The following is a 112,438-nucleotide window of genomic DNA, read 5'->3' as shown; positions in this document are numbered from 1 at the left end:
CGCCGGCATGACCGGCACGGCGCTGACGGAAGCCGAGGAATTCGGCAACATCTACAATCTCGACGTCACCGAGGTTCCGACCAACCTGCCGGTCAAGCGCCTCGACGAGGACGACGAGGTCTACCGGACGGTCGAGGAGAAGTACAAGGCGATCGTCCGCGAGATCAAGGAAGCCAACGCCAAGGGCCAGCCGACGCTGGTCGGCACCACCTCGATCGAGAAGTCCGAGCAGCTCGCCGAGCGCCTGCGCAAGGACGGCTTCAAGAACTTCGAAGTGCTGAACGCCCGCCACCACGAGCGCGAGGCGGCGATCGTCGCCCAGGCCGGCAAGCCGGGCGCCATCACCATCGCCACCAACATGGCCGGCCGCGGCACCGACATCCAGCTCGGCGGCAACGCCGACATGCGCATCGCCGAGGAACTGGCCGACACGCCGGCCGGACCCGAGCGCGACGCCAGGGAAAAGGCGATCCGCGAGGACGTCGCCCGCCTCAAGGAAAAGGCGCTTGCCGCCGGCGGCCTCTACGTCCTCGCCACCGAACGCCACGAAAGCCGCCGCATCGACAACCAGCTGCGCGGCCGCTCGGGACGCCAGGGCGACCCGGGCCGCTCGAAGTTCTTCCTGTCGCTGCAGGACGACCTGATGCGCATCTTCGGCTCCGAGCGCATGGACGGCATGCTGCAGAAGCTCGGCCTCAAGGAAGACGAGGCCATCATCCACCCCTGGATCAACAAGGCGCTGGAGAAGGCGCAGAAGAAGGTCGAGGCGCGCAACTTCGACATCCGCAAGAACCTGCTCAAATACGACGACGTGCAGAACGACCAGCGCAAGGTGGTGTTCGAGCAGCGCATCGAGCTGATGGACGCCCAGAGCCTGTCCGAGACCGTCGCCGAGATGCGCCAGGACGTGATCGAGGACCTGGTCGGCAAGCACATCCCGGAAACCGCCTATGCCGAGCAGTGGGACGTCAACGGCCTCAAGGAAGACGTCATCCAGTACCTCAACCTCGACCTGCCGATCGCCGAGTGGGCGAAGGAAGAGGGCATCGCCGAGGAAGACATCCGCGAGCGCATCACCGCGGCGACCGACCAGGCGGCGGCCGACCGCGCCGAGCGCTTCGGCCCCGACGTCATGACCTATGTCGAGCGCTCGGTCGTGCTCCAGACCCTCGACCACCTGTGGCGCGAGCACCTGGTCAATCTCGACCACCTGCGCTCTGTCGTCGGTTTCCGCGGCTACGCCCAGCGCGACCCGCTCAACGAATACAAGGGCGAGGCCTTCGAGCTGTTCCAGGCCATGCTGGCCAATCTCCGCCAGGCGGTGACGGCGCAGCTGATGCGCGTCGAGCTCGTCCGCCAGGCGGCTGATGCGCCGCCGCCGCAGGCGCCGGAAATGCACGGCCACCACATCGACGGCACCACCGGCGAGGACGATTTCGGCGAGGGTTCGGTCGCCGTGCTGCAGGACGCGCGCGTGGTGGCCGAGGAAGACCGCGACCCCAGCGATCCCTCGACCTGGGGCCGCATCGGCCGCAACGAGCCCTGCCCCTGCGGCTCGGGCAAGAAATACAAGCACTGCCACGGCGCCTTCGCCTGACCGGCAGAGCCACCAATGCGAAAGGGCCCGGCCTCGTGCCGGGCCTTTTCACGTTCAGGGCGCCTCGCGCTCGGCCAGCGCGATGAGATTGCGCAATGCGGCGACGCCGAGCGAATTGATGTGTCGTCGCCCGAGCGCGATGTTCATGCGCATGGCGATCTCGTCCGGATCGGCGCCGCGCAGGTCGGCGAGCCGCTCGATGCCGATCTCCTCGAGATAGCGGATCATCGTCGGACCGATCGAAGGCGCCCTGAGCATCGACTTGCGTTCTTCTTCCGTGATCACCGGTTCCTCCCCGCGATACACATGCCATCCAACCGTTTCTTAATCGCTCTCCAGTAGAGCCTGAGCGGGAATATTGCGGAAGATGGAGTTTGCGTTGCGCTTTTCCGCAGCGACGACAGCCGAGCGCCTGCTGCCGGGGCCGATCGCCACGCGCGCCATGCCGGCGCTGCGCCGGATCGACGCCGCGCTGTTCAGCACCGACGAGCGCGGCGAGGCCGGGCGCATGTCGCTGTTCGCCTTCGCCGTCCGCATCGTCAGCGCCGCGATCGCCTTCGTCAGCCAGGTGCTCCTGGCCCGCTGGATGGGCAGCTTCGAATACGGCATCTTCGTGCTGGTCTGGGTCGCCATGGTGATCGCCGGCAGCCTGTCGTGCCTCGGCTTCCACACCTCGGTCATCCGATTCATCCCCGAATACCGCGAGAAGGGCATGTTCGCCGAGCTGCGCGGAATACTCCGCGCCAGCCGCATGCTGGTGCTGTTTGCCTCGACCGCAATCGCGGCCCTCGGCGCCGCCGGCGTCTGGCTGGCCTCGGCCACGATCGAGCCCTACTACGTCGCGCCGTTCTTCCTCGGCATGTCCTGCCTGCCGATGATAGCGCTGTCCGACTTGCTGCAGGGGCAGGCAAGGGCCAACAGCTGGGCCTATTCGGCGCTGCTGCCGGCCTACATCATCCGGCCGGTGCTGATCCTGGCCTTCATGGCGGCGGCACTTGCCTCGGGCCTGCCGGCGACGGCCGAAACGGCGGTGCTGGCGTCAATCGCCGCCACCTATGCCACCACGCTCGGCCAGCTCGTCAGCATTCCCGCGCGCGCCGAACGGCGCGTTGCCCCCGGCCCGCGCACCGTCCGCCTCGGCTACTGGCTGAAGATCTCGCTGCCGATCTTCCTGGTCGAGAGCTTCTTTTTCCTGCTCACCAACGCCGACGTGCTGATGGTCGGCTTCTACATGGACCCCGACCGGGTGGCGGTCTATTTCGCCGCCGTGAAGACGCTGGCGCTGGTGCATTTCGTCTACTTCGCCGTCAAGGCGGGCGTGGCCCAGCGCTACGCCCGCTTCGCCCATGGCGAGCCCGACAAGCTGGCCGCCTTCGCCCACGAGACGGTGTCCTGGACCTTCTGGCCGTCGCTTCTGATGGGCGTCGCGGTGCTCATCCTGGGCGAACCGCTGCTGATGCTGTTCGGGCCCGGCTTCGACGCCGGCTATCCGCTGCTGTTCCTGCTGGTGGCGGCGGTGGTGGCGCGCTCGGCGGTCGGCCCCTGCGAGAGCCTGCTCACCATGAGCGGCAACCAGAACGTCTGCGCCCTCGTCTACGCCATGACCCTGGCCCTGAACATCGCCATCAACGTGGCGCTGATCCCTAGCCTCGGCCTGTGGGGCGCGGCCATCGCCACCTCGGCGGCGATGATCTTCGAGGCCAGCGCGCTGGCCTTCACCGTGTGGCGCAGGCTCGGCATCGTCATGCTGGTGTTCGTGCCCATGCGCGGCAGGGAGGTTGCGTGATGGTGGCGGTCCCCCTTCTCGAGGAGGTCAGCGGCGGGCCTGCCGGCTCGATGATCGCGGGCCTCGCCGACGCGCCGGGACACGCCGCCGACCAGGCGCAGCTCGAACTGGTCTCCTCCGAGCGGCCGCAGCGGCGGCTGGCGATCTACCCCGCCTCTGCCGGCTTCGACCTGGTCGAGGAGCTCGACCATCTGTGCACCCGCACCATCGAGCCCAACGTCTTCTTCAATCCGCGTTTCCTCGCCCCCGCCATGCCCCGGCTGGAGGACCGCGAGGTGCGGCTTGCCGTCATCCGCGACGGCACCGAATACCGCAACAGGCTGCGCCTGCTCGTACCCTATTCCATCGAGGGACCGGCCGTGCCCCTCGGCGTGCCGGTGATGCGGACCTGGTCGAGCCCGTTCGGCCCGCTCGGCATGCCGCTCGTCGACCGCGACGACCCCGCGGGCGTGATCGAGGACTTCTTCGCCATGCTGGCGCGGCCCCGTCTCAAGCTGCCGCGCGTCTTCGTGATGCCCGACATGCGCCTCGACGGCGCAGTCGCCCGTATGCTGGGCTTGGTGGCCGAGGCGCGCGGCCTGCCGATCGAGACGACCGGCCGCTTCGAACGCCCCTTCCTCGAAAGCGAGATGGACGGCGAGGACTATCTCAAGGCGGCGCTGGGCGGCCGGCACCATGGCGAGTTCAAGCGCCTCGGCCGGCGGCTCGCCGAGCAGGGCGCGGTCGAACACAGGGTGGCCCGCAGCCAGGACGAGGTGCGCCATGCCATCGAGCAGTTCCTGACGCTCGAGGCCTCGGGCTGGAAGGGCCGCAAGCGCACCGCCATGGTGATCGATCGCTACCGCGCGGCCTTCGCCCGCGAGGCGGTGCACCGCATGGCCGAGCAGGACCTGTGTCGGATCCATTCGCTGACCCTCGACGGCCGCACCGTGGCCAGCCTGGTGGTCTTCGTCGAAGCCGGCGTCGCCTATACCTGGAAGACCGCCTATGACGAGAGCCTGTCTCGGTTCTCGCCCGGCGCGCTGCTGATGATGGACGTCACCGCGCGCCACCTCGAGGACCCCAACATCGTGACGACGGATTCCTGCGCGGTGCCGGACCATCCGATGGTCGGGCGCATGTGGAGCGAACGCAAGCCGTTCGGGACCATCGTGGTCGGGCTGACACCCGATGCCGACCGCGCCACGCGGCAGGCCGCCTCGCAGCTGCATCTCTACCGGGAGACGCGAAAACTGGCGGTCAAGCTGCGCGACCGGATGCGTAGCCTGCTCGGAAAGCGCTAGGCCGACCTTGCCTCTCGCTTCGCCCGCTCGCGGAAGATGCGGCGGATGACCTTGCCGGTGGTGGTCAGCGGCATGGAATCGACGAATTCGACCTCGCGCGGATATTCGTGCGCCGAAAGCCGCTCCCGCACCCAGAGCTTGATCTCCTCGGCGAGCGCGGCATCGGCCACGACGCCGTCCTTGAGCACCACATAGGCCTTGACGATCTCGGTGCGCAGCGGATCGGGCTTGCCGACGGCGGCGGCCAGCGCCACCGCCGGGTGGCCGGTGAGGCAGTCCTCGATCTCGCCGGGGCCGATGCGGAAGCCGGCCGAGGTGATGACGTCGTCGTCGCGGCCGAAGAAGGTGACGTAGCCGTCCTTGTCCTCGATGCCCTGGTCGCCGGTGGTCATCCACTCGCCGATGAACTTCTTCTCGGTCGCCTCTGGGTTCTGCCAGTATTCTAGGAACATCACCGGATTGGGCCGGGCAATGGCGATCTGGCCCGGCTCGCCCACGGGCACGCGGCGGCCCTCGCCGTCGATGATGGCGACGCGATGGCCGGGCACGGCCTTGCCGATGGCCCCTCCCCGGCTGACGCCGATCCCGGCCGAGGAGGCGAGCACGGCGTTGCATTCGGTCTGGCCGTAGAACTCGTTCACCGTCAGCCCGAGCTGGGCGGCCGCCCAGTCGTAGGTTTCGCGGCCGAGCGATTCGCCGGCCGAGCCGATGCTGCGCAGCGACAGCCGGAAGCGCTTGCCGATGTCGGGGACGACCTTGAGCATGCGCAGCGCCGTGGGCGGGATGAAGGCGTTGCGCACGCCCATCTTCTCGACGAGCACCAGCGCCGCCTCCGGATCGAACTTGTCGAAGCGGCCGGCCACCACCGGAAGGCCGAAATAGAGCCCGGGCAAGAGCAGGTTGAGCAGGCCCCCGGCCCAGGCCCAGTCGGCCGGCGTCCACATCAGGTCGCCCGGCTCAGGCATGAACTCCTGCGCCATCTGGATGCCCGGCAGGTGGCCGAGCAGCACGCGGTGGCCGTGCAGCGCGCCCTTGGGCGGTCCGGTGGTGCCGGAGGTGAAGATCATCATCGCCGGATCGTCGGGGCCGGTCGGCTCGGCCGAAAACACTGGCGAATGGCCAGCGACGAGGCGCTGGAAGTCGTCGGCGCCGCCGCTGCCGACCACCACGATGGTCTCGAGCTCCGGCAGGCGGCCGCTGACCTGGCCGACCTTGGCGAAGCCGGCGGCATTGGTGACGATCGCGCGCACGCCCGCGGTCTGCAGCCTATATTCTAGCGCCTCGACGCCGAACAGCAGCGCCAAGGGCACCGCGATGGCGCCGAGCTTGTAGATGGCGACATGGGCGATGGCCGTCTCGAAGCTCTGCGGCAGGAGCAGTGCGACGCGGTCGCCGCGACGCACGCCGCGAGCCCTGAGCGCATGGGCGAAGGCGTTGGAGCGCCGGGCGAGTTCGCCGAAGGACAGCGTCTCGGCCTCGCCCTCGGCCCGGTATTCGAAAAGCGCGGTGCGGTCGGGATCGACTGCCGCCCAGCGGTCGGACACGGCCGTGCCGATGTTGAATTTATGCGGGATGTTCCAGCGGAAGTCGCGATAGAGGGCGTCGTAGCTGTCGCGCCGTTCGAGCATGGACCGTCGTCTCCGCTCCTCCGCGAGTGGAATGGTGCCGGCCCTCATGACGCCAGGCACCGTGAACAGGCTTTGTCGGGTAGCCCCGCTCCCGGGCGACGTCAAGGACCTGTCTCAGCCGGGCGTGCCATTCAGGCTTGGCGTCGGCTCGATCTTCGGCGAGGGATGATACAGCTGCAACAGGAACAGCAGCACCAGCACCGGCAACCACATTTCGTTGATCTCTTCGAGAGCCCGGGAAAATTTCACGCCCGTTTCGGAAAGGGCGCTCCCGGCCTGCCGGAACCACCGGGGAATGGCGTCGAGGACCTTGAGGGTCGGCAAGTAGGCCAGAAGCACGACCGCGCCGTAGGCTGCGGGTGGCCGGCGAACCACCAGGTCCTTGATGTGGTCTTTCGACCTCGTCAGCGAAACCACCAGGATCGTGCAGATGAGGGCTATGACGCCGGCGCTGGCCAGTTTCTCGACAAGCGAAACTTCCGGCCTGATATATTGGCGAACGTTGAACAGCCCGAACGTGGTGAAGGCGTGATGCCAGTCCAGTTCACGCGCGCCCAGGAGCAGCGCGGCTACCGCGATCGGCCCGGCCAGCCCGCCGCGGCGAAACCACAGGCCCGCCGCAGCCGCCGCGACCACGAAGTGCAGCACCGCACTCGCGACTTCTACCGGGCCATTCTCCTTCAACAACGCCCTGGCAGTGCCCACGGACATCGATGCCCCGGAGAGCACGCTCACACCGATCCCAGCCATCAAAACCCAGAAAAGCAAGAAACGGAAATTCAGGAAATTGAACGATTGAAGTGCTTTATCAGTAGACAATTGTAATTCTCTTTGGCTTGCCGGCAATAAACCCATCCTAGGGAGCTTGTCTGATCGTGCCAAGTCAATCTGGACACGTGATCTACTCGAGCCGCTTGCCGACGCGGCATCCGGCACCGGTGCGGTGAAAGCAAACAACGACCCTTTCGAAAGGGAATGGTGCCCCTAGCCGGGATCGAACCAGCACTCCTTGCGGAACTCGATTTTGAGTCGAGCGCGTCTACCAATTCCGCCATAGGGGCCTGCCGCGAGCGGGCAGAACGGAGGCGGACTATACGGTCCGCGGCCCGTCCGTCAACCGTCTCCGTACGCGATTGTGCGACTGATCGTGCACGCCTGGCGTGTTTCACATTCGTGAATGGCGGCGGCATTGTGCAGCGCGACATTTCTGCCTACACAAGGCGCGCAATCCAAGAGGACCCGATGCTTCGCCAACTCTACGACTGGACCCTGTCGCTCGCGGCACGGAAATCCGCCGAATGGTGGCTGGCCATCATCGCCTTCATCGAGAGCTCGATCTTCCTCGTGCCGGCAGACGTGCTCTATCTGCCGATGGCGCTGTCGCGGCCCGACCGCGCCTATCGCTACGCGCTGGTGGCGACGGTCGCCTCGGTGCTCGGCGGCATCGCCGGCTGGTATCTCGGGCACTACGCGTTCGAGGCGATCGCCCGGCCGGTGCTCGAATTCTACGGCAAGTATGAGGCGTTCGAAAACCTCAAACTGTCCGGCACAGGCATCATCCTGTTGATGCTGGTCACCTCGGGCCTAGCCCACCTGCCGCCGATCAAGGTTGTCACCATCCTCGCCGGCGTCGTCGGCTTCCCGCTCGGCTGGTTCATCGTCTCGGCGATCGTCGCCCGCGGCGCACGCTTCCTGTTCCTGGCCTGGCTGCTCAGGACCTACGGCGATCCGATCCGCCATTTCATCGAAAAGCGCCTCGGCCTGCTCGCCGGGGTCGCTGCCGCCGCCCTGATTTTGCTCTATCTTCTCGTCAAATATTTCGCTTGACCGGCTCAACCATCGGACCTCGCCACATGACCTCGCTTGCCTCCGACCCCAGCCGCCGCAGCCTGACCGCGACGGCGCTCTTCCTCGCCGTCGCCATGGCCGTCGTCGTCGGCACCGCGCTCGGCTTCCAGCACATCGGCGGCTACATGCCCTGCAAGCTCTGCCTCGAGCAGCGCACCCCCTATTATGTCGGCGTGCCCCTGATGGCCCTGGCGACGCTCGCCTCGGTCATGCAGTGGCCGGCCTGGACGACGCGCGCCCTGCTCGTGGCGGGTGGGCTGCTGATGACCTACGGGCTCTACCTGGCGGTCTTCCACGCCGGCGTCGAATGGGCCTGGTGGCAGGGTCCGACCGACTGCGCGGCGGTCGCCGGCCCCGTCGACACCGGCGGCAAGGGATTGCTCGACGTCCTCAACGACGTCGTGCCGCCCTCCTGCAACAAGGCGGCGCTCAGGGTGCTGGGCCTGTCGTTTGCCGGCTGGAACGTGATCGCCAGCGCGATCCTTGCGGTCGTCGCGTTTCGTGGAGCGTTCAGGAAGGGGTGAGGGTCGCGGGCGGGCAGCGATCCTTCGCACCCCCCTCTGTCCTGCCGGACATCTCCCCCGCAAGGGGGGAGATCAGCCTTCATCAAGGCTCCAGTTCGACATCCCAGTAGAGATAGTCCATCCAGCTTTCGTGCAGGTGGTTGGGCGGGAACAGCCGGCCGTTGTTGTGCAGGTCGTGCACGGTCGGCTGGAACGGCTTCTGCAGCGGCCACATCTTGGCCTGCGCCGGCATCATGCCACCCTTCCTGAGATTGCAGGGCGAGCAGGCGGCGACGACGTTTTCCCACGTCGTGGCCCCGCCGCGGTGGCGCGGGACGACATGGTCGAAGGTCAGATCCTCGGGCGTGCCGCAGTATTGGCACTGGAAGCGGTCGCGCAGGAACACGTTGAAGCGGGTGAAGGCCGGATAGCGCGACGGCTTGACGTAGTTCTTGAGGCTGACGACGCTCGGCAGCTTCATCGAGAAGGTGGGCGACGAGACGGCGTGCTCGTATTCGGCGACGATGTTGACGCGGTCGAGGAACACCGCCTTGATCGCATCCTGCCAGGACCACAACGACAAGGGGTAGTAGCTGAGCGGGCGATAATCCGCGTTCAGCACTAGTGCTGGAAGCCCATCCGGAGACACGGCAACCGTCACTTCGCTTACCTCCTTGGTCTTCGAACCTAACGGCGCGAATACTGTAAGCCCGAGGTGACAGGAATGTGAAGCGCCTGGCTGGCCGGAAAATCGCTCAAAAAGCCGCGATCGCGTCGATTCAAGCGGGATTTCCCGCAGGCGGCGCGCCATCGCGACCGCGGGTATTCCGATAATACGCCCAGAACAGCCGCGAAGCGACCCCTCGCCAGGGCGCCCATGATTCGGCAAGCCGAATCAGTGCCTTCTCGCCGGGGCGCGGATCGATGCCGAGCGCATGCCCCACCGCGCTCTGCAGCGCCACGTCGCGGGCGGGAAAAATGTCGGGGTGGCCGGCGGCGAAGAGCAGGTAGACCTCGGCCGTCCACGGCCCGATGCCCGGGATCCCCACCATGGCGGCCATGGCCTCGCGCGCGTCGAGCCGGCAGAGGCCGTACAGATCGAGGCCGTCGGCGGCGGCCCGCGCGACGGCGAGCAGCGTGCGCTGCTTGGGCCGCGACAGGCCGGCCGTGCGGAACACCTCCTCGCCCGCGCCTAGAAGCGCCTCGGGCGTCAGCGGATCGACGAGGGTCGAGAAGCGGCCGAAGATCGCCCTGGCGCTCGCCGTCGACACCTGCTGAGAGACGATGATCGAGGCGAGGCTGGCGAAGCCGGGCTGCGACAGCCGGAGCGGCACTTCGCCCGCCATTTCGCGGACGGCGCCGAGGCGCGGATCGATGGCGCAGAGCTCGTCGAGGCCGCGGCTGATGTCGTCGATGCTGGAGATGCGGCGCATGGCAACTCTTGTGAGGATCGGGCCGACAACGTAGCAATCGGCGAAGCAGACGTTCAATCCGAAACCGCAACGCTCATGACGGCTCCTGTCTTCCGCTTCGCGCCCAGCCCCAATGGCGAGCTGCATCTCGGCCACGCGCTGTCGGCGCTGACCAACCGGCGCATGGCCGACCGGACCGGCGGCAGGCTGCTGCTGCGCATCGAGGACATCGACCTCACCCGCTGCACGCCCGAATTCGAGGCGGGCATCTATCGCGACCTCGCCTGGCTCGGGCTCGCCTGGGAGGAGCCCGTGCGGCGCCAGTCGGATCATTTCGGCGACTACGAGGCGGCGCTGGCGCGGCTGCGACGCGAGGAACTGGTCTATCCCGCCTTCATGAGCCGCGGCGAGATCCGCGCCGCGATCGTCGAACACGAGGCAGCCGGGGCGAAGTGGCCGCGCGATCCCGACGGGGCGCCGCTCTATCCCGGCGCCGACAAGACGCTTGCGGAGAGCGAGCGCCGGCGCCGCATCGCGGACGGCGCCCCCTTCGCCTGGCGCCTCGACGCCGAGGCGGCGGCCGCGCGCCTGGAGAGCCCGCTGCACTGGCGCGAATGGAGAGACGAGGCGATGACCGCTTCGGACGAAATCGCCGCCGAGCCCGGGCAATGGGGCGACGTCGTCGTCGCCCGGCGCGAGATCCCCACCAGCTACCACCTGGCGGTGGTGGTGGACGACGCGCTGCAGGGTGTGAGCCACGTGGTGCGCGGCCGCGACCTCTATTTCGCGACATCGGTCCAGCGCCTGCTGCAGCAGATCCTCGGCCTGCCCGAGCCGAGCTATTTCCACCACGGGCTGGTGCTCGGGCCGGACGGCCGCAAGCTCTCCAAGAGCCTGCGCGACACCGGCCTCGCCGCCCTGCGCGCGGCGGGCGAGACGCCGGAGGCGGTACGATCCCGCCTGGGACTATAGCATCCGGGCGATGCCGGCCTTGAGCAGCGCCAGCAGGCTGATGAAGACGAACGCGCCGCCAAGGCCCCAGGCGACCGCGAATTTCAGGTCGCGCAGGATGATGCCCATGTTGTTGGCGAGCAGCACGGCGCCGAAGAAGCCGGCGGTGAAAAGCACCGTGTTTCCAATGGGGCCGAAGCCGTCGTCCTTCATGATGGCGTCGAGCGCGGCGCCGAAGAAAAAGGCCATGACGGTGACGAAGGCCACCGCCATCATGAGCCAGCCCGGGTCGAGATTCCACAGCATGCTCGGTCCTTTCAAAGGCCGCCAGCGCAACTATCCCAGGCCGCCTCCCGGGCAAGCATCCCCCCGACCGCCTCGTCGATCAGGTCCGCTGACTCTATGGATCAACCGTTTCGTTTTGCTTGCCCTAATATTCGGCATTAGAGGGATCCCGTTAAGTTCCCCAAGACCCCGCCCCAAACGCGCCAGACACCGGACCCCACGATGACACCTGCCAAGCGGCTGATCCCGGCCACCTTCGTACTCTTGTGGGCAACCGGCTTCATCGGCGCGCGCTACGCCATGCCGTGGGCCGAGCCGTTCACCTTCCTGGCTGTCCGCTTCGCGATCGCGGCGCTGATCCTCGGCGGCATCATGCTGGCCATCGGCTCCAGACCCCTGCCGCGGCGGGCAGCACTCAATGCCATGCTCATCGGCATGCTGCTGCACGGGATCTATCTGGGTGGGGTGTTCTGGGCGATCCGCCACGGCCTGCCCGCCGGCCTTTCGGCGCTCATTGCCGGGCTGCAGCCGCTGGTGACGGCACTTCTGGCCGGCGCGGTGCTCGGCGAGGAAATCCGTCCGCGCCACTGGCTGGGGCTTGCGGTAGGCTTCGTCGGCGTGGTGATCGTGCTGTCGCCCAAGCTCGGCAGCATCGGCGGCGTGACCTGGCAGACGCTGACCGCGTCGCTGATCGCCATGGCCGGCATCAGCGCAGGCACCATCTGGCAGAAGCGGGCCGGCACCTCGGGCGACCTGGTGACGGGAACCTTCTGGCAATATGTCGGCGCCGGCGTCCTGACGACCCTCGCCTCCTTCGCCTTCGAGACGCAGCAGATGACCGTCAATGGCGAGCTGATCTTCGCGCTCGCCTGGCTGGTCTTCGTGCTGTCGATCGGCGCGATCTTCCTGCTGATGGTGATGATCCGCGACGGCGCCATGTCGAAGGTCGCCTCGCTGTTCTATCTCGTGCCGGCGGTGACGGCGGTCATCGCCTGGCTGCTGTTCGGCGAGCAGCTGTCGCTGCTGCAGCTCCTGGGCATGGCGATCGCCACGCTGGGCGTCGGCCTGGCGACGGCTCAGCCCGGCACGCGGGCGCGCGCCTCGAAATAGCGGCTGATGGCGGCGTTGAGCTCGCCGCCGAGGATGAAGATCGCCGAGATGATGTAGAGGAAGACGACCGCGATCAGGATCGAGGCGAGGCCGGCATAGGTCGTCACATAGGAGGCGAAGGTGTCGAGATAGGCGGCAAACACCGTCGAGCCGATCAGCCAGGCGACCAGCGTGAAGATGATGCCCGGCACGAGGCTGAGGAAGCCGCGGCGGCCGTCGGGCAGCCATTTGTGGACCGCAAACAGGCCGAGCACGATGACTGCCGAGGCGATGGTGAAGCGCCACACGGTGATGGTGCCCATATAGGGCCTGATCCACTCGAACTTGGCTTCGAGGATGCGCGCGATGATCGGCGCGAACACCAGGAGCACGCTGATGGCGACGAATCCGATCGTGGCGATGAGCACGAAGATCAGGCTCTGGGTGCGGCGGAACCAGAGGGTGCGGGTCTCGCGAACGCGGTAGGCGCGGTTGAGCGAGGTGCGCAGCGCCTCGATGCCGTTGGAGGCGAAGAAGGCGGCGAGCAGCACGCCATAGGTGAGCAGGTCCGTGCGCGGCACGGTGAGCACGTTGACGACCTCGCGGGCGATGGGGGCCGCGATCTGTTCCGGCCAGGTGTCGAACACCAGGTGCACGGCGGTTTCGGCGAACCTGTCGGCGCCCAGGAACGAGGCAAGCGTGGTGGCGAAGATGAGGAACGGAAACAGCGCCATCAGCGCCGAGATGGCGAGATGGCTCGCCATGGCCCAGCCGTCGTCGTCATGGAAATGGCCGGCTGCGTCGTAGAGCACGCGCCGGATGGCCACGATCCTGCGCAACAGATCCAGTTTGCCGCTCCGTCCGATTGTTTCCAGGCCGCGAATATGGGAAGGGTTTGCCCCGGTTTGCAAGTCTTGGCGGCAGTGACGTGAACACGATCAAGGAGTTACGCACGATTATCGTGACCGGAACGTCGTCCGGGATCGGCGCTCATTGCGCCCGTGCGCTGAAGGCGGAAGGTTGGCGCGTGTTCGCCACGGCGCGCAAGCCGGAAGATGTCGCGGCGCTCGAGGCGGACGGGCTGGAAGCGCTCTATCTCGACTACGCCGAGCCGCGCTCGATCGAGGCGCTGGTGGCAACCGTGCTCGAGCGCACCGGCGGCAGGCTCGACGCCCTGTTCAACAACGGCGCCCATGCCCAGGCCGGCGCGGTCGAGGACCTGCCCATGGCGGCGCTGCGCGACCAGTTCGAGGCCAACTTCTTCGGCTGGCACGACCTGACCCGGCGCATCGTGCCGGTGATGCGGCGCCAGGGCCACGGCCGCATCGTCCACTGCTCGTCGATCCTCGGCCTGACGCCGGTGCGGTTCCGCGGCGCCTATGCCGCCTCCAAGCATGCGCTCGAGGGCCTGATGCTGTGCATGCGCCAGGAACTCGAAGGCTCGGGCGTGCATGTCTCCATGATCGAGCCGGGCCCGATCGCCTCCAGGATCGCCAGCAACGGGCTGCCCTGGTTCCTGCGCTACATCGACCACGAGAATTCCGTGCATCGCGAAGCCTATCAGGCGCAGCTGGCGCGGCTGCGCGGCGGCGGCAGCAAGTCGTCCATGAAGCTGGGGCCCGAGGCGGTGCATGCGGTATTGCGACACGCCCTGCTGTCGCCTCGCCCGCGGCCGCATTATGTTGTGACGACTCCGGCGCGAATCGGCGTCGTGCTGAAACGCATCTTGCCCGCCTCGCTCCTCTACAAGATCCTGGCCCGGCAGGCCTGAGCCGGCCGCGGTGACGTCCAAGGGAAACTGGAACCTCGCATGGGAACCACATTCAACATCATCGCCATCGTGTTCATGGCAGCCGTCGCGATCGTACTGGTGCGCGGCCTGTTCAACATGATGCGCGGCGGCTCGGCCAACACGTCGAACAAGCTGATGCAGGCGCGCGTGCTCCTTCAGGCGATCGCGCTGGTCTTCATCCTGCTCGCGCTGTACTTCTCGCGCGGCGGCTGAAGGCGCGCGCCATGGTCAAGCTCAACAAGATCTACACGCGCACCGGCGACGACGGCACGACCGGGCTGGGCACGGGCGAACGCCGGCTGAAATCCGACCTGCGCGTCGAGGCCTATGGCGCCGTCGACGAGGCCAATGCCTGCATCGGCATGGCGCGCGTACACACCGGCCCGGCACATCCCGAGATCGACGCCATGCTCGGCCGCATCCAGAACGACATGTTCGACCTTGGAGCGGATCTGGCAACGCCGGAGGGCGGCAAGGACCTGGGCTACGAGCCGCTGCGCATCATCGCCGCACAGACCGCGCGCATCGAAGCCGACATCGACAGGCTGAACGCCGACCTTTCGCCGCTACGGTCCTTCGTGCTCAACGGCGGCTCGCCTGCCGCCGCGGCCCTGCACCTCGCCCGCACGGTGGCACGGCGGGCCGAGCGCGTCATGGTGGCGCTGGCGCAGGACCCGGCCGAGCATGTGAACCGCGAGGGCATCCGCTACATCAACCGCGTCTCGGACCTGCTGTTCGTGGCCGCCCGCGTCGTCAATGACAACGGAAAATCCGATGTGCTATGGGTGCCCGGACAGAACCGCTGACCAGGGCGGAAAATGCCCTGGCGCCGGGAGGGCGCACCCGTGAGCATGTTCATTCCGCTGTATGATTCCAACCATCTGCGCCACATCCGGCTGCAATATGTGACGTTCGGCCTGATCGCCATCAACGTCATCGCCTATTTCGTCACCACCGTCGGCAGCGAGGACTTCGCGACCGCCGCGGTGCTTGGCCTCGGCTACATACCCTCGGTGGTGAACGACACGGCGGAGCTTTCGCCGGACCTTATCATCATCCCCGAGAAGCTGAGCTACGTCACCTACTCGTTCCTGCACGGCGACGTCTTCCATCTCGGCGGCAACATGCTGTTCCTGTGGGTGTTCGGCGACAATGTCGAGGATGCGCTGGGTCATTTCCGCTTCCTCGCCTTCTACCTGCTCTGCGCCGTCGCCGGCGCCTTCCTGCACGGGCTGATCCTGCCGGATTCGCAGACGCCACTGATCGGCGCGTCGGGGGCGATCGCGGGCATCGTCGCCGCCTATCTCATCCTCTACCCCCGGGTGAAGGTCTGGGTGCTGGCCTTCGGCCGTATCCCTCTGCGCATCCCGGCCTGGATCCCGCTGATCCTGTGGGTCGCCTTCCAGTTCCTGATGATCGCCATCGGCGGCGACGACGAGGTGAGCTGGGCGGCCCATGTCGGCGGCATCGTCGCCGGCGCCGTACTGGTGCTGTTCCTGCGCAGCCGCGACGTGCCGCTGTTTGCCCCGGCCGAGGACGCGGTCCCCGTGATCGCGGAAAATCCCGAAGCGGGACAAGCCGCGGAGCCTGCTCCGGTCGAGCCGCCGCCGGCCTCGCCGGCGCCGCGCTGGGGCCGCAGCTAGCGGGCCGCGGCAGCGCGATTTTCAAACGATTTGACGTCCATACGGATATTGACAGCGCGCTTCGCCCGCAACTACGGTCCGCGCGCTTGCGGCAGCCACCCGCCACCGGAAGCGCATGGTCAGGTCTGTTTTTCCGCCCAATATGTCGGCAATCGACAATTGCAGCGGGCCAAGCGCTGCTATAGCGCGCACTAAATCGCTTTTCAGAGAGGTACCAAGCCGATGAAAGTTCTCGTCCCGGTCAAGCGGGTTGTCGATGCGAACGTGAAGGTTCGGGTGAAGGCCGACGGTTCTGGCGTTGAGCTGGCGAACGTGAAGATGGCGATGAACCCGTTCGACGAGATCGCGGTCGAAGAGGCGATCCGGCTCAAGGAAGCCGGCAAGGTCGAGGAGATCGTGGTGGTCTCGATCGGGCCTGCCCAGGCTCAGGAGACGCTGCGCACCGCGCTCGCCATGGGCGCCGACCGCGCCATCCTGGTCAAGACCGACGATGCGGTCGAGCCGCTCGGCGTCGCCAAGGTGCTGAAGGGCGTGGTGGAAGCCGAGAAGCCGGGCCTGGTGCTGCTCGGCAAGCAGGCGATCGACGATGACAGCAACCAGACCGGCCAGATGCTGGCGGCCCTGCTGGGCTGGGCCCAGGGCACGTTCGCCTCGAAGATCGAGCTTGGCGGCGACAAGGCCAAGGTGACGCGCGAAGTCGATGGCGGCCTGCAGACGGTCGAGCTCAAGATGCCGGCGATCGTGACGGTGGATCTGCGCCTCAACCAGCCGCGCTACGCCTCGCTGCCCAACATCATGAAGGCCAAGAAGAAGCCGCTCGACGAGAAGACGGCGGCCGACTTCGGCGCCGACATCACCCCGCGCCTCAAGGTCCTCAAGACCGAGGAACCGGGCGGCCGCAAGGCGGGCGTCAAGGTCAAGTCCGTCGCGGAACTGGTCGACAAGCTCCGTAACGAAGCCGGCGTGCTGTGAGAATTCCGATGAGGCCGGCCTGCAAACGGCTGGCTTCTGCGCTTCCGGTGCTCACGTACTGAGGTACGCTCCGCTCCGGTTCTCGAATCCAACCGTTTTCGGCGCGGCCTGACCGGAATTCAGGTCGCGCGGGAACGAGACGACAGGAAAGACAAAATGGCAATTCTCCTCATCGCCGAACACGACAACGCTTCGCTCTCCGACCAGACCGCCAAGGCGCTGTCGGCAGCCCTCAAGATCGGTTCCGACGTCGACGTGCTGGTGGCCGGCAAGGGCGCCAAGGCGGCCGCCGACGCCGCTTCGAAGCTCAAGGGCGTGCGCAAGGTGCTGCTCGCCGAAGCCGAAGAACTGGCCGAGCGCCTGGCCGAGCCGACCGCTGCCCTGGTCGTCGGCCTCGCCGGCAACTACGACGCCATCGTCGCCGCCGCGACCTCGACGGGCAAGAACGTTTCGCCGCGCGTCGCGGCCCTGCTCGACGTCGGCCAGGTCTCGGAAATCATCGAGGTCGTCTCCTCCGACACCTTCAAGCGCCCGATCTACGCCGGCAACGCCATCCAGACGGTGCAGGCGCTCGACGCCAAGAAGGTGATCACCGTGCGTACCGCCTCGTTCCAGGCTGCCGCCGAGGGCGGCTCGGCCGCGGTCGAGACTATCTCCGCCGCCGCCAATCCCGGCTTGTCCTCCTTCGTCGAGAACAAGCTGTCGGAGAGTGATCGTCCGGAGCTGACCTCGGCCAAGATCATCATCTCGGGCGGCCGCGCGCTCGGCTCGGCCGAGAAGTTCCAGGAAGTGATCCTGCCGGTGGCCGACAAGCTCGGTGCCGCCGTCGGCGCTTCCCGCGCCGCCGTCGACGCCGGCTACGCCCCCAACGACTGGCAGGTCGGCCAGACCGGCAAGGTCGTGGCGCCCGACCTCTACATCGCCTGCGGCATCTCGGGTGCGATCCAGCACCTCGCCGGCATGAAGGATTCGAAGGTCATCGTCGCCATCAACAAGGACGAGGAAGCCCCGATCTTCCAGGTTGCCGACTACGGCATCGTCGGCGACCTGTTCACCGTCCTGCCGGAACTCGAAAAGGCGCTTTGACGCCCCGCCGGCTGCGGTATTAAAATGTGATGGCCGGGGTAGACGAACGCTACCCCGGCCATTTAGTTTGCATTGCACAAATCTAAAAAAGCCTTCGACGGGATGAGTGTGATGACGGGTAAGATCGAGACGGTCGGCATTGTCGGCGCGGGCCAGATGGGCAGCGGCATCGCGCATGTATCGGCGCTCGCCGGCTACAACGTGCAGCTCTACGACATTTCGCCCGATCGCATCGAAAAGGGCATCGCCACCATCAACGGCAACATGGCTCGCCAGGTGCATTCGGGCAAGCTCGAAGAGCAGGCCCGCAAGGATGCCATGGCCCGCATCTCGTCCGCCCCGACGATGGCCGACCTCGCCAGCGCCGACCTGGTGATCGAAGCGGCGACCGAGGACGAGACGATCAAGCGCAAGATCTATGCGCAGCTCTGCCCGCAGCTGAACCCGGAGGCGATCCTCGCCACCAACACCTCGTCGATCTCGATCACGCGGCTGGCCGCGCAGACCGACCGGCCGGAGCGCTTCATCGGCATCCACTTCATGAACCCGGTGCCGTTGATGAAGCTGGTCGAGCTGGTGCGCGGCATCGCCACCGAGGACAAGACCTTCGAGAGCGCCAAGGACTATGTCCATCACCTCGACAAGACGGTGACGGTGTCGGAGGATTTCCCGGCCTTCATCGTCAACCGCATCCTCTTGCCGATGATCAACGAGGCGATCTACACGCTCTATGAAGGCGTCGGCACGGTCGAGGCGATCGACACGGCGATGCGGCTTGGCGCCAATCACCCGATGGGCCCGCTGCAGCTCGCCGACTTCATCGGCCTCGACACCTGCCTGTCGATCATGCAGGTGCTGCACGACGGCCTGTCGGACTCCAAGTACCGCCCCTGCCCGCTCCTGGTGAAATATGTCGAGGCCGGCTGGCTCGGCCGCAAGACCGGCCGCGGCTTCTACGACTATCGCGGCGAGGTCCCGGTCCCGACACGCTGACGGCCGGGCCGCCACCTGCCGCCTACGCCTTTCGGCTGCCGTCTCCGCCGCCGCGGCGGCGAAGCTACGCCGGATCGGTGCAGAGCATCCTTTGAGGTGAGCGCCGGCGATATTGCGTTTGCCGGCCCCGCCGCCATTCTTGTCCCGTTGAAACTCTGTCGAATTGAGCGACCGAACCCCGGTCGCGGTCGAAGAGATCGCCCGTTGCGGCGAGGACGGCATGGCAAGAGCTTGGGCGCAGGGTTCCGGCGGGGGCCGGGTCGGACCGGTCGATTCGCTGCGGTGCTTTGCCATGACCGCGGTGGTGGCGCAGCACAGCGGCCTGATGCCCTTCGGATGGACCGGGGTCTGGCTGTTCTACGTCATCTCGGGCTTCGTCGTCACCCTGAGCGTGATCGGCCGTGAGGACGAGGCAGAACCGAGACAGCGGCTCGTCCGCTTCTTCGGCCGCAGGATCCGCCGGATCGTTCCCGTCTACTATCTCTATGTACTGGCCGGCATAGGGTTCACGCTTCTCCTCGGCGGGCAGGTCGACGGCCTCGCTGCCGGATCGCTGCTCGGCTTCTTCAACAACGTGACGATGGCGCTTGGCCGCGGCGAACTGGCCGGCTGGCCGGTGGGACATCTCTGGACCATCTCGGTGGAGATGCAGTTCTACCTGGTCTACGGGGTCATCCTCGTCTTCGCCCCGCGCAGGATCGTGGTCGCCCTGCTGATTGCCGCTCTGCCGCTTGCGCCGGCGCTGCGCGGCTTCGCATCGGCGGAGCTGACCGCGCTCGCCTGGGCCGACGAGGCCAAGGCCTACGCCATCTATTCGGGACCATTCCTGCACATGGACGCCTTTGCCGCGGGCTCGCTGCTCGCATTCGCCAGCCGCAGGCCGCTCCTGGCGCGGATCGCGACGCCGCTGGCAATTCTTGGCCTGCTCGCCCTGGCCACCTATGCGGCGACCTATGTCTATGTGAACCACGCCGTCGCCGGCGCGCGCGGCATCGACGTGCTGCGCAACGTGGTCTCGGGCATCATCTGGGGCCAGCACAGGGAAATCGTCGCCTATTCGGCGATCATAGTGGCTTCGGCAGGCCTGGTGGCACTGGCCGCGACCAGGCACCCGGCGCTCGACTGGCTGTTGCGGCATCCGGTACTGCAGCGGATCGGGGAGATCTCCTACGGCGCCTATGTCTACCATGCGCTGGCAATCACCATTGCCTGGCAATTGCTGTTCCGGCATGTCGACGTGCCGGCAGACGGCCTGCCCGTCGCCTATCGGCTGCTGCTGTTCTGCAGCTCGTTTGTCCTGACCATCGCGATGGCCGAAGTCTCGTTCCGCTATTTCGAGGGCCGCTTCCTGGCGCCGCTGCCGAAGGGCGGCGCGCTCTCCGCCCGCCCCTCGTCATTCCCCAACTAGCCCCGCGCCTCAGACCCGCTTGCCGTCGCTGCCGAAGAAATGCAGCTTCTCGCGCCGGGCAAAGACCGGCAGCTGGTCGCCGGCCACCACATCGGTGCGGCCGGGCACGCGCACCACGACGCGGCTGCCGGCCGCCTGGCAATAGAGGAAGCTTTCGGCGCCCACCGGCTCGACGCCCTCGACATTGGCCATCAGCCTGAGCCCGCCCTCGGAGGCCGGGCCGTCGGCGCCCACCTCGCAATCCTCGGGCCGGAAGCCGAGCGTTGCCGCATTGGCGGGAACCGCCGGGACGGAGACCGCGCCGTCGAACTGACCGCTCCTGAGCGGCAGAAGGTTCATCGGCGGCGCGCCGATGAAGGAGGCGACGAAGGTCGAGGCCGGCTTCTCGTAGATGTCGAGCGGCGCACCGAGCTGTTCGACCAGGCCGGCGTTCATGACCACCAGCACGTCGGCGAGCGTCATCGCCTCGAGCTGGTCGTGGGTGACATAGACCGAGGTGACGCCGAGATTGCGCTGCAGGTTCTTGATCTCGACGCGCATCTGGCCGCGCAGCTTGGCGTCGAGGTTGCTGAGCGGCTCGTCGAACAGGAAGACCTTGGGGTTGCGCACGATGGCGCGGCCCATGGCGACGCGCTGGCGCTGGCCGCCCGACAGTTCGCGCGGGCGGCGCTCGAGCAGGTGCTCCAACTCCAGCGTCTTGGCCGTCGAGCGCACCCGCTTGTCGATCTCGTCCTTCGGCGTGCCGCGGTTGCGCAGGCCGTAGGCCATGTTGTCGTAGACCTTCATATGCGGATAGAGCGCATAGTTCTGGAACACCATGGCGATGTCGCGCTCGGTCGGGCCGATCGCGTTGACCACCTTGCCGTCGATGGCGCAGGAGCCTGCCGAGATGGTTTCCAGCCCCGCGATCATGCGCAAGAGCGTGGACTTGCCGCAACCCGAGGGGCCGACCAGCACGCACAGCGCCTTGTCGGGAATGGCGATGGATACGCCCTTCACGGCTTCGACGCCGCCGGCATAGACCTTGCGGACGTCCTTGAGATCGACGGTTGCCATTATTTCTCCGTTTCGACGAGGCCGCGGACGAACCAGCGCTGCATGAACACGACCACCAGGATGGGCGGCACGATGGCGAGCATGGAAGTGACCATCACCAGATGCCATTCGGTATCGGCGTCTGCGAAGGAGATCATCTTCCTGAGCGCGATGACGATGGTGTTCATGTCGTTGCGGTTGGTGACCAGAAGCGGCCAGAGATATTGCGTCCAGCCATAGATGAAGAGGATGACGAAGAGCGCTGCGATGTTGGTCCGCGACAGGGGAAGGAGGATGTCCTTGAAGAAGCGCCAGGGTCCGGCGCCGTCGACGCGCGCGGCCTCGACCAGTTCGCCCGGGATGGTGAGGAAGAACTGGCGGAACAGCAGCGTCGCGGTGGCCGACGCGATCAGCGGCACGATCAGCCCGGTGTAGGTGTCGATCAGGCCGAGGTCGACCATCACCTTGTAGGTGGGCAGGATGCGCACCTCGACCGGCAGCATCAGGGTGATGAAGATCAGCCAGAAGAAGAACATGCGGCCCGGGAAGCGGAAGAACACGATGGCATAGGCCGACAGGATCGAGATGACGATCTTGCCGATGGCGATGCCGAAGGCGACGATGGTGGTGTTGACGAGCAGCGTCGCCACGCTGACCCCGCCGATGCGGCCGACGCCGCCGAACAGCGCCTCGCGATAGTTGTTGAAGAACTCGCCGCCGGGCAGCAGCGGCAGCGGCGGCCGCAGGATCGTCTGCAGCGAATGGGTCGAGGCGACGAAGGTGTAGTAGATCGGGAACGCCACGATCAGGATGCCGAGGATCAGGATGGCATGCGCCATGTAGACGCCGGCCTTCGACTGGCCGATCATCAGCTTGTCGTGGCCGCTTGCGGGCGGAAGTGCCTTCGGCTCAGCCATAGTGCACCTTCTTCTCGACATAGCGGAACTGGATGGCGGTGAGCGCGATGACGATGACCATCAGGATCACCGATTGCGCTGCCGAGTCGCCGAGGATGAGATTGACGAAACCGTCGTTGTAGACCTTGTAGACCAGCGTCTCGGTGGCCTTGCCCGGTCCCCCGCCGGTGACGGCGTGGATGATGCCGAAGGTGTCGAAGAAGGCGTAGACCGTATTGACCACGAGCAGGAAGAAGGTGGTCGGCGCAAGCAGCGGAAACACGATCGTCCAGAAGCGCTTGTTCTCGCCGGCGCCGTCGATGGCGGCGGCCTCGATCAGCGACTTGGGGATGGCCTGCAGGCCGGCGACGAAGAACAGGAAATTGTAGCTGATCTGCTTCCACGAGGCGGCGGCGACGACGAGCGTCATGGCCTGCGAGCCGTCGAGCAGCGGATCCCAGTTTATGCCGAGCCAGCGCAGGCCATAGGCGAGCGAGCCGATCGACGGGTTGAACAGGAACAGCCAGAGCATGCCGGCAATGGCGGGCGCGACCGCGTAGGGCCAGATCATCAGCGTGCGATAGAGCCCGCGGCTGCGCACCACCTTGTCGGCCATGACGGCGAGCAGCAGTGCCGTGCCCATGGCAACCGCTGCGGTGGCGATCGAGAAGACGACCGTGACCTGGACCGAGTTGAGGTAGTTCGGGTCCGACAGCACCTTCTTGAAGTTGGCGAACCAGACGAATTTCGACGACAGGCCGAACGGATCCTCCCTGAGCATCGACTGATAGAGCGCCTGGCTGGCCGGCCAGTAGAAGAACACCGCCGTGATCGCCAGCTGCGGCGCGACCAGCAGATAGGGCAGGATGCGGTTGGGAAAGACGACGCGTGGGGTCAATGCGAGCCTCGTGTTGGGCGGTTTTGCCGAGGGCTGGTTGGTAGGGACCGCCTGTCGGTTCAGCGTTTGCGCCGCCCCTCATCCGCCTGCCGGCACCCTCTCCCCGTGAAGGACGGGGAGAAGGGACAAGCGGCAACGTGGATGCCCCTCTCCCCGTTCTTCACGGGGAGAGGGTAGGGGTGAGGGGCAATCCCGGTCGGACCGACCGGATCAGTTCCCCAGCGCTTCCTGGATCGCCTTGTTGCCACGCGCAACGATGTTGTCGAGCGCCTGCTGGGCGGTCTGCTGACCGGCGAGCATCTTCTCGAACTCCTCGTTCTCGATGTCGCGGACCTGCGGCAGGTTGACGAGGCGCACGCCCTTCGAATTCTCGGTCGGGGCCTTGCCCATCATCTGCTTGATCGGGATCTCGCGAGCCGGGTTCTTGTCGTAGAAGCCGGACTTCTTGGTTTCCTCGTAGGCGGCAAGCGTGACCGGCAGGTAGCCCGATACCTGGTGCAGGCGCGCCTGGATCGGGGTCTGCGACAGGAAGTTGAAGAAGGCGGCGACGCCCTTGTACTGGTCGTCGGAGAGGCCGTTGAACACCCACAGCGATGCGCCGCCGGGGATGGTGTTCTGCGGCGCGCCCTGGGCTTCCGGCTCGTAGGGAAGCTGGCCGGTGCCGTAGTTCATGCCCGACTTGACGATGTCGCCGAGGCCGCCCGAGGACTCGGTGAAGATGCCGCATTCACCGGCAAGGAAGATCTGCTTGGCCTCGGAGGTGCGGCCGCCATACTTGAAGGTGCCGTCCTTGGCGAGGTCGGCCAGTTCCTGGAAGTGCTTGACGAAGACCGGCGAGTTGATCTTGAGCTCGACGTCGGTGCCGGCGATGCCGTTCTCGTTGGTGCCGTAGGAGAGGTTGTTCCAGGCGGCGAAATTCTCGGTGTGGATCCAGGTCAGCCAGGTCGAGGTGAAGCCGCAAGGGGCCGCGCCGCTGGTCTTGATCTTCTTTGCCGCTTCCCAGACTTCCGGCCAGGTCTTGGGCGGATTGTCGACGTCGAGGCCCGCCTTCTGGAAGATGTCCTTGTTGTAGTAGAGGATCGGCGAGGACGAGTTGTAGGGGAACGAGAGCATCGTGCCGTCAGGCTTCGAGTAGTAGGAGACGATGCCGGGCAGGTACTGGCTCTTGTCGAAAGCCTGGCCGCCCATCGACAGGATCTCGGCCACCGGCTTGATCGCGCCTTCGGCGGCCATCATCGTGCCCGTGCCCGCGTCGAAGACCTGCATGATCGCCGGCGGCTGCTTGGCGCGGAACGCGGCGATGCCGGCGTTCAGCGTCTCGGGATAGGTGCCCTTGAAAACCGGAACGATCTTGTACTCGCTCTGGCTCGCGTTGAATTCCTTGGAAAGTGTCTCGACCACCTCGTTGTTCGCGCCGGTCATGGCGTGCCACCACGTGATCTCCGTGACGGCGAAGGCGGAGGTGCTGGACAACATCGTGATTGTCGCGGCAATTCCGGCCGCGAAGCCTAGGGTCTTCATGTCTCGCTCCCGTTCTGGTTGGCGAAAGGTTTAGTTCCGCGGGGAGCAGTATTGACGGTTTGTGACAGCCCTACAACAGTTTTGTAGCGATCGTATGAAGGTCGCGACCGGCGCGTATCGCTTTCGCTTACGGCGCAGCTTGGAAAATCAGTTTCGCTTTTCCGAAAAGCGAAAATGGTTTGCCGAAAAACCGACATTCCGTCGAGCTTGGAAATGCCGGCTAACGAAAGGGCTGACGGCATGCGGCACACGGCCGCCGGCCCTTTCGCCGAGCCGGCCGGCGAAAGGGCGCCGATGGTCACGCAACCCGTGGCTGCATATCCACAAACCGGCGCAAGCGCGGCCTTACAGCGCCAATGCCGCCTCGATCAGCTTCTTGGCGTCCGGGCTGGCCCATTCCGCCGGCCCGTTCATGTTGGCCAGCAGGCAGCCCTCGCCATCGACCAGCAGCGTGACCGGCAGGCCGAGCGCAAGGCCGCGCGTCTTCAGTTCATTGAAGACGGTCAGCGTGTTGTCGCGGTAGTAGCCGAGCGAGGCGATGCCGATCTCCTGCAGGAACTTCTTGGGCTTGGTGTCGTCGCCGGTATCGACGTTGATCGCCACGACCTCGAAATTCTCCCCGCCCATCTCGCGCTCGAGCGCGTCGAGCGCGGGCATCTCGGCACGGCAGGGCGCGCACCAGGTCGCCCACAGATTGACCAGCAGGACGCGCCCCTTCTGGTCGCCGATGGTCATCGGCTTGCCGTCAGGGCCGTTGAAGGCGAGGTCCTTGAGCGACTGGGGCGGATCGGCCGGCATCATCGCAGCGACCTGTCCGGTGGCGGCGGCACCGATCTTCTTGGCGGCGTCGGCCTTGGCGGTGCAGACCTTGTCCTGGCTGCTTGCGTCGGCGGCGACGGTAGCCTCCGTACCGGCGGTCAGCTCGGTGTCGTTGTTGCCACGAAGGGTGGTGGTGACATATACCGCGACCGCGCCGGCGATCACGCCCGCAACGGCGGCAATCAGGATATGGCGTGGCGCGGGAAACATTTTTCTGCGGTCCATCTATTCAGTTTCTCTCCGGAGCCCGGGTATCACGATGAGCGACAAGAAGGCCAGCAACCAGATGTGGGGCGGACGTTTTGCCTCGGGCCCGGCCGCGATCATGGAGGCGATCAACGCCTCCATCGGCTTCGACAGGAAGCTCTACGCCCAGGACATCCGAGGCTCGATCGCCCATTCAGAGATGCTGGCGGAAACGGGCATTATTTCCGCCGCGGATCAACAGAAAATCGCTCACGGCCTGAACACGATCTTGCGAGAAATCGAGGACGGCAAGTTCGAATTCTCGACCCGGCTGGAAGACATCCACATGAATGTCGAGGCGCGCCTGGCCGAGCTGATCGGCCCTGCGGCAGGACGCCTGCACACTGCTCGCTCGCGCAACGACCAGGTGGCGATCGACTTCCGCCTCTGGGTCAAGGACGAGTTCCACCGCGTCGCCGAGGCGCTGAAGGGCCTGATCGCTGCCTTCCTCGAGCGCGCCGAGCAGCACGCCGCGACGGTCATGCCCGGCTTCACCCATCTGCAGACGGCGCAGCCGGTGACCTTCGGCCATCATTGCATGGCCTATGTCGAGATGTTCGCCCGCGACCTTTCCCGCGTCCGCGACGCCATCCAGCGCATGGACGAGAGCCCGCTGGGCGCCGCGGCGCTCGCCGGCACCGGCTTCCCCATCGACCGCTTCCGGACGGCCAAGGCGCTCGGCTTCCGCGAGCCGACCCGCAACTCGCTCGACAGCGTGTCGGACCGCGACTACGCACTGGAATTCCTGTCGGTGGCGGCGATCTGCGCCACGCACCTGTCGCGGCTGGCCGAGGAGATCGTCATCTGGTCGACGCCGCAGTTCGGCTTCGTGCGCCTGTCGGACAGCTTCTCCACCGGCTCGTCGATCATGCCGCAGAAGAAGAACCCCGATGCGGCCGAACTGGTGCGCGCCAAGACCGGCCGCGTCAACGGCCACCTGGTCGGCCTGCTGACCGTCATGAAGGGCCTGCCGCTGACCTACTCGAAGGACATGCAGGAAGACAAGGAAGCGGTGTTCGACGCCGCCGAGACGCTGGACCTGATGCTGGCGGCCATGACCGGCATGGTCGGCGACATGACGGTCAACGAGCAGGCGATGAAGAAGGCGGCCGGTTCCGGCTACTCGACCGCGACCGACCTCGCCGACTGGCTGGTGCGTTCGCTCGGCATGCCCTTCCGCGAGGCGCACCACGTCACCGGCCGTGCCGTGGCGCTGGCCGAAAGCAAGAAGGTCGGGCTCGAGAAGCTCACCCTCGACGACCTCAAGTCGATCCACGGCGGCATCACCGAGGACATCTTCTCGGTGCTGTCGGTGCAGAACTCGGTGAAGAGCCGCACCTCCTTCGGCGGCACCGCGCCCGCAGAGGTCAGGAAGCAGGTGCGTTACTGGAAGAAGCGCCTTACGAAAGCGTGATCGAGCCGGGGTGCAAAGCCCAAGAATCTCCGCTACAAGCAGCGGGGAAATTTTCGCGGACGGATGGATCATGACCGCTGGCAGGATTTTGGTGACGCTCGGGCTGATTGCCGCCGTCGGTGTGGTTTCGGCCTGCGGCCGTAGGGGCGACCTCGACACGCCTTATGACGCCGCCGTGCAGGCGCGCAAGGACGCCCAGAAGGCCGGCCAGCCGGTGCCGGCCGAGCCGCAGAAACCGGTTGCGGACAAGCCCTTCATCCTCGATCCGCTGATCTGATCACTTCACATATGCCCCCTTACCCGGCCTCCGCTTCGCTCGGCCAGCCTCGCCCCGCGGGGAGAGGAGATGTTCGACGCTGCGGCTTGCCTCTTCTCCCTGGCGGGGAGACGATGGCCCGCAGGGCCGGATGAGGGTGCCGATAGCTCAAACGGAACTGCCGTGAACCACTTCGACTACCGCGACGGCGTCCTGCATGCCGAAGACGTGGCGCTGACCGACATCGCCGCCGCCGTCGGCACGCCGTTCTACTGCTATTCGACGGCAACGCTGACCAGGCACTTCAAGGTCTTCTCCGCGGCTTTCGCCGATCTCGACGCGCTGGTCTGCTACGCGCTCAAGGCCAACTCCAACCAGGCGGTGCTGAAGACGCTCGCCAGGCTCGGCGCCGGTGCCGACGTGGTGTCCGAGGGCGAGTTGCGGCGCGCACTCGCCGCCGGCGTCCCGGCGAACAAGATCCTGTTCTCGGGCGTCGGCAAGACGGCGCGCGAGATGGATTTGGCGCTTCAGGCCGGCATCCTCTGCTTCAACGTCGAATCCGAGCCGGAGCTGGAGCTGCTGTCGCAACGTGCAGTGGCCAACGGCAACTCCGCGCCCGTGTCGCTGCGCATCAACCCGGACGTCGACGCCAAGACCCACAAGAAGATCTCGACCGGCAAGGCCGAGAACAAGTTCGGCATCCCGATGCAGCGCGCCCGCGAGGTCTACGCCCGCGCGGCCGCCCTGCCCGGCATCGAGGTGACCGGCATCGACATGCATATCGGCAGCCAGATCACCGAGCTGCAGCCCTTCGACGATGCCTTCGCGCTATTGGCCGAACTGGTCGAGACCCTGAAGGCCGACGGCCACGCCATCGACCATGTCGATCTCGGCGGCGGCCTCGGCATTCCCTACAAGACCGACAACAACCCGCCGCCGCTGCCCGACGCCTATGCCAGGATCGTGCACAAGCACGTCGCCAAGCTCGGCCTAAAGGTGATGTTCGAGCCGGGCCGCCTGATCGTCGGCAATGCCGGCATCCTCGTCTCCGAAGTGATCTTCGTGAAGGAGGGCGACGCCAAGAACTTCCTCATCGTCGACGCGGCGATGAACGACCTGATCCGGCCGACGCTCTACGACGCCTACCACGACATCCGCCCGGTGGTTCAGGCCAAGGCCGACGCCCAGCGCATGACGGTCGACATCGTCGGCCCCGTCTGCGAGACCGGCGACTATCTCGGCCTCGACCGCGACCTGCCGCGGCTCGAGGCCGGCGACCTGATCGCAGTGGGCACGGCCGGCGCCTATGGCGCGGTCCAGGCGGGCACCTACAACACGCGGCCCTTGGTGCCCGAAGTCCTGGTCGACGGCGACCGCTTCCACGTCGTGCGCAAGCGCCAGACCTACGAGGAGCTGATCGGGCTCGATTCGCTACCGGACTGGCTGTGAGGAGACCGGAAACCGCGGCGCCAAACTTGTCGATCGGGCACAGCTGATATGTCGTGCGTCCTTCGACAAGCTCAGGATGGGATCGTTGATGCCGACGGTGCTCATGTTGAAGGACGCGCCTATGTCGAAGGAAGTCGATCTGGAAGATTCGACAAGACGGCCATAGCGCCGCCGGGCCCGTTGGGAAGTCCGACGAGGCAGCGTCGGCGCCACCGATCCTCATCCTGAGCTTGTCGAAGGACGCACGACCGACCATCCGCATTCAATCAGCAACGAGTTTGGCGAGCATCACCTTGGCGGCGGCTCCTTTCACGATTGTGTTGGTCGCCTCGCGTTCGCCGTGATTGATGGTATTCTGAACGAAGGCATGGCGGCGGCATCCCGCGCCGCCCAACCGGAAGGGCCGATGACCGAACGGGCCAGATCAGCGCTGCATCGCGACATAGCCGCCAGCCTGGGCAGGACGCGCCTGGCCATCGGCACGGCGATGCTGGTCGAGCGCGGCTGGCCCTTGGTGCTGCCACTGCTCGTCATCGCCAGCCTGTTCCTCAGCCTGTCGTGGCTGGGGGTCTTCAGGCTGTTGCCCGACATGGCGCGGCTGGTCCTCGGCGCCGCCTTCGCGGTCGCGGGGCTCGCGTCACTCTATCCGCTGCGCTTCTTCCGACTGCCGTCGTGGGCCGAAATCGACAGCCGCGTCGAGCGGGCGAACAAGCTCGAACATACGCCTGTGCAGGTCCAGACCGACCGCCCCTCGGGCCGGCCCGACAATTTCGCCGACGCGCTCTGGCGCGAACACCAGAAGCGCATGGCCGAGAGGCTCGGCAGGCTGGGCGGCGACCTGCCGCGAACCCGGGTGCCGGAGCGCGATCCCTGGGCGTTGCGCGCGGCGGCGGCACTGCTGTTCGTGATTGCCTTCGCCTTTTCCTTCGGGCCGTGGGGCGGCCGCATCGGCGACGTGCTCCAGACGCATGCGGCGCGTGACGCGGTCCCCCCGCGCATCGATGCCTGGGTGACGCCGCCGCCCTATACCGGCAAGGCCCCGATCTTCCTGACGGCCGGCGCCGGACGCGAGGCCGCCGTGCTGACGGTGCCGCAAGGCAGCGAACTATCGCTGCGCGTCACCGGCGGCACCGGCGAGGAGACGCTCGCCTTCACCGCCCCTGACGGCACGGCGCGCGACATCGCGCCGGCCGCGCCGAAGACCGACGCGGCAAAGCCGGCCACCGCCGGACCGGTCGCCGCGGTGCGCCAGTTCTCCGACAAGCTCGACGCCGAAGGGCGGCTGACGCTCAGGTCCGGCGAGGACGAACTCGGCAGCTGGGCTTTCGCGGTGACGCCCGACAGCCCGCCGGCCATCCGCTTCGTCGGCGAGCCCAGGCGCGCCGTCAACGGCACCTTCGAGCTGAGCTACCAGATCGAGGACGACTACGGCGCGGCCTCCGCCAGAACCGACTTCGCCCTCGCCGAAGCGCAGGCGCCCGACGCGCGGCCGCTCTACGGCCCGCCGGAAATGCCGCTGTCGCTGCCGCGCCGCGGCGCCGGCACCAAGCCCACCAAGGCGACACGCGACCTGACCGAGCATGTCTGGGCGGGTACCGAAGTGAAGCTGACGCTTCGCGCTGTCGACGACGCCGGACAGGAAGCCAGGAGCGAGACCAAGACGCTGGTGCTTCCCGAGCGGCCCTTCACCAATCCGCTGGCGCGCGCGGTCATCGAGCAGCGCCGGCTGCTCGGCCTCGACGCCAACGCCAAGGCCCGCGTGCTCGCCCTCATGGATGCCATCACGCTCAGGCCCGAGGACACGATCGACAACCTGTCGCACTACCTGGCGCTGATCAGCGCCCGCACCCGCCTCAAGACGGCGACGACGGACGACCAGCTGCGCGAGGTTGTCTCCTATCTCTGGGAGGTGGCGCTCGGCATCGAGGAAGGCGACCTTTCCACTGCGGAGAAGCGGCTGCGCCAGGCGCAGCAGGCGCTGCAGGACGCGCTGGAGCGCGGCGCCAGCGACGAGGAGATCGACAAGCTGATGGCCGAGTTGCGCGCCGCCATGGACGAATTCCTGCGCGAATTCGCCGAGCGTGCCCAGCAGAACCAGAATGCGCAGCTGCCCGCCCCCGGCCAGGAGCTGCGCCAGAGCGACCTGCAGCGCATGCTCGACCAGATCGAGAACCTGGCGAAGTCGGGCAACCGCGACCAGGCCAGGGAGCTCCTGTCGCAGCTTCAGGACATGATGAACAACCTGCAGGCCGGACGGCGCCAGCGCGGCCAGCAGGGCCAGCAGAACTCCGAGCTGCGCCAGCAGATGGACAAGCTCGGCGAGATCATGCGGCGCCAGCAGGAGACGATGAACGAGACCTTCCGCATGGACCAGATGCAGCGCGGCCAGCAGCCGGGCCAGGACCAGGGCGACGAGTTCGGCGACAACGGCCAGCCCGGCCAGGACCAGCAGCAGGGCCAGGGCCAGCAGGGACGTCCGATGACCCCGCAGGAATTCGCCGACGCGCTCAAGCAGCTGCAGGAGGGCCAGGGCCAGCTGGAGAAGGACCTGGATGCGCTGATGAAGGGCCTCGAAGGCCTGGGCATCAAGCCGGGCGAAGGCTTCGGCGAGGCGGGCAAGTCGATGAACCAGGCCGAGGGCGCGCTGGGCGACGGCGAAGGCGACCGCGCCGTCGGCCACCAGGGCCGGGCGCTGGAAGCGCTGCGCAAGGGCGCCCAGGACATGATGCAGCAGATGCAGGCGATGCAGGGCGACGAGGGCGGCAGCGAGGAAGGCGGCCGCCAGCGCAACGCCGACCGCGATCCGCTCGGCCGGCCGCGCGCCACGACCGGCCCGGACTTCGGCGATTCCGTCAAGGTGCCCGACGAGATCGACGTGCAGCGCGCCCGCCAGATCCTCGATGCGATCCGCAAGCGCCTCGGCAACGCGCTGAGCCCGGAACTCGAGCGCCAGTATCTCGAGAGGCTGCTGGAACTCAAATAGCCGTCACCGCGCTACCGGCGCCTGCCAGCCCTGACGTCGCGGGCCGCGTTGCTACCGGGCGCGTCAATCGGGTCTAGCATATTCGGAGACCGCGGACGGCCTCACGCCGTCTCCCGGTCAGCCGGCCATGCCGGCCTCGCGGGCGAGTTCGAAGTCCTTCTGGCTGTAGCGCTGGAACGCCGGCCGCGCCGCCAGCCGCTCGAAATAGGCCTGGAACACCGGCTTCTCCGGCAGCACCTTCAGCACCCGGATGCCGTAGTTGATGCCGCCGCCGATCTGCGTGTCCGCCGCGGTGAAGCGGTCGCCGGCGATATAGGGCCGCGACGACAGCGTACGTTCGAGATTGGCGACCATCTCGGAGAACGAACCGTAGGAATAGCCGCCGCCCATCAACTCGTGGCCGTGGGCCTTGGCGGCCAGCACCGGGTCGAACACCGCATCGGCATAGACGAGCCAGGTGAGATAGGGCGCGCGCATCGCATCGCCGATCGCCGGCGCGAGGCCGGCCTTGGGGAAGGCATCGCAGAGATAGGTGCAGATCGCCGCCCGCTCGGTGACGACGACACCGTCATGGGCGATCGCCGGCACCTTCTTGTTGGGCTGGATGGCCCGGTAATCCTCCGGCGCCCCGCCAGGCGCGCGGATGTCGACCTTTTCGATCTCATAGGGGACGCCGAGTTCCTCGAGAAGCCAGAGTATGCCCGAGGAGCGGGACCAGGGCGCGTGGTAGAATGTGATCATCTTCTCCTCCTCTTCACTGGCTGGGACCCTAGCACGGTCCTGCTGACAGCTCTTTGTCAGGATCAATGTCAGGAGGAATCGGTTGGTCCAGCGATCAGCCGCGCTGATGGAAAGCTTCGCGGATGGCGTCCGCCATGGCGTCCACGGCTTCGCTGCCGGCACGCGGATTCCGGTGCAGCACGACGCGGGTCGTATCGATCTGTCCGAAGCCGTCGGCCTCGGTCAGTTCGCGGCAGTCGGGCGGGATGTTGCTGCGCGAGATCGGCGCGACCGCCAGGCCAGCGGTCACGGCGAGCACGAGGCCGTTGGTGGTGTCGCTGGTATAGGCGAAGCGGTAGTCGATGCCCCGGCTCTCCAGCGAATCGAGCACATATTCGCGACACCAGCCGTCGCGGCCGTAGACGGCGATCGGCAGCGGCCGCTCCTGGTGGATATGATGGTGGTTGGAGGAGGCCCAGACCGTCGGATCCTGCATCAGGACCTCGGCCCCGGAAGGCGCCTGCCACTCGAAAACCACTGCCAGATCAAGCTCTCCGGCGGCAAGGGCGGCCATTTGGGCGGCCGAGTAGCCGAACCTGACGGTGACCTCCACCTGAGCATGGCGCTTGGCGAACACCCCCAATGCCCGCGACAGCACCGGCTGGCCATACTCTTCGGGAAGGCCGATGCGCACCGGCCCGCCCAATTGCGGAACCCGCATCGTCGAAGCCGTCTCGTCGAGCAGGTCGACGATGCGGCGGGCATTGCCGACGAGGTCGCCGCCGCGCCGGGTGAGTGCGACGCCGCGCGCGCCGCGCACGAACAGCTCGCCGCCGATCACCTCCTCGAGGCGCTTGATCTGCATGCTGATCGCCGACTGGGTGCGCCCCACCGCCTCGGCCGCGCGGGTGAAATTGCCGCTCTCGGCCACGGCGAGGAAGGTGCGCAGCAGCTCGCTGTCGAGACGGACGGACATGGCCTAACCCGCCAGGCATCAGGATTTCTAATGATTGCCATCATTTCAATTCGTTTGCATAGAGTCAAACGGCAACCGATAGTCCGCTCACCCATTGGAAGGTGGCCGTCAGATGCGGCTACGGACTGGTGTTTACCGTCCTCACTTTCACCCGCCGCGGTTTTCTCGGCGGGTTTTTTCTTGGCGGGCGGCGGTCCGGAGGTGGGACCGGGGCTCGACCCGGGACGCTTCGACAGGCATTCGCAACAGCTTCAGGCAACCACTTTCATGAACAGAACGCTTCTCGGCATCCTCTGCCTGTGCCTGGGTGTGCTGGTGTTTTCGATCCAGGACGCGCTGATCAAGGCCGTTGCCGGCACCTATCCGGTGAGCGAGGCGCTGCTGATCCGCGCGATCGTTGCCCTGCCGCTGCTTCTGTTCATGGTCCACCGCGACGTCGGCCTCGGCGCCCTCGCCTCGCCCAACTGGCGCTTCCTCGCCTCGCGCTCGACGATCCTCTTCGTGTCCTACTGCGCCTACTATCTGGCGATACCGGCGCTGCCGATCGCCGATGCGGCGGCGCTGTTCTTCATGGCGCCGCTGATCATCATGGCGATGGCCGGCCCCTATCTCGGCGAGCGGGTGCCGTGGCAGAGCCTCGCCGCGGGGGCCATCGGGCTCGTCGGCGTCATCGTCATGGTCGATCCGGGCGCAGGCATCTTCGAGTGGGCGGCGCTGCTGTCGCTCGCCTCGGCCTTCCTCTACGGCTTCTCCCAGCTCATGGCGCGCAAGATCGGCGCGGCCGAAAGCGCCACGACCATGGCCTTCTACCAGAACGCCGCCTACCTGGTGGGAGCCCTGGCCATCACCGCGGTCTTCGCCGCGGCGGACCTGCCGCAGGCGGGGCATCCGAGCCTCGACTTCCTGATGCGACCCTGGGTGTGGCCGACCCTGTTCGATTTCCTGATGATGGCGGCCTGCGGCGTCATCGCCGCAATCGGCATGGTGCTGCTGGGGCAGGCCTATCGGCTGGCGCCCGCCAACAGGGCGGCGACCTTCGAATATACCGGGCTCTTGTGGGCGCCGCTGTGGGGTTTCCTGTTCTTCGCCGAGGTGCCGGACGGCGGCACGCTGGTCGGCGCGCTGCTCATCGTCGGCGCGGGCATATTCGCGCTGAATGTCGGTGCGCGGGCGCCTCAGGCGGCGCCGGCGAGCGCTGCCGTCGACTGACCGGACCTGACCAGCGCCAGCGAAACGCGGTCGCGGATGTCGGCGAGCGTGAACGGCTTCTGCACGACGTCCAGGATGATGGCGTCGAGTTCCTCGGCGCGCTCGCGCTGGTCGGCATAGCCGGTCATCAACAGGATCGGCAGGCCGGGAAAGGCGCGCGCCGCGGCCTGCGCCATCTCGATGCCGTCCATCTCCGGCATGCGGATGTCGGAGACGATCAGGTCGAAGCGCCCGCCTGCGGCACGGATGCGGTCCAGCCCCTGCGCGCCGTCGCAGGCGACATCGACTGTGTGGCCGGCGCGTTCGAGCGCGCGGGCGGCGAGGGTGCGGACGGACTCATCGTCCTCGACGATCAGAAGCTTTGCCATGCCGCGATATTTGCCGCGACAGGTTGACGATTTCTGAAGGCCGCGCGATTTCGTGCCCGCTCCGGCGTCAGGCGTCGCCCTTGACCACGCCGACGAAGGGCAGTTCGCGGAAGGCGTGCGCGACATCCATGCCGTAGCCGACGACGAAATAGTCGGGGCAGTCGAAGCCGACGTAGTCGGCGTTGAGATCGGTCTGCCGGCGCATGCGCTTGTCGAGCAGCACCGCGATTGAGCAGCTCTTGGCGCCACGCGACAGCATCAGCTCGCGGGTGAACTTCAGCGTCTTGCCCGATTCGAGGATGTCGTCGATGAGCAGCACGTCCCTGCCCTTCACCTCGTTGTCGATGTCGCGCAGCACGCGCACCTCGCCGCTGGTGGTGCCGGAGCCGTAGCTGGAGATGAAGATGAACTCGACCTCGGGCGACAGGCCGACGTCGTGCATGGCGCGGATCAGGTCGGCGGCGAAGATGAACGACCCCTTGAGCACCGAGATCACCAGGAGGTCGGTGTAGTCGTGCGCCGCGATGTCCTTGGCGAGTTCCAGATTGCGCCGTGCAATCGCCGAAGCGGAGAACAGCACCTCGATTTCCTTGTCGCGCACAACCGGCATGACGTCATCCTATTCCGAGAAAGCGACCGTAACGGTCCGTATCCCGTTCATAGGCACGTCGAGGCGGCTCGAAAAGTCCCATCTTGCCCCAGGCGCGACGCGGGCGGCCCCTGTCCCCAGCCTGTAGTGCAGCATCCTGCCGTCATTGGTGGCGATCGAGACGTCGATCGGCGGCAGTTCGGCAGGACCCGTCCCATCGTTGACGGCAGCGCCGTCGACGAGCAGCACCGGTCTCTGGCCGGACAGGTCGACGCGCGAATTGATCTCGGCGATCCGGAACGATGCGCCCTGGCCGGAAAACGGCAGCGCCGATGCGCGCAGGACGGCATGGCCGCCGGACACCCAGAAGGCCGTGGCCGCGAAGACAACGCCGGCGAGCCAGAACGCCGCGCCGCCACGGCTGCGGGCCGCGCGCTGCCGCCCCCCGGCAAGGCGCAGCATGTCCATGCCTTCCGTTGCGGCGGACTGGTCGGGAAAGGCCGCCTGCCCCGCGCCTGATTCGCCGTCGGCCGGACCGGCGCGCAGCACCTCGAAATCCGCATCGACGATGTCGGCCAGGCCGCGCTGCGGCACCTGGGCGCATGTGTCGCGGCAGCCCGCGGCCATGATTTCGCCGGAAACCGGGCGTGCTTTCCGCGCGTCAGCCATCGGACCCCTTAGACATTCTGCCGGAAGTGGGTAAACGGAATTGGTTAATGCTTCGACACCGGGGTGTTTCGCGCCTCGACACGGTCCGGAAATTAACCGTTCGTTAACCATGCGGACCCATGGTCGTTTCGTAGAAACGGGCGGCGAGGGTCCCGAACCACTTACGGGATCAATCAAGGTCAGCAGCACGTGATCCGCTTCGAGAATGTCGGCCTCAGATACGGAATGGGTCCGGAGATCCTGCGCGATGTCTCCTTCCACATTCCCGAGCGCTCGTTCCAGTTCCTGAGCGGGCCTTCCGGTGCAGGCAAGACCACGCTGTTGCGCCTGCTGTTCCTGTCGCTCAAGCCGACGCGCGGGCTGATCCGCATCTTCGACAAGGACCGTTCCCGCATCACCCGGGCCGAACTGCCGCTTTTGCGCCGGCGCATCGGGGTGGTGTTCCAGGACTTCCGCCTGCTCGACCACATGACCACCTATGAGAACGTCGCCCTGCCGCTGCGCGTCCGCGGGCGCGAGGAGGCGAGCTACCGCACCGACGTGACCGAACTGCTGAAGTGGGTCGGGCTGGGCGAGCGCATGCACGTGCTGCCGCCGGTGCTGTCGGGCGGCGAGAAGCAGCGCGCCGCGATCGCCCGCGCGCTGATCGAACAGCCCGAGGTGCTGCTTGCCGACGAGCCCACGGGCAACGTCGACCCGCCGCTGGCGCGGCGCCTGCTCAGGCTGTTCATCGAGCTCAACCGGCTCGGCACGGCCGTCGTCATCGCAACCCACGACCTCGGCCTGATGGACCAGGTCGACGCCCGTCGCATGATCCTCACCGGCGGGAGGCTCGACATCTATGATTGACGGTTCCGCCCAGCGTCATGCGGACGAGGCCGAATTCGAGGACGAGTTCGACGACGCCGAGCAGCAGCGCGCCCAATCGCCCGTCCAGCGCCGGACCGCACCGATCGTGCCGTCGCAGAACGTCGCCGGCCGGGCGCTGGTGCTGGTCATCGCCATCATGACCTTCCTGTCGTGCCTCACCTTCGGCGCGGTCACGCTCGTCCGCGACACCGCCTCTGTCTGGGAGAGCCAGATCTCGCGCGAGGCGACGATCCAGGTCAAGCCGGCCGAAGGTCTGGACATGGAGGCGGCGCTCGAGACCGCGTCGCGCATCGCCGGCGAGTTTCCCGGCGTGAGCGCCACCAGGATCGTCGATCGCGACGCCACCGCCCGCCTGCTCGAGCCCTGGCTCGGCAAGGGACTGAACATCGATGAATTGCCGGTGCCGCGCCTGGTGATCATCACCATCGACGAAAACGGGCCGCCCGACTTCCAGGCCATGCGCGAGGCGATCGCGCCCAAGGTCCCGACCGCCTCGCTGGACGATCACCGCACCTGGGTCGACCGGCTGGTGGCGATGGCGCGCACGACGGTGACCATCGGCACGGGCGTGCTCGTGCTGATGCTGGCGGCGACCGTGCTGTCGGTGGTCTTCGCCACGCGCGGCGCCATGGCCGGCAACGGCCACATCATCGAGGTGCTGCATTTCGTCGGTGCGGAAGCTGGCTTCATCGCCCGCGAGTTCCGCCGCCACTTCCTGCTTACCGGCATGAAGGGCGCGGCCGCCGGCGGCCTGGCCGCGGTGCTGGTGTTCATCGCCTTCTCGTGGTGGTCGTCACGCAATCTCGCGACCCCCCAGGCAGACCAGGCGACCGCCCTGTTCGGCAACTTCGCCATCGGCGCCAATGGCTATCTCGGCGTCGCCGTGGTGGTTGCCGTGATAGGCGCCCTGACCGCGGCCACCTCGCACTTCACCGTCGTCGCCTATCTCGACGAGATCGACATGCACCAGCCGGACGGGATGTAGTACATGAGCATCTCCTCACAAAGTGTGTCGCATCGTCATGGAATGTGCGAAAATGGGCTCTGCAAATGCCGCAAAGCCTGCATAATCATGGTGCCGTGATGGGACAGGACGCACTCGCCGCATCGGGGACGGTTTCAGCACCAAGATTTAGCCCGGCCGTGCGCGGCCCGCGCCGGAGGACCATCGTTCTGCGCCGCCTGCTCTTCGTTCTCGTCATTGCAGCGCTCGTATTCGCCGGCGGCTTCGGCATATTCGCAACCCACGTCAGCAGCCTGAACACGCCCGGCAACCCGTCGAAGGCCGATGCCATCATCGTGCTCACAGGCGGCCAGTCGCGGCTCGACGCGGCCATGGACCTGCTCAAGGCGGACAAGGGCGAGCGCCTCCTGATCAGCGGCGTGCACCCCTCCGCAACCCGCCGCCAGCTGCAGCTCGCCACCGGCAGCGACAAGGCGCTGTTCAACCGCGTCGACATCGACCGCGCCGCGCTCGACACGATCGGCAATGCCGTGGAAAGCGCCAAATGGGTGCAGAGCCACGCCTACCAGCGCGTCATCCTGGTCACCAACAACTATCACATGCCGCGCAGCCTGCTCGAGCTGGGGCGGCTTTTGCCGCGCGCCACCCTCGATCCCTACCCGGTGGTCAACACCAGGCTCGACAAGGGCAACTGGCTGGCCAAGCCGGAGGCGCTGCGCGTGCTGTTCATCGAGTACAACAAATACCTGCTGGCGCTGGCGCGCGGGATCGTGCCGGTCAAGCCGAGCGCCGAAAACATGGTGGTCGTGCAGGCCGAGGCCGCGGAATAGCAGCCTTCGCTGCGACAGCATTTTCCTTTTCGGGCTGCTTGGTGTAACGAACGCGGATTCCCGTCCTCAGGCACCCCACGCAAAAGATGCTCCAAATCCGCTCGCTGGCGTTCAACCTCGTCTTCTATGTCAGCCTGGTCGTCCAGATGATCCTGTGGACGCCCTACTACTTCCTGTCGCCGCGCCACCGGGCATGGTTCGTGCCGAAATTCTGGGCGCGTTCGAGCCTGTGGCTGCAGGAGAAGATCGCCGGCACGAAAAGCCAGATCACCGGCATGGAGAACCTGCCCGAGGGCTCGTTCATCCTGGCGCCCAAGCACCAGTCGTTCTGGGATGCGATCGCCTTCTTTCCCTACCTGCGCGACCCGCTCTACATCCTCAAGCGCGAGCTGATGTGGATCCCGTTCTTCGGCTGGTACATCAAGAAGATGAACATGATCCCGGTCAACCGCGGCAAGCGCTCGGCGGCGCTGAAGGCGGTGGTGGTCGCGACGCGCAAGGAAATGCAGAACGACCGCCAGCTGATCATCTACCCCGAGGGCACGCGCCGCGCGCCGGGCGACGAGCCGGCCTACAAATGGGGCATCGCCGAGCTCTACTCGGCGCTCAACCTGCCGGTGGTGCCGGTGGCGCATGTCGCCGGCCTGTACTGGCCGCGCCGCAAGTTCCTGCGCCATCCCGGCACGATCAAGGCACGCTTCCTCGAGCCGATCCCGGCCGGGCTGGACAAGGAAGAATTCATGCGGCGGCTGATCGCCGAGACGGAAGCCGCCTGTGACGAGTTCCTCATCGACGCGGCCAGGTCGGCCAACCCGCCGCCGATGCCGGACACGGCCGTCAAGCGCCTCAAGGAACTCGGCGTCAGCTGAGCGGGCCCGCGCCGCGGCCGACGGCCATCCGCCGTTCGTGCTCGAGCAGCCAGCGCTTGCGCCACAGCCCGCCGCCATAGCCCGTCAAATCGCCGGCCGCGCCGACCACCCGGTGGCAGGGGATGACGACGGCTATCGGATTGGCGCCGTTGGCGCGACCGACGGCGCGCACCGCGGCAGGGTTGCCGATGTCGGCGGCGAGGCCAGAATAGGTCGCCGTCGTGCCGACAGTGATGCGCCGCAGCCCACCCCAGACCTGCTGCTCGAAGGACGTGCCCAGCGGCGCGAGCCGGGTGGCGAAATCGGCCGACCGTCCGGCGAAATAGGCCGCGAGTTCGGCCTCGATCCGGTCGATCGGCGCAGAACGCCCGAAGGCGATCGCCGAGCCGGTGGCGGCCTGCAGTTTCCTCACCTCCGTCGCCAAAGCCTTGCGCTCGAGGAACTCGAGGATGTGCAGGGCATGAAGGTCGGCGATCGCGATCATCGGGCCGATCGGCGTCTCGATCCAGTCGGCCTTGAGCATGGCCTTGCCGCGCAGCCTGGCCGGCGTCTCGCCGAGCAGCCGCGTCACTGCCGCGCGAAAGCCGCTGCCGGACGAAAAACCGGCGTCGAGCTGCGCATCGACGACGCTGTCGCCTTCGGCCAGATGCGCCACCGCCTTGCCGATGCGGCGCAGCCGCGCCATTTCGAGGAAGCTCATGCCGAAGCGGCGCCTGAAGGCACGGCGCACGGTCGAGGCGTCGAAGCCCATGGCGACCACGTCGACCTCCAGCCAGCGGCGTTCGGGCTCGCGGTCGAGCGCATCGAGCAGCGTGGCGACGAGCGGCTCGGGCGCGCCGGTGCCCATCATCGGACGGCAGCGCCGGCAGGGCCGGAAGCCGGCATGCAGGCACTCGGCCGTGGTGTCGAAGAAGCGCACGTTCTCGCGCTTCGGCTTGCGGGCGGCGCAGGTGAGCCGGCAGAAGATGCCGGTCGAGGTGACGCCGACATAGGCGAGGCCGTCATAGCCCGGATCGCGGGCGATCAGGGCATCGTAGAGCGTGTCGTCGGAAGGTCTTTCGAAAAGCATGGGCCATGCATAGCGCGAACCCGGCGGCCTTGCCGCCGAAAATCGGGCATGCATTTTCGCTGCTGACACTCAGGGATGGACGCGGCGCGCCACCTCTTCCAGCCAGTGGTCGCGGATGCCGAGCGCCTTGAGATGCGCGACGGCGCTGAGCACGTAGTCTTCGTTGCGGCCCGACACGCCCACCGCGCCCGAGACGATCTCGGCGGCATGGGCAGCATCGAGATTGCCGGCGTATTGATGGTGCTTGCGGTCGGCGACGTAGCAGAGCGCCGGGACCTTGTTGCCCTGGTCGAGCCGGATCGCCAGCTCGCGCTCCAGATAGACGCTGGTCACCAGCTCGCGTTCCCTGAGATAGGCGATGACCTCGTCGCGCAAATCGCCGGGAACGCGGAACGCCATGCCGACGCAGGAGCCGCCGCGGTCGAGGCCGAGCACCAGGCCGGGCCGCTGCTCGGTGCCGCGATGCACCCAGGAGCGGATGCACAGCGAGCGGCGAAAGCCCATCAGGCGCGCGCGCCGCGTCTCGACATGGGCAAATCCCGGCCGCCACATCAGCGAGCCATAGCCAAACACCCAAAAATCGCCCATATCGCCAACCCTGTTGGTGGTCCGCACCCGCGTTAACGAGAGCCCGAGCATGACGTCAAGCCGAGAGCCGAAAACGAACTACAGCCGCCGCTTCCTCGGGCTCGGCCTGTTCATCATCGTTTTGTTCGGGGGCTACAGCGCCGGCTGGTTCTGGTTTGCCGGCAGATCCGAGGAAGCCGTGCGCGCGGCGATCGCCGATTTCAACGGCAACGGCATTGCCGCCGACTGCGTCAATCCAACCATCAGGGGTTTCCCGTTCCGCATCGGCCTGACGTGCGACCGGGTGGAATACGAGGACTCGCGGCAGCGCATTTCGGTGAGCGCCGGCAACCTGCGCACCGTGGCTCAGATCTACCAGCCGTCGCGCGCGCTGGTCGAACTCGACGGGCCGCTGCGCGTGACCGCGCCCGACCTGCCCCAGCTCCAGTTCGACTGGGAACTCATGCATGCAAGCGCCCGCCTGGCCAACCCGGTGCCGCAACGGCTGTCGGTGGAGGCACGCAAGCTGACCGGGCAGGCCTCCTTCAGCGACGGCGTGCCGATGTCGCTGTTCGCCGCGGAGAACATCCAGACGCACCTGCGCCCGAACGGCGCCGACCTCGACCTGGCCGCCACCTTTGACGGCCTGGCCGTCGACCCGGCCGCCCTCCAGGGCCGCAAGCTGCCGCCGCTGGACGGCAGCGCCGACACCTCGCTGGCCAACGGCGTGGAGATGGTCGCGAAGTCGGACCTGCGCCTGCGCGGACGGGCCGGCACGATCCGTTCCATGACGCTCACCACCGGCGGCAGCGCCGGGGTTTCGGTCAGCGGACCGTGGTCGGTCGCCGGAGACGGGCTGATCGACGCTGACCTGACGGTCAAGGTCCTCGACCCCAGGAAGCTGTCGGCCATCCTGTCGGAAGCCATTCCCGAGGAGCGTGAACGGATCGAGGCGGCGCTGTCCGGCCTTGCGGCGCTCGGCGACGCGCCGACCCTGCCGCTGAAGATCGCCAGGGGCAAGGCGACGCTGGGCTTCATTCCGCTGGGCATGGTGCCGGCCATCGCGCGGTAGCGACAACCCGACAGGACGATCGGCCTAGACGCCGGCCGCAATCGCGCCTGGACAGGCAGCCGCTGTGGGCGCCTTAAGTTACCTCTTGCATTTGTACAATCAATAGATGCAATCTTCGCTCGCAATATACAACTTTTGCGCGTGGAGGATATGGCAATGACTGCGACTGAATCTCCCTTCGGCATGATCTGGTCATCCGACCCCCAGTACCCATGGTACGACGGCCTCCTGCCCCCCGGTCTCAAGACCGAGGAGCAGATCAAGCAAAACTCCCAACGCCAGATCTGGGAGCAGTATGAAAGCATGAATGCCCTTGCCAAGAGCCGCAAGGATTCAAGCAATCCTTTCCCGATCAAGGGCGTCATTGCCAATGGCGACCTGACCGCCTTCGGTCACGATTGGCAGCTCGACAAATATCGGGAGATCGCCTCGATACTGCAGATGCCCTTCTATCCCGGCCTGGGCAACCACGACTACCAGAACAATGTCGACGACATGTACAACAACAACGGCGCCACCCGTATGGTCGACTTCATGTACGGATGGCTGAAGTCGAATTCCGGCCTGGTGCGGTACGATTTCACCGAAGTCTCTTACTATAAATTCCCGGAACTGCGGACGGACTATACGGGAAGCCTCGCATATTCCTTCAACGTCGGCAGGGTGCATTTCGTCCAGCTTCAGAATTTTCCTTCCTACCAGGACGACTGGAATTCGTGGAACGCGGGAGCCGCGCGCCGCGACTTCTACTTCATCAAGCCGTCGTTCTACTGGCTGAGGAACGACCTGGCGATCGCCCGCAACCGTGGCGACATCATCATCGTCAACCTCCACGACTATCATGACAATTTCATCGAGCCGGGCGTCACGACTTTCAACGAGATCATGGTGGAATACGGGGTCTCGGCGGTGTTTGCCGGCCACATCCATCCGACCTGCGAACGCATCGGCACGATCGGCAACTCCAGCATCCCGTTCTTCCGTTCCGGTTCGGCGTCGTACCAGGACTACCTGGTGGCCGACATCGATCCGAACCAGAGGACGATGCTGGTGCGGAAGATGGAGTGCCCGTTCGACGGGTACTACGGCTTCACCAACGACAGGTGGGAATGCGCGCTCAACGACACCGTACCGAACCCGCCGCTGCCGATCCCGCCATTGGAAGGCCACGTGACCGTCTTCAACGAGGGCGGCTTCGTCGCCAAGTTCCAGCTGCAATACAGCGAGAACGGCGAGCCGAAATCATTCGAGACGGGCGAAATGCCGCTCGGCAACAAGAAGACATATTACATCCCGCCCTACGCCAAGGACGTGTGGCTCGTGGGCTGGGAGCAGACCGGGCTCGTCTGGGAAGGCTGGCGCAAGGTCTTCGACCTGCGTTTCTCCGCGCCGCCGAACCAGTGCTTCAAGCTCTACGGCACCACGCTCAATCCGAAGTGGAACAACGACTGCACGTGAGCGGGCAGTGAATAGTGAATAGTGAATAGTGAGTAGTGAGTAGTGAGTAGTGAGTAGTGAGTAGTGAGTAGTGAGTAGTGAGTAGTGAGTAGTGAGTAGTGAGTAGGCCGAACGCAGCCTGAACGGCTGGCAAAAGCCGCTATTCCCTACTCACTACTTCACCATTCCCTAGTTTTTCACCGGATGCTCGATCGCCTGGCGACCGAAGTCGGGCGCGTCGATTTCCTGGCCGGCCTGGATGATCGAGCGGCGGATGGCGCGGGTGCGGGTGAAGAGATCGAACAGCTTCTCGCCGTCGCCCCAGCGGATCGCCCGCTGCAGCGAGGCGAGATCCTCCGAGAAGCGCGCCAGCATCTCGAGGATCGCATCCTTGTTGTGCAGGCAGACGTCGCGCCACATGGTGGGATCGGAAGCCGCGAGACGGGTGAAGTCGCGGAAGCCCGAGGCCGAGTACTTGATCACTTCCGACTTGGTCACCGCCTCGAGGTCGTCGGCGGTGCCGACGATGTTGTAGGCGATGATGTGCGGCAAATGCGAGACGATGGCGAGCGTCATGTCGTGATGCTCGGGGTCCATCGTGTCGATGTTGGACCCGCAGCGGCGCCAGAACTCCGACAGCTTCTCGAGTGCCGCGGCATCGGTGCCCGGCAGCGGCGTGAAGATGCACCAGCGGTTCTCGAACAGGTCGGCGAAGCCGGCATCGGGGCCCGACTTCTCGGTACCGGCCAGCGGATGGCCGGGAATGAAGTGCACGCCTTCCGGTACATGCGGCCGCATCTGGGCGATGACGGAGGCCTTGGTGGAGCCGACATCGGTGAGGATGGCGCCCGGCTTCAGCGCAGGCGCGATCTCCTCGGCCACCGCGCCCGACGAGCCGACCGGCACCGAGACGATGACGAGGTCGGCATCCTCGACGGCCGCCCTGGCGTCGCTCGAATAGCTGTCGCCCAGGCCGAGCTGCTCGGCGCGGGCCAATGTGGCGGCACTGCGGGTGGAGATGGCGATGTGGCGGGCAAGCCCTTCGCGGCGGATGACACGCGCCAGCGACGAGCCGATCAGGCCGATGCCGATCAGGGCGATCTTTTCAAACAGGGGTTCGGACATTTTTCAGCTTTTCAGGAATTCGGTGAGGGCAGCGATGACACCGCGATTAGCCTCTTCGGTGCCGACGGTCATGCGCAGCGCATTGGGGAAGCCGTAGCCGGCGACCCTGCGCAGGATATAACCGCGTGCCGAAAGATACTCGTCGGCCGCCGCCGCCGAGTGCTTGCCGTCGTCAGGGAAGTGGACCAGCAGGAAGTTGCCGACCGAGGGCGTGACGCGCAGCCCGAGCGTCTCGAACTCATTGACCAGCCACTCCACCCACCGGGCGTTGTGGGCGATGGTGCGTTCGACATGGCCGCGGTCTTCCATCGCCGCCACGCCGGCCTCGATCGCGGCCGCGTTGACGTTGAAGGGCCCGCGCATGCGCTCGAGCACGTCGATGATGTGCGACGGCGCATAGATCCAGCCGATGCGCATGCCGCCCAGCCCGTGGATCTTCGAGAAGGTACGGGTCATGACGACGTTCTCGTTGGCCGCGACCAGCTCGACGCCCGCCTCGTAGTCGTTGCGGCGGACATATTCGGCATAGGCGGCATCGAGCACCAGGAGCACGTTCTTCGGCATTGCCGCATGCAGGCGACGCACCTCCTCGAACGGCAGGTAGGTGCCGGTCGGGTTGTTGGGGTTGGCGAGGAAGACGATCCTGGTCCTCGGCGTCAGCGCCGCGATGATGTTGTCGACGCTGGCCTTCTCGGAATCTTCTCTGGCGACGACGGGAGTGGCTCCGGCGGCCTGGGTGTAGATCTTGTAGACCATGAAGCCATGCTCGGTGTAGACGGCCTCGTCGCCGGGCGAGAGGTAGCTCTGGGCGAGCAGGCCGATCACCTCGTCCGAACCGTTTGAGCACAGGATATTGGCCGGGTTCAGCCCGTGGGCCGACGCGATCGCCTGTCTCAGGCGCGACGCCGACCCGTCGGGATAATACTCCATCTTCTCGGCGAGTTTCCTCACCGCCTCGATCGCATGCGGCGAGGCGCCCAGCGGATTCTCGTTCGACGAGAGCTTATGGACCTTGGCGACGCCTGCCGGAGCGGTGCTCTTGCCGGGGACATAGGCTGCGATGTCCATGATGCCGGCGCGGGGTTCGGGACGAATCTGCTCAGGTGCCTTGGTCATGTCGAAAATCCTGGATTGGCGCCTCCGGGCGGAGGCCGCAGCGGAAATACCCCTCGGGGCCGGCAATGTCGAGGAAAACCGGCGAAAGCGGCAGCCCTGGCCGGACGAATGGGTCACGGTTGACGCAATCCGTCGCCGGGCGTAATAGCTAGTCCTCGATCCGTGGTGATTTGGCCGGTCGGCTTGCAGCCACGTTAAACAAGTCGCTAAAGGGCCGTTTGCGATCCGTAAACCGGCTTTGCGACAGCAATGCCGGTTTTTTTGTTGTTTGGAGTTCGCACAGTGCCGATCAAGATCCCGGATCAGCTGCCCGCCCGCGAAGTGCTGGTGAAGGAGGGCGTGTCCATCATGGACGAGCAGAGCGCGCTCCGCCAGGACATCCGCCCGCTGCAGATCGGCCTGCTCAACCTCATGCCCAACAAGGTCAGGACCGAGACCCAGTTCGCCCGCCTGATCGGCGCGAGCCCGCTGCAGGTGGAGCTGACCCTGGTGCGCATCGGCAACCACAAGGCCAAGAACACCTCCGAGGACCACCTGATCGCCTTCTACCAGACCTGGGAAGAGGTGAAGGACCGCAAGTTCGACGGCTTCATCGTCACCGGCGCGCCGGTGGAGCTTTTGCCCTTCGAGGACGTGACCTACTGGGACGAGCTCGAGCAGATCATGGACTGGACGAAGACCAACGTCCATTCGCCGTTCTTCATCTGCTGGGGCGCGATGGCCGCCGCATGGCACTTCCACCGCGTTCCCAAGCACACCCTGGCGCGCAAGGCCTTCGGCGTGTTCCGCCACAACAACAATGCTCCGGCCTCGCCCTATCTCGCCGGCTTCTCGGACGACTTCGCCATTCCGGTGTCGCGCTGGACAGAGGTCCGCGCCGCAGACATTCCCGAAGGCTCGGGGCTCGAGCTCTTGATGGAATCGGAGGAGACCGGCCCCAGCCTGCTCGCCGAGCAGAGCGGCAACCGCCTCTACATGTTCAACCACATCGAATACGACTCGACCTCGCTCAAGGAAGAGTACGACCGCGACGTCGCCGCCGGCGTGAAGATCGCGGTGCCGCATGAATACTACCCCGAGGACGATCCGCAGCGCCGACCGCTCAACCGCTGGCGCTCGCACGCGCATCTCCTGTTCGGCAACTGGATCAACCGGGTCTACCAGACCACGCCATACGATCTGGACAACATCGGCAAGTAAATGCCGAGGAGAAGACCGCGCCCGGCATCCGGGCACGTCTTTTGAAGCATGGTGCTGAAAATCAGTGACCGGTCAGGTTCGACGCTACTCGTCGAACATGCCTTCGGCTATGTCCCGATGCCCATCGAGAACCCGGATAACGTCTACAGAGCCTTCCCGTATCTCGTAGAAGACGACATGCGTACGGATCGCAAAACTGCGCAGCCCCTGGGCAATTTCATCCCGCTTGCGACCGGCTTCCGGATGCTCGACAAGCAACTGGAAGACCTCGTTGATCCGCTCGAGCAAGCGCTCCGCGGCGGCTATGTTGTCATGGGCGATGTAGGCCCAGATCTGCCCAAGGTCAGACCTGGCTCTAGGTGTGAGGCGAATCCTACGCGCCACGCTTGTCCGAGCCCCCGCGAAGCTCGCTCATGAAGGACTGGAAATCGAAAGGCTCGGGCGCTCCACTTTCGACGCCCTCTCGGACGGCTTCGCGCAATGCCTCCAGCTTGGCCTGGTGCCGATCCTCGCGCTCTTCGAGCAGACGCAACCCGTCACGCAACACCTCACTGGCGGACGCATAGCGACCGCTCTCGACAAGGTCACGCACCAGCCCCTCGAAGTGGGCACCGAGAGTGTAGCTCGATGGCATTAACGCCTCCGATTGCAACTATCATTTTATGATAGTTCGGCAACACGTCCAGGGCAAGCCGAGCCTACCGACCGCAATTCCGCGATCAGTCGCGGACTTGCTCCGCTGCCCGGCGTATGGGCGCTTCAGGCGGTGACGGCCGCCTTCGCCATCTCCTTGATGCGCACGCGCTTGAGTGCTGGCCCGCGCTTGTCCTTGGCGAGATGAACGGTCCTGTCGAACAGGTCGCGGCTGTTGCGCGCCGGCCCGAAATAGACCACGCCGGTCTTGGCCAGCTCGCCCTCGAACATGTGCCGCACCCGCTGGTGCGCGGCCGCATCGAGCGTATCGAACGCCTCGTCGATGATGACCCAGTCGGGCCTGTGCAGCCTGATCCGCGCGAACGCCACCAGCCTGAGTTCGTCGCTGTTGAGTTCCTCGTTCCACGGTGCGACGCGGTCGAGCGACGGCGCCAGGCGCTCCAGCCCGACCGCGTCGAGGGCCGTGGCAAAGTCCTCATCGGCGAATTCGCGGCCGTCGGACGGGTAGGACAGCACGGTGCGCAGCGAGCCCGGCGGCAGGTAGGAGGCACGGGGAAGGAAGCTAAGCTGCCTGCCGGCGGGCAATTCGATCCGCCCCCGGCCCCACGGCCAGAGGCCGGCGAGCGCCCTGAACAGCAGCGTCTTGCCTGCGCCCGCCTCGCCCGTCACCAGCAGGCGCTCGCCTGCCTTGACCCTCAGATGCGGGTCGGAAAGCTTGGTGCGGCCGCTCGGCGACACGAGTTCGAGCCCGTCGAGCCCCAGGCTGCCGTCGAAGCTCTCGCCGAAGCCGATCCGCTCTTCCGTCTCGTGCAGCACGTCGGCGGCGACCAGCACGCTGCGGATCATGCCGACGCGCATCAGCGTGGCGCGCCAGTCGGCGATGGCGCCGACATTGTTGATGAACCAGCGCAGCGACGCATGCACCTGGTTGAAGGCGCCGACGGCCATCATCAGCCCGCCGAAGCTCAGGTCGCCGGCGAAATAGACCGGCGCGGCGACCAGGATGGGCGCAACGACGGTGAACCAGCCGTAGCCGTCGGTAACCCAGGCGAGATTGATCTGGGTGAGGAAGATGCGCCGGAGCGCCATAAGTACGCCCTGCAGATCCAGCTCGAGGCGGCGCTTCTCGTCGGCCTCGCCGCGCGCCAGCGATATGGCATCGATGTTCTGGTTGATGCGGACCATCGAGAACCTGAGCTCGGCCTCGCGCGAATAGCGCTCGCTGTTGAGCCCGATCAGCGGCCGCCCGACCAGCCAGCTCAGCCACGAGGCCGAGCCGGCATACATGATCGCCGCCCAGACCATGTAGCCGGGAATGCTGAACGAGCTGCCGCCGATATGGAAGACGAAGCCCGAGGACAGGCTCCAGAGCACGCCGACGAAGGAGGCGAGTAGGATCGATGCCTGCAGCAGGCCGACGCCGAGGTCGGTGGTGAGGTCGGCGAGATGGCCGGCATCCTGCTGCATGCGCTGGTCGGGATTGACGCCGACCGCACCCGCATTGGCGAGGCGGAAGGCGCGGCCCGGGCGCAGCCATTCGGTGATCAGGTCGACCGTCAGCCCCTCGCGCAGCTTGAGGCGGATCATCTGGTTGAGCCATTGCTGCAGCACGTTGAGGACGAGCAGCGAACCGGCGATTGCCGCGAACAGGATGAGCTGGTCGAGGAATGCCGCAAGATCACGCCGTTCGAGCGCGTCGTAGAAGGGCTTACTCCAGCGGTTGAGCACGATCTGGCCGACCGAAGTGGCGACGATGACGGCGAGTATGCCGATGCAGAGCCAGGTCAAGGACCGGCGCACCGGCGAGCCCGCCAGCGCCTGGCGGGCCATCTTGAGATGGATGGGAAACCCGCCGTCGGGAACACTCGCAGGCAGAGGCTCGGGATGGGCCTTGTTGTCCGAATTGCCCGTCATGCGAATCCTCCCGCTGGTCATCCGAATCGCGACGTCGCCCGCCATTGTGCCACTCAATGGCGGCAGCGTATCGCGGGGATGGATCAACAAGCGTGTCATCGACACGCGGGGTGCCTCGCCCAGGTCGTAGCGACGATTTAGGGCTTCGGCACGAAGACCCGCACCGACTTCGGCCGGATGCGGAAATGCGCCGGCGTCCAGGTCACGAGTTCGCCGTCGGTATTGACCGGCCGCGGCTGCTTGGTGCGGATGGTCACCTCGGTGGTCTTGAAGGCGCGCACGTCGTCCCACTGGCCGTGCGTGCCCTTGCGCAGGCTGGGCAGCAGCCGCAGGAGCCGCCACCAGTGATCGACTTCGAGGCTGTAGAGGTCGAGCCAGCCGTCGTCGGCGGTCGCCGTCTCCTCGACGGTCATGCCGCCGCCATAGTGGCGGCCGTTGCCGACGGAGACCTGCATGGTGCGGATCTTCTCTGTAGTGCCGTCGTGGTCGACATAGGCCGAAAACAGCCGCGAGCGCATCAGGATCCGCGCCGCGACGATGCCGTAGCCCAGCGTGCCCCAGCGCTTCTTGGCATGTTCTGTGAGTTCGGCGGCGAGCTCCGCGCTGAAGCCGATGCTGGCGACGTTGAAGAACAGATGGCCGTTGACCTCGCCCAGGTCGACCGTGACCTCGCGGCCGGCGGCGATGATCTCGGCCGCCTTCACCGGGTCCGGCGGGATGCCCATCGTGCGGGCGAAGTCGTTGGCGGTGCCGAGCGGCAGCACGCCGAGCGTGAGGCCGGTATAGGCAAGGCCGGCGGCCGCGTTGTTGAGCGTACCGTCGCCGCCGCCGACGATGGCCATGTCGAAATGGTCGGCATTGCGCGAGATGAGCTCGGAGGCGTTCTCGTCCTTGCTGGTCACCATCTCCTCGATGGCGATGCCAGCATTCTCGAGCACCTGCCTGGCCTCGGCGATCGAGCCGCCGCCGCGACGGGCGCGGGGGTTGACGATGAGCATGGCCCGCCGGACGGGAGCGTGCCCGGCTGTACGCTTTTCATGGATGACGTCGGTCAGGACCGTGTTTCCGTTGCTATCGCCGGCATGGCGGACTGCGTTTGCTTGAGCCGCCATTTAGGAAGCGAGCATGCCGATTTGAAGGCAATCGGGGCGATCACCAGCCGGACAAGCAGATGTGATCGCCTGTCCGGATCGACCGCCAGGCCACCGCTCGCCCGTGCCTAACGGTCGAGTTCCGGGTAATACGGATCGGAGTAGATGCGCCTGTCGCGCTCGCCGGCCATGCAGTAGCCGGCAGGGGCGGCCTCGACCTTGACCGGCAGCGGCGGCGTGACCGTTCCGCTCACCTCGAGGATGAGCTTGCGCCTGATCGCGGTCGCGAACTCCGAGACATTGCGGATGGGCAGCACGAACGATCCCGGGCCGCCGATGACGCATTCCGCATAATAGCGGTCCAGATCGCCGACCGTTCCCGACGGCCGGATCAGGATCGGCAGGCCGTTGATGACGATGCCCTGCGCCAACGCGGCATCGCGCGCCAAGGTGACCGGCGGGCCGGCGTTGTTGGGCCCGTCGCCGGAGACGTCGATGACGCGGCGCCAGCTTTCCACCTGGTTGTTCCGGAACAGGTCGGTACCGTGCGCGACCGCGGCGGAGATCGAGGTTCCGCGATGGCCGCCGAAGGGCCGCGCCTCGAGCCTGGCGGCAAAGGCTGCGGCGCTGGCCGGCCCGTCGACGATCTGCCACGGCACGGCAGATTCCCGCCGGACCGTGCCCGCCCATTCGAAATAGGTGACGGCGATCCGCCGATAGCGCCCGGCAAGCACCGCCTCGACGAAGTCGGGATGCCGCAGGGCCTCGACATAGCCGGCGCGCTGCAGGGCGAATTCCTCGGAATCCATCGAACGCGAGACGTCGACGGCGAGAACGAGTTCGACGTCGACCGCGACCGCATCCGCCCGCAACACGTCGTCCACCGGCGCGTCGCAGGCCAGGCACATGATCAACGCCAGTGCTTTCAGCATCGACGGCTGACCCAAGGGTTACGCCGAACGAGTTTGCCGCAACCGTGGCGGAATGGAAGAGGCAGCCAGCCTCCGGCGAGACGATTCAGCCGCCGCGTTCATCCCCGCGCCGCAGCGCCGGGAAGCCGCGCGTGGCGCCGCTCGGCGACAGGACCGGCACGAAGACGCGGCGCGACGCCCGCTGCGCCACCGGCACGCCCTGGTAGACCCGCTTCTGCGCCTCGACGACGATGACGCCCGAGAAGATCGGCCAGAAGCTGCGGCCGGCGCGCTCGAACAGATGATGGAAGCGCATCATCCATCTCCGCCGCGACGGCGGGAAGTGCAGCGCATCCGACCACGAGGCCACGGTGAAGTTGGCCTCGCGCAGCAGCTCGTTGAGCTGGCCGGAAGAGAACGGCCGCCCGGTGCCGAACGGCGTATGCTCGAAACGTGCCCAGACGCCGCGCCGGTTGGGCACGACGATGACGACGCGGCCGGCAGGCGAGAGCACGCGCCAGATCTCCTTCAGCGTCTCGCGCGGGCTTTCGGCATGTTCGAGCGAATGCACCAGAAGCATCCGGTCGATGGACGAATCGAGCAGCGGCAGTTCCTCGTCGAAGACGAGCGCCGTGGACGACGGCCCTTCCGACGGCCACACGACCGCGCCTTGCGTCGCCGGCATGAAGGCGAAGACGCGCTCGGCATCGGCACCGAACCGGTCGAGCCAGGGCAGCGCATAGCCGAGCCCGACCAGCCGTTCGTTGGGCAAGCCGGCCCAGACCGATGACAGCGCCATGGTGATCGACTGTTCGGCCAGCCGGCCGAGCGGTGTCGAATAGAACGAGCGAAGGTCGACGATGTCGGAGTTCATGGCGCGACGGTAGCGGCGAGACGCGCGGACTTCAACGATGCGAAGCGCGATCCCCGCAATTGGGGTGACAGGCCGGGGCGCGCGCCCTATCGTCTCGGGATGAACGGAGCTTCGCGATGACGGTCGAGATCGAGCTTTTCATGTGCCGCACCGACAATTTCGGCGCGCTGCTGCACCATCCCCAGAGCGGCGAGACGGCGATCGTCGATGCGCCCGAGGAAGGCCCCATCCTGGCGGCGATAGAGCGCCGCGGCTGGCGGCCGTCGATGATCCTGACGACGCATCATCACGGCGACCACGTCGAGGCCAATCTGGCGCTGAAGAAGCGCTTCAACCTCCGCATCGTCGGCCCCGAAGCCGAGCGCGACCGGATTCCGGGCATCGACGACACGGTCGAGGAAGGCTCGGTCATCCCCTTCGGCGACGAGACCATCGCGGTTATCGAGACGCCGGGGCATACGGCAGGCCATGTCTGCTACCACTTGCCCAAATCGAAGGTGGTCTTCACCGCGGACACGCTGTTTGCGCTCGGCTGCGGCCGCCTGTTCGAGCGCCCGGCGCCGGTGATGCATGGCTCGCTGAAGAAGCTCGCCGCCCTGCCCGCCGACACGGTCGTCTATTGCGGCCACGAATACACGCTGTCGAACGCGCGCTTCGCGTTGACGGTCGATCCCGACAACGCCCGGCTCAAGGCGCGCGCCGAAACGGTCGAGAAGCTGCGCGCCGAAGGCAAGGCGACGCTGCCGACGACGATCGGCGAGGAACTCGCTACCAACCCGTTCCTGCGCTGGGGCGATGAGGCGATCAGGCGGCATCTCGGCATGGAAAAGGCCGCCGACGCCGACGTGTTCGCCGAGATCCGCCGCCGCAAGGACAATTTCTGAAATGTATGCAGCCGAGATCATCGCCACGCTGGGCATGCGCCGCCATCCGGAAGGAGGCTGGTATGTCGAGACCTTCCGCGACGCTCCGGCAGGCGGCCCATATGGCGCGCGCGGGCATTCGACGGCGATCTACTTCCTGCTCGAGCGCGGCGACGTCTCGGCATGGCACCGGGTCAAGGATGCCGCCGAGATCTGGCTTTTCCATGCCGGCGACCCGATCGAACTCAGGCTGCACCAGTCGGGCGGCGGCATCTCCTCCCATAGCCTCGGCGTCGACCTCGCCGCCGGCGAGAGGCCGCAGATCGTCGTGCCGGCCGGCTGGTGGCAGACCGCGCGCAGCCTCGGCGACTGGACGCTGGTCAGTTGCACCGTTGCGCCGGGCTTCGAGTTCTCGCAGTTCGAGCTTGCCGAACCCGGCTGGGAGCCGATGTAGGCTCCCAGGTCGTAGTAGCGCTCTAGGCCCCGGCCCCGTCGGTGGCCGCGCGGCCCTGGGCCCGCCTGCCGAAGATGAGCGATTTCGCCGCCAGCACCGCGCCGCCGGTGATCAGCACGCAGGCGGCGAGGATGCGCAAGCTGGGCTCCGCCACGCCGGCCACGATCAGCACCAAGGTCGACAGCAGCGGCGCCGCATAGCTCGCAGCGCCCAGCACCTGGATGTTGCCGCGCTTGACGCCGATGTCCCAGGCGTAAAAGGCCGCCCCCACCGGCATCAGGCCGAGCCCGAGCACGGCCAGCCACTGCCCGGCATCGGCCGGCAGCACCGTCTCCTCGAGCGCGAGGTGCGAGATGAAGGAGAGCACGGACGTGGCCAGGCAGAACCAGGTGACGACCGTGGTCGGCACCGCCGGGAAGCGCCGCGACAGCAGCGAATAGCCCGACCACAGGAACGCGCAGGCGAAGGCCATGGCGTAGCCGAAGCCGTAGCGCGGGTCGAAGGCCAGCCCGCCGCCCTTGGTGACGATGAGGAAGGTGCCCGCGAGCCCCATCAGCGCGCCGGCGATGTGATTCCAGTGCAGGCGCTCGCCCGGCATCAGCGCCGAGCCCAGCACGATGAACAGCGGCCAGAGATAGGCGATCAGGCTGGCCTCGACCGCCGGCGCGTTGCGCAGCGCGGTGAAGTAGAAGAAGTGGTAGCCGAACAGGCCGGCGATGCCGATGACCCAGACCTGCGGCGGAATTCTCGCCGCCCGGTGGCGCTTCGGCATGAACAGCCGCGCCACGAGCCCGACGACGGTGCCGATGGCGAATGTCATGGCCGAGAGCAGGAACGGCGGCACCGAGCCGGACGCGTCGGTGAGCAGCGCCAGCAGCGCCCACATGGCGACCGCCGAAAAGCCAATGAGTGTCGCCCGCGCCACTACCCCTCCCCGGGCGCAGCCGCCCTATTCGATCGCTTCGAACCGCCGCGCCCTGACCGTGATCGTGCCGATCTCGGTGCCGACGGTGGCGTAGATCGGTGCGTATACTCCGGTTTCGCCGACCGGCGCAAACGTCACCATGATCCGGCTGCGGTCGCGCAGGAAGGCCAGCGCCTTCTTGTCGGTCCGGTAGCCCGAGACCGGCTGGAAGCCCATGCGGCAGGTGACGGTCCGGCCCTTGAAGCCCTTGGTCGACATCTCCCCGGTCGAGACGGCCGTCAGGCGCAGGTCGACGCGGAGCTCGCCATCATACATCTTCACGGTGCGGCCGCAGACCTTGTCGAGGCTGGGCGCCCGGACGATGGTCGCGGCGATCGGGTCGGCGACGCCGCGCAGGTCGTCGGCGCCGAGCGGTATCCAGGTCTTGCCGCGCTTCTTGGGAGCCGGAACGACCTCGGTGCTGGTGACCTTTTCACCGGAGAAGCGGATGTCCACCAGCGAGGCCTTCTTGCCGGACACGTAGTCGGCGCGGAACGAGGTCGGCCGGATGCCCGCCTCGCCGATGCTGCCGCGCGACGAGATCGTGCCGCGCGTATCGTCGAAGATGGCGCCGAGCCCGGCGCTGGAGACCTTGCCGCTGATCGCGTAGGTGCCGCCGTCGTAGCTGCTGTCGAAATTGGCCCTGGCCAGGGGGATGCCGAGGAAGGACAGCGAATAGTCGCCCCTGAAGGTCTGCTGCGCCGCCACGGAGGGCGAGAGAGCCAGGGCCAGTGCGAGCGGGGCAAGCGCGATGCGGCGCATTGGCGGATAACCTCAACTTCAGCGGAAGCGGGCTTCCCGCTGTTCGCGTCCCTCGAGAGCGGTTATAGAAGCAATTCCGGCCTTTGTATGAAGTTGGGGCAAGTCGGAAGAACCACGCATGCGCTTGACGCGCCGGTGAAATGCAACTATGGAACGCCAACTTTTTCCATGAGGCCGCCTGACTGAGACCGCGCGCCATATTAGGTGCGTCACAGCCGCTTGGTCCGCCAGAACTGAAGGTATGTAACATGTCCCGCGCTTGCGAACTCACCGGTAAGGCCGTCATGACCGGCAACAATGTGAGCCACGCCAACAACAAGACCCGTCGTCGCTTCCTGCCGAACCTGGTCAACGTCACGCTGATTTCGGAAGTTCTGAACCAGAACGTCCGCCTGCGCATTTCGGCCAACGCGCTTCGCTCGGTCGAGCACCGCGGCGGCCTCGACGCCTTCCTGGCCAAGGCCGACGTTGCCGAGCTGTCGCAGCGCGCCCGCCTGCTCAAGAAGCAGATCGCCAAGAAGACCGCCGAGCAGGCTGCCTGATAGCGAATCAAGGCGGGGGACGACCGCCTGGAGCCTCTGAGCGCCCGCAAGGACGATAGAGGCTCCGACCAAATGCCCGGGCACTGCCCGCTAGGCTGGTTCCATCACCCAGGATAAAAAAATGAACTCCGGTTCAAAGTACCTGCCCTTCGTGGCGGCCATGGCGCTTGTCGTCGTCGCTTCCAACATCCTCGTCCAGTTCCCGATGCAGGGACAGGTCGGATCGCTCGCCCTTGCCGACCTCCTGACCTGGGGCGCCTTCACCTATCCCTTCTCGTTCCTGGTCACCGACCTCGCCAACCGCCGCTACGGCCCGAAGATGGCGCGGCGGATCGTCTTCGTCGGCTTCATGACCGCGGTGGTCTGCTCGATCGTCATCCCGCCGGTCCTGTTCAGCTATGGCCTCATTCCCTTCGACACCGCCGCCGCAAGGCTGGCGCGCATCGCCATGGCCTCGGGCGCGGCGTTCCTGACCGCGCAGCTGCTCGACGTCACCGTGTTCAACTGGCTGCGCCGCCAGAGCTGGTGGCGCGCGCCGATCTTCGGCACGCTGGTCGGCTCGGTCTTCGACACGGCGATCTTCTTCGGCGTCGCCTTCGCGGCCGCCTTCGCCTTCATCGGCCCGGAGGACGCGTTTGCGCTCGAACCGGCGCCGCTGTTCGGCGTCATGGCCGCCGAGGCGCCGCGCTGGGTGTCCTGGGCGCTCGGCGACCTGATCGTCAAGCTCCTGATCGCGGTCTTCGCGCTCATCCCCTACAGGCTGATCGCGGCACGCTGGAGCCAGCCGGCCCTCGCTGCCGGCTGATTCCCCCTATCGGTCGATCCGCGTCGACAGAATGATCGACGACAGGGTGCGCTCGACGCCTTCGAGCGCGCCGATCCTGTCGATCACCGCGTCGAGATCCTGCACCGAGGGCGCCTCGACCACGACGATCATGTCGAAATTGCCGCTCACCGAATGCAGCGTACGCACCTCGGGGATCCGCTTCAGCACCGCCTCCACCGCCGCCGACACCTTGGGCAGGGCCGTGACGAGGATATGGGCGCGGACGAGGTTCTTCTCGTAGTCGGGCGACAGCTTGACGCTGTAGCCGGCGATCACCCCGCGCTTTTCCAGCCGTTCCAGCCGGCTTTGCACCGTCGTCCGCGACACGCCGAGCTTGCGCGCCAGCTCGGCGGTCGAGGCGCGCGCGTTCTCGCGCAGGAGGTTAAGCAGGGCACGGTCGGGATCGCTTGTCATTTCGCCGATGTATCTCGTCACTTCGCACAAAACATACTGTCTTTTCGTCGTTCTCGATACTGCCTTTCGACGAGACGCGGCCGTAGAATCGCGCGCGAAATTGCACTCCAAGGGGACATGACCATGAAACAGATCGTTGTCGTAGGCGCAGGCAAGATCGGCTCGACCATCGCCGACATGCTGGCGGAGACCGGCGACTACAAGGTGACCGTGGTCGACCGCTCGCAGGCCGCGCTCGACGCGCTGGAAGTCGGCGGCAATGTCGAGACCAGACAGGTCGAGATCGCCGAGGCCGGCGCGCTGGACGCCGTGCTGGCCGGCAAGTTCGCCGTGATGTCGGCGGCACCCTTCCACCTGACCACCAGGATCGCCGAGGCTGCTGCCAAGGCCGGCGTGCACTATCTCGACCTGACCGAGGACGTCGCCTCGACCCGTATCGTCAAGGAACTGGCGGCCAAGGCCAACAGCGCCTTCATCCCGCAGTGCGGCCTGGCGCCGGGCTTCATCTCCATCGTCGCCAACGATCTCGCCAAGCGCTTCGATTCGCTGGAAAGCGTGCGCATGCGCGTCGGCGCCCTGCCGCAGTACCCGTCGAACGCGCTCAACTACAACCTGACCTGGAGCACCGACGGCGTCATCAACGAATATTGCGAGCCCTGCGAGGCGATCGTCGAGGGCGAGCTGATCGAAGTTCCGCCGCTCGAGGAGCGCGAGGAGTTCTCGCTCGACGGCATCACCTACGAGGCGTTCAACACCTCGGGCGGCCTCGGCACGCTGTGCGAGACTTATGAAGGCAAGGTGCGCACGCTCAACTACCGCACCATCCGCTATCCCGGCCATGCCGCGATCATGAAGGCGCTGCTCAACGACCTCGGCCTGCGCCACCGCCGCGAGGTGCTGAAGGACATCCTCGAAAACGCCCTGCCGGCGACACTGCAGGACGTGGTCGTGATCTTCGTCACCGTCAGCGGCCGCAAGGGCGGTCGCCTGCTGCAGGAAAGCTACGCCAACAAGATCTACAGCCGCCAGCTGGGCAAGCTTGTCCGCAGCGCCATCCAGATCACCACGGCTTCCGGCATCTGCGCCGTGCTCGACATGCTGGCCAACGGCGCCCTGCCGCAGAAGGGCTTCATCCGCCAGGAAGACATCGCGCTCGACGCCTTCCTCGCCAACCGCTTCGGCCGCAACTACGCGCAGGCCGCTTCGAACCACCTGGCAGCCTGACCGCCGGACGCCTCACGGGAATGCCCGGGAGGCCATAAGTCGCGGGCAGCGAGGGGTTTGGGGGACCCCTCGCTTTTTTTCGTGCGTGGGGCCGGCGGGTAGTCGGCCCCACTTGCTGTCGCAGTGCAGGCACCCCCCCACCCCGTTCCGCTTCGCGGATCGACCCTCCCCACAAGGGGGAGGGTTGGAGGCTGCGACGCTCAATCCTCGTGGAGGCGGAATTCCAGGTAGAGATTGCGCTGCAGGATCGAGTGGTTGTCGTCCGAGATCAGCGACACCATCTGCGCGCCGTCCTCGCGCCGCCAGACGTCCAGCCCTTCCATATTGTCGATCTGGTAGCCCATGTCGGCCTCAAACAGCACCGGGCCGTCGGCGACCTGGCCGCTGCCGATGCTGTCGCCGGCGATGCGCCTGAGCCGCATCTTCACCCCCGAGGCTATGGAGAAGCTGCGTTCGAGCAGCAGCAGGTCGCCACCCGGCAGGAAGGCGCCGTCGGTGATGTCGAATTCGCCGTCGCGGCGAACCGTGAAGACGCCCTTGTTCGGCCCTTCGATGATCGCGGCGAAGATGTTGCCGGCCTGGTCGAGGCTCTTCTCGGAAACCACCACCAGCCCGCCCTTGTCGGGGGAGTAGGCGACCGTCTCGAACCCCCGGTTCTGGCGCAGTTCGTTGCGCGGCACGACGAAGTCGAGCTGGCGGAAATCCGACTTCATGGCGTCCGGCTCGATGCGGAACTGGGCGACCCGATGGGTGCGCTCGAAACCGACGGTCGCTATGCCGTCCCTGACATCGAGACCCTCGGCATCCGCAAGCCACTTCTTCTCGATGACGTTGCCGGAAGCGTCGACCATCTGGACCATGCGGAAATTCTCGATCCCGACCGGCCGCATGTCCGCATCCCTGACGACGCTGCCGAAGAACCAGAAGCCGGTGTCGGCGACGCCGATGAAATCGCCGCCCGGCTTGAGGAAGCGGAAGGACGAGAGCGCGCCGAGATTGCGTGACGACGAGGTGAGCTCGAGCCCGCCGACGAATTCGAGCGGGCCGAACATGGTCTCGTCGCGGCCGACCTGGAACTGGTCGATCGTGCGCGCGGAAACCTCGACCTGCTCGACCGACGGAATTTCAGCGATGGACGAACCGGTCAGCGACGCCGACATGGCCAGCGCCGCGACCGCCGCGAAGGCCAGGTGCCTCAATCGGGCCAGTAGAGACGTCATCCAGCGCGCCGGAAGCCGCCGCGGCGCGTGTCGCGCGCGCTTTCCTCGTCGAACAGCGAGGCGAGCTGCTCGGTCATCGCACCGGCCAGTTCCTCGGCGTCGACGATGGTGACGGCGCGGCGATAGTAGCGGGTCACGTCGTGGCCGATGCCGATGGCCAAAAGCTCGACCGGCGAGCGCGTCTCGATCAGCTCGATGACGGCGCGCAGGTGGCGCTCCAGATAGTTGCCCGGGTTCACCGACAGCGTCGAATCGTCGACCGGGGCGCCGTCCGAGATCATCATCAGGATCTTGCGCTGCTCGGGCCGCGCGATCAGGCGCTGGTGCGCCCACAGCAGCGCCTCGCCGTCGATGTTCTCCTTGAGCAGGCCCTCGCGCATCATCAGGCCGAGGTTGCGGCGGGCACGGCGCCACGGCGCATCGGCGCTCTTGTAGATGATATGGCGCAGGTCGTTGAGGCGGCCGGGATTCGCCGGCTTGCCGTCCTTCAGCCACTTCTCGCGCGCCTGACCGCCCTTCCAGGCGCGGGTGGTGAAGCCGAGGATCTCGACCGAGACGCCGCAGCGCTCGAGCGTGCGCGCCAGGATGTCAGCGCAGGTGGCGGCGACCGTGATCGGCCGGCCGCGCATCGAGCCGGAATTGTCGAGCACCAGGGTGACAACGGTATCGCGGAACTTGGTGTCGCGCTCCTGCTTGAACGACAGCGGCTGCATCGGATCGATGACGACGCGCACGAGGCGGGCCGGATCGAGATAGCCTTCTTCGAGGTCGAAATCCCAGGAGCGGTTCTGCTGCGCCATCAGGCGGCGCTGCAGGCGGTTGGCGAGCCGGCCGACCACGCCCTGCAGGTTGGCGAGTTGCTTGTCGAGGAAGGCGCGCAGGCGATCGAGTTCGTCCTCCTCGCACAGCTCCTCCGCACCCACCGTCTCGTCGAAGGATGTGGTGAAGACCTTGTAGTCGATTTCCCTGGGCAGGTTGGCGAAGGGATTGTCCTGGCGGCGAGCCTCGCCCGGCGTCTCGGAATCGGTATCGTCGTCGTCGGACATGTCGTCGGAGGTGGCGTCGGCCGCCTCCATCTCGCCCGACGGCTCCTCCTCTGCCGAGGATTCGGCGTCGTCGGACTGCGACTGGTCGGCGCCGGAATCGTCCTCGCCGCCCTCCTCGCTCTGGTCGTCGCCCTGCTGTTCCTCGTCGTCCTGGTCCTCGTTGTCCTCGGTCTCCTGGTCGTCGCCCAGTTCCTCGGCCATTTCGAGCGACGCCAGCATCTCGCGCACGACGCGCGCGAAAGCCTGCTGGTCGGAGAGATTCTGGGCGAGATGGCCAAGGTCCGCGCCGGCCTTGTCCTCCACCCACTTGCGCCAGAGCCCGACCATGCGCTCGCCGCTCTTGGGCGCCGGTCGGCCGGTCAGCTTCTCGCGCACCATCAGGGCCAGCGCCTCTTCGAGCGGCGCTTCGGACTGCTCGGTGACCTCGGCGAGGTTCGCCTTGGCGTATTTGTCCTCGAGCATCGAGGAGATGTTCTCGGCAACGCCGGCCATGGCGCGGCTGCCGATCGCCTCGACGCGGGCCTGCTCGACCGCGTCGTAGATGGCGCGGGCCTGCTTGCCCTCGGGCGCGAGCCGGGCATGGACGCGGTTGTCGTGGCAGGCGCGCTTCAGCGCCATGGAATCGCCGAGACCGCGCGTCACTGCGATGTCGTTGGCGGTCGCCTTCTTCGGCAGCTCGGGCAGCCGGGCGCGGTTGCCGGCGAGCGCCGGCCGCTCCTTGGCGAAGGCGACCTCGAACTCGTTGTCGCCGGAAATGGCGCGCATGCAGACGGTCATGGCGCGCTTGAAGCCGTCCGCTTCCGAGCCCGTCTTGGATTTGTTGCGCGTGTTGTCGCCCGGCCCTGCCATCAATGGCTCCGAATGCTGGCTAGAGAACTTACCCCCACCCCTAACCCCTTCCCACCAGGGGGAGGAGAAATTTCCATCGCCGGCAGCTTGTTGGCACCAGTCACGGCGAGAAGCGCCGGTACCGAGTCCCCCTCCCCCCTGTGGGGAGGAGTTAGGGGTGGGGGTATCTCGGCTGCCGACGTCACCGCATGCTCGCCGGGTTTACCCCAACACGACGTTGGCGGATGATTCCGGCAGGTCCTCGCCGAAGGCGCGCTGGTAGAACTCGGCCACGACCGAGCGCTCGAGTTCGTCGCACTTGTTGAGGAAGGTCAGGCGGAAGGCCATGCCGACATCGCCGAAGATCTCGGCGTTCTCGGCCCAGGTGATGACCGTGCGCGGGCTCATGACCGTCGACAGGTCGCCGTTGACGAAGGCCGAGCGCGTCATGTCGGCGACTCGGACCATCTTGTTGACGATCTCCTTGCCCTTGGCGTCGCGGTAGTGCTTGGCCTTGGCGACGACGATGTTCACTTCGTTGTCGTGCGGCAGGTAGTTCAGCGTAGTCACGATCGACCAGCGGTCCATCTGCGCCTGGTTGATCTGCTGCGTGCCGTGATAGAGACCGGTGGTGTCGCCGAGGCCGACCGTGTTGGCGGTGGCGAACAGGCGGAATGCCGGGTGCGGGCGGATGACGCGGCTCTGGTCGAGGAGCGTCAGCCGGCCGGAGGATTCGAGCACGCGCTGGATGACGAACATCACGTCGGGACGGCCGGCATCGTATTCGTCGAAGACGAGCGCGACGTTGTGCTGGTAGGCCCAGGGCAGGATGCCGTCGCGGAATTCGGTGACCTGCATGCCTTCCTTGACGACGATGGCATCCTTGCCGACGAGGTCGATACGGCTGACGTGGCTGTCGAGGTTGACGCGCACGCAGGGCCAGTTGAGGCGGGCCGCGACCTGCTCGATATGGGTCGACTTGCCGGTGCCGTGATAGCCCGAGACCATGACGCGGCGGTTGTAGGCGAAGCCGGCGAGGATCGCCATCGTGGTCGCCTTGTCGAACAGATAGTCGGGATCGATATCCGGGACATGTTCGCTGGCAACCGAATAGGCCGGCACGACCATCTTCGAATCGAACCCGAAGGTGTCTTTCACCGACACCGTCGTGTCGGGCAAGTTGGCAATGTCGCGATCGACCTTGTTCATGACCTCTCCACGCGCGCAGCCTCAGCTACGCCGGCAATCGAAATTTCTTCGCGGGCGGTCTTAATGCCTTTTCCAGCCGGAGGATAGTTGGAAAAAGGCCGCGCCCGCGGCTGGCTCAACACAATCCCGCCTGCTTGAGCACGCGGTAGGCCTGGAGCACATCCCTGAAGCGCTCCTCGGAGCCGCGGTCGCCGCCATTGGCGTCGGGGTGGTGACGCTTCACCAATTCCTTGTAGCGCGCCTTGATGTCGGCGCCGGTGGCCTTCGAATCGAGGCCGAGCGTCTCCAGCGCCTTGGCTTCGAGGGGTTTCGCCTTGCGCTGGCGCGTCGTGCCCTGGCCGCCGAACATGTTGAACGGGTCGCGCATGCGGGCGTAGTAGCCGGCGCGGCCCGAGCGCTGCTGGGCGAAATCGGGCGCCGAGCGCGCCGAACTGTTGCCGCCCATGGTCCAGGTCGGGCGGTGGCCGGTCAGCGCCTCCTTCTGGAAGCGTGCGATCTCGCTGTCGGCGAGGCCGGAGAAATAGTTGAAGCCCTTGTTGTACTCGCGCACGTGGTGGAAGCAGAATTTGAAATACTGCCCCTCGGCCATGCGACCGACCGGGGCGCGATGCGTGCCGGGCTCGTTGCAGCCGTCCCACTGGCAGAGCGGCGCGCGCGCCTTGGCCTCCGCTTCCGGATCGGGCCGGACGCGGATCTTGTCGAAATATTTCGGGTTCGGCTTCATCTGATGACATTTACCGCCTGAACGAGCGGCGAAACAAGAATTGACATTTCCAGGATGATCGCCCTAACCCCTGATTTGCGGCCCAATCGAGCCCGAAGGCTGTGATTGGTGGCGACGAAGACACATGTGGTGAAAGGTGAGCCCGATGTCCATACAAGCGTCCATCGAAGACAAGCTCAACAAGGCATTTCTGCCAGAGCGCCTTGCCGTCATCAACGAAAGCCACCTGCACGCAGGCCATCACCATGTCGACGGCGGCCATGAAGCGGTTTTCGACGGCTCCGGCGAGACGCATTTCCGCATCCGCATCGTTGCGCCCGCCTTTGCCGGTATGAGCCGCATCGACCGTCACCGTGCCGTCAACGAGGCGCTGGCCGCCGAGTTGAAGGCCGGCCTGCACGCACTCGCCATCGAGCCTGCGGCGCCAGGTGAAGCGACACGCTGGTAGACCGAAACCGCTCCCCCGTCCTGGCGCCTGATCGGCTAGCTGTCGGCCGTAACCAGCGGCGCGCCAGTTCACGGGCCAGCGCGACGATCATACGATCCGCCGGATCGGCATGGGACTCGCCAGGCAACGCGTCCCAGTCCTCCACGCCGACCGGCTCGAACGGATCGTCATAGCGAAGCGCCGACCCCTTCAGCACATCCAAGGGTTTGCGGCCCTTTTCGTCGATGCGCCGGATCTCCAGCTTCGGCTTGCCATGGTCGGTGACGATCAGCGGCTCGCCTGTGGCCTCGATCTCACGGAAATATTCGAGCGCTTTTGCCGTGAACTCGGATTTGGAAACGCGAGTGGTCATCGCACCCCTGCGTGGCAAACAACATAGCGCAATCATGACCATGGTCACGACTTTGGCGATCCCGGCTGCGGCTCCACCGTCGCCGGCCTGATGCGGATGCGCGCCAGCCGGTTCTTGTCGCGCTTCATGACGATGAAGCGCTTGCCATGGAAGGTGAAGGCCTGCTTCTCCTCCGGGATCGACTGGGTCTCGTGGATGACGAGGCCGGCGATCGTCGTCGCCTCGTCGTCGGGCAGGTGCCAGTCGAGGGCGCGGTTGAGGTCGCGGATCGGCACGGACCCGTCGACGACCACGGAGCCGTCGGACTCCTGCTTGACGCCCTGGACGTCGATGTCGTGCTCGTCGGCAATCTCGCCGACGATCTCCTCGATGATGTCTTCGAGCGTCACCAGCCCTTCGACCTCGCCATATTCGTCGACGACGATGGCGAAGTGCTGCTTGCGCCGCAGGAAGGCGTTGAGCTGATCCTGCAGGGTAGTGGTGTCGGGCACGAACCAGGGCTTGGACGCCACCTTGAGCACGTCGACCCTGGCGTAGTCGCCCTCGACCTCGTTGAGGGCGCGCAGCAGGTCCTTGGCGTGGATGACGCCGACGATGTTGTCGATGGTGCCGCGCCACAGCGGCATGCGCGTATAGGGGCTCTGCAGCATTTCGCGGACCAGCGCTTCCGGCGCGATGTCGGCGTTGTACAGCCGCATGTTGGTGCGGTGGACCATCACGTCGGAGACTTCGAGCTCGCGCAGGTCGAGCAGGCCGCCGACCTGGTCGCGGTCCTGTTTCACCACGTGCCCCTCGCGGTGGAACTCGTCCACCGCACCGCGCAGTTCGTCATGCGCCGAACGCTGCGGCGTCAGCGCGACGATCTCGTAGCCGAGGGCCGCCAGCAGCCTGTGGCGGAACGCCAGAAAGGCCAGGATCAGCCCGGCCAGAACCGCCGCGACGATCCAGCCGGCAGCGCTCATCCCGGGTGATTCTCCTTGAGGAAGGACAGAACTTCGGAGGCCGGCACGTCCTTGGCGATGAAGGACTGGCCGATGCCGTGCGTCAGGATGAAGGTGAGCGCACCGCGCGTGACCTTCTTGTCTTGGGTGATGTAGCCGAACAGCGCATCGGCATCCGGCAGGCTGCCGGGGATGTCTGACATGCGCCACGGCAGGCCGACATCGCGCAGATGCGCCTCGACGCGTGCCGCGGCGTCGGGGCTCGCGAGATTGAGGCGGGCCGAGAAGCGGTGCGCCAGCGCCATGCCGATGGCGACGCCCTCGCCATGGACGAGCCGGGCGCCGTCATAGGCGGTGGCCGCCTCCAGCGCATGACCGAAGGTGTGGCCGAGATTGAGCAAGGCGCGGTCGCCGGTCTCGAATTCGTCGCGGGCGACGACGTCGGCCTTGGCGCGGCAGGACCGGGCGATGGCCTCGGTGCGGGCCGGACCGCCGGCGAACACCTCCTGCCAGTTCTTTTCGAGCCAGGCGAAGAAGTCGGGCCGATCGATGAGCCCGTATTTGGCGACCTCGGCATAGCCGGCGCGGAACTCGCGCGCGGGCAGCGTGTCGAGGGCGTCGGTATCGGCCAGCACCAGCTTCGGCTGGTGGAAGACGCCGACCAGGTTCTTGCCGCGGGGGCTGTTGATGCCGGTCTTGCCGCCGACGGAGGAATCGACCTGCGCGAGCAGCGAGGTCGGCATCTGCACGAAGTTCATGCCGCGGCGGACGATGCCGGCGGCGAAGCCCGTCAGGTCGCCGATGACGCCGCCGCCGAGCGCGATCACCGCGTCGCCGCGTTCGAGCCGCGCGGCCAGGATCGCGTCGACCACCGCCTGCAGGTGCTCGAAGCTTTTTGTCTTTTCGCCGGCGGGAAGCTTGATGACCGCAGGTGCGTTGCCCGTCGCCGCGAGGCTTTCGACCAGCGGCTCGAGATGGGCCGCGGCCACGTTCTCGTCGGTGACGATTGCCGAGCGCGCCTTGGGCAGGCGCCGCTGGATCAGTTCGCCGCCCTGCGCGATCAGCCCCGGGCCGATGAGGATGTCGTAGGCGCGGTCGCCGAGCCCGACTTCGACTGTGACCGTGCCCGTCATTCGTGATCCTCCGAAGCATCAGAGACGTGGATCCGGACGGACACGCCGAGATGGTTGCATAGCGTCTCGATCACCTCGCCGGCGATCGCTTCCTTGCGGTCGTCGCGCGTCGGCACGGTGAGGTCGGCCAGCGCGTAGACCGGGTAGCGCTCGTCCATCAGCTTGGCGAGCACGGCGCGCGGATCAGCATTCTGCAGCAGCGGCCGGTTCTGCTTCTTGGAAACGCGCTCCATCAGAAGGTCGAGTTCCGCCTTCAGCCACACCGAGACGCCGTGGGCGGCGATCGCCGCCCGGGTCTGGGCGTTCATGAAGGCGCCGCCGCCGGTCGACAGCACCTGCGGTCCGCTCTCCAGCACCCGGCCGATGACCCGCTGCTCCAGCGCCCTAAACTCGGCCTCGCCGTAGCGCTCGAAGAGTTCCGGGATGGTCATGCGCGACACCGCCTCGATCTCGTGGTCGCTGTCGACGAAACCGAGGCCGAGCGCCTGGGCGACCTTGCGGCCGATGGCGGTCTTGCCCGCCCCCATCAACCCGACGAAAACGATGGAACGGGTGCCGAGCCGCTCGAGCAGCGCGGCGCTGGAGCCGTCGGGCGATGGGTTGTGCGCGTCGGGTGTCATGGCTTCCCTTTCGTCGGCGTATCGACATGAAAAGCCCCGTTGCGTCAAGCGCATGCGCCGTTCCAACCTTGAAATGGCGCGAGCGCCGTCCCATAAGGGCACACGACTCACCGATACCGCGACTTAGGGCAGACGGGCGAACACATCGATGCCGACGCTTTTCCGGTTCCTTGTCACGCTCGCGGTCCTGGCGGGCATCGCCTACGGCGCCATGGTCGCGCTGGTGATGTTCGTCGAGCCGAAGAAGGCCGAGATTTCGGTCCGCATCCCGCCCGAGAAGCTCACCCCGAAGAAATGAACAGCGGCGCGCGCATCGAGGCCTTCCTCGAAATGATGGCTGCCGAGCGCGGCGCCGCCGACAACACGCTGGCGAGCTACCGCCGCGACCTCGAGGACGCCTCCGATCATCTCGGCGGCCGCCTCGCCGACGCCGACGCCGCCGGCATCCGCGACTATCTCGACAACCTGGCCGGCCGCGGCTTCGCCACGACGTCGCAGGCGCGCAGGCTGTCGGCACTGCGCCAGTTCTTCCGCTTCCTCTATGCCGAAGGCCTGCGCGGCGACGATCCCACCGGTATCGTCGACAGTCCGAAGAAGGACCGCGCCCTGCCCAAGACGATGAGCGAAGGCGACACGGGCCGCCTGCTCGATCGCGCGGCCAGCGAGGCAGCAAGTCCGGAGACGGCAGGAACGGACGGCCTGGCCGCCGCGCGCCTGCATGCGCTCGTCGAAGTGCTCTATGCCACCGGCCTGCGCGTCTCGGAGCTCGTCAGCCTGCCGCTGACGGTGGCGCTGCGCGACGAGCGCTTCTTCGTCGTGCGCGGCAAGGGCGACAAGGAACGCATGGTTCCGCTTTCGGCCAAGGCGCGTGACGCGATGCGGCGCTGGCTGGAAGAGCGCAACGCCAATGCCAGGCTCGCCGAAAGCCCGTTCCTGTTTCCCGCCGCGTCCGAAAGCGGGCACCTGCCCCGCCAGGTCTTCGCCCGCGACCTCAAGGGACTGGCCGCCCGCACCGGCATTCCGGCGGCCAAGATATCGCCGCACGTGCTGCGCCACGCGTTTGCAAGTCATCTGCTGCAGAACGGGGCCGATTTGCGCGCCGTGCAGCAATTGCTCGGCCATTCCGACATCTCGACCACCCAGATCTACACGCATGTTCTGGAAGAACGGCTGTTGAAACTGGTCAACGAGCATCACCCGCTTGCCGATTAGGGCCCATATCGCTATGTGAGTGCCTCGTTCCGCTGGCGCGGCGCTACAAATTCCGGCGCCCCGGCGCCCCTATTTAAGCGTGGTAGTCTGCTCGCCAATGTACAATTACCTCGATTTCGAAAAGCCGGTTGCCGACCTCGAAGGCAAAATCCTCGAGCTCAAGAAGCTCGCCGAGAACGGCGAGGCGGTCGACGTCGGCGAGGAGATCAAGCGGCTGGAGAAGCGTTCGCGCGATGCGCTGCGCGATGCCTACAAGGCGCTGACGCCGTGGCAGAGGGTGCAGGTGGCACGCCATCCCGACCGCCCGCACTGCCTCGATTACGTCAGGGCCCTGTTCACCGACTTCACCATGCTCGCCGGCGACCGCGCCTTCGGCGAGGACGCAGCCATGATCGGCGGCTTCGCCCGTTTCCGCGGCGAGCCGGTGCTGGTGCTCGGCCAGGAGAAGGGCTCCGACACCAAGAGCCGCCTCAAGCACAATTTCGGCTCGGTGCGCCCCGAGGGCTACCGCAAGGCCGTGCGCCTGATGGAAATGGCCGACCGCTTCAAGATCCCCGTCGTCATGCTGGTCGACACCGCCGGCGCCTATCCCGGCGTCGGCGCCGAGGAGCGCGGCCAGGCCGAGGCCATCGCCCGCTCGACCTCCGCCTGCCTGGCCCTCAAGGTGCCCTCGATCGCCGTCGTCATCGGCGAAGGCGGCTCCGGCGGCGCGATCGCCATCGCCACCGCCAACCGGGTGTTCATGCTCGAACATGCCATCTACTCGGTCATCTCGCCGGAAGGTGCTGCCTCGATCCTCTGGCGCGACACGACGCGTTCCAAGGACGCGGCGACCAACATGAAGATCACCGCGCAGGACCTGCTCGACCTCAAGATCATCGACCAGATCATCAACGAACCCCTTGGCGGGGCGCACCGCAACGCGGAAGCCGTGATCTCGGCCACCGGCGACCTGATCGCCAAGACGCTCAAGGACTTCGCCGGCTCCAACGTCGACTTCCGCGAGCAGCGCCGCGAGAAATACCTGTCGATCGGCCGCAGCCTCTGATTGCGTCAGCTGTGGCCAAAGCTGGCCACGGCACCTTTTCGCCACAAAATCGCCGCCTCGCCAAGTTCAATGAACCTGCCGTGATTTTGCGCGTGGGGACGGGCAGAAACTTGCGGTAAGGAATTATCAAGGTTAACGACCTTAAGGTCGAAGCAAACCAGGACGGGCCGGAGCCGATGGCGTGCACCCGCCACGGCCGAAATTGAGACGATTCTAGTTCCGATGATTGCCAGCATCACACGCGCCGGACTGCTTGTCGCCGCACTCGCGGTCGGCGGATGTTCGGAATCCGCCATCAACGACTTCGCTCCCAAGAACAAGGGGCTGTCGGAGAAGGTTCTCTCCGAGATGAAGACCAAGGGCATGACGCGCTCGTCGCCGATCATGGCCCGCATCTTCAAGGAAGAGGGCAAGCTCGAGATCTGGAAGCAGAAGACCAACGGGCGCTACGACATCATCGCCAGCTACGACATCTGCAAATGGTCGGGCAAGCTCGGCCCGAAATTCACCGAAGGCGACCGGCAGGCGCCCGAAGGCTTCTATTCGGTGCGGCCGTCGCAGATGAACCCGAATTCGAGCTACTATCTGTCGTTCAACATCGGCTACCCGAATGCCTACGACCGCGCCAACGGGCGCACCGGCACGAACCTGATGGTGCACGGCGCCTGCTCCTCGGCCGGCTGCTATTCGATGACCAACGAGCAGATCGACGACATCTACGCCTTCGGTCTCGAAGCCTTCAAGGGCGGGCAGACGGAGTTCCAGATCCAGGCCTACCCCTTCCGCATGACCGCCGCCAACATGGCGCGCTACCGCAGCGACCCGAACTATGCGTTCTGGCAGATGCTGAAGGAGGGCTACGACCACTTCGAGATCACCAAGGTTCCGCCCAAGGTCGACGTCTGCGAGAAGCGCTATGTCTTCAACCGCACGCCCGACGCCGGCGCGGCCTTCAGCCCGACCGGCGCGTGCCCGGCGTCGACGCAGCCGCAGGGGCTGATGTCCGCCTACCAGGCCTACCAGACCAAGTACGAGGCCGCCTTCGCCAGCGCCACGCGCGGCAGCGCCGAAGCCGTCAAGCCGTCGATCGTCGGCGTCCAGGAGGCCAACCTCGTTTCCGACTGGAGCAAGCGGCGGGCCCGCGGCGAACGCGTGACCATCGAACCGCCGTCCATGGCGCATGACGGGACCGTCACCCAGACGGACCGGATGGGCCGGATCGACTCGCCCGAGGGCCGCAGGATGGCGGCGCTGGATGCCGAGGCGGCCGCAAAGAAGAAGGCGGCCGAGGAAAAGGCGGCGGCAGCGGCAGCGGCGAAAGCCGCCAAGATCGCCGCCCAGCAGCAGAAGGCCGCAGCCGCGGCTGCACCGGCCCCGGTCGCCGAAGCGCCTGCCCAGGCCGCCCAGGCGGCTGCTGCCGAGGACGGCAGCGCCGCCTCCAAGCTGAAGAAGAAGCTGCTCGGCCTGTTCGGCAGCTGAGCGACGTGAGCGAAACGACGCAAATCTACGACCTCAGGGGGCTCAACTGCCCCCTGCCGGTGCTGAAGGCCAAGCGGCGCCTGGCCGACATGGCGGCGGGCAGCCGGCTGTGGCTGGAGACGACCGACCCGCTTGCCGTGATCGACATCCCCGCCTTCTGCCAGGACACCGGCCACACCCTGGTCGAGACGATGGCGGTCGCCGGCGGCCACCGCTTCCTGGTGGAACGGGGCGGCTGAGCGTCCGAGGACGCACGACAAGCCATTCGGCAAATCCTACCGGCCGGCGATCGCCAGCGGATTGTTTTCCATGGCCTCGCGGTCGGGCGTGTCGATCGCCGGCTTGTTGACGAAGGCCGCAAACAGCCGCTCGACATAGTCGCGCGGCAGGTCGATGCCGATCAGCACCAGGCGCGTGCCGCGGACGGCGTCCGGCCAGGACGGCAGGCGTGCCGGCGGATGCAGCAGCTTCTGCACCCCGTGGATGACCAGCGGCCGCGACGGATCCTCGGCGAGCTCGACGATGCCCTTGATGCGCAACAGCTTGTCGCCCTGGGTCGACAAGAGCAGGTCGAGGAACATCTCGACGGTCGAAAAGGGCAACGCGCCACTATGCACCAGCGTGAAGGTGCCGACACGCGCGTCATGCTGATGCGCGTGGTCGTGCTCGTGACCATGGCCGTGGTGATGATGCGCGTGTTCGGCGGCCTCGCCCAGCCAGCGGCGGACGTCGGCGGTCTTGGTGGCTGGATCGTAGAGGCCGCATTGCAGGAGCTGCGCCACGCCCGCGCCCGCCGGGCGGATTTCGGCGCCGGGATTGATGCGGCGCAGCCGGTCCGCGAGCGCGTCGATCCATGCGGCATCGTCGACCAGGTCGGACTTGGTGAGCATGAGGCGGTCGGCTACGGCCACCTGCTTGACCGCCTCGACATGGGCGTCGAGCGTGGCGGCCCCGTTGACCGCGTCGACGACCGTGACGACGCCATCCAGCCGGAAGGCATGCACCAGCGCCGGATGCCCCATGATCGACTGCAGTACCGGCACCGGGTCGGCAAGGCCGGTGGTCTCGATCACCACGCGTGCCAGCCGCTGGATGCGGCCGGTCTGCAGGCGGTCGACCAGGTCGGCCAGCGTGTCGACGAGCTCGCCGCGCACCGTGCAGCACAGGCAGCCGTCGGAAAGCTCGATCACGCCGTCGGAGGCCTTCTCGACCAGCAGGTGGTCGATGGCGACGTCGCCGAACTCGTTGATGATGACGGCCGTGTCGGTGAGCGCCGGATCCTTGAGCAGGCTGTTGAGCAGCGTGGTCTTGCCGGCGCCGAGGAAACCCGTCAGCACCGACACCGGGATGGGGAATGCGGCCTGCGGGTTCACGACCGGACCTTGGTCGCCTGGGCCTCGACGGCGGGCGCCGCCCCGTCCGGGGCCGGCATGTCCGGCCGCCAGGTCGGCAGCGGCACGTCGGCATATTCGACCGGATCGCGGCCGGCGAGAGCCTTCGGCACGGGTCCGTTGGCGCCCCCGAGCGCGACGGCGACCCAGACGCGCTCGCGCGTCATCTCGGGAATGATCGAGACCTTTTCCGGCGCAACGCTCGCCTCGGCTTTCCCCGCCTCGGCCTTCTCCGGCGCGGCACCCGCCTCTGTCGGCGCCGGGCCGTCGGAGGCGACGGCCTTGGCCTTGGGCGAGCAGACCTGTTCGCGCATGCTGGTGGCGATCGCGCGATCGTCGCCATAGGGCGCAAGCCCGGCGACGGTTACCGAACTGCCGGTGCGGCCGAAGCCGCCCTGCAGCAGCTCTGCGGCTTCCTCGGCGCGGTCGTCGGGGGAGCCCGCGCCGAGCACGATGGCGGCAAGCGTCCGGCCGTCGCGGGTCGCCGACGCGATCAGGTTGAAGCCGGATTCACAGACGAAGCCCGTCTTCATGCCGTCGGTTCCCGGGAAGCGGCCTACCAGGGGATTGAAGTTCTTCAGCTTCTTCTTGCCGGCGACGATGCCTTCGATGTTGAAGTAAGAGGCGTATTGCGGGAATTCCAGCCTGATCGCCCGGACCAGGATCGCGAGATCGCGCGCCGTCGTGTACTGGTCGGGCTCGTGCAGGCCGTTGGCGTTGACCCAATGGCTGTCGGCCATGCCCAGCCGCTGCGCCTCGGCGTTCATGCGGTCGGCGAAGGCCTCCTGCGACCCGCCGACATTCTCGCCGATGGCGGCGGCAATATCGTTGGCGGACTTGACCATGATGATCTTGATGGCGTTGTCGAGGGTCAGCACCGAGCCCGGCTTGTAGCCCATCTTGCTGGGCGGCATCGACGCCGCCTTCTTGCTGACCTTGATCGGCGAATCGAGCGCCAGTTCTCCCGCCTGAACGGCGCGGAACGCGGTGTATGCGGTCATCAGCTTGGTGAGCGAGGCCGGATGCCAGCGCTTGAAGGCGTCCTGATGCTCGATCACGGCGCCGGTGTTGACGTCGAAAAGCAGGGCCGGATTGGCTGCGGCGGGGGCTGCGCCGATCGCGGTTGCGGCCATCAGGCCGATCACGATGCTCCTGACGAACTCAATCTTCATCATCTAATCCGAAATCGCCTCTTGCCGATCATAACCGGCCGTCCATAAGATTTCCGTAAACCGGGATGGGAACGCTCGAGCCGGTCAAAGCCTGGCATCGGCGTCGCCGCCGCTGCTAAATAGCCTATGTGACGCCAAGATGGCAGAGCTTGCGCGATCACAATTGCGAATCCGGGAACCTTGCGGTTCCCCCCAGACAGGAAGCCGAGACAAAACATGCCGATCCTGAACCGAGCAGCGGAAATGCAGGAAGAGATCGCCGGCTGGCGCCGCCACCTGCACCAGAAGCCGGAGCTGAACTTCGACGTCTTCGAGACCGCCGATTTCGTCACGGCCAAGCTCAAGGAGTTCGGCTGCGACGAGATCGTGACCGGCCTCGGCAAGACCGGCGTGGTCGGCCTCATCAGGGGCAGCCTCGGCGCCGGCGGCGTGGTCGGCCTGCGCGCCGACATGGACGCACTGCCGATCGAGGAGATCGCCGGCAAGCCCTATGCCTCCAAGGTGCCGGGCAAAATGCATGCCTGCGGCCACGACGGCCACACGGCCATGCTCCTGGGAGCCGCCAAATATCTTGCCGAGACGCGCAACTTCGCCGGCGCGGTGGCCGTCATCTTCCAGCCCGCCGAGGAAGGCGGCGGCGGCGGCAACGAGATGGTCAAGGACGGCATGATGGAGCGCTTCGGCATCCAGAAGGTGTTCGGCATGCACAACATGCCGAGCCTGCCGGTCGGCCAGTTCGCCATCCGCCCGGGCCCGATCATGGCGGCGACGGCCGAGTTCACCATCACCGTCAAGGGCAAGGGCGGGCATGCGGCGATCCCGCATCGCGCCATCGACCCGATCGTCGCCGGCAGCCAGCTGGTGGCGGCCCTGCAGACCATCGCCGCGCGCTCGACCGACCCGGCCGAAGCCATCGTCGTCTCGGTGACCAAGTTCAACGCCGGAACCGCCTACAACATCATCCCCGAGCAGGCGATGCTGGCCGGCACCGTGCGGACGCTCAAGAAGGACGTGGCGAAGATGGCCGAGGAGCGCATGGGCGCCATCTGCCGCGGCGTGGCGGAGGCCACGGGCACGGAAATCGAACTCGACTACGACGCCAACTATCCGGTCACCTTCAACCATCCCGAGGAAACGGTCTTCGCCGGCGACGTGGCCGCCGGGATCGCCGGCGACGCGCAGGTGCACCGGGCCATTCAGCCGCTCATGGGCGGCGAGGACTTCTCCTACATGCTGGAGGCGCGCCCCGGCGCGTTCATCTTCATCGGCAACGGCGACAGCGCCAACCTCCACCATCCCGCCTACGACTTCAACGACGAGGTGATTCCGCACGGCGTGAGCTATTGGGTGCGGCTGGCCGAGACGGCGCTGGCGAACTGACCGCTGCATAGAGAAATGCGGGACCGGCCTGAACTTGGCCGGCCTCGCCAAAAACCGTTGGCGAATCCGTTCGAAGCCGCTATGTGTGCAGCCGAGTGGTCCCGTAGCTCAGTAGGATAGAGCGGCAGATTCCTAATCTGTAGGTCACAGGTTCGATTCCTGTCGGGATCACCATACGGTCATCTTCACAAGACAACCGACCAGCGGGCGGGACCGTGGCCTCGCGCAGCTACGGCCGCACAAGGGCATGCGAGCCGCAGCACGATCGGCGCCGGCACCTCCTTGGTACCGACGCCCGGCTTGCGGCTCTCAAGATCTGAAATCAGGCCAGGATCCCGTTCTTCTTCGCCGTCCAGGTGGCGATGTAGTCCATCAGGGCCGGGGAGAGACAGTCGTACGGCGCGAGGCCAAGCTCGTTGAGTCTTTTGCGGATACCGTCCATCGCCGACGGGTCGACGCCGGCTTCGATGACCGAAGAGACGAAGGCCGCAAAGCCCGGCGCCGACCAGCCTGCCTCCTGGAAGCGCTCCGGATGGATGAAGTCGAGCCCCTTGAACGGATGATCGCGCTCGACCGGGCCGTACATGTGGACACCGCATTCGGTGCAAGCATGGCGCTGAATCAAAGCGCTCGGGTCGACCACCGCGAGCTTGTCGCCGTTTTCGATCACCTCGACATTCTCGTGGCCCGTGACCGCGACGATCGAAAACGTCGCACCGTCCGGCTTCCAGCATTTGGTGCAGCCGCAGGCGTGGTTGTGGGCGACGTCGCCTTTGACCCTCACCTTCACGGGCCGATCGACGCAGGCGCAGACCAGGGTTCCGCCGGCAAAGCTGCCCGTTCCCGGCTTGACGCCACGATCGATCGCAGGGTGCAAAGATTTCATGTTCTCCTCCATTGCCGGGGCATGCTTCGGCTGGCGGGCCCGGCTGACCGCAGCCAAGATCAGACTAAGCAAGCCATGCGGGTCAGAACAGGACGACCGATCGGATGGACTTGCCCTCGTGCATCAGGTCGAAGGCGGTGTTGCTCTCGTCCAGCGGCATCGTGTGGGTGATGAGATCGTCGATGTTGATCTTGCCCTCCATGTACCAGTCGACGATCTTTGGCTCGTCGGTGCGTCCCCCGCGCCTCCAAACTCCGTGTCCTTCCAGACCCGGCCGGTGACCAGCTGGAACGGACGGGTAGCGATTCCCTTGCCCGCCTCGGCGACGCCGACGATGATCGCCCCCCAGCTGCGATGGCAGCATTCGAGCGCCAGGCACATGACGTCGGTGTTGCCGGTCGCGTCGAACGGGTGGTCTGCACCGCCGTTGGTCAGTGCTGGATCGCCTGCACAACCTTGTCGTTGCCGATCTCGCGCGGAAAGACAAAATGGGTCATTCCGAGCCTGCGCGCCATATCTATCTTTGCGGGATTTATATCCACGCCGATGATCTTGCAGGCTCCGACCAATCGGCACCCTGGATGGCATTGAGGCCGATGCCGAAGGCCACGACGCTGGAGCCGGGCCGCACCTTGGCGGAGTAGATCACGGTGCCGATGCCCGTGCCGCCCATTCCCGCGCCGCGCCGTCTTGCGGGGCTCCCCAGGGCAGCCCACCTGGCGAGCAGTCTTGCGAGCCGATGGCCTGTTCAGCCAGCCAGCATGCGGTCGATCTCCAGCACCGTGTGCAGCAGCACCGCCGCGCCGTTGGCGCATTCCTCGGGCGAGGAATATTCCAGTTCGTTGTGCGACAGGCCGTCCTTCGACGGAATGAAGATCATCGCGGTGGGGGCGAGGGCCGCGACATGCGCCGCGTCGTGGCCGCCGCCCGAGACCATCTCAACCGCCGAGAGGCCCAGCGCCCGGGCGCTGCGGCGCACCGCATCGACGCAGCGCGGATCGAACTCGACCGGCGCCTTGTTCCAGATGCGGCTGACCTCGGCTGACGGCGAGACATGCGCGACCTCGTCGCGCAGCGCCTTCTCCATCGCCGCGAGACCGGCTTCGGACGGATGGCGCAGGTCGACCTCGAGACGCACCGCGCCCGGCACCACGTTGCGGGAATTGGGTTCGGCGCGGATGAAGCCGACGGTGCCCACGCCGGGCGCGTTGCGCCTGGCCAGGTCCTGCACGGCGATCACGATGTGCGCCGCGGCCACCAGCGCATCGTCGCGCTGGCCCATGGGCGTGCTGCCGGCATGCGAATCCCTGCCCTTGATGCTGATGTCGAACCAGCGCACCCCCTGCACCCCGGTGACGATGCCGATCTCGGTGGCCGCGGCCTCGAGCGCCGGGCCCTGCTCGATGTGCAGTTCGACATAGGCGGCGAAGTCGGGCCGGCGGGCAAGCTCGCCGCGGAAGCCGATGTCGAGAAGCGCCTGCCCGACGGTCGTGCCCGCCTTGTCCTCGATCGCTTCCACCTGCTCGACGGCGCGCACGCCGGCATAGACGCCCGAGCCCATCATCGCCGGAGAGAAGCGCGAGCCCTCCTCGTTGGTCCAGTTGACCACCGTCAGCGGCCGCCGCAGCCGCATCGACGCCTGGCGCAGGCTGCGGACCAGCTCGACGCCGGCGAGCACGCCGAGAATGCCGTCGAAGCGTCCGCCGCCCGGCTGGGTGTCGAGATGGCTGCCGACGGCAATGGCGTCGAGGCCCATGTCCTCGCCGGGATAGGTCGCGAACATGTTGCCGATGCGGTCGACCTCGACCATGCAGCCCAGCGCGCCGCATTCGGCCGCGAACCATTCGCGGACCTGCCGGTCCGCCTCGGAAAGCGCCAGGCGCGTGACCCCGGTGCTTCCGGATGCGCCGAATTGCGCGGTGGAAACGATGTCGTTCCACAGGCGGCTGCCGTCGATGCTTGCCATGACTTGGGTTCCCGTGTGCTGGAGTGCGGCCGATGGCTTCGCGCCGCTCATTCGGAAGCGGGCTTCGCCTTCGCGTCGAAGCGGTACTTGAAGTCGCAGTGCGAGGCGCCTTCCATCACCGTCTGGGTTCGCTCCAGCGTGATGCGCGGGTCGTAGCCGGTGCAGAACACGCCGTCGCGGTTGCAGGAGAGCAGATGGCCGATATGGCCGAGGTCCATCTCCTTGTAGGTTTCGGCATAGCGGCAGCGCTTGACGTTGTAGTGGAACTCCTCATCGGTGGCCTTCGTGACCTCGATGACGAGCGCATCGTCCTGGGTCCATAGGTCCTGCAGTTCCTGGAAGGTCCGCAGCGTCGTGCCGCCGGGCGTCTTGGCGGCAAAGCTCTTGCCTGCAGCGATCGCCGCCCGCGTGATCGCGGTGTCGAGGATCGACTGCGCAACCTCCTCGCCCAGCCTTTCGCGCATCACCTCGTAGATCGGCGCGATGATGCCCGCCTCGATCTTGCGCCGGGCGAGAATGCCGATCTCGCCGTCCATCGCGGCGCGCGAATCGACCGCCTTGTCCTTTTCCATCTCTGCTTCCCTTCTGCTTGCTCCGGGCGTGCGGTCCGTACCGCAGCCCTTGATCCTACCGATCCCTCAAAAGACGGCCCTTGGCCGGTATGGCCGCACGGCTGCCGGCCTTCCGCAGCGCGTCCCACGCGAGCGCCTGGTTGCTCGTCACCACCGGCTTGCCGATCGCCTGCTCGACCGCCTCGATGATGGCAGAACAGCGCAACGCCGTGCACGACAGGAACACCGCGTCGACGTCGTTCCGCCCGATCTCGACCGCGGCATTGAAGATGTCGCGCGGGTCGATGCGGGCGATGGTGACGTCGCTCTCCTGGCGGAATGTGGCGCGCGCGGCAATCTCGACGCCCTTGCCGGAAAGATAGTCCTCCACCATCACGTTGACGCTCGCCGGATAGGGCGTGACCAGGGCGATGCGGGCGGCGCCGAGCGCCGAGAGCGCCGTCAAGCTGGCGCTGACCGGATCGGTCACCGCGACCCCCGGGCGAGCGCTTCTCACGATCCCGGCGATCCTGTCCGGACCGATGATCATCGAACCCGAGGTGCAGCCGAAGGCCACGACGTCGAGCCTGTCGTCGGGGAGCAGCAGTTCGATGGCCTGCGGCAGGCTGTCGGCCATCGCGGCGAGGCTCGCCGGCGTGAGGTCGCGGGCCATCGGGATGCGGCTGGCATAGACCTCGACACCCGGCAGCGGCAGGAAGCGCCGCACCTCCGGCTCGATCACCGTGTCGTTGGCGAGCACCACCAGACCGATCGCAGCCATCGCGGCCGGACCGCCGTCGAGGCTGCAGGCAAGTGTAGCCCAACCGTCTTCATCGTCGCTGCGCGCTGACATGTGCCGCAACCGCTCCCTATTCCACAATCTGGCAGGCGGAGACCCGCGATGGGCTACCGCCTGTTTCCTGAAGCATGGCCCAACGTGTTAATCGACGAAAGCGATATTTGACCATGGATTGAATACGAAATTTCATTTATCGTCCGATCCATGGATACCTCGCTGCTCCAGTGCTTTCTAACCGTGGCCGACACGGAGAGCTTTTCGGGGGCAGCGCAGCGTCTGAACATCACGCAGTCGACAGTCAGCCACAAGATCGCCCGGCTGGAAGACCTTCTCGGCAAGCAGTTGTTCGACCGCACGACGCGGACATGCGCGCTGACGGCGGATGGACGCGACCTGATCGACCATGCCACGCGCGTCGTGCGGTCGGTCGACGACCTGGAACAGAACTTCAAGCCCGGGCTGCTGACGGGCACGCTGGTGGTGGGCGTTCCCGACGATCATTACCTGTTCGTGCCACTGACCGCCGCTCTCAAGGACTTCATGCTGGAGAAGCCGCGGGTCGGGGTGGAAATCAGGGGTGGCCTGTCGAGCGACCTGACGCGCGACCTGCGCGAGCGCAATATCGACCTTGCCGTCATCCGCGACGTGCCGGGGACGTCGGGCAACGACGTGCTGTGCACCGAGAACCTCGTCTGGATCACCTCGACGAACTGGGTGCCGCCGAGCGACGGCGTCGTCCCGCTGGCACTGGTGCGCGGCTCCTGCGCCTACAGGAAGGCGGCGATCTCGACGTTGGACAGCAATGGCGTGCCGTGGAAATGCATGGTGACCTGCACCAGCCTCCAAGGCGTGTTCGCCGTGGTGCGCGAAGGGCTGGCCGTGTCCGTGGTCACGGAAGGCGACGTCGGCCTCGGTGTCAGGGCCGCTCCCAGGAACGGCCTTTTGCCGCGCCTGCCGACCTCTTCGCTGACGATCAAATATTCGGAAAAGGAGCCAACGCTCGCTGCGCGTGCGTTGGCTCGCACCATGGCCGATGTCCTGACTGGAATGGCCAGCGCGAAATAGTCAGGCGGCCTTGGCCGCCATGCCGAAGATCAGCTGCCGCAAGCGGTGCCGCAACTGCGTGAATTCGGGATCCTCGGTCTGGTCGATGGTCCGCGGCCGCGGGATGTCGACCTTGACGATTTCGGCGATGCGGCCGGGATGTGGGCAGAGCACGACGATGCGGTCGGCGAGCAGGATCGCCTCGTCGATGTCGTGGGTCACGAACACCACCGTCTTCTTTTCCTGTATCCAGAGATCGACGAGGAAGGACTGCATGTCGACGCGCGTCAGCGCATCGAGGGCGCCGAACGGCTCGTCCATCAAAAGGATGCGCGGATCGACGGCGAGCGCACGTGCGATCGCCACCCGCTGCTGCATGCCGCCCGACAGCTGGGCCGGGTAGGCGTCGGCGAATCTGGACAGCGCCACCCGTTCCAGGATCCGGTCGGCCTTGGCGATCCGCTCCGGCTTGGGCACGCCGGCGAGTTCCAGCCCGAAGGCGATGTTGTCGCGAACGCTGAGCCAGGGAAACGACGTGTAAGACTGGAAGACCATGCCGACGATGGCGTCGCGGCCATCGACCGGCCGCCCGTCGATGCGGATTTCCCCCGCGGAGACGCTACTCAGCCCGGCGATGAGCCGCAGCAAAGTGGACTTGCCGCAGCCCGACGGCCCGAGGAACACGACGAACTCCCCGTCCTCGACGGACAGCGAAACGTCGCGCAGCGCGGTTACGGCCGAGGTTCCCGAGCCATAGGCTTTGGAAACATGGTCGACTTCGATCAGATTGGCCATCACTGCACCTACGAACCGGAACGCTGGAGATAGGGGAACAGGCGGCGGCCGGCGGCGATGAACAAAAGGTCGCTGGTCAGGCCCACCAATCCGATGGAGATGATGCCGACGAAGATGGTCGCCGTGTCCATGTAGCGGGACGCCTTGAGGATCACGTAGCCGACGCCACTGGAGGCGGCGACGATCTCGGCGATGACGATGTAGGTCCAGGCCCAGCCGAGAACGATGCGCAGGTCGTTGAAGATCGCCGGCTTTGCCGCCGGCAGGATGACCTTGCGCACCAGCCTGGCCGGGCTCGCCCCCAGCATCATGGCGGATTCGATGAGCGCGATCGGCACCGACAGGGTGCTCACCATCACCATAAGCGTGAGCGTGAAGAAGGTGCCGACGAAGATCACCGAGAACTTCTGGGCGTCGTCGATGCCCAGCCAGAGCACCAGCAGCGGGATGAACGCGGTCGCCGGCATGTAGCGCATGAAGGCGAGGCACGGCTCGAGCATCGACCGGAACAGCTGGAAGGAGCCCATCAGAAGCCCGAGCGGGACGGCGATGAGTGCCGCCAGCAGGAAGCCCACGCCGACGCGATAGATGCTGACGGCAAGGTCGAGCACGAAGCCGTCCTGGAAATACAGCTGGCGCGCGGTCGCAAGCACGGCGAGCGGGCTGGGCAGGAAGAAGTCGCTGACCAGGCCGAGCCCGGAGACGGCGGACCAGAGTACGAGCAGCACGGCAAAGAAGGCCAGCGACATCGCCGTGGAGGTGGCCTTGTCCAGGCCCTTGCGGACGGCGAACAGGTTCGACCGGCGGCGCCTGACGGCAACGGCCTTTCGGGTGGCCGGCGCGGACCAGTCCGCGCCGGGGCCGATGGAAGTTTGGACCGAATCCGACATCGGGCGGCCGCCTATTGCTTCGCCTGGCCGCCGAGGGCAGCAGCCAGCGGCCGCCCGTCGACCACGCTGGCCGGATCGAGATCGGCCTTCAGCAGGCCCAGGCCCTTGTAGAAATCGGCGCCGCGCTTGGTGACCTCGGCGATCTTTCCGGCCGTGTCCGCCGAGCCGATATAGGCCGCGTTGTCCTCGCGCGAGACGAATTGGAGGCCGGCGAGCGAGGCGCGAAACTCGTCGATCTTGATGCCGAGCGCATCGGCCATGATCTTGTTGGCTTCCTCGGAATTGGCCTTCCAGTAGTCATAGGCGTCGAAATAGCCCTGGATGAAGCCGGCCACTGCCTCGGGATGCTGCTCGATCACGTCGGAGCGAAACGCCACGGTGTCGACGATCAGCCCCGGCTTGTCCCTGGAACTGACCAGGACGTGGCCCGACCGCTTGCCCGCCTGGGACAGCCAGGGATCCCAGGTCGCGGCGCCGTCAAGCCGCCCGGCCACGAAGGCGGCGCCGGCGTCGCCGGCCCGCATGTTCTGAAGGTCGATGTCCTTCAGGCTGAGGCCTTCGTCGGCAAGCACGTTGAGCAGGAAGAAGTAGGTAGCCGAGCCTTCCTCGGCACCGATCCGGCGCCCCTTCAGGTCCTTGACGGTCTTGATGTCGCTGGCCGTGACGAGACCTTCGCCGCCTGCGGAAAAGTCGACCGCCAGCACCTGCTTCACGCCGATCTTCTGGGCATTGTAGAAGATGAAGGTGTCGACGGTGGTTGCCCAGCCGTCGAGGCGGCCGGTGGCAATGGCTGCCGCCGTCGAGGCCTTGTCCTGGACGCTGACCAGCTCGACCTTGGCGTCATGGGCGGCGAAAAAGCCCTTCTCTTGCGCGAGATGGAGCAGGCCATAACCGACCCAGGTCGTCATCGCCACTTTCAGCGACGGGGTTTCGGCGGCGAAGGCAGGCTTGAAAAGTGTGGCGGCGGCGATGACGCCGGCCGCGAGTGCTCTCTTGATCATTTGCTTCTCCCTGAGGCGCAAGCGCGCCTTCCTCTCGTTTGGCGGCGCAGCGAGACCGGGCCCGGCGGCGCGGGAGCAAATGACCACGATGGATAAAATTACATAAGCGAATAATCCGCATCGATTAATGCAGCATCGCGATAGGCGCGGATTCCGGATCGCCGCCACCTGTCGTCTGCATGTGCCTCGAAACGCTGCGTCACCCGACTCCGCAGGGTGGATCGACGCGTCCTTGGACCGGCCCCGCGGCGATTACCCGGTTTGGCGTCAGGAGGCGGAGCGGCGGAGCGGCCTGTCGAGGATGGCCGTGCCGCCGGCCGCCTGGACGGCGAGGCTGCCGAAGGTGACGCCCGCGGCGAGGCAGGCCTCGTCGCTTGCGCCCGACATCCAGGCGTCGATGAAGCCGGCATTGAAGGCGTCGCCGGCGCCGGTCGTGTCGACGACCGTGACCTCCTCGGCGCGGCGATGCAGAACCTGCCCTCGCGCCTTGAGCCAGGCACCATCGCCGCCGGCCTTGAGCGCGACGATCGGGAAAGCCTCGGCAAGGATCCCGATGGCCGCGATCGGATCGCTCTCCTGGGTGATCGCGATCGCCTCTTCCATGTTGGGCAGGAAAACGTCGACGCCTGCGCAGCGATCGAGCAGCTCGGGCTCGTAGATCAGAGTCTCGTCCCAGCTCGGGTCGAGCGAGACAGTGAGCCCCCTCGCCTTGGCGCGTGACACCAGATCGGGGATCTCGTGCAAAGTCGCGTATTCGGCAATGTGGAGATGGCCGGCTGCCTCCCAGGCAAGCGCTGCCTCGAGCGTATCGGGCAAGGCCGTGCCGGCGCGGCGCGACAGGAAGGCGCGGTCGCTGCCGATCACCGAGGCGACCGTGACCTGCGGGCCGGCGCCCGGCGACTTCTCGAGGAAGCGCATGTCGGCGCCGCTGGCCCGGAGTTCCGGCTCGATGCCGGCCGACAGCGCGTCGGTGCCGAGGCGCGCGACGAGCGCCACCTCGCGCCCGGCATGGGCCATGTGCGCTGCCGCGATGAAGGCACCGCCGCCCGCCGCCATCTTCATGTCCTCGGCAAACACCTCTCTGCCCAGCCCGGGCAGCGCGCCGAGGCCGGTGAAGATGAGATCGCAATAGATCCGGCCGATGCTGAGCACGGCCGGGCGCTTGGCATGTCCCGCAGTCATTGACGGCCCAGGCTCTTTTCGGTCTTGGCGTCGAAGAGATAGAGGCTGCCGGGCGCAGCCGAGCAGACCAACTGGCTGCCCGCCGCCGGGATGAACTTGCCGGGGGCCGTGGCGATCACCGCTGCGCCGTCGATGTCGAGATGGACGAGCGTCTCCGGCCCGAGCGGCTCGACCGCGGTGACGGTGCCGGTGAGCTTGAGGCTGCCTGCAGCGCCGTCGCCCTCGGGCGAGGCAATCAGGTCGTGCGGGCGCACGCCGACGAGGATGTCGCCGCCCTGCCCGATCTCGACGCCGTGGCCGTTCTTGCGGCCCGGCACCAGGTTCATCGACGGGCTGCCGATGAAGCGCGCGGTGAAGACGTCGACCGGGTTTTCGTAGAGATCGGTCGGCGTGCCGGTCTGCAGGATGTAGCCGTCGCGCATGACGACGATGCGGTCGGCCATGGTCATGGCCTCGACCTGGTCGTGGGTGACGTAGACCGTGGTGGTCTTGAGCCGCTGGTGCAGCCGCTTGATCTCGATGCGCATCTGCGAGCGCAGCTGGGCGTCGAGGTTGGACAGCGGCTCGTCGAACAGGAAGGCCGAAGGGTTGCGCACCATGGCGCGGCCGATGGCGACGCGCTGGCGCTGGCCGCCCGAAAGTGCGGCCGGCCGGCGTTCGAGATATTTCTCCAGGCCGAGGATGCGGGCCGCCTCCTCGATGCGCTGGTCCTTCTCGGCCTTAGGCAGCTTCGAGGTGTAGAGCCCGAAGCCGATGTTCTGACGCACCGTCATGTGCGGGTAGATGGCGTAGTTCTGGAACACCATGGCGATGTTGCGCTGCTTGGGCTCGCGCTCGTTGACCACCTCGCCGCCGATCCTGAGCGTGCCGCCGGAGATGTCCTCGAGGCCGGCGATCATGCGCAGCGTCGTCGACTTGCCGCAGCCAGAGGGGCCGACGAAGACGACGAATTCGCCGTCCGCGATCTTGAGGTCGATGCCCTGCACGGCGTCGACCTTGCCGTAGCGCTTGACCAGCTTTTCGAGTTCGATCGTCGCCATCAGCGCGCCCCCACCAACGCAGTGAATTTCTCGCCGAGTTCCTTCGCGGCTCTCGCCTCGTGCCCGGCATGCTCTTGTGCAACGGCTTCGAAGGCCGCTGCCTTGTTCCTGTAGACGCCGAGCGCCTCGGCCATCGGCTCGGGCGCGGGTCCGCCGAAACGGGCGCGCACGGCGACGAAATGCTCGGGCGACACGATCTCCTCGAACATGTCGCGGCCGAAGGACGGCTCGCGCCCGGTCGAATGCTCGAAGGCTTCGAGGAACGGCGCGTAGCCGTCCTTGGCGAGCCCGCCACCAACGGCCACGACAGCCTTGGCGACGGTCGCCGCGATCTCATGCGCCTCGCGGAACGACAGGCCTTCGATGCGGACCAGCGAATCCGCCAGCTCGGTGATGGTGATGCAGGAGCGGCGGATGTTGTCGGCCACCCGCTTCGGGTCGATCCTGATCGCCGCGACGAGGGCGGCGAGCAGGTCGAGCACGCGGCCGGCCGCCGTGAACGCCTCGTAGCCCATCGACTGGGTTTCGCCCTCGCTGTCGTTCATGTCGGTGAACGGCGTGTTGTGGATGACGTTGAGCACGGTGCGGGCGCGGCCCATGGTCTGGCTGGCGAGCAGCCGCATGTGCTCGATCGGCACCGGGTTGCGCTTCTGCGGCATGATCGAGGAGATCTGCACGAAGGCATTGGGCACGTAGATCTGGCCGACCTCGAAGGCGGTCCAGAACTGGAAGTCCTGGATCAGCCGGCCGAGGTGCAGGAACATCAGCTCGATCGCCGAATAGGTCGAGGTGATGTAGTCGGATGCCGCGATACAGCTGTAGGAATTGCGCAAGGGGGCGGCGAAGCCGAGCAGCTCGGCGACGCGCTTGCGGTCGATTGGGAAGCCCGAGGTGGTGATGGCGGCAGCGCCCATCGGCGACTGGTCGACGATCTTGCGCGCCTCCTCGAAACGCTCGATGTCGCGGATCAAGACCTCGATGGCAGCCGACAGATAGTGGCCGAAGGTCGAGGGCTGCGCCGGCTGGCCGTGGGTGTAGGCGACGACCAGCGTGCCCTTCTCGCGCTCGGCGGTTTCGATCATGGCACCGAGCAATGCCCGCGCCTTCACCATCAGCGCGTCGATGCGCTGCTTGAGGCCGAGCTTGAACAGCGTGTGGTCGATGTCGTTGCGCGAACGCGCCGTGTGCAGGCGGCCGGCGACGTCGGGTCCGAGACGAGCCTTGAGCTCCTTCTCGATGAGGAAGAAGAAGTCCTCGACCTCGCCGGTATATTCGAGCTTCGACGGATCGACCTCGCGGTCGATCGCCTCGAGTGCCGTGGCAATCGCCGTCGCCTGCTTGATATCGAGGATACCGGTCTCGACCAGCATCACCAGATGGGCGCGATCGATGGCGCGGAAGCCGTCGACATGGTGGGTCTTGGCGCCGTCGAACAGCGGCCGCAGCACCGTCTCCTTGTAGACGGGATCGGGGAAGACGCTTCTGTCGGCGAGCTTGGGGTTCAGTTCAGGCATTTTCTATCCCTTGAGCCCGGCGAGCATGACGCCGCGGACGATGTAGCGCTGGAGCACGAGGAAGACGATCAGCGTCGGCAACGTCGCGATGGCCGCGCCGGTCATGATCATCTCCCACTGGATGGACTGTTCGACGGCGAAGCTCGAGAGACCCACCGGCAGCGTGTAGAGCTCGCGGCTGGTGGTCACGATCAGCGGCCAGAAGAACGCCGTCCAGTTGCCGAGGAAGGTGAAGATGGCGAGCGCCGAGAGCGCGGGTGTCACCAGCGGCATGGCCACCTTCCACCAGATCTGGAACTCGTTGAGCCCGTCGACGCGCGCCGCTTCCAGGAAGTCGTTGGGCACGCCTTCGAAGAACTGCTTCATCAGGAAGGTGCCGAAGGCCGTCATCATGCCGGGGAACATGATGCCCCAGTAGCTGTCCAGCCAGCCGAGCTTGGCCGACATCAGGTACCACGGGATGACCAGCATCTCGGTCGGGATCATCAGCGTCGACAGGATGGCCAGGAAGATGAAGTAGCGGCCGCGGAACTCGAACTTGGCGAGCGTGTAGCCGACGAGGCTGTCGAAGAAAACGTTGGAGACGGTGACGGCCACCGCCACGATCATCGAGTTCATGAACCAGCGCATAAAGCGCCCATCGGCGAGGATGGCGATGTAGTTCTGCAGCGTCGGGGCGGCGGGGATGAGGCGCAGGTCGTAGACCTGTCCCGCCGTCTTCAGCGACGTCGAGAACATGAAGGCCAGCGGCGTGACCATGATCAGGCCGCCGATGAACAACAGGGACCAGGCGACGATGCGGCCGGGGCGGAGGTTGGCGTGCGGCAGCGCCGGGGTTTGGGTGACGGCGCTCATTTCTTTTCCCTCAGGATCCAGAGCTGCAACAGCGACACGCAGAGCAGGATGGAGAACAGCACGACCGTCTGCGCCGCGGCATAGCCCATCGCATAGGACGAGAAGGCGGTCTGGTAGATCATCAGCACCAGCGGCTTGGTCGATCCGAGCGGGCCGCCCGGGTCGTTCGTCGTCATGTTGTAGACCTGGTCGAAGATGCGCAGGAAGCCGATCGACGAGAAGACGACCAGGAACACGGTGGTGGGCTTCAACAGCGGCAGCGTGATCTTGCGCAGGATCGCCCATTCGCCGAGGCCGTCGATGCGCGCGGCCTCGTAGAAGGTGTTGGGGATGGCGCGCAGGCCGGCCATGAAGATGATGATCTGGAAGCCGAGGCCGGCCCAGATGGCGGTGACCATGATCGACGGCAGCGCCTGGTCGACCGAGCGGATGAACTGCTGCTGCGGCAAGCCGATGGTGCCGAGCGCGTTGTTGATCACGCCGATCGGCGGCGGCTGGTAGAACCAGCGCCACACCCAGGCCATGGCCGCCGCGGTGGTGAGATAGGGCAGGAAGTACATGCCGCGGATCAGCCCGTGCATGAAGCGCACGCGGTCGAGATAGAACGCGATGACGAAGGACAAGAGCAGGCTGATCGGCGTGCCGATGACGAGATAGGCGAAGGTGTTCTTGAACACCTTCCAGAATTGCGGGTCGGCGAACAGCTTTTCGTAGTTCGCCAGCCCGATGAACTGTGGCGGCTTGAGCAGGTCCCAGTTGGTGAGCGAGAGCCAGAAGGCCTCGATCGTGGGATAGAAGCGGATGACCGAATAGAACAGGATCGGTACGGCGAGGAAGCTCCACACCCATACCAGCCGTTTCGTCCGCATGGAACGGCGGTCCCAGAAGGTGCCGCCGGGGCGGCTCACCGCCGCCCCCTGTCGATCCGCTGCCACAGTCATCGGTGTCCCTGCCTTACTTGGCTGCGGCGTCGATGATCGCCTGCTCGGCGGCGGCGCCCTGAGCCAGCGAGTCCTTCACCGACTGGCCTTCGAGCAGGATGCGGTTGGTCATGTCGATGGTGTTCTGGCGCTGGGCCGCCTCGTCCACGAACATGGTGGTGCGGGCGTATTCGAGACCCTTGAGGAACGGACCGTAGATCGGGTCGGCAAGGTTGGCCTCGGTCATGGCGGCCGAGCGGCGCGCCGGCAGTTCGCCGACGGTCTTCAGCCAAACGTCCATGGCCTCGGGCGACGAGATGTAGGCCAGGAACTTCTTGGCCGCCTCGAGCTTCTCGCCGCTGGTGGTGGCGCTGATGCCGTTGGCGAAGTAGCTGGCATAGTTGGAGCGCACGCCCTCGGCATTGGCCGGAAGCTCGGTCACGCCCCATTCGAAGCCCTCGATCGACTTGAAGGCGCCGAGGCGGAAGGTGCCGTCGATGGTCATGCCGGCCATGCCGCCGCGGAACGCCGCCTGGCCTTCGTCCATGAAGCCGGCCTGGCCGATCTTCTGCACCAGCTGCAGATCGGTGTAGAACTTCAGCGCCTTTTCACCGGCCTCGGTGTTGTAGGCCACCTTGCGGTCGCCGTCGGTGTAGGGCTCGCCGCCGAACTGGCGGATCAGAACCTCGCGCCACCACTGATGGTCCTGCCCACCCATGTCGAGGGTCGAACCGGCGACCAGGAGGTTGCCGCTGGCATCACGCTTGGTGATCTTCTCGGCAGCCGCGACGAACTCGTCCAGCGTCTTCGGCGGGTTGGCCGGGTCGAGGCCGGCCTCGGTGAACAGCTTCTTGTTGTAGAACAGCGCCAGCGAGCGGACGGCGGTCGGCAGGCCGTAATAGTCGTCGCCGCGCTTCATGGCGCTGACGATCGGGAAGAACTCGCTCTCGATCTTGTCGTGGGGGAAGGCATCGGTCGGCAGCGGCTGCAGCAGGCCGCCGGCGACGAACTTGTCGAGCCAGCCGTAGAACAGCTGCATCACGTCCGGGCCCTGGCCGCCCATCTTGGCGGCGATCACGCGGGTCTGGTAGTCGGCATAGGGGAAGGTCGTCTGCTTGACGGTGATGTCGGGATTGGCCTTCTCGAAATTCTCGATCAGCTGGTCCATCGCCTTGACGCGGGTGTCGAAGACATACTGCCAGTATTCGATCTCGACGGCCTGGGCCGCGTTGAGTGCCAGCGTGCTGAACCCGGCGATCAGCCCGGCAAACAATGTCGCTTTGCGCATTTTCAACCTCCAAAGACGCCCGCCGGAACTCCCGGACATCGGGCGATTGCTTCCCCTAGGCCCGCGCCGTCCCGTGCGTTCGGGATGCGGGCCGCTTGCTTGAATTCATGGGTCATCCAATGCGGGCGGATCACGCCCGACAACATTGACTCCAACGAGCTGCGGATCCTCCCCGCACCTGGGCTATACGGTTCCCTGTCGCCGGACGTTTGTCAATAAGATAATTTACTTGAATTAATCTATTGCGGGCGCGGCGGCTTACGCGTTATCAGTTTTGCGAGGAAGGTCAGGGTGGGCGGAATGGCATTTCAGCCGGGCAGCACGCATCAGGTCACTTTGGGGAAGAATCCGGAGCGCAGCCGCGATCACAACCGGCGCGTCGTGCTCGACGTCGTGCGCCGCAATGGTTCGCTCGGGCGCATGCAGATCGCGCGGCTCACCCATCTCACGGCGCAGGCCATCGCCAACATCGTCGACGAACTGGTCAGCGAAAAGCTGTTGATGGAGACGGGACGCCTGCGTTCCGGCCGCGGCCAGCCGCCGATCCAGTTCGCCGTCAACCCCGACGGCGCCATGACGATGGGCATCGAGGTGGCGTCCGACCACATCGTCTCGACCGTGCTCGACCTCTCCGGCCAGCCGCGCTCGAAGCAGATCACCCCGGTCCGCGACACCAGCCCCAGCCAGGTCATCGCCCATCTGCGCGCCGAGCTCGACGCCGTCCGCGCCGCCTTCAAGGCGCCGCTTCTCGGCATCGGCGTGGTCATGCCGGGGCCGTTCGAGATCGAGGGCATGACTTCGGTGGGGCCGACGACCCTGCCTGGCTGGGCCGACATCGATGCGGCGAGCCTGCTCACCGAAGCCTGCGGCGAACAGGTCACCGTCGAGAACGACGCCAATGCCGCCGCCGTCGGCGAGCGGCTTTTCGGTGCCGGCCATTCGATCTCCAGCTTCGCCATGATCTATTTCGGCGCCGGCGTCGGCCTCGGCATGATCCAGGACGGCACGCCCTTCCGCGGCGCCTTCGGCAACGCCGGCGAGATCGGTCACGTCGTCGTCGCCCCGCGCGGCAAGGCCTGCCCCTGCGGCCAGCACGGCTGCCTCGAACGCTACGCCTCGCTCCACGCGCTGCGCGAAAAGCTCGCCGAAGCAGGCATCGCCGATGCCGATTTCGCCGACCTTTCCCGACTGCATGCGGAGCGCCACCCGGTGTTCGTCGAATGGATGGACGAGACCGCCACCTATCTTGCCCCGATGATCGCCATGATCGAGAACATCCTCGATCCGGAAACCGTGATCCTCGGCGGCACGCTGCCCGACGCCGTCATCGACGAACTCATCGCACGCATGGGGACGCTGCCGATCTCGGTGGCCAGCCGCAGAAGGCGCGCGCTGCCCCGGGTGCTGCGTGGCCAGACCGGACAATTCACCGCCGCGCTGGGAGCGGCCGCACTGCCGCTGTTCGAGGTCGTGACGCCGAAGCTCGAGACTTCCGCGCCCCTGCCTTTCGACTAGCCGCCTGACATACGCATACGGAGGACATCATGCTCACCGCCCGCGAACGCATCGAGAGACAGAAATCCAACACGTCCCTGCTGAGGCTTCACCGGGCGCTTAGCCGGCTCAAGTCCACCGTGACGATGATGAACACCGGGGCTCATCCCGACGACGAGCAGAGCGGCCTGCTCGCCTGGTTCCGCCTCGGCCTCGGCATGCGCGTGATCGTCGCCTGCTCGACGCGCGGCGAAGGCGGGCAGAATTCGCTCGGGCCGGAGCGGCTCGGCGTGCTCGGCATGATGCGCACCCGCGAAATGGAAGAGGCCGCGCGCACGCTCGACGCCGATGTCCACTGGCTCGGCCACGGCCCGGAGGATCCGGTCCACGATTTCGGCTTCTCCAAGGACGGCGACCAGACCTTCACCCGCTGGGGCGAGGTGCGCACGGTCGAGCGGCTGGTGCGCGCCTATCGCAGCGAGCGGCCTGACATCGTCATCCCGACCTTCCTCGACGTGCCCGGCCAGCATGGCCACCACCGCGCCATGACGCGCGCCGCCGAGACCGCCATCCGCATGGCCGCCGATCCGGAAGCCTTCCCCGAGCACTTCGCCGAGGGCATGAGCCCGTGGCAGGTGGCGAAATATTACCTGCCGGCCTGGTCGGGCGGCGGCGACACCTATGACGACGAGGTACCTCCGCCGGATGCCACCGTCACCGTCGACGCGCCGGGGCGCGAGCCGGCGACCGGCGCCGAATACGACCGCATCGGCGAATGGTCGCGCTACTACCACGCCTCGCAGGGCATGGGACACTGGCCCGACCGGGCCGACACGCGCTGGCCGCTGCACCTGCTGCTGGCCCGGGATGGCGCCAAAGCTGAAAATTCGGTGCTCGACGGCCTGCCCTCGTCGCTCGCCGAACTCGCGACCTCCGAGGATCTCTCGTCCGATACCGCCCGGGCGCTTGCGGGAGCCGCCGCTGCCATCGACAAGGCCATTGCAGCCTTCCCGCATGCGGAAGCGATCATCGCCGCCCTCGGCGAGGCAGCCCGCCAGCTCGGCAAGGCCAGAGCGAACGCATCGCCCGCCTTCCTCGACCTCCATCGCCACCGCCTCGACCGCAAGGCGCGCGAGATCGACGCAGCACTGATCGAGGCCGCCGGCATCTTCGACCGCGCCGTGCTTGCCCCGGCGACGCTGTCGCCCGGCGAGACGGGCATGCTGACCGTCGAACTCGCGCCAGGCGCCGCAGGCCGCGCGGTGAAGGTGGAGCCGAATCTGCCGCAGGCTATCACCGCCGCGACCAATGCCGAGAGCGGCAGCCGCCGCAGCTTCTCCGTTTCCGCTTCCACCGACGCCGCCTATTCGAAGCTCTACGCTCCGGCATGGTCGGCGCTCGGCGGCAATGGCGAGGCACATGTCGTCGTCTCGGCCGAGTTTGACGGCTACGTGGCGCGCGCCAGCTGCGACCTCGAAGAGCCCTTCGCCGTCCTCCCCGCCAGTTCCGTGGTCATGGAGCCCGAGGCGATCATTGCCCCGATCGACGGCGGCCGGCGCGAATGGCCGGTCGCGCCCCGCGTCTCCGGCAATCCAGCCGCGGTCGCGCTCAACATGGGCGGCGGCTGGTCGCTCGCCGAAACGGCCGCCGGCCAGGTCGTTCGCGCCCCCGCAATGCCGGTCCCGGGCCTGGTGACGGTCACGCCGCTGGTCGGCGGCCGGCCGGGGCTCAGGCTGACGCCGATTTCCTATCCGCATATCGGCCGTGTCGTCCACCGCCAGCCAGAGACGCTGAAAGTGCTCTCGCTCGACCTGAAGCTGCCCGAGGGCGGACGCGTCGGCTATGTCGGCGCCGGTGCCGACCGGGTCGGCCTCTGGCTTTCGCGCATGGGCCTCGACGTCAGCGAACTCGACGCCAAGGCGCTTGCCGGCGACCTCAGCCGCTTCACCACCATCGTCGTCGGCATCTTCGCCTTCGGCATCCGCAAGGACCTCGCCGCCGCCACCGAAAGGCTGCACCGATTCGTCGATGACGGCGGCCACCTCGTCACGCTCTATCACCGCCCGACCGACGGTTGGGATCCACTGGCCACGCCGCCGAGGAAGCTCGAGATCGGCTCGCCGTCGTTACGCTGGCGCGTAACGGATCCCAACGCCGAGGTCACGGTGCTCGCGCCGGACCACGTCCTGTTGAAGGGCCCGAACGCCATCGGCCCGCAGGACTGGTCCGGCTGGGACAAGGAGCGCGGGCTCTATTTCGCCGCCCGCTGGGACGAGGCTTACCAGCCGCTGGTGTCGATGCACGACGTCAACGAACAGCCGCTTCTTGGCGCCATCGTCTCGGCCAGGATCGGCAAGGGCCGCCACACCCATACATCGCTCGTGCTGCACCACCAGCTCGACAAGCTCGTCCCCGGCGCCTTCAGGCTGATGGCCAATCTTGTCCAGCCAGCCTGATCCCGAACCGCCGCTCCAGGCGGGGGAGGAGCGGCGCAAGGACAACCGCGAGGGCATTCTCTGGGTGCTCGCCGACATGCTGCTGGTCGCCGGCGGCATGACGGCGCTGGTCAAGGCGCAAGGCGTGGCCTACCCCGCCTTCCAGCTCGTCTTCATCCGCGCCATGATCGGGCTGATGTTCATCCTGCCGCTGATCTGGCGGCACCGCTTCCACATCCGCCACACCAGGCACCCGTGGAAAAACGTCTCGCGCGTCACCTGCAACGCGATCGCGCTGACCAGCCAGTTCCTCGCCTACACGCTTCTGCCGCTCGCGGTGGTCAACGCGCTCGGCTTCTCGCGGCCGCTGGTCACCATGGCAATGGCGGTCGCGTTTCTCGGCGAGCGCGTCTCGCGGCTGCGTTGGATCGGCGCCGGCCTCGCCTTCACCGGCGTGCTGGTCATGCTGGCGCCAGGCGGCGTCGGCTGGAATGTCGGGCTGCTCGCGGTGTTCGGCACGGTCGTCTTCGGCTCGCTGGCGATCATCCAGACACGCGCCCTGCGCGACGAGAACACCACCGTCATGATGGTCTTCTACACGGTCGGCCTGGCCGTCATCACGGCGGTGCCCGCGGTCATCGTCTGGCAGCCGGTGAAGCCGTTCGACTGGGTTCCGTTGCTCGGCATCGGCCTGCTCGCGCAGGCCGGCCAATACTGCTTCCTGCGTGCCTATCGGCTCGCCGAAGCGAGCGTGCTCGCGCCCATCGGCTATCTGTCGATCGTGGTGACCGCGGCGGCCGGCTACATCTTTTTCGGCGAGATCCCGGAGATGCGCATCGTCGCCGGCTCGGCGGTCATCCTCGTGGCGCTGCAGGCGACCGCCATTCTCGAGCACCGCGCGGCGAAGAAGCGCAAATAGCGGCCCCATCCCCGCAGTCCATGAAAAAACCGCCGGGACACGTCCCGGCGGTTGAAGCTACGTGCTGCTGCTGGAATTCGGGCCGGCGGATCAGTGACCCGGATGGATCGCGTCGTTCAGATACATGCAGGTGAGCATGGTGAAGATGTAGGCCTGGATCACCGCCATCAGCAGTTCGAGCGCGGTCAGCGCGACGGTCATCGCGAGCGGCAGGATCGCGCCGATCACGCCCAGCGTTCCGAGGCCGGACATGCTGACCACGAAGCCGGCGAACACCTTGAGCGTGATGTGGCCCGCCAGCATCACCGCGAACAGACGCACCGAATGGCTGACCGGGCGCGAAATGTAGGAAATGACCTCGATCGGAACGATGATCGGCGACAGGATCAGCGGGACGCCGGACGGCAGGAACAGGCGGAAGAAGCCCAGCCCGTGCTTCCAGATGCCGTAGAGCGTGACCGTACCGAACACCAGCATGGCGAAGGCGAAGGTGACGATGATCTGGCTGGTGACCGTGAACGCGTAGGGGAACAGGCCGATGAGGTTCGCGATCAGGATGAAGACGAACAGCGAGAACACCAGCGGGAAGAATCGCATTCCCCCTTCCCCGGCGTTGTCGCGCAGCGTCTTGGAGACGAATTCGTAGATCAGTTCGGAGACCGACTGCAGGCGTGACGGCACGAGCGCGCGGCTGCTGGAGGACGCCAGCAGGAACAGGCCGCCGAGCACCGCCGCCCCGGCCATGTAGGCCGAGGAATTGGTGAAGGCGACCTGCTGCCCCCCGAGCTCGAAGAGGGTGAATATCGGCTTGATTTCAAACTGTTCTAGTGGTCCCGCCACGGCGCCTCTCCGGTCGGCTCGATTGATGGTGCGAAGGCGCGCGCCGGGGAATTCCCTGGAACCGAACGTGTCCGGGACCGACTGGCCCGACCACGAACGCAACGGCGGCCCGCCAAGTGCGGATCGGCAACGTCTTCGCGATGATTCAGGATGGATTCCGGTCGGGGTGACAAATGCGTGGCGCCATCGAATGATGGGGCCGTCCCCGAGCGAACAAAGGCACTGGTCGTCCAGCGCGTCGGCTTCCTAGCCTAAGCGGACGGCCTCGGCAAGACACATGTGCCTGGCTCCGTGCGCCGATGCGCGGAAGCAGCGCCCCTCGCAGCCAACAGCAAGGTTGCAGTGCACAACGCGCGGAGATCCCGAGAACCGCCGCTAACATCAAAATATTACATGAAGTATATTTCTCATGCTCCTGACTTTTAAGAGAATCATTTGTAATTCATTATAAAAATGAAAACGCATTTCGCATGGAAACAAAATATTACCCGCACGCCAATCAACGGGAAGACAAAAACAATTGGAAGCCATATTTCGGTGCAGACATCCATCCTGCGCGCGCGGTGTCGATCGACGGCGATTTACTGCCGGCCGGCAGGCGTCCGATGTTCCACGCGCATAAATGAACTTGGCCGGGCAACCCCCGGGCTTTTGATCGAAGTCGGGAATCCGGAGGGAGCGGTCCATGCGGGACGCGCGGGAAATCCAGCTTGATGCGCTCAGGGCTATCGCCGTCTCGTTCGTGCTCTATGCGCATTTTTACGCCGACCAAGGCTCCAACTGGGGCCATTTCGGCGTGCGCCTTTTCTTCATTCTCAGCGGGTTCCTGATTACGCGCCTGCTGCTGGATGCGCGCGACGCGGCGAAATTCCATCCGGCGACGGCGCTGAAAGCATTCTACGCCCGCCGCGCGCTGCGCATTTTTCCGCTCTACTTCGCCATGATCGGCTTTGTCTGGCTGGTCGACCTCGAACAGTCGCGCGGCTCGCTCGCCTGGCACGCGCTCTATTTGTCCAATTTCTGGTTTGCCCAACGCGACGCCTGGGAGCCCTGGGTGCTGAGCCACACCTGGAGCCTCAGCATCGAAGAGCAATTCTACCTCGTATGGCCGCTGGTGGTCCTGTTCGCGCCGCGGCGGTCGATCGTGGCGATCTGCATCGGCGTCATCGCGCTCTCGCTCGCCTACCGATTCTACTGGCCCTTCACCGCGACGCCATCGCTCGCCCGCGACCTGTTGCCGCCGGCGTCGATGGATGCGCTCGGATCGGGCGCGCTGTTCGCCGCCTATCGGTCGGACAATGCCGGTTGGCCGCGCTGGGCAAGGCTGGCCTGGATGCCGGCCGCCGGCTCGTTCCTGGTCCTGCAGTGGTTCGCGCCCTCGCCTGTCACCCCGGTTCAGGAATGGGCGCGCTGGATCGCGCTGGAGATCCTGCCGCTGCTGCCGCTCACGATGCTGGTGGCAAGCTGCTCGACGGGTCTCGGCGGCTGGGTCGGGCGGCTGGCCGAGCTTCCGCCGCTGACGGCCCTTGGGCGCATCAGCTACGGTGTCTACCTGCTGCATCCGATCGCCCTGTCGCTGGCCGTCAAGGCGCAGTCCTGGATACCGCTCAATGTCTCGAGCCAGGGGGCCGGCCGGCTCCTTGTCGCAGGTTTCGCCACGCTTGTCGCTGCCTCGCTCTCCTGGCTGTTCCTCGAGAAACGCCTGAACGCCCTCAAGCGCCATTTCCCCTATGTCGACGCTCGAGGCCGCCGGACGGCCGGTTCCGCCGGCGCAAGAACCTGGCCCGCCAACGACGGGCTTACCGCCCGCCCAGACCAGCCGGAAGCATTGCCGGCTTCCGAGCTCCGATGAACCGATCCAAGGCGAACCGATGCACCCTCCCCTGGTTTCCGTGCTGCTTCCGGCCTACAACGCGGCCCCCTACCTGGCCGCGGCGCTCGACAGTATCGTCAACCAGGACTACCGGCGCCTCGAGGTCATCGCCATCGACGACGGTTCGACCGACGACACGCTCGCCATCCTGGAAAGCTACCGCAAGGCGGACGGCCGCATCCGCATCGTCTCGCGCGAAAACCGGGGGCTGATCGCGACGCTGAACGAAGGGCTGGCGCTCGCCAGCGGCGACCTGGTCGCCCGGATGGACGCCGACGACATCGCCTACCGCTCGCGCCTGTCGCGACAGGTGGCGCTGTTTGCGCAGCAGCCCGAACTTGCCATTTGCGGCACGGGCGCCGATACCCTGATCCGCAACCGGCTGCTGCGCGGCACGCCGCACCCGATCTACCGGTCGGGCAGCCTGCGGGCCCTGTCGAAGTTCTTCACGCTGTTCCTGCATTCGACGGTGGTCTACAACCGCCGGGTCATCCCGCAAGACATGCTGTTCTATGATGGGCGCTACGTGCATGCCGAGGACTTCGACCTGTTCCGGCGGATCGCCGAGCGCCATCCGGCCGCGATGATCGTCGAAAGCCAGCTCGCCTACCGCCAGCACGAGGAAAGCGTGACGGCCCGGCATCGGCAACGGATGCGGCAGACCCATCTCAAGATCGTCGGCGAAAATCTGGCAGCCGAGGCGCTGGCGCCCAACCCGGATATACTGCGCGGCATCGGCGACGCGGTGACCGTCGAAACGGTGCGCGGCACGGCCGAATTCCTGCTGGCGCTCGACGAGGGCATCGCCGCCCTGCCGGAGCGGGAGAAGCCGAGCTACCAGGTCGGCGCGCTCAACCTGTTCTATTTCCTCTACCGGATGATCGGCGACGAAGGCCGGCCGGCGCTCACCCACGAGTTCCTCACCCGCACATCCAAATGGGGCGTCATACGCCGCCGCGAACGCTACGGCCTGCGCGCCGCAGCGGCCGCGCCGCGCCTCAGCCTGCTCTCCATCGCCGCCGCCAGGCAGGTCGATGCCGTCGAGTGGTACATGAAGTCCAAGCCGGCCGCGGCCGCCCTGCAGACGGGATAGCATGACGGCACAGACGCGAACTAAATCGGCGGCAGGCATGTCCTCGCACCCTGCGCGGGGGCCGGCCGCACCCGCCACGGCGGCAACGCCGCCGCCCAGGGCAACCTTCATCGTCTGCACGCGCAATCGCGCGGCGGCGCTCACGGCTTGCGTGAACTCGATCCAGGTCGCCTGCCGGTCGCATGCCGCCTTCGCCGCCGAACTCGTGGTGGTCGACAACGGCTCCAGCGACGGCACGGCCGATTGCCTCGCTGGCCTGGCGGCAGGCTCGACAATTCCCATGACCCTGGTCTCGGAACCGCGGCCGGGCCTCTCGGCCGCCCGCAACGCCGGGCTCGATCAAGCGCGCGGCAATCTGCTCGTCTTCATCGACGACGATTGCCAACTGCATCCCGACTACCTGCGCGACTTGGAACGGCACTATGCCGCTGGCTCGCCGTGCGTTCGCGGCGGCCGCGTCGAACTCGGCGACCCGCAGGACCTACCCTTCACCATCAAGCGTTCGCGGCAGCGGGAGCAACTGACCCGGGCCGTTCCGCCGGGCGGGTTCGTGCTCGGCTGCAACATGACGATGAACCGCGAAGTGGCATTGCGGATCGGCCGTTTCGACGAGCGCTTCGGCGTCGGCGCGCCGCTGCGCTCTGCCGAGGACACCGACTATCTGGTGCGCGCCTTCCTCGCCGGCATCGAGGTAGAATACGTACCCGACATGGTCGTCTTCCATCACCACGGCCGAAGCGAACGCGGCGAGGTGGAAGCGCTGCACCGCAGCTACAGCCTCGGCAACGGCGGGCTGTACCTCAAGCACCTCGGGCGTGCGCCGTGGCTGCTGCGCCATTTCTACTGGGCATGCCGCTCCGCCTTGCGCGAACTCATGGGCGGCCCGGCGTTCGATCCGGAGCTGCAGCTTTCCCACCGGCCGATCGTGCTGATGAATTTGCGCGGCGCCTTCCGCTATGCCGGGCTGGCGCTCTGGCGTACGGACCGGCGAAGCCCGCGGCAGCCGGTCGGCCAAGCCGCCGTCGAGCCAAGATGAGGTCCACCGTGACGCAGCCGACATTGCCCGGATTCTCGATGCTGCGCGGGCTCTTGGGCCGCCAGCAGCGTCTGCTGCCCGTCGTGGTGCTGCTCGGGCTGGCGAGCGCCGCCCTCGAGGGCGTCGGCATCGGCCTGATCATCCCCATGCTGGGCATCATCGTCGGCCAGGCCGGGGCCGGCGACATGGGCGGCCTCTCGGGCGCCTTCCAGCGGGTCGGGACCGGGCTCAGCGAAGGCCAGCGCCTGTTCGCGCTGGCTGCGATCGTCTTTGCGCTGATCGCGTTCAAGAACCTGCTCGCCTATGCCAACGCGCTGCTCACGAGCCACATCTACGGCAAGGCGAGCCACGCCATACGCAGCGCGCTGTCGGCGCAATTGCTCAAGCTCGGATATCCGTTCTTCCTGCTGCAGAGCCCCGGACGCCTGCTGAACATCATCTCCAACGAATCCTGGCGCGCCTCGGACGCGGTCCAGACTTTGCTCTCGGCGATCGTCAACGCGTCGGCCGCCGTCATCTTGCTCGCCTTCCTGCTGCTTTTGTCCTGGCAGATGACCTTGCTGGTGGCGGTCGGCCTCCTCCTGGTGCAACTGGCGCATGCCGCCCTGTCCGCCGGTCTCAAGGCGCCGAGCCGCGGCGTCACCTCGCGCAACGGCGAGCTAGCCTCCCGGATGCTCCATCTCGTCAATGCCGGGCGGCTGATCCGCATCTTCGGCCAGGAGGCGCGGGAGCAGGCGGCGTTCGACCAGGCGTCGGATGCCGTGCGCAGGGCCGGGTTCCTCCTCCAGTCCAGGCAAGGCGCGTTGCCGCCACTGACCGAGGCGCTGCACGCGCTGCTGTTTCTCGGCGCGGTCGTCGGCTCGTGGTACGGCGGCATAAGCTTCCCGGTCATCGTCGCCTTCGTCGTGCTGCTCTACCGGCTGCAGCCGCACATGCGCGCCCTGCAGATGGGCTGGAGCCAGTTGCAGGGCTGGAGCGGATCGCTGGAAGAGGTGCGCTGGCTGCTCGACCCGTCGGACAAGCCGCCGCCGCCCGGCGGCACCCAGCCCTTCCAGGGTCTTTGTCGGCAGATGACCTTCGACGCAGTGACCTTCGGCTATCCCGGCGCCGACGGCGGCAGCGCCGTGCTGCGCTCGGCGCGCTTCGACATTCGCGCCGGCCGCTCGACCGCGATCGTCGGGCGATCGGGCGCGGGCAAGACGACCATCGTCAACCTCCTGTGCCGTTTCGTCGAACCCGACGAGGGCACAATTCTCGTGGATGACGTCGCCCTCGGCGCGATCGATCCCGCCCAGTGGCGCGGCCACATCGCCTTGGCCAGCCAGGACCTCGAACTGGTCGACGGAACCATCCTGGACAACATCACCTATGGGCAGGCGCTGGCCTCGCTGGCCGAGGCCGAGCGTGCCGCCAGGCTGGCCGAGGCGCATGACTTCATCGAGGGCCTGCCCCAAGGCTATCGGACCGTCGTCGGCTATCGCGGCGTGAACCTGTCGGCGGGTCAGCGCCAGCGCATCGCCCTGGCGCGCGCACTGGTGCGCGACCCCGCAATCCTGATCCTGGACGAGGCCACCAACGCGGTGGACGGCCTGTCGGAAGCCGCCATCGTCGAGACCCTGCGGTCAAGGGCCGGCCGTCACACCACCATCGTCATCAGCCATCACCGCAGCACCATTTCCTTCTGCGACGACGTCGTCGTCCTCGGGAACGGCGGCGCGAAAAGCCAGGCACGCTTCGCCGACCTGGCCTCGCTCAGCATGGACGAGCTCTACGAGCATGGATCGGCCGACGCTGGCTGAGACGGTAGCGGGAAGCCGCCGTTTCAGATGTGGAGCGCGTGGCCGAGCGTGCGCAATGCGGCTTCCAGGAAGGCCTCGCCCTGCGTCGGATGAGCATGGATCGTGCCGGCGATATCTTCCAGGCGCGCGCCCATCTCGATCGCCAGGCTGAAGGCCGACGACAGCTCGGCGACGCCGGTGCCGACCGCCTGGATGCCGAGCACCAGATGGTTGTCGGCGCGGGCGACGACACGGACAAAGCCGTCCTCGCCCGACAGCGTCATCGCCCGGCCGTTGGCCGAGAACGGGAACTGCGCCGTCTTGATCTCGGTGCCGTGGTTCTTCGCCTCGTCCGGCGAAAGCCCGGTCGTCACCACTTCCGGGTCGGTAAAGCAGACGGCCGGAATCGAGCGCTTGTCCCAGCTGCGCTTGTGGCCGGCGACGATCTCGGCGACCATCTCGCCTTGAGCCATCGCGCGGTGCGCCAGCATCGGCTCGCCGGTGACATCGCCGATCGCATAGATGCCGCGCATCGAGGTGCGGCACTGGTCGTCGATGCGGATGAAACGGCCGTCGCGGTCGAGGTCGATCTCCTCCAGCCCCCAGCCTTCGGTGACCGGCCTGCGTCCGACCGTCACCAGCACCTTGTCGGCCGCAAGCTTCTGTTCGCTGCCGTCGGCGGCCTCGACCAGCAGCGCGTCGCCCTTGGACGACAGCCCCTTGGCCTTGGCGCCGGTCAGCACCTTGACGCCGAGCGCCTCGAGCCGCTTGGCGACCGGGCGGGTCAGTTCGGCATCGTATTGCGGCAGGATGCGCGGCAGCGCCTCGACCACCGTCACCTTGGAGCCGAGCTTGGCGAAGGCGGTGCCCAGTTCAAGCCCGATGTAGCCGCCGCCGACGACCGCGAGCTGCTGTGGGACCTGCTTCAGCGACAGCGCCTCGGTCGACGAGATGACCGGCCCGCCGAAGGGCAGGAACGGCAGCTCGACAGGGGCGGAGCCGGTGGCGATCACGATCGTCTCGGCGCGGATGACCTGCAGGCCGGTCTCGGTCTCGACCTCGACGGTCTTGCCGTCGCGGAACCGTGCCCAGCCCTGCACCGACTTGACCCTGGCCTTCTTCAGCAGGCCGGCAACGCCGGTATTGAGCCGGCCAACGATACGGTCCTTCCAGGCCACCGTCTTGCCGAGATCGATGGCCGGTCCTGAGACGGTGATGCCCACCGGGCTCTTGCCGGCCGCCATCTCGGTCGCCATCAGGTACTCGTCCGCGGCATGGATCATCGCCTTGGACGGGATGCAGCCGACATTGAGGCAGGTGCCGCCCGGCTTGCCGGCCTCGACGATGACCGTGTCGATGCCGAGCTGGCCGGCGCGGATGGCGCAGATGTAGCCGCCGGGGCCAGCACCGATGACGAGCAGCTTGCAGGAGATTTCCTTCATCGGCTCACCCCTCCACGAAGATCATCGCCGGCGCCTCGAGCAGCGCCTTGAGCCGCTGCACGAAGACCGCCGCGTCCCAGCCGTCGATGACGCGATGGTCGAAGCTGGACGACAGGTTCATCATCTTGCGCGGCACGAACTGTGTGCCGTCCCACATCGGCCGGACCATGATCTTGTTGACGCCGACGATCGCCACTTCCGGATAGTTGATGACGGGCGTGGTGGCGATGCCGCCCATGGCGCCCAGCGAGGTGATGGTGATGGTCGAGCCGGTCAGCTCCTCGCGTGTCGCGGTGCCGGCCTTGGCGGCGTCCGCCAGACGGTTCACCTCGGCGGCGCAATCCCAGAGGTCGCGCGCCTCGGCATGCTTGACGACGGGCACCACGAGCCCACCGGGCGTCTGCGCGGCCATGCCGATATGCACGCCCGCATGGCGGTGGATCACGCCCGCATCGTCGTCATAGATCGCGTTGAGCTGCGGCTGCTCGCCGACGGCCCTGACCAGCGCCCGCATCAGGAACGGCAGGATGGTCAGCTTGGCCCGGTCGGGTCTTTTCGCGGCGTTGAGCCTGGCGCGCAGTTCCTCGAGCGCGGTGACGTCGACCTCCTCGACATAGGTGATGTGCGGAATGCGCGACTTGGCCAGCGCCATCTTCTCGGCGATGCGGCGGCGCAGGCCGACGACCTTGATTTGCTCGACGCCGGTCTTTGCCTGCAGCCCGGCTGCCGGGACGGCCGCGCCGCGCGCGGCAAATCCGTCGAGGTCCTCATGGGTGATACGACCTGCGGGGCCGGTCCCCGGCACCTGGCGCAGGTCGATACCGGCCTCCTTGGCGCGCAGCCTGACGGCGGGAGACGCAAGCGGCCGCTCGCCCTCCGGCCGGGGCAGGCCGACGGTCGTGGCGCGTGATGCGGCATTGCCCCCAAGCCTAGCCCCTCCCCACAAGGGGGAGGGGGATCCGGTTTGCGCTTTTGCGACTGCTGATTCGGGCTTGGGTGTGTCGTTCTTCGAAGCGGCCGGCTTTCCCCCTCCCCCTTGTGGGGAGGGGCCAGGGGTGGGGGTCGACTGCGCAACCGGAGCAGCGGCTTTTTCTTCCGCCGATGCTCCTTCCGCCGCACCGCCCTCGCCCGCAACCTTTATCCTGACGATGGGCGAGCCGACGGCGACCGTGTCGCCGATCTCGGCGCCGAGCCAGAGGATTTCGCCATCGACGGGCGACGGAATCTCGACCGTCGCCTTGTCGGTCATGACGGCGGCAAGCACGGCGTCCTCGCGCACGAGGTCGCCGATCTTGACGTGCCATTCGACGAGCTCGGCCTCGGCCACGCCCTCGCCGACGTCGGGAAGCTTGATGACATGCTCGCCCATGCTCAGGCCTCCATCGTTTCGATCAAAGCTTCGCCGACGCGCTTGGGTCCGGGGAAGTAGTCCCACTCCTGCGCGTGCGGATAGGGCGTGTCCCAGCCGGTGACGCGGGCGACGGGCGCTTCGAGGTGGTAGAAGCAGTTTTCCTGTACCAGCGACACGAGCTCGGCACCGAAGCCCGAGGTCAGCGTCGCCTCGTGCACCACCACGCAGCGGCGGGTCTTCCTGACCGAGGCGACGATGGTTTCGAGATCGAGCGGCAACAGCGTCCTGAGGTCGATGACCTCGGCGTCGATGCCCGTCTCCTCGGCCGCCGCCTGGGCGACATAGACCATGGTGCCATAGGCGAGCACGGTGACGGCGGAACCGGAACGGCGGATATCCGCCTTGCCCAGCGGCACGGTGAAGTGGCCCTCCGGCACCTCCCCCAGCTCATGCTTCGACCATGCCGTGACAGGCCGGTCGTGATGGCCGTCGAAGGGGCCGTTGTATAATCGTTTCGGCTCCAGAAAGATCACCGGATCCGGGTCTTCGATGGAGGCGATCAGCAGGCCCTTGGCGTCGAGCGGATTGGACGGAACGACGACCTTGAGGCCGGAGACGTGGGTGAACAGCGCCTCGGGGCTCTGGCTGTGGGTCTGGCCGCCGAAGATGCCGCCGCCTGTCGGCATGCGGATGACGATCGGGCAGGTGAATTCGCCATTGGAGCGGTAACGCAACCGTGCCGCTTCCGAAACGATCTGGTCATATGCTGGATAGACGTAGTCGGCGAACTGGATTTCGATACATGGCTTCAAGCCATAAGCGGCCATGCCGACGGCGGCGCCGACGATGCCAAGCTCGCTGATCGGCGCGTCGAAACAGCGCGAGCGGCCGTATTTCTGCTGGAGCCCTTGCGTGCAGCGGAAGACGCCGCCGAAATAGCCGACGTCCTCGCCGAACACGACGACGTTGTCGTCGCGGCCCATGGAGACGTCCATGGCGCTGCGGATGGCCTCGATCATAGTCATGCGCGGCATCGGCTACACTCCCGCCTTCTGGCGCTGGCGACGGAGATGCGGCGGCATCTCGGCATAGACGCCCTCGAACATGTCGCGCGTCGACGGCTTGCCGCCGGCATGCAGGGTGCCGTGGCTCTCGGCTTCCTTCTGCGCGGCGATGACCGCTTCGAGGATTTCCGCCTCGGTCTGCTTGTGGCGGTCGTCCGACCACAGGCCGCGCCGGATCAGATGGTTCTTCAGCCGGATGACAGGGTCGCCAAGCGGCCAGGCATCCGACTCGGTCTTCGGCCGGTAGGCGGAGGGATCGTCCGAGGTCGAGTGCGCGCCGACGCGGTAGGTGACGTATTCGACCAGCGTCGGGCCGAGGTTGCTGCGGGCGCGCTCGGTCGCCCACTTCGCCACCGCGTGCACGGCGAGGTAGTCGTTGCCGTCGACGCGCAGCGCCGGGATGCCGAAGCCGAGGCCGCGCGCGGCAAACGTGCCGGAACCGCCGCGGGCGATGCCCTGGAAGGTCGAGATCGCCCACTGGTTGTTGACGATGTTGAGCACGACGGGCGCCTTGTAGGTCGAGGCGAAGACGAGCGCGGCATGGAAATCGCTCTCGGCGGTGGCGCCGTCGCCGACCCAGCCGACGGCGATCTTGCTGTCGCCCTTGATCGCCGACGCCATCGCCCAGCCCACAGCCTGGATGTACTGGGTCGTCAGGTTGCCGGAGATCGAGAAGAAGCCGTGATCCTTAGCCGAATACATGATCGGCAGCTGGCGGCCCTTCAGCGGATCCTTTTCGTTGGAATAGATCTGGTTCATCATGTCGACCATCGGGTAGCCGCCCGCGATCAGCAGGCCGGCCTGGCGATAGGTCGGGAAATTCATGTCGCCCTGGACGAGCGCCTTGCGGAAGGCGCAGCTCACCGCCTCCTCGCCCATGTGCTGCATGTAGAACGAGGTCTTGCCCTGGCGCTGAGCCATCTGCATGCGCGCATCGAAGGTGCGCAGCGTCATCATGTGGCGCAGGCCTTCGAGCTGTTCCTCGTCGGTCAGCGTGCCGGCCCAGGGCCCGACGGCGTCGCCCTCGCGGTTGAGCACCCGGATGATCGAATAGGCGAGATCGCGGATCGTCCTGGGGTCGACGTCGACCGGCGGCCGGTCGACCGAACCCGCCTTGGGGATCGGCACGTTGGAGAAATCGGGCGTTCCGCCCGGCCGCACTTCGGGCTCGGGCACGTGGAACTTGAGCGGCGAGGGATTGTCCGTCACGGATGTTCCTCCTGTCTCCTGCGGGCCGCACGTCCTCCCCGGACACCGCACGCACCAGACAATTTATGTCAGCGATGCTGACCTATTATCCGATCATCATCGGAACCGCAATGGGGTCCCGACATCGGCGACTTTGGCATTCTCTCGCCCTCTGCGAAAGGCCGTTGACAGCACCTACGTTCCGCCTCCATGCTTAAGGCTCACCAGGGGGGTCCCGACAAGGGGCTGAGATTCTGCTGGCTTCGCGCAGCGCAGTGACCCGTTGAACCTGATCCAGTTCATACTGGCGTAGGGACGGTGCGAGGCGCAGCAAGCCGGTTCTCCGGCTCAGGCAATCGGGCTCATCCATGCCCGGGGTCCCCAGGCTAAACCTCTCCTCCATCTCATCGCATGGACTGGGTCTCCAACCAGGAGGCTCAACTCATGAATGCCCACACCCCGACCGTCACCGTTGGCGAACTTCCCGCATCGAGGAAGGTCTACAAACCGGGCAAGATCCATCCCGACATCCGCGTGCCGATGCGCGAGATCTCGGTCCGTCCGAGCGCCGGCGAGCCGCCGGTCACCGTCTACGATTCGTCCGGCCCTTACACCGACACGTCGGTGAAGACCGACATCGAGCGCGGGCTGCCGCGGCTGCGCGAGGACTGGATCCTCGCCCGCGGCGATGTCGAGCGCTACGAGGGCCGCGCGGTCAAGGACGAGGACAACGGCTTCGTTTCGGCCGAGCGCCTGACGCCGGAATTCCCGGTCCGCAACGCACCGCTGCGCGCCACCGGCGGCCGCGCCGTCACCCAGCTCGCCTATGCCCGCGCCGGCATCGTCACGCCCGAGATGGAGTTCGTCGCCATCCGCGAGAACCTCGGCCGCGAGCAGATCAGGGCCAAGCTCCAGCGCGATGGCGAAAGCTTCGGCGCCGTCATCCCCGATTTCGTGACGCCCGAATTCGTCCGCGACGAGGTCGCCCGCGGCCGCGCCATCATCCCCTCAAACATCAACCATCCCGAGAGCGAGCCGATGATCATCGGCCGCAACTTCCTGGTGAAGATCAACGCCAATATCGGCAACTCGGCCGTCACCTCGTCGATGGCCGAGGAGGTCGAGAAGATGGTGTGGGCGACGCGCTGGGGCGGCGACACGGTGATGGACCTATCCACGGGGCGCAACATCCACAACATCCGCGACTGGATCGTCCGCAACGCGCCGGTGCCGATCGGCACGGTGCCGCTCTACCAGGCGCTCGAAAAGGTCGGCGGCATCGCCGAGAACCTGACCTGGGAAGTGTTCCGCGACACGCTCATCGAGCAGGCCGAACAGGGCGTCGACTACTTCACCATCCATGCCGGCGTGCGGCTCGCCTACATCCACCTGACGGTCGACCGCGTCACCGGCATCGTTTCGCGGGGCGGCTCGATCATGGCCAAGTGGTGCCTGCACCACCACAAGGAGAGCTTCCTATACGAGCATTTCGAGGAGATCTGCGACATCTGCCGGACCTATGACGTGGCGTTTTCGCTCGGTGACGGCCTGCGCCCCGGCTCGATCGCGGATGCCAACGACGCGGCCCAGTTCGCCGAATTGGAGACGCTGGGCGAGTTGACCCAGATCGCCTGGGCCAAGGACTGCCAGGTGATGATCGAGGGCCCCGGCCACGTGCCGATGCACAAGATCAAGGAGAACATGGACAAGCAGTTAGAGGTGTGCGGCGAGGCGCCGTTCTACACGCTCGGGCCGCTCACCACCGACATAGCGCCGGGCTACGACCACATTACCTCTGGCATCGGTGCTGCCATGATCGGCTGGTTCGGCACGGCCATGCTCTGCTACGTCACGCCAAAGGAGCATCTCGGCCTGCCCGACCGCAACGACGTCAAGACAGGCGTCATCACCTACAAGATCGCGGCGCATGCCGCCGATCTCGCCAAGGGCCATCCGGCCGCGAAGGTCAGGGACGACGCCCTGTCGCGGGCGCGCTTCGAGTTCCGCTGGGAGGACCAGTTCAACCTGTCGCTCGACCCCGAGACGGCGCGCTCCTTCCACGACGAGACCTTGCCCAAGGAGGCGCACAAGGTGGCGCATTTCTGCTCGATGTGCGGCCCGAAATTCTGCTCGATGCGGATCTCCCACGACATCCGCGCCGAGGCGCAGAAAGAGGGGCTGGCGGCGATGGCGGCGAAGTACCGCGACGGCGGCGACCTCTACATGCCGGTCGAAAACGCCGAACCGGCGGAGTGAGCCAGCCATGAAGGTGCTGGTCCGCGGCGCGGGCGTCGCCGGGTTGACGCTTGCGTTTGAGCTGGCGACGCGCGGCGCCAGCGTGACCGTGGTCGACACCAGACGGCAGATCGCCGGCAATGCCTCGTGGCAGGCCGGCGGCATGCTGGCGCCATGGTGCGAGCGGGAGAGCGCCGAAGAGGCGGTACTTTCGCTCGGCCGGGATGCCGCCGGCTGGTGGGAGGCTGCCCTGCCCGGCCATGTGCTGCGCAACGGCACGCTGGTCGTGGCGCCTGCCCGCGACGCCGGCGAACTCGACCGCTTCGGCCGCCGCACTTCAGGCTTCCGCACTGTGGACGCCGAGGCCATCGCCGCACTCGAACCAGACCTCGAGGGGCGTTTCGGGCGCGCGTTGTTCTTCGCCGAGGAAGCGCATCTCGATCCGCGCAAGGCAATGCTCGGGCTGCAGGAAAAGCTGGTCGAGATGGGCGTGCGTTTCGAGTTCGGCTACGGCGCCGTGCAGGCTCCAGGCAGGGCCGAGGTCGAGGCCGACTGCACCGGCATGGCCGACACGCGGCCCGGCCTGCGCGGCGTGCGCGGCGAGATGCTGATCCTCAAAAGCCGTGACGTGTCGCTGGCCCGGCCGGTGCGGCTGCTCCACCCGCGCATTCCGGTCTATGTCGTGCCGCGCTCGGACCACCTGTTCATGGTCGGCGCGACCATGATCGAGAGCGACGACGCGGGGCCGATCACCGCGCGCTCGCTGATGGAACTGCTCAACGCCGCCTACGCCCTGCACCCGGCCTTCGGCGAGGCCGAGCTGGTCGAAACGGGCGTCGGCGTGCGGCCAGCCTTTGCCGACAACCTGCCGCGCGTCGAGCGCGACGGGAACACCATCCGCATCAACGGCCTCTACCGCCACGGCTTCCTGCTCGCCCCCGCCATGGCGCGGCAGGCGGCCGACATGATCCTGGGCCAAGAAAAGGAGCTCGCCCATGAAGCTCACCGTTAACGGCGAGAGCCACGAGGTCGCGGCCGGCACGCTGGCGGCGCTGCTCGACGAACTCGACTTCGAAGGCGGCTGGCTCGCGACCGCCCTCAACGGCGAGGTCGTGCCTGCCAAGGAACGCGACGGCTGTGCGTTGGCCGAGGGCGACCGGGTCGAGATCCTGGCGCCGATGAAGGGAGGGTGAGGTCGTGCTGAAGGTACCCCCACCCCTAACCCCTCCCCACGAGGGAGAGGGGGACGCTGGTCGCCCTGGCCGCACTTTTCGGCAGGCGCCACTCACGGCATGCGCTCTTCTTCCAGCAGGTCGGACGCCGCCAAAGTCCCCCTCCCCCTTGTGGGGAGGGGTTAGGGGTGGGGGTATCCCAGCCTCCACCTCGCAATCGACCCCGAGGAGTTGACCCATGCTCGACCTCTACGGCCAACAATTCTCGTCCCGCCTGCTTCTCGGCACCGCGCTCTATCCCTCGCCCGCGATCATGGCCGAGGCGATCAGGGCGTCGGGCGCCGACGTCGTCACCGTGTCGCTGCGCCGCGAGACCTCGGGCGGCAAGACGGGCGGGCAGTTCTGGTCGCTGATCCAGTCGCTCGGCGTCCGCGTGCTGCCCAACACCGCCGGCTGCCATTCGGTCAAGGAAGCGGTGACGACGGCGAAGATGGCGCGTGAGGTCTTTGCCACCAACTGGATCAAGCTCGAGGTCATCGGCAACCACGACACGCTGCAGCCCGATGTATTCGGGCTAGTCGAGGCGGCACGGATCCTGTCATCTGACGGCTTCGAGGTGTTCCCTTATACGACCGACGATCTGGTCGTGGCCGGACGGCTGCTCGACGCCGGCTGCAAGGTGCTGATGCCGTGGTGCGCGCCGATCGGCTCGGCTCGCGGCCCGCAGAACATCGACGCGCTGCGCAGCCTGCGCGGCCACTTCCCCGGCGTGCCGCTGATCGTCGACGCCGGCATCGGCCGCCCGTCGCATGCGGCGACCGTCATGGAGCTCGGCTACGACGCCGTGCTGCTCAACACCGCCGTCGCCAAGGCGGGCGACCCCGTCGCCATGGCGTCCGCCTTCGGCAAGGCGGTCGAGGCCGGGCGGCAGGCATTCCTGGCCGGCCCGCTCGAACCCCGCGACATGGCCGTCCCCTCCACCCCCGTCATCGGCATGGCAGCATTCTCATGAAGCTCGACCCGTTCTACCTCATCGTCGATTCCGCCCGCTGGATCGAACGCCTGGTGCCGCTCGGCGTGCAGCTGGTGCAGCTGCGCGTCAAGGACATGGACGAGGCCGGCCTGCGCCGCGAAATCCGCGCGGCGAAGGCCGTCTGCGAACGCCATGGCTGCCAGTTCATCGTCAACGACTACTGGCGCCTCGCCATCGACGAGGGTTGCGACTTCGTCCATCTCGGACAGGAGGATCTCGCCGACGCCGACGTGAAGGCGATCCGCAGCGCCGGCCTGAAGCTCGGCCTCAGCACCCATGACGACACAGAACTCGACATCGCCCTCGCCGCCGATCCCGACTATGTCGCGCTCGGGCCCGTGTACCCGACCATACTCAAGGCGATGAAATGGGCGTCGCAGGGCCTCGACCGCATCGCCAACTGGAAACAGCGCGTCGGCGCGGTGCCGCTGGTTGCGATCGGCGGGCTCAATGTCGAGCGCATACCGGGCGTGTTCGCACAGGGCGCCAACGCTGCTGCCGTCGTCACCGACATCACCCTCAACGCCGCCCCGGAGGCACGCACGCGCGAATGGCTGGCAGCGACAGCCCAGTGGCGATGACCCCGCACGTGCTCATCGTCGCCGGCTCGGATTCGAGCGGCGGCGCCGGCATCGTCCGCGACTTAGAGACAGTGTCTGCCTTCGGCCTGCGCAGCAGCCTGGCCGTCACGGCGGTGACCGTGCAGACCCATACCCGTGTCGAGCGCATCGAGCAGATGCCGCCCGAGTTGGTTGCAGAGCAGATGCGGGCAGCGTTTGCGGCGATATCGGCGGGATCATCTGGCCAAGCGGGGTTGGCAAGCGTTGTACCCCCACCCCTAGCCCCTCCCCACAAGGGGGAGGGGGATTTTGCGGCACGGTCACCCAGCTTTGATTTTCGATGGCATTGGAGGCAATGGCGGCGAAATCGTTTCCCTCCCCCTTGTGGGGAGGGGCTAGGGGTGGGGGTGCCTTCAGATGCGCGGGCTATGGCCGGCCCCGTCGCTGCGGTCAAGATCGGCATGCTGGGAACGGCGGCGGCCATAGACGCCGTCGCCGCGGTGCTGGCGAGCAGCCTGCCGGTGCCGGTGGTGCTCGACCCGGTGCTGGCCTCGACGTCGGGTCGCTCGCTTCTGGACACGGACGCCATCGGCGCGCTCAAGCGCAAGCTGATGCCGCTGTGTCGGCTGGTGACGCCGAACCTGCCCGAACTCGCGTTGCTGAGCGGCCAGCCGGTCGCTCCGTCCCAACGGGAAATCATCCGCCAGGCCGAAATGCTTCTGGCGACCGGCGTGCAAGCCGTGCTCGTCAAGGGCGGTCACGCCGAGGGCGATTTATCGACCGACCTGTTGGTCACCTCCGACGGCACGCAGCACACTTTTGAAGCGCCGCGACTGCCCGGCACCATGCGCGGCACGGGCTGCATGCTGGCGAGCGCCGTCGCGGCCAAGCTTGCGCTCGGTGCGCCGCTGGAAGCCGCCGTCCGCCGGGCGAAGGACTACGTCTTCGCCAAGCTGCTGGCTTCGATCTCCTGACCGGCTCACCCCAGCCGTTCGGCGTGCCACCTGAGGTGATCGTCCATGAAGGTGGAGATGAAGTTGTAGGAATGGTCGTAG

At 66.6% G+C, this 112,438-nt stretch carries 110 protein-coding genes, 2 tRNA genes, 3 pseudogenes and 2 riboswitches (1 of these 117 cut by a window edge); of the genes and pseudogenes, 55 read left to right on the top strand and 60 right to left on the bottom strand.

Features of this window, described 5'->3' with window-relative positions; genetic code table 11:
* On the top strand, positions 1-1,597 hold the 3' portion of the coding sequence (gene secA / locus PV773_RS16085; RefSeq protein WP_347967349.1) for a preprotein translocase subunit SecA. It extends 1,127 nt beyond the left edge of the window; 1,597 of the gene's 2,724 nt are visible here — the last part of the coding sequence; its start codon lies off the left edge, out of view; the stop codon is at positions 1,595-1,597.
* Positions 1,598-1,651: 54 nt separating this feature from the next.
* On the opposite strand, the gene PV773_RS16080 is transcribed toward secA, so the two are convergent.
* A complete protein-coding gene (locus PV773_RS16080; RefSeq protein WP_347967315.1) occupies positions 1,652-1,882 on the bottom strand; it encodes a helix-hairpin-helix domain-containing protein in 231 nt (76 codons plus the stop codon).
* Between the two features lie 94 nt (positions 1,883-1,976).
* Between PV773_RS16080 and PV773_RS16075 the strand changes: the two genes are divergently transcribed.
* A complete protein-coding gene (locus tag PV773_RS16075) occupies positions 1,977-3,383 on the top strand; it encodes a lipopolysaccharide biosynthesis protein (RefSeq protein ID WP_347967314.1) in 1,407 nt (468 codons plus the stop codon).
* Complete coding sequence (locus PV773_RS16070) at positions 3,383-4,666, top strand: GNAT family N-acetyltransferase (protein WP_347967313.1); 1,284 nt, start codon at positions 3,383-3,385, stop codon at positions 4,664-4,666. Before PV773_RS16075 ends, PV773_RS16070 begins: the two co-directional genes overlap by 1 nt.
* On the opposite strand, the gene PV773_RS16065 is transcribed toward PV773_RS16070, so the two are convergent.
* The 3 genes from PV773_RS16065 to PV773_RS16055 form a co-directional block, all read right to left on the bottom strand.
* Positions 4,663-6,294 carry an AMP-binding protein gene (locus tag PV773_RS16065; RefSeq protein ID WP_347967312.1) on the bottom strand — a complete coding sequence of 544 codons (1,632 nt, stop codon included), beginning with the start codon at positions 6,292-6,294 and terminating at the stop codon, positions 4,663-4,665. The two genes, PV773_RS16070 and PV773_RS16065, sit on opposite strands and share 4 nt — an antisense overlap.
* 114 nt (positions 6,295-6,408) lie before the next feature.
* On the bottom strand, positions 6,409-7,113 hold the full coding sequence (locus PV773_RS16060) for a hypothetical protein (protein ID WP_347967311.1): 705 nt from the start codon (positions 7,111-7,113) through the stop codon (positions 6,409-6,411).
* Between the two features lie 157 nt (positions 7,114-7,270).
* A tRNA-Leu gene (locus PV773_RS16055) sits at positions 7,271-7,355 on the bottom strand.
* A gap of 181 nt (positions 7,356-7,536) precedes the next feature.
* Between PV773_RS16055 and PV773_RS16050 the strand changes: the two genes are divergently transcribed.
* Together PV773_RS16050 and PV773_RS16045 are read left to right on the top strand one after the other, a co-directional pair.
* On the top strand, positions 7,537-8,121 hold the full coding sequence (locus PV773_RS16050; RefSeq protein WP_347967310.1) for a YqaA family protein: 585 nt from the start codon (positions 7,537-7,539) through the stop codon (positions 8,119-8,121).
* A gap of 26 nt (positions 8,122-8,147) precedes the next feature.
* Positions 8,148-8,666, top strand: coding sequence for a disulfide bond formation protein B (locus PV773_RS16045; RefSeq protein ID WP_347967309.1), 519 nt, complete (start codon positions 8,148-8,150; stop codon positions 8,664-8,666).
* Between the two features lie 82 nt (positions 8,667-8,748).
* Here the strand turns inward: PV773_RS16045 and PV773_RS16040 are convergent, their stop codons facing one another.
* Positions 8,749-9,306, bottom strand: a complete 558-nt coding sequence (locus tag PV773_RS16040; protein WP_347967308.1) for an HNH endonuclease — start codon at positions 9,304-9,306, stop codon at positions 8,749-8,751.
* Positions 9,307-9,424: 118 nt separating this feature from the next.
* A complete protein-coding gene (locus PV773_RS16035) occupies positions 9,425-10,078 on the bottom strand; it encodes a DNA-3-methyladenine glycosylase (protein ID WP_347967307.1) in 654 nt (217 codons plus the stop codon).
* 75 nt (positions 10,079-10,153) lie between these two features.
* Here PV773_RS16035 and gluQRS point away from each other — a divergent pair, with 75 nt between their 5' ends.
* Positions 10,154-11,029, top strand: coding sequence for a tRNA glutamyl-Q(34) synthetase GluQRS (gluQRS, locus tag PV773_RS16030; RefSeq protein WP_347967306.1), 876 nt, complete (start codon positions 10,154-10,156; stop codon positions 11,027-11,029).
* Here the strand turns inward: gluQRS and PV773_RS16025 are convergent.
* Positions 11,024-11,314, bottom strand: coding sequence for a hypothetical protein (locus PV773_RS16025; RefSeq protein ID WP_347967305.1), 291 nt, complete (start codon positions 11,312-11,314; stop codon positions 11,024-11,026). The two genes, gluQRS and PV773_RS16025, sit on opposite strands and share 6 nt — an antisense overlap.
* 201 nt (positions 11,315-11,515) lie before the next feature.
* Here PV773_RS16025 and PV773_RS16020 point away from each other — a divergent pair, with 201 nt between their 5' ends.
* Positions 11,516-12,403 (top strand): DMT family transporter, encoded by an 888-nt coding sequence (locus tag PV773_RS16020; protein WP_347967304.1) that lies wholly within the window; start codon positions 11,516-11,518, stop codon positions 12,401-12,403.
* Here PV773_RS16020 and PV773_RS16015 read toward each other — a convergent pair.
* Entirely contained in the window at positions 12,370-13,224 is an 855-nt protein-coding gene (locus PV773_RS16015; RefSeq protein ID WP_347967348.1) for a YihY/virulence factor BrkB family protein, read from the bottom strand. The two genes, PV773_RS16020 and PV773_RS16015, sit on opposite strands and share 34 nt — an antisense overlap.
* A 95-nt stretch (positions 13,225-13,319) precedes the next feature.
* On the opposite strand from PV773_RS16015, the gene PV773_RS16010 reads away from it, so the two are divergent.
* From PV773_RS16010 to PV773_RS15975, 8 genes are all read left to right on the top strand, one after another.
* A complete protein-coding gene (locus tag PV773_RS16010; RefSeq protein ID WP_347967347.1) occupies positions 13,320-14,153 on the top strand; it encodes an SDR family oxidoreductase in 834 nt (277 codons plus the stop codon).
* A gap of 39 nt (positions 14,154-14,192) precedes the next feature.
* Positions 14,193-14,387: a twin transmembrane helix small protein gene (locus PV773_RS16005; RefSeq protein WP_340040556.1), complete on the top strand. Its 195-nt coding sequence runs from the start codon at positions 14,193-14,195 to the stop codon at positions 14,385-14,387.
* Positions 14,388-14,398: 11 nt separating this feature from the next.
* Complete coding sequence (locus PV773_RS16000; protein WP_347967303.1) at positions 14,399-14,980, top strand: cob(I)yrinic acid a,c-diamide adenosyltransferase; 582 nt, start codon at positions 14,399-14,401, stop codon at positions 14,978-14,980.
* 45 nt (positions 14,981-15,025) lie between these two features.
* Positions 15,026-15,817 carry a rhomboid family intramembrane serine protease gene (locus tag PV773_RS15995; RefSeq protein ID WP_347967346.1) on the top strand — a complete coding sequence of 264 codons (792 nt, stop codon included), beginning with the start codon at positions 15,026-15,028 and terminating at the stop codon, positions 15,815-15,817.
* Positions 15,818-16,039: 222 nt separating this feature from the next.
* Positions 16,040-16,789: an electron transfer flavoprotein subunit beta/FixA family protein gene (locus tag PV773_RS15990; protein WP_347967302.1), complete on the top strand. Its 750-nt coding sequence runs from the start codon at positions 16,040-16,042 to the stop codon at positions 16,787-16,789.
* 156 nt (positions 16,790-16,945) lie between these two features.
* Positions 16,946-17,875 carry an electron transfer flavoprotein subunit alpha/FixB family protein gene (locus tag PV773_RS15985; RefSeq protein WP_347967301.1) on the top strand — a complete coding sequence of 310 codons (930 nt, stop codon included), beginning with the start codon at positions 16,946-16,948 and terminating at the stop codon, positions 17,873-17,875.
* A 111-nt stretch (positions 17,876-17,986) separates the two neighbouring features.
* Positions 17,987-18,868, top strand: a complete 882-nt coding sequence (locus PV773_RS15980; RefSeq protein WP_347967300.1) for a 3-hydroxybutyryl-CoA dehydrogenase — start codon at positions 17,987-17,989, stop codon at positions 18,866-18,868.
* A gap of 163 nt (positions 18,869-19,031) precedes the next feature.
* Positions 19,032-20,276 (top strand): acyltransferase, encoded by a 1,245-nt coding sequence (locus PV773_RS15975; RefSeq protein ID WP_347967299.1) that lies wholly within the window; start codon positions 19,032-19,034, stop codon positions 20,274-20,276.
* 9 nt (positions 20,277-20,285) lie between these two features.
* Here the strand turns inward: PV773_RS15975 and ugpC (PV773_RS15970) are convergent, their stop codons facing one another.
* From ugpC (PV773_RS15970) to PV773_RS15950, 5 genes are all read right to left on the bottom strand, one after another.
* Positions 20,286-21,332, bottom strand: coding sequence for a sn-glycerol-3-phosphate ABC transporter ATP-binding protein UgpC (gene ugpC, locus PV773_RS15970; RefSeq protein ID WP_347967298.1), 1,047 nt, complete (start codon positions 21,330-21,332; stop codon positions 20,286-20,288).
* Positions 21,332-22,180, bottom strand: a complete 849-nt coding sequence (gene ugpE / locus PV773_RS15965; protein WP_347967345.1) for a sn-glycerol-3-phosphate ABC transporter permease UgpE — start codon at positions 22,178-22,180, stop codon at positions 21,332-21,334. Before ugpE ends, ugpC (PV773_RS15970) begins: the two co-directional genes overlap by 1 nt.
* A 40-nt stretch (positions 22,181-22,220) precedes the next feature.
* A complete protein-coding gene (ugpA, locus tag PV773_RS15960) occupies positions 22,221-23,105 on the bottom strand; it encodes a sn-glycerol-3-phosphate ABC transporter permease UgpA (protein ID WP_347967297.1) in 885 nt (294 codons plus the stop codon).
* Positions 23,106-23,315: 210 nt separating this feature from the next.
* Positions 23,316-24,626, bottom strand: coding sequence for a sn-glycerol-3-phosphate ABC transporter substrate-binding protein UgpB (ugpB, locus tag PV773_RS15955; RefSeq protein WP_347967296.1), 1,311 nt, complete (start codon positions 24,624-24,626; stop codon positions 23,316-23,318).
* A gap of 345 nt (positions 24,627-24,971) precedes the next feature.
* Positions 24,972-25,670, bottom strand: coding sequence for a TlpA disulfide reductase family protein (locus PV773_RS15950; RefSeq protein ID WP_347967295.1), 699 nt, complete (start codon positions 25,668-25,670; stop codon positions 24,972-24,974).
* A 34-nt stretch (positions 25,671-25,704) separates the two neighbouring features.
* Between PV773_RS15950 and argH (PV773_RS15945) the strand changes: the two genes are divergently transcribed.
* The 4 genes from argH (PV773_RS15945) (at position 25,705) to PV773_RS15930 (ending at position 31,793) form a co-directional block, all read left to right on the top strand.
* On the top strand, positions 25,705-27,105 hold the full coding sequence (argH, locus tag PV773_RS15945) for an argininosuccinate lyase (RefSeq protein WP_347967294.1): 1,401 nt from the start codon (positions 25,705-25,707) through the stop codon (positions 27,103-27,105).
* Positions 27,106-27,175: 70 nt separating this feature from the next.
* Positions 27,176-27,382: a lipoprotein gene (locus PV773_RS15940; protein ID WP_340040575.1), complete on the top strand. Its 207-nt coding sequence runs from the start codon at positions 27,176-27,178 to the stop codon at positions 27,380-27,382.
* Between the two features lie 162 nt (positions 27,383-27,544).
* Positions 27,545-28,810, top strand: a complete 1,266-nt coding sequence (lysA, locus tag PV773_RS15935; RefSeq protein ID WP_347967293.1) for a diaminopimelate decarboxylase — start codon at positions 27,545-27,547, stop codon at positions 28,808-28,810.
* A 406-nt stretch (positions 28,811-29,216) separates the two neighbouring features.
* The gene (locus PV773_RS15930) at positions 29,217-31,793 is read left to right on the top strand and encodes a TIGR02302 family protein (RefSeq protein WP_347967292.1); all 2,577 of its coding nucleotides are present in this window, start codon (positions 29,217-29,219) and stop codon (positions 31,791-31,793) included.
* Between the two features lie 117 nt (positions 31,794-31,910).
* On the opposite strand, the gene PV773_RS15925 is transcribed toward PV773_RS15930, so the two are convergent.
* A complete protein-coding gene (locus tag PV773_RS15925) occupies positions 31,911-32,534 on the bottom strand; it encodes a glutathione S-transferase family protein (RefSeq protein ID WP_347967291.1) in 624 nt (207 codons plus the stop codon).
* A gap of 94 nt (positions 32,535-32,628) precedes the next feature.
* Entirely contained in the window at positions 32,629-33,489 is an 861-nt protein-coding gene (locus PV773_RS15920) for a LysR substrate-binding domain-containing protein (RefSeq protein WP_347967290.1), read from the bottom strand.
* A gap of 267 nt (positions 33,490-33,756) precedes the next feature.
* Here PV773_RS15920 and PV773_RS15915 point away from each other — a divergent pair, with 267 nt between their 5' ends.
* On the top strand, positions 33,757-34,698 hold the full coding sequence (locus PV773_RS15915; protein ID WP_347967289.1) for a DMT family transporter: 942 nt from the start codon (positions 33,757-33,759) through the stop codon (positions 34,696-34,698).
* Here PV773_RS15915 and PV773_RS15910 read toward each other — a convergent pair.
* From PV773_RS15910 to PV773_RS15900, 3 genes are all read right to left on the bottom strand, one after another.
* Positions 34,665-35,066, bottom strand: a complete 402-nt coding sequence (locus PV773_RS15910) for a response regulator (protein WP_347967288.1) — start codon at positions 35,064-35,066, stop codon at positions 34,665-34,667. The two genes, PV773_RS15915 and PV773_RS15910, sit on opposite strands and share 34 nt — an antisense overlap.
* Positions 35,067-35,133: 67 nt before the next feature.
* Positions 35,134-35,676 carry a hypoxanthine phosphoribosyltransferase gene (hpt, locus tag PV773_RS15905; protein ID WP_340040588.1) on the bottom strand — a complete coding sequence of 181 codons (543 nt, stop codon included), beginning with the start codon at positions 35,674-35,676 and terminating at the stop codon, positions 35,134-35,136.
* A 9-nt stretch (positions 35,677-35,685) separates the two neighbouring features.
* The gene (locus PV773_RS15900) at positions 35,686-36,282 is read right to left on the bottom strand and encodes a hypothetical protein (RefSeq protein WP_347967287.1); all 597 of its coding nucleotides are present in this window, start codon (positions 36,280-36,282) and stop codon (positions 35,686-35,688) included.
* 231 nt (positions 36,283-36,513) lie between these two features.
* Here PV773_RS15900 and ftsE point away from each other — a divergent pair, with 231 nt between their 5' ends.
* The 4 genes from ftsE to PV773_RS15880 all read left to right on the top strand — a co-directional run bounded on the left by ftsE (position 36,514) and on the right by PV773_RS15880 (position 39,857).
* On the top strand, positions 36,514-37,173 hold the full coding sequence (ftsE, locus tag PV773_RS15895) for a cell division ATP-binding protein FtsE (protein ID WP_340040592.1): 660 nt from the start codon (positions 36,514-36,516) through the stop codon (positions 37,171-37,173).
* Positions 37,166-38,179, top strand: a complete 1,014-nt coding sequence (locus PV773_RS15890; RefSeq protein ID WP_347967286.1) for an ABC transporter permease — start codon at positions 37,166-37,168, stop codon at positions 38,177-38,179. The genes ftsE and PV773_RS15890 overlap by 8 nt, the downstream gene beginning before the upstream one ends.
* Positions 38,180-38,277: 98 nt before the next feature.
* A complete protein-coding gene (locus PV773_RS15885; RefSeq protein ID WP_347967285.1) occupies positions 38,278-38,988 on the top strand; it encodes a YdcF family protein in 711 nt (236 codons plus the stop codon).
* 86 nt (positions 38,989-39,074) lie between these two features.
* A complete protein-coding gene (locus PV773_RS15880; protein ID WP_347967284.1) occupies positions 39,075-39,857 on the top strand; it encodes a 1-acyl-sn-glycerol-3-phosphate acyltransferase in 783 nt (260 codons plus the stop codon).
* Here the strand turns inward: PV773_RS15880 and PV773_RS15875 are convergent.
* Both PV773_RS15875 and PV773_RS15870 read right to left on the bottom strand, forming a co-directional pair.
* Positions 39,850-40,926 carry a trifunctional transcriptional activator/DNA repair protein Ada/methylated-DNA--[protein]-cysteine S-methyltransferase gene (locus PV773_RS15875; RefSeq protein ID WP_347967283.1) on the bottom strand — a complete coding sequence of 359 codons (1,077 nt, stop codon included), beginning with the start codon at positions 40,924-40,926 and terminating at the stop codon, positions 39,850-39,852. The two genes, PV773_RS15880 and PV773_RS15875, sit on opposite strands and share 8 nt — an antisense overlap.
* 69 nt (positions 40,927-40,995) lie before the next feature.
* Positions 40,996-41,514, bottom strand: a complete 519-nt coding sequence (locus PV773_RS15870; protein WP_347967282.1) for a gamma-glutamylcyclotransferase — start codon at positions 41,512-41,514, stop codon at positions 40,996-40,998.
* A 49-nt stretch (positions 41,515-41,563) separates the two neighbouring features.
* On the opposite strand from PV773_RS15870, the gene PV773_RS15865 reads away from it, so the two are divergent.
* Together PV773_RS15865 and PV773_RS15860 are read left to right on the top strand one after the other, a co-directional pair.
* On the top strand, positions 41,564-42,565 hold the full coding sequence (locus PV773_RS15865) for a DUF2125 domain-containing protein (RefSeq protein ID WP_347967281.1): 1,002 nt from the start codon (positions 41,564-41,566) through the stop codon (positions 42,563-42,565).
* A 156-nt stretch (positions 42,566-42,721) separates the two neighbouring features.
* On the top strand, positions 42,722-44,023 hold the full coding sequence (locus tag PV773_RS15860; protein ID WP_347967280.1) for a metallophosphoesterase: 1,302 nt from the start codon (positions 42,722-42,724) through the stop codon (positions 44,021-44,023).
* A gap of 168 nt (positions 44,024-44,191) precedes the next feature.
* Here the strand turns inward: PV773_RS15860 and PV773_RS15855 are convergent, their stop codons facing one another.
* On the bottom strand, positions 44,192-45,127 hold the full coding sequence (locus PV773_RS15855; RefSeq protein ID WP_347967279.1) for a prephenate/arogenate dehydrogenase family protein: 936 nt from the start codon (positions 45,125-45,127) through the stop codon (positions 44,192-44,194).
* Positions 45,128-45,130: 3 nt separating this feature from the next.
* A complete protein-coding gene (hisC, locus tag PV773_RS15850) occupies positions 45,131-46,243 on the bottom strand; it encodes a histidinol-phosphate transaminase (RefSeq protein WP_347967278.1) in 1,113 nt (370 codons plus the stop codon).
* A gap of 152 nt (positions 46,244-46,395) precedes the next feature.
* Positions 46,396-46,473: riboswitch (SAM riboswitch) on the top strand.
* A 52-nt stretch (positions 46,474-46,525) separates the two neighbouring features.
* Here hisC and metA point away from each other — a divergent pair.
* The gene (gene metA / locus PV773_RS15845) at positions 46,526-47,443 is read left to right on the top strand and encodes a homoserine O-succinyltransferase (RefSeq protein ID WP_347967277.1); all 918 of its coding nucleotides are present in this window, start codon (positions 46,526-46,528) and stop codon (positions 47,441-47,443) included.
* 84 nt (positions 47,444-47,527) lie between these two features.
* Here the strand turns inward: metA and PV773_RS15840 are convergent, their stop codons facing one another.
* The 6 genes from PV773_RS15840 to PV773_RS15815 form a co-directional block, all read right to left on the bottom strand.
* The gene (locus tag PV773_RS15840) at positions 47,528-47,827 is read right to left on the bottom strand and encodes a type II toxin-antitoxin system RelE/ParE family toxin (protein ID WP_347967276.1); all 300 of its coding nucleotides are present in this window, start codon (positions 47,825-47,827) and stop codon (positions 47,528-47,530) included.
* Positions 47,817-48,077 carry a type II toxin-antitoxin system ParD family antitoxin gene (locus PV773_RS15835; protein WP_340040612.1) on the bottom strand — a complete coding sequence of 87 codons (261 nt, stop codon included), beginning with the start codon at positions 48,075-48,077 and terminating at the stop codon, positions 47,817-47,819. The genes PV773_RS15840 and PV773_RS15835 overlap by 11 nt, the downstream gene beginning before the upstream one ends.
* Positions 48,078-48,202: 125 nt before the next feature.
* Positions 48,203-50,011, bottom strand: a complete 1,809-nt coding sequence (locus PV773_RS15830; RefSeq protein ID WP_347967275.1) for an ABC transporter ATP-binding protein/permease — start codon at positions 50,009-50,011, stop codon at positions 48,203-48,205.
* A gap of 137 nt (positions 50,012-50,148) precedes the next feature.
* Positions 50,149-51,054: a lipid kinase gene (locus PV773_RS15825; protein WP_347967344.1), complete on the bottom strand. Its 906-nt coding sequence runs from the start codon at positions 51,052-51,054 to the stop codon at positions 50,149-50,151.
* A 176-nt stretch (positions 51,055-51,230) separates the two neighbouring features.
* Positions 51,231-52,034 (bottom strand): DUF1194 domain-containing protein, encoded by an 804-nt coding sequence (locus PV773_RS15820; RefSeq protein WP_347967274.1) that lies wholly within the window; start codon positions 52,032-52,034, stop codon positions 51,231-51,233.
* 85 nt (positions 52,035-52,119) lie between these two features.
* Positions 52,120-52,887 carry a methyltransferase domain-containing protein gene (locus PV773_RS15815; protein WP_347967273.1) on the bottom strand — a complete coding sequence of 256 codons (768 nt, stop codon included), beginning with the start codon at positions 52,885-52,887 and terminating at the stop codon, positions 52,120-52,122.
* A 116-nt stretch (positions 52,888-53,003) separates the two neighbouring features.
* Between PV773_RS15815 and gloB the strand changes: the two genes are divergently transcribed.
* Both gloB and PV773_RS15805 read left to right on the top strand, forming a co-directional pair.
* Positions 53,004-53,771: a hydroxyacylglutathione hydrolase gene (gloB, locus tag PV773_RS15810; RefSeq protein WP_347967272.1), complete on the top strand. Its 768-nt coding sequence runs from the start codon at positions 53,004-53,006 to the stop codon at positions 53,769-53,771.
* 1 nt (position 53,772) lies between these two features.
* A complete protein-coding gene (locus tag PV773_RS15805) occupies positions 53,773-54,204 on the top strand; it encodes a cupin domain-containing protein (RefSeq protein ID WP_347967271.1) in 432 nt (143 codons plus the stop codon).
* Positions 54,205-54,226: 22 nt separating this feature from the next.
* Here the strand turns inward: PV773_RS15805 and PV773_RS15800 are convergent, their stop codons facing one another.
* Together PV773_RS15800 and PV773_RS15795 are read right to left on the bottom strand one after the other, a co-directional pair.
* Positions 54,227-55,129 carry an EamA family transporter gene (locus tag PV773_RS15800; protein WP_347967270.1) on the bottom strand — a complete coding sequence of 301 codons (903 nt, stop codon included), beginning with the start codon at positions 55,127-55,129 and terminating at the stop codon, positions 54,227-54,229.
* Between the two features lie 24 nt (positions 55,130-55,153).
* Positions 55,154-55,930 (bottom strand): DUF3108 domain-containing protein, encoded by a 777-nt coding sequence (locus tag PV773_RS15795; RefSeq protein WP_347967269.1) that lies wholly within the window; start codon positions 55,928-55,930, stop codon positions 55,154-55,156.
* A 248-nt stretch (positions 55,931-56,178) separates the two neighbouring features.
* On the opposite strand from PV773_RS15795, the gene rpmB reads away from it, so the two are divergent.
* Entirely contained in the window at positions 56,179-56,472 is a 294-nt protein-coding gene (rpmB, locus tag PV773_RS15790) for a 50S ribosomal protein L28 (protein WP_340040628.1), read from the top strand.
* Between the two features lie 121 nt (positions 56,473-56,593).
* Positions 56,594-57,277, top strand: coding sequence for a queuosine precursor transporter (locus PV773_RS15785; RefSeq protein WP_347967268.1), 684 nt, complete (start codon positions 56,594-56,596; stop codon positions 57,275-57,277).
* 6 nt (positions 57,278-57,283) lie between these two features.
* On the opposite strand, the gene PV773_RS15780 is transcribed toward PV773_RS15785, so the two are convergent.
* On the bottom strand, positions 57,284-57,712 hold the full coding sequence (locus PV773_RS15780; protein ID WP_347967267.1) for an Lrp/AsnC family transcriptional regulator: 429 nt from the start codon (positions 57,710-57,712) through the stop codon (positions 57,284-57,286).
* A gap of 123 nt (positions 57,713-57,835) precedes the next feature.
* Here PV773_RS15780 and PV773_RS15775 point away from each other — a divergent pair, with 123 nt between their 5' ends.
* The gene (locus PV773_RS15775; protein ID WP_347967266.1) at positions 57,836-58,936 is read left to right on the top strand and encodes a saccharopine dehydrogenase family protein; all 1,101 of its coding nucleotides are present in this window, start codon (positions 57,836-57,838) and stop codon (positions 58,934-58,936) included.
* A 200-nt stretch (positions 58,937-59,136) separates the two neighbouring features.
* Here PV773_RS15775 and PV773_RS15770 read toward each other — a convergent pair whose 3' ends face one another.
* The 4 genes from PV773_RS15770 to PV773_RS15755 form a co-directional block, all read right to left on the bottom strand.
* The gene (locus PV773_RS15770; RefSeq protein WP_347967265.1) at positions 59,137-60,156 is read right to left on the bottom strand and encodes an esterase-like activity of phytase family protein; all 1,020 of its coding nucleotides are present in this window, start codon (positions 60,154-60,156) and stop codon (positions 59,137-59,139) included.
* Entirely contained in the window at positions 60,153-62,051 is a 1,899-nt protein-coding gene (gene cobT, locus PV773_RS15765) for a cobaltochelatase subunit CobT (RefSeq protein ID WP_347967264.1), read from the bottom strand. Before cobT ends, PV773_RS15770 begins: the two co-directional genes overlap by 4 nt.
* 201 nt (positions 62,052-62,252) lie before the next feature.
* Entirely contained in the window at positions 62,253-63,239 is a 987-nt protein-coding gene (gene cobS / locus PV773_RS15760; RefSeq protein WP_347967263.1) for a cobaltochelatase subunit CobS, read from the bottom strand.
* Between the two features lie 115 nt (positions 63,240-63,354).
* Positions 63,355-63,963, bottom strand: coding sequence for a J domain-containing protein (locus PV773_RS15755; RefSeq protein WP_347967262.1), 609 nt, complete (start codon positions 63,961-63,963; stop codon positions 63,355-63,357).
* Between the two features lie 145 nt (positions 63,964-64,108).
* Between PV773_RS15755 and PV773_RS15750 the strand changes: the two genes are divergently transcribed.
* Positions 64,109-64,411 (top strand): BolA family transcriptional regulator, encoded by a 303-nt coding sequence (locus tag PV773_RS15750; RefSeq protein WP_340040636.1) that lies wholly within the window; start codon positions 64,109-64,111, stop codon positions 64,409-64,411.
* Between the two features lie 396 nt (positions 64,412-64,807).
* Here the strand turns inward: PV773_RS15750 and PV773_RS15745 are convergent, their stop codons facing one another.
* The 3 genes from PV773_RS15745 to PV773_RS15735 are packed head-to-tail and all read right to left on the bottom strand — an operon-like array spanning position 64,808 to position 67,457.
* Entirely contained in the window at positions 64,808-65,725 is a 918-nt protein-coding gene (locus PV773_RS15745) for a transporter associated domain-containing protein (RefSeq protein ID WP_347967261.1), read from the bottom strand.
* Positions 65,722-66,837 (bottom strand): 3-dehydroquinate synthase, encoded by a 1,116-nt coding sequence (gene aroB / locus PV773_RS15740; RefSeq protein WP_347967260.1) that lies wholly within the window; start codon positions 66,835-66,837, stop codon positions 65,722-65,724. Before aroB ends, PV773_RS15745 begins: the two co-directional genes overlap by 4 nt.
* Positions 66,834-67,457, bottom strand: coding sequence for a shikimate kinase (locus PV773_RS15735; protein ID WP_347967259.1), 624 nt, complete (start codon positions 67,455-67,457; stop codon positions 66,834-66,836). The genes aroB and PV773_RS15735 overlap by 4 nt, the downstream gene beginning before the upstream one ends.
* 148 nt (positions 67,458-67,605) lie before the next feature.
* On the opposite strand from PV773_RS15735, the gene PV773_RS15730 reads away from it, so the two are divergent.
* From PV773_RS15730 to PV773_RS15710, 5 genes are all read left to right on the top strand, one after another.
* Entirely contained in the window at positions 67,606-67,755 is a 150-nt protein-coding gene (locus PV773_RS15730) for a histidine kinase (protein WP_340040646.1), read from the top strand.
* The gene (locus tag PV773_RS15725) at positions 67,752-68,669 is read left to right on the top strand and encodes a site-specific tyrosine recombinase XerD (protein WP_347967258.1); all 918 of its coding nucleotides are present in this window, start codon (positions 67,752-67,754) and stop codon (positions 68,667-68,669) included. The genes PV773_RS15730 and PV773_RS15725 overlap by 4 nt, the downstream gene beginning before the upstream one ends.
* Positions 68,670-68,766: 97 nt before the next feature.
* Complete coding sequence (locus tag PV773_RS15720; RefSeq protein ID WP_347967257.1) at positions 68,767-69,717, top strand: acetyl-CoA carboxylase carboxyltransferase subunit alpha; 951 nt, start codon at positions 68,767-68,769, stop codon at positions 69,715-69,717.
* A 222-nt stretch (positions 69,718-69,939) separates the two neighbouring features.
* A complete protein-coding gene (locus PV773_RS15715) occupies positions 69,940-71,196 on the top strand; it encodes a murein L,D-transpeptidase family protein (protein WP_347967256.1) in 1,257 nt (418 codons plus the stop codon).
* A 5-nt stretch (positions 71,197-71,201) separates the two neighbouring features.
* Positions 71,202-71,435 carry a sulfurtransferase TusA family protein gene (locus PV773_RS15710; RefSeq protein ID WP_347967255.1) on the top strand — a complete coding sequence of 78 codons (234 nt, stop codon included), beginning with the start codon at positions 71,202-71,204 and terminating at the stop codon, positions 71,433-71,435.
* A 36-nt stretch (positions 71,436-71,471) separates the two neighbouring features.
* Here PV773_RS15710 and PV773_RS15705 read toward each other — a convergent pair whose 3' ends face one another.
* The gene (locus PV773_RS15705; RefSeq protein WP_347967254.1) at positions 71,472-72,569 is read right to left on the bottom strand and encodes a GTP-binding protein; all 1,098 of its coding nucleotides are present in this window, start codon (positions 72,567-72,569) and stop codon (positions 71,472-71,474) included.
* Positions 72,566-73,762 (bottom strand): D-alanyl-D-alanine carboxypeptidase family protein, encoded by a 1,197-nt coding sequence (locus PV773_RS15700; RefSeq protein WP_347967253.1) that lies wholly within the window; start codon positions 73,760-73,762, stop codon positions 72,566-72,568. Before PV773_RS15700 ends, PV773_RS15705 begins: the two co-directional genes overlap by 4 nt.
* Positions 73,763-73,975: 213 nt before the next feature.
* Between PV773_RS15700 and PV773_RS15695 the strand changes: the two genes are divergently transcribed.
* Together PV773_RS15695 and PV773_RS15690 are read left to right on the top strand one after the other, a co-directional pair.
* Complete coding sequence (locus PV773_RS15695) at positions 73,976-75,139, top strand: M20 aminoacylase family protein (protein ID WP_347967252.1); 1,164 nt, start codon at positions 73,976-73,978, stop codon at positions 75,137-75,139.
* A 97-nt stretch (positions 75,140-75,236) separates the two neighbouring features.
* Positions 75,237-75,313 (top strand) — tRNA-Arg (locus PV773_RS15690).
* Positions 75,314-75,461: 148 nt separating this feature from the next.
* Here the strand turns inward: PV773_RS15690 and gfa are convergent.
* From gfa to PV773_RS15665, 5 genes and pseudogenes are all read right to left on the bottom strand, one after another.
* Positions 75,462-76,025, bottom strand: coding sequence for an S-(hydroxymethyl)glutathione synthase (gene gfa / locus PV773_RS15685; RefSeq protein WP_347967251.1), 564 nt, complete (start codon positions 76,023-76,025; stop codon positions 75,462-75,464).
* Positions 76,026-76,107: 82 nt separating this feature from the next.
* Positions 76,108-76,707, bottom strand: a pseudogene (locus PV773_RS15680) (zinc-binding dehydrogenase); the annotation flags it as partial.
* A gap of 66 nt (positions 76,708-76,773) precedes the next feature.
* The gene (locus PV773_RS15675) at positions 76,774-77,991 is read right to left on the bottom strand and encodes a Zn-dependent hydrolase (RefSeq protein WP_347967250.1); all 1,218 of its coding nucleotides are present in this window, start codon (positions 77,989-77,991) and stop codon (positions 76,774-76,776) included.
* A 47-nt stretch (positions 77,992-78,038) separates the two neighbouring features.
* On the bottom strand, positions 78,039-78,563 hold the full coding sequence (locus PV773_RS15670; protein WP_347967249.1) for an L-2-amino-thiazoline-4-carboxylic acid hydrolase: 525 nt from the start codon (positions 78,561-78,563) through the stop codon (positions 78,039-78,041).
* 55 nt (positions 78,564-78,618) lie between these two features.
* Entirely contained in the window at positions 78,619-79,395 is a 777-nt protein-coding gene (locus tag PV773_RS15665; protein WP_347967248.1) for an Asp/Glu racemase, read from the bottom strand.
* A 150-nt stretch (positions 79,396-79,545) separates the two neighbouring features.
* On the opposite strand from PV773_RS15665, the gene PV773_RS15660 reads away from it, so the two are divergent.
* A complete protein-coding gene (locus tag PV773_RS15660) occupies positions 79,546-80,406 on the top strand; it encodes a LysR family transcriptional regulator (RefSeq protein ID WP_347967247.1) in 861 nt (286 codons plus the stop codon).
* Here PV773_RS15660 and PV773_RS15655 read toward each other — a convergent pair whose 3' ends face one another.
* The 9 genes from PV773_RS15655 to PV773_RS15615 form a co-directional block, all read right to left on the bottom strand.
* Positions 80,407-81,180, bottom strand: coding sequence for an ABC transporter ATP-binding protein (locus PV773_RS15655; RefSeq protein WP_347967246.1), 774 nt, complete (start codon positions 81,178-81,180; stop codon positions 80,407-80,409). It abuts the gene before it with no gap.
* A gap of 8 nt (positions 81,181-81,188) precedes the next feature.
* Positions 81,189-82,070 carry an ABC transporter permease gene (locus PV773_RS15650; protein WP_347967245.1) on the bottom strand — a complete coding sequence of 294 codons (882 nt, stop codon included), beginning with the start codon at positions 82,068-82,070 and terminating at the stop codon, positions 81,189-81,191.
* Positions 82,071-82,081: 11 nt separating this feature from the next.
* Positions 82,082-83,071, bottom strand: coding sequence for an ABC transporter substrate-binding protein (locus PV773_RS15645; protein WP_347967244.1), 990 nt, complete (start codon positions 83,069-83,071; stop codon positions 82,082-82,084).
* Positions 83,072-83,338: 267 nt separating this feature from the next.
* Positions 83,339-84,253: a carbohydrate kinase family protein gene (locus tag PV773_RS15640; protein ID WP_347967243.1), complete on the bottom strand. Its 915-nt coding sequence runs from the start codon at positions 84,251-84,253 to the stop codon at positions 83,339-83,341.
* Positions 84,250-85,293 (bottom strand): sn-glycerol-3-phosphate ABC transporter ATP-binding protein UgpC, encoded by a 1,044-nt coding sequence (gene ugpC / locus PV773_RS15635; protein ID WP_347967242.1) that lies wholly within the window; start codon positions 85,291-85,293, stop codon positions 84,250-84,252. The genes PV773_RS15640 and ugpC (PV773_RS15635) overlap by 4 nt, the downstream gene beginning before the upstream one ends.
* A complete protein-coding gene (gene argH, locus PV773_RS15630; RefSeq protein WP_347967241.1) occupies positions 85,293-86,807 on the bottom strand; it encodes an argininosuccinate lyase in 1,515 nt (504 codons plus the stop codon). Before argH (PV773_RS15630) ends, ugpC (PV773_RS15635) begins: the two co-directional genes overlap by 1 nt.
* Positions 86,808-86,810: 3 nt before the next feature.
* Positions 86,811-87,662 (bottom strand): carbohydrate ABC transporter permease, encoded by an 852-nt coding sequence (locus tag PV773_RS15625; RefSeq protein WP_347967240.1) that lies wholly within the window; start codon positions 87,660-87,662, stop codon positions 86,811-86,813.
* On the bottom strand, positions 87,659-88,531 hold the full coding sequence (locus PV773_RS15620; RefSeq protein ID WP_347967343.1) for a sugar ABC transporter permease: 873 nt from the start codon (positions 88,529-88,531) through the stop codon (positions 87,659-87,661). Before PV773_RS15620 ends, PV773_RS15625 begins: the two co-directional genes overlap by 4 nt.
* A gap of 85 nt (positions 88,532-88,616) precedes the next feature.
* Positions 88,617-89,870, bottom strand: a complete 1,254-nt coding sequence (locus PV773_RS15615; RefSeq protein WP_347967239.1) for an extracellular solute-binding protein — start codon at positions 89,868-89,870, stop codon at positions 88,617-88,619.
* 300 nt (positions 89,871-90,170) lie between these two features.
* On the opposite strand from PV773_RS15615, the gene PV773_RS15610 reads away from it, so the two are divergent.
* The 3 genes from PV773_RS15610 to PV773_RS15600 are packed head-to-tail and all read left to right on the top strand — an operon-like array spanning position 90,171 to position 94,718.
* On the top strand, positions 90,171-91,385 hold the full coding sequence (locus PV773_RS15610) for an ROK family protein (RefSeq protein ID WP_347967238.1): 1,215 nt from the start codon (positions 90,171-90,173) through the stop codon (positions 91,383-91,385).
* 29 nt (positions 91,386-91,414) lie between these two features.
* The gene (locus PV773_RS15605) at positions 91,415-93,820 is read left to right on the top strand and encodes a PIG-L family deacetylase (protein WP_347967237.1); all 2,406 of its coding nucleotides are present in this window, start codon (positions 91,415-91,417) and stop codon (positions 93,818-93,820) included.
* Between the two features lie 55 nt (positions 93,821-93,875).
* Positions 93,876-94,718, top strand: coding sequence for a DMT family transporter (locus PV773_RS15600; RefSeq protein ID WP_347967342.1), 843 nt, complete (start codon positions 93,876-93,878; stop codon positions 94,716-94,718).
* 90 nt (positions 94,719-94,808) lie between these two features.
* On the opposite strand, the gene PV773_RS15595 is transcribed toward PV773_RS15600, so the two are convergent.
* Positions 94,809-95,558: a F0F1 ATP synthase subunit A gene (locus tag PV773_RS15595; protein WP_340040732.1), complete on the bottom strand. Its 750-nt coding sequence runs from the start codon at positions 95,556-95,558 to the stop codon at positions 94,809-94,811.
* 685 nt (positions 95,559-96,243) lie between these two features.
* On the opposite strand from PV773_RS15595, the gene PV773_RS15590 reads away from it, so the two are divergent.
* The 4 genes from PV773_RS15590 to PV773_RS15575 are packed head-to-tail and all read left to right on the top strand — an operon-like array spanning position 96,244 to position 101,359.
* The gene (locus PV773_RS15590; RefSeq protein ID WP_347967236.1) at positions 96,244-97,410 is read left to right on the top strand and encodes an acyltransferase; all 1,167 of its coding nucleotides are present in this window, start codon (positions 96,244-96,246) and stop codon (positions 97,408-97,410) included.
* Positions 97,411-97,429: 19 nt separating this feature from the next.
* Positions 97,430-98,524: a glycosyltransferase family A protein gene (locus PV773_RS15585; protein ID WP_347967235.1), complete on the top strand. Its 1,095-nt coding sequence runs from the start codon at positions 97,430-97,432 to the stop codon at positions 98,522-98,524.
* A 37-nt stretch (positions 98,525-98,561) separates the two neighbouring features.
* The gene (locus PV773_RS15580; protein WP_347967234.1) at positions 98,562-99,560 is read left to right on the top strand and encodes a glycosyltransferase; all 999 of its coding nucleotides are present in this window, start codon (positions 98,562-98,564) and stop codon (positions 99,558-99,560) included.
* Positions 99,561-99,568: 8 nt separating this feature from the next.
* On the top strand, positions 99,569-101,359 hold the full coding sequence (locus PV773_RS15575; RefSeq protein WP_347967233.1) for an ABC transporter ATP-binding protein: 1,791 nt from the start codon (positions 99,569-99,571) through the stop codon (positions 101,357-101,359).
* A gap of 23 nt (positions 101,360-101,382) precedes the next feature.
* Here the strand turns inward: PV773_RS15575 and lpdA are convergent, their stop codons facing one another.
* Genes lpdA through PV773_RS15555 form a run of 4 tightly spaced genes read right to left on the bottom strand, consistent with a single transcriptional unit; the run spans position 101,383 to position 106,404 of the window.
* On the bottom strand, positions 101,383-102,780 hold the full coding sequence (lpdA, locus tag PV773_RS15570) for a dihydrolipoyl dehydrogenase (protein ID WP_347967232.1): 1,398 nt from the start codon (positions 102,778-102,780) through the stop codon (positions 101,383-101,385).
* Between the two features lie 4 nt (positions 102,781-102,784).
* Positions 102,785-104,149, bottom strand: coding sequence for a dihydrolipoamide acetyltransferase family protein (locus PV773_RS15565; RefSeq protein WP_347967231.1), 1,365 nt, complete (start codon positions 104,147-104,149; stop codon positions 102,785-102,787).
* Between the two features lie 2 nt (positions 104,150-104,151).
* Positions 104,152-105,165 (bottom strand): alpha-ketoacid dehydrogenase subunit beta, encoded by a 1,014-nt coding sequence (locus tag PV773_RS15560; RefSeq protein ID WP_347967230.1) that lies wholly within the window; start codon positions 105,163-105,165, stop codon positions 104,152-104,154.
* Positions 105,166-105,168: 3 nt separating this feature from the next.
* Positions 105,169-106,404: a 3-methyl-2-oxobutanoate dehydrogenase (2-methylpropanoyl-transferring) subunit alpha gene (locus PV773_RS15555; protein ID WP_347967229.1), complete on the bottom strand. Its 1,236-nt coding sequence runs from the start codon at positions 106,402-106,404 to the stop codon at positions 105,169-105,171.
* Positions 106,405-106,599: 195 nt separating this feature from the next.
* Positions 106,600-106,717: riboswitch (TPP riboswitch) on the top strand.
* Between the two features lie 110 nt (positions 106,718-106,827).
* Between PV773_RS15555 and thiC the strand changes: the two genes are divergently transcribed.
* The 7 genes and pseudogenes from thiC to PV773_RS15520 all read left to right on the top strand — a co-directional run bounded on the left by thiC (position 106,828) and on the right by PV773_RS15520 (position 112,357).
* Entirely contained in the window at positions 106,828-108,639 is a 1,812-nt protein-coding gene (thiC, locus tag PV773_RS15550; protein WP_347967228.1) for a phosphomethylpyrimidine synthase ThiC, read from the top strand.
* 7 nt (positions 108,640-108,646) lie between these two features.
* Complete coding sequence (gene thiO / locus PV773_RS15545) at positions 108,647-109,630, top strand: glycine oxidase ThiO (RefSeq protein ID WP_347967227.1); 984 nt, start codon at positions 108,647-108,649, stop codon at positions 109,628-109,630.
* Positions 109,614-109,811: a sulfur carrier protein ThiS gene (thiS, locus tag PV773_RS15540; RefSeq protein WP_347967226.1), complete on the top strand. Its 198-nt coding sequence runs from the start codon at positions 109,614-109,616 to the stop codon at positions 109,809-109,811. The genes thiO and thiS overlap by 17 nt, the downstream gene beginning before the upstream one ends.
* 217 nt (positions 109,812-110,028) lie before the next feature.
* Entirely contained in the window at positions 110,029-110,802 is a 774-nt protein-coding gene (locus PV773_RS15535) for a thiazole synthase (protein ID WP_347967225.1), read from the top strand.
* Complete coding sequence (locus PV773_RS15530) at positions 110,799-111,404, top strand: thiamine phosphate synthase (RefSeq protein ID WP_347967224.1); 606 nt, start codon at positions 110,799-110,801, stop codon at positions 111,402-111,404. Before PV773_RS15535 ends, PV773_RS15530 begins: the two co-directional genes overlap by 4 nt.
* A pseudogene (locus tag PV773_RS15525) lies at positions 111,374-111,598 on the top strand (bifunctional hydroxymethylpyrimidine kinase/phosphomethylpyrimidine kinase); the annotation flags it as partial. The gene PV773_RS15530 and the pseudogene PV773_RS15525, both read left to right, overlap by 31 nt.
* A 213-nt stretch (positions 111,599-111,811) precedes the next feature.
* Entirely contained in the window at positions 111,812-112,357 is a 546-nt protein-coding gene (locus PV773_RS15520) for a hydroxymethylpyrimidine/phosphomethylpyrimidine kinase (RefSeq protein ID WP_347967341.1), read from the top strand.
* 5 nt (positions 112,358-112,362) lie between these two features.
* Here PV773_RS15520 and PV773_RS15515 read toward each other — a convergent pair.
* A pseudogene (locus tag PV773_RS15515) lies at positions 112,363-112,438 on the bottom strand (S-formylglutathione hydrolase); the annotation flags it as partial.

The organism is Mesorhizobium sp. CC13 (assembly GCF_039907765.1).
In the GTDB taxonomy this organism is placed as follows: domain Bacteria; phylum Pseudomonadota; class Alphaproteobacteria; order Rhizobiales; family Rhizobiaceae; genus Aminobacter.
Note: the sequence above shows the minus strand (reverse complement) of the source record. Positions and strands in the feature narration are given on the sequence as shown.

Coding starts and splice junctions, on each gene's coding strand:
- PV773_RS16070 (WP_347967313.1), top strand. CDS start 3,383: ATGGTGGCGGTCCCCCTTCTCGAGGAGGTCAGCGGCGGGCCTGCCGGC.
- PV773_RS16065 (WP_347967312.1), bottom strand. CDS start 6,294: ATGCTCGAACGGCGCGACAGCTACGACGCCCTCTATCGCGACTTCCGC.
- PV773_RS16050 (WP_347967310.1), top strand. CDS start 7,537: ATGCTTCGCCAACTCTACGACTGGACCCTGTCGCTCGCGGCACGGAAA.
- PV773_RS16045 (WP_347967309.1), top strand. CDS start 8,148: ATGACCTCGCTTGCCTCCGACCCCAGCCGCCGCAGCCTGACCGCGACG.
- PV773_RS16035 (WP_347967307.1), bottom strand. CDS start 10,078: ATGCGCCGCATCTCCAGCATCGACGACATCAGCCGCGGCCTCGACGAG.
- gluQRS (WP_347967306.1), top strand. CDS start 10,154: ATGACGGCTCCTGTCTTCCGCTTCGCGCCCAGCCCCAATGGCGAGCTG.
- PV773_RS16025 (WP_347967305.1), bottom strand. CDS start 11,314: ATGCTGTGGAATCTCGACCCGGGCTGGCTCATGATGGCGGTGGCCTTC.
- PV773_RS16020 (WP_347967304.1), top strand. CDS start 11,516: ATGACACCTGCCAAGCGGCTGATCCCGGCCACCTTCGTACTCTTGTGG.
- PV773_RS16005 (WP_340040556.1), top strand. CDS start 14,193: ATGGGAACCACATTCAACATCATCGCCATCGTGTTCATGGCAGCCGTC.
- PV773_RS16000 (WP_347967303.1), top strand. CDS start 14,399: ATGGTCAAGCTCAACAAGATCTACACGCGCACCGGCGACGACGGCACG.
- PV773_RS15995 (WP_347967346.1), top strand. CDS start 15,026: ATGTTCATTCCGCTGTATGATTCCAACCATCTGCGCCACATCCGGCTG.
- PV773_RS15990 (WP_347967302.1), top strand. CDS start 16,040: ATGAAAGTTCTCGTCCCGGTCAAGCGGGTTGTCGATGCGAACGTGAAG.
- PV773_RS15985 (WP_347967301.1), top strand. CDS start 16,946: ATGGCAATTCTCCTCATCGCCGAACACGACAACGCTTCGCTCTCCGAC.
- PV773_RS15980 (WP_347967300.1), top strand. CDS start 17,987: ATGACGGGTAAGATCGAGACGGTCGGCATTGTCGGCGCGGGCCAGATG.
- ugpC (WP_347967298.1), bottom strand. CDS start 21,332: ATGGCAACCGTCGATCTCAAGGACGTCCGCAAGGTCTATGCCGGCGGC.
- ugpE (WP_347967345.1), bottom strand. CDS start 22,180: ATGATCGGCCAGTCGAAGGCCGGCGTCTACATGGCGCATGCCATCCTG.
- ugpB (WP_347967296.1), bottom strand. CDS start 24,626: ATGAAGACCCTAGGCTTCGCGGCCGGAATTGCCGCGACAATCACGATG.
- PV773_RS15950 (WP_347967295.1), bottom strand. CDS start 25,670: ATGGACCGCAGAAAAATGTTTCCCGCGCCACGCCATATCCTGATTGCC.
- argH (WP_347967294.1), top strand. CDS start 25,705: ATGAGCGACAAGAAGGCCAGCAACCAGATGTGGGGCGGACGTTTTGCC.
- PV773_RS15940 (WP_340040575.1), top strand. CDS start 27,176: ATGACCGCTGGCAGGATTTTGGTGACGCTCGGGCTGATTGCCGCCGTC.
- PV773_RS15930 (WP_347967292.1), top strand. CDS start 29,217: ATGACCGAACGGGCCAGATCAGCGCTGCATCGCGACATAGCCGCCAGC.
- PV773_RS15925 (WP_347967291.1), bottom strand. CDS start 32,534: ATGATCACATTCTACCACGCGCCCTGGTCCCGCTCCTCGGGCATACTC.
- PV773_RS15920 (WP_347967290.1), bottom strand. CDS start 33,489: ATGTCCGTCCGTCTCGACAGCGAGCTGCTGCGCACCTTCCTCGCCGTG.
- PV773_RS15915 (WP_347967289.1), top strand. CDS start 33,757: ATGAACAGAACGCTTCTCGGCATCCTCTGCCTGTGCCTGGGTGTGCTG.
- PV773_RS15910 (WP_347967288.1), bottom strand. CDS start 35,066: ATGGCAAAGCTTCTGATCGTCGAGGACGATGAGTCCGTCCGCACCCTC.
- hpt (WP_340040588.1), bottom strand. CDS start 35,676: ATGCCGGTTGTGCGCGACAAGGAAATCGAGGTGCTGTTCTCCGCTTCG.
- PV773_RS15900 (WP_347967287.1), bottom strand. CDS start 36,282: ATGGCCGCGGGCTGCCGCGACACATGCGCCCAGGTGCCGCAGCGCGGC.
- PV773_RS15890 (WP_347967286.1), top strand. CDS start 37,166: ATGATTGACGGTTCCGCCCAGCGTCATGCGGACGAGGCCGAATTCGAG.
- PV773_RS15885 (WP_347967285.1), top strand. CDS start 38,278: ATGGGACAGGACGCACTCGCCGCATCGGGGACGGTTTCAGCACCAAGA.
- PV773_RS15880 (WP_347967284.1), top strand. CDS start 39,075: ATGCTCCAAATCCGCTCGCTGGCGTTCAACCTCGTCTTCTATGTCAGC.
- PV773_RS15875 (WP_347967283.1), bottom strand. CDS start 40,926: ATGCTTTTCGAAAGACCTTCCGACGACACGCTCTACGATGCCCTGATC.
- PV773_RS15870 (WP_347967282.1), bottom strand. CDS start 41,514: ATGGGCGATTTTTGGGTGTTTGGCTATGGCTCGCTGATGTGGCGGCCG.
- PV773_RS15865 (WP_347967281.1), top strand. CDS start 41,564: ATGACGTCAAGCCGAGAGCCGAAAACGAACTACAGCCGCCGCTTCCTC.
- PV773_RS15860 (WP_347967280.1), top strand. CDS start 42,722: ATGACTGCGACTGAATCTCCCTTCGGCATGATCTGGTCATCCGACCCC.
- PV773_RS15855 (WP_347967279.1), bottom strand. CDS start 45,127: ATGTCCGAACCCCTGTTTGAAAAGATCGCCCTGATCGGCATCGGCCTG.
- hisC (WP_347967278.1), bottom strand. CDS start 46,243: ATGACCAAGGCACCTGAGCAGATTCGTCCCGAACCCCGCGCCGGCATC.
- PV773_RS15835 (WP_340040612.1), bottom strand. CDS start 48,077: ATGCCATCGAGCTACACTCTCGGTGCCCACTTCGAGGGGCTGGTGCGT.
- PV773_RS15830 (WP_347967275.1), bottom strand. CDS start 50,011: ATGACGGGCAATTCGGACAACAAGGCCCATCCCGAGCCTCTGCCTGCG.
- PV773_RS15820 (WP_347967274.1), bottom strand. CDS start 52,034: ATGCTGAAAGCACTGGCGTTGATCATGTGCCTGGCCTGCGACGCGCCG.
- PV773_RS15815 (WP_347967273.1), bottom strand. CDS start 52,887: ATGAACTCCGACATCGTCGACCTTCGCTCGTTCTATTCGACACCGCTC.
- gloB (WP_347967272.1), top strand. CDS start 53,004: ATGACGGTCGAGATCGAGCTTTTCATGTGCCGCACCGACAATTTCGGC.
- PV773_RS15805 (WP_347967271.1), top strand. CDS start 53,773: ATGTATGCAGCCGAGATCATCGCCACGCTGGGCATGCGCCGCCATCCG.
- PV773_RS15795 (WP_347967269.1), bottom strand. CDS start 55,930: ATGCGCCGCATCGCGCTTGCCCCGCTCGCACTGGCCCTGGCTCTCTCG.
- rpmB (WP_340040628.1), top strand. CDS start 56,179: ATGTCCCGCGCTTGCGAACTCACCGGTAAGGCCGTCATGACCGGCAAC.
- PV773_RS15785 (WP_347967268.1), top strand. CDS start 56,594: ATGAACTCCGGTTCAAAGTACCTGCCCTTCGTGGCGGCCATGGCGCTT.
- PV773_RS15780 (WP_347967267.1), bottom strand. CDS start 57,712: ATGACAAGCGATCCCGACCGTGCCCTGCTTAACCTCCTGCGCGAGAAC.
- PV773_RS15775 (WP_347967266.1), top strand. CDS start 57,836: ATGAAACAGATCGTTGTCGTAGGCGCAGGCAAGATCGGCTCGACCATC.
- PV773_RS15770 (WP_347967265.1), bottom strand. CDS start 60,156: ATGACGTCTCTACTGGCCCGATTGAGGCACCTGGCCTTCGCGGCGGTC.
- cobT (WP_347967264.1), bottom strand. CDS start 62,051: ATGGCAGGGCCGGGCGACAACACGCGCAACAAATCCAAGACGGGCTCG.
- cobS (WP_347967263.1), bottom strand. CDS start 63,239: ATGAACAAGGTCGATCGCGACATTGCCAACTTGCCCGACACGACGGTG.
- PV773_RS15755 (WP_347967262.1), bottom strand. CDS start 63,963: ATGAAGCCGAACCCGAAATATTTCGACAAGATCCGCGTCCGGCCCGAT.
- PV773_RS15750 (WP_340040636.1), top strand. CDS start 64,109: ATGTCCATACAAGCGTCCATCGAAGACAAGCTCAACAAGGCATTTCTG.
- PV773_RS15745 (WP_347967261.1), bottom strand. CDS start 65,725: ATGAGCGCTGCCGGCTGGATCGTCGCGGCGGTTCTGGCCGGGCTGATC.
- aroB (WP_347967260.1), bottom strand. CDS start 66,837: ATGACGGGCACGGTCACAGTCGAAGTCGGGCTCGGCGACCGCGCCTAC.
- PV773_RS15735 (WP_347967259.1), bottom strand. CDS start 67,457: ATGACACCCGACGCGCACAACCCATCGCCCGACGGCTCCAGCGCCGCG.
- PV773_RS15730 (WP_340040646.1), top strand. CDS start 67,606: ATGCCGACGCTTTTCCGGTTCCTTGTCACGCTCGCGGTCCTGGCGGGC.
- PV773_RS15725 (WP_347967258.1), top strand. CDS start 67,752: ATGAACAGCGGCGCGCGCATCGAGGCCTTCCTCGAAATGATGGCTGCC.
- PV773_RS15720 (WP_347967257.1), top strand. CDS start 68,767: ATGTACAATTACCTCGATTTCGAAAAGCCGGTTGCCGACCTCGAAGGC.
- PV773_RS15715 (WP_347967256.1), top strand. CDS start 69,940: ATGATTGCCAGCATCACACGCGCCGGACTGCTTGTCGCCGCACTCGCG.
- PV773_RS15700 (WP_347967253.1), bottom strand. CDS start 73,762: ATGATGAAGATTGAGTTCGTCAGGAGCATCGTGATCGGCCTGATGGCC.
- PV773_RS15695 (WP_347967252.1), top strand. CDS start 73,976: ATGCCGATCCTGAACCGAGCAGCGGAAATGCAGGAAGAGATCGCCGGC.
- gfa (WP_347967251.1), bottom strand. CDS start 76,025: ATGAAATCTTTGCACCCTGCGATCGATCGTGGCGTCAAGCCGGGAACG.
- PV773_RS15675 (WP_347967250.1), bottom strand. CDS start 77,991: ATGGCAAGCATCGACGGCAGCCGCCTGTGGAACGACATCGTTTCCACC.
- PV773_RS15670 (WP_347967249.1), bottom strand. CDS start 78,563: ATGGAAAAGGACAAGGCGGTCGATTCGCGCGCCGCGATGGACGGCGAG.
- PV773_RS15665 (WP_347967248.1), bottom strand. CDS start 79,395: ATGTCAGCGCGCAGCGACGATGAAGACGGTTGGGCTACACTTGCCTGC.
- PV773_RS15660 (WP_347967247.1), top strand. CDS start 79,546: ATGGATACCTCGCTGCTCCAGTGCTTTCTAACCGTGGCCGACACGGAG.
- PV773_RS15655 (WP_347967246.1), bottom strand. CDS start 81,180: ATGGCCAATCTGATCGAAGTCGACCATGTTTCCAAAGCCTATGGCTCG.
- PV773_RS15650 (WP_347967245.1), bottom strand. CDS start 82,070: ATGTCGGATTCGGTCCAAACTTCCATCGGCCCCGGCGCGGACTGGTCC.
- PV773_RS15645 (WP_347967244.1), bottom strand. CDS start 83,071: ATGATCAAGAGAGCACTCGCGGCCGGCGTCATCGCCGCCGCCACACTT.
- PV773_RS15640 (WP_347967243.1), bottom strand. CDS start 84,253: ATGACTGCGGGACATGCCAAGCGCCCGGCCGTGCTCAGCATCGGCCGG.
- ugpC (WP_347967242.1), bottom strand. CDS start 85,293: ATGGCGACGATCGAACTCGAAAAGCTGGTCAAGCGCTACGGCAAGGTC.
- argH (WP_347967241.1), bottom strand. CDS start 86,807: ATGCCTGAACTGAACCCCAAGCTCGCCGACAGAAGCGTCTTCCCCGAT.
- PV773_RS15625 (WP_347967240.1), bottom strand. CDS start 87,662: ATGAGCGCCGTCACCCAAACCCCGGCGCTGCCGCACGCCAACCTCCGC.
- PV773_RS15620 (WP_347967343.1), bottom strand. CDS start 88,531: ATGCGGACGAAACGGCTGGTATGGGTGTGGAGCTTCCTCGCCGTACCG.
- PV773_RS15615 (WP_347967239.1), bottom strand. CDS start 89,870: ATGCGCAAAGCGACATTGTTTGCCGGGCTGATCGCCGGGTTCAGCACG.
- PV773_RS15610 (WP_347967238.1), top strand. CDS start 90,171: ATGGCATTTCAGCCGGGCAGCACGCATCAGGTCACTTTGGGGAAGAAT.
- PV773_RS15605 (WP_347967237.1), top strand. CDS start 91,415: ATGCTCACCGCCCGCGAACGCATCGAGAGACAGAAATCCAACACGTCC.
- PV773_RS15590 (WP_347967236.1), top strand. CDS start 96,244: ATGCGGGACGCGCGGGAAATCCAGCTTGATGCGCTCAGGGCTATCGCC.
- PV773_RS15585 (WP_347967235.1), top strand. CDS start 97,430: ATGCACCCTCCCCTGGTTTCCGTGCTGCTTCCGGCCTACAACGCGGCC.
- PV773_RS15580 (WP_347967234.1), top strand. CDS start 98,562: ATGTCCTCGCACCCTGCGCGGGGGCCGGCCGCACCCGCCACGGCGGCA.
- lpdA (WP_347967232.1), bottom strand. CDS start 102,780: ATGAAGGAAATCTCCTGCAAGCTGCTCGTCATCGGTGCTGGCCCCGGC.
- PV773_RS15565 (WP_347967231.1), bottom strand. CDS start 104,149: ATGGGCGAGCATGTCATCAAGCTTCCCGACGTCGGCGAGGGCGTGGCC.
- PV773_RS15560 (WP_347967230.1), bottom strand. CDS start 105,165: ATGCCGCGCATGACTATGATCGAGGCCATCCGCAGCGCCATGGACGTC.
- thiC (WP_347967228.1), top strand. CDS start 106,828: ATGAATGCCCACACCCCGACCGTCACCGTTGGCGAACTTCCCGCATCG.
- thiO (WP_347967227.1), top strand. CDS start 108,647: ATGAAGGTGCTGGTCCGCGGCGCGGGCGTCGCCGGGTTGACGCTTGCG.
- thiS (WP_347967226.1), top strand. CDS start 109,614: ATGAAGCTCACCGTTAACGGCGAGAGCCACGAGGTCGCGGCCGGCACG.
- PV773_RS15535 (WP_347967225.1), top strand. CDS start 110,029: ATGCTCGACCTCTACGGCCAACAATTCTCGTCCCGCCTGCTTCTCGGC.
- PV773_RS15530 (WP_347967224.1), top strand. CDS start 110,799: ATGAAGCTCGACCCGTTCTACCTCATCGTCGATTCCGCCCGCTGGATC.
- PV773_RS15520 (WP_347967341.1), top strand. CDS start 111,812: ATGGCCGGCCCCGTCGCTGCGGTCAAGATCGGCATGCTGGGAACGGCG.